The sequence below is a fragment of the Oceanimonas pelagia genome (genome assembly GCF_030849025.1).
Taxonomy (GTDB): Bacteria; Pseudomonadota; Gammaproteobacteria; order Enterobacterales; family Aeromonadaceae; genus Oceanimonas; species Oceanimonas pelagia.
This window is the reverse complement of sequence record NZ_CP118224.1, coordinates 2,937,501-3,050,000: the sequence shown is the minus strand read 5'-3', so window position 1 is coordinate 3,050,000 and position 112,500 is coordinate 2,937,501. Positions and strand designations below refer to the sequence as shown.

Annotated in this window: 96 protein-coding genes, 6 tRNA genes and 2 rRNA genes (2 of these 104 running past the window's edge); 60 read left to right on the top strand and 44 right to left on the bottom strand. The window is 61.3% G+C overall.

The genetic code is table 11. The features are described 5' to 3' along the window. The 4 genes from PU634_RS14565 to PU634_RS14550 form a co-directional block, all read left to right on the top strand. A 23S ribosomal RNA gene (locus tag PU634_RS14565) occupies window positions 1-1,735 on the top strand (it extends 1,147 nt beyond the left edge of the window). A gap of 85 nt (window positions 1,736-1,820) precedes the next feature. Then, window positions 1,821-1,935, top strand: a 5S ribosomal RNA gene (rrf, locus tag PU634_RS14560). Window positions 1,936-1,971: 36 nt separating this feature from the next. Further along, window positions 1,972-2,048 (top strand) — tRNA-Asp (locus PU634_RS14555). Between the two features lie 172 nt (window positions 2,049-2,220). After that, window positions 2,221-2,916 (top strand): phosphatase PAP2 family protein, encoded by a 696-nt coding sequence (locus PU634_RS14550; protein ID WP_306761490.1) that lies wholly within the window; start codon window positions 2,221-2,223, stop codon window positions 2,914-2,916. Here the strand turns inward: PU634_RS14550 and PU634_RS14545 are convergent. From PU634_RS14545 to rnk, 3 genes are all read right to left on the bottom strand, one after another. Continuing rightward, on the bottom strand, window positions 2,902-3,819 hold the full coding sequence (locus PU634_RS14545; RefSeq protein ID WP_306761489.1) for a LysR family transcriptional regulator: 918 nt from the start codon (window positions 3,817-3,819) through the stop codon (window positions 2,902-2,904). The two genes, PU634_RS14550 and PU634_RS14545, sit on opposite strands and share 15 nt — an antisense overlap. Before the next feature lie 57 nt (window positions 3,820-3,876). Next, a complete protein-coding gene (locus tag PU634_RS14540; protein ID WP_306761488.1) occupies window positions 3,877-4,833 on the bottom strand; it encodes an AEC family transporter in 957 nt (318 codons plus the stop codon). 129 nt (window positions 4,834-4,962) lie between these two features. Beyond that, window positions 4,963-5,370 carry a nucleoside diphosphate kinase regulator gene (rnk, locus tag PU634_RS14535; protein WP_306761487.1) on the bottom strand — a complete coding sequence of 136 codons (408 nt, stop codon included), beginning with the start codon at window positions 5,368-5,370 and terminating at the stop codon, window positions 4,963-4,965. 245 nt (window positions 5,371-5,615) lie between these two features. On the opposite strand from rnk, the gene PU634_RS14530 reads away from it, so the two are divergent. After that, window positions 5,616-6,248 (top strand): OmpW family outer membrane protein, encoded by a 633-nt coding sequence (locus PU634_RS14530; protein WP_306761486.1) that lies wholly within the window; start codon window positions 5,616-5,618, stop codon window positions 6,246-6,248. A 100-nt stretch (window positions 6,249-6,348) separates the two neighbouring features. Here PU634_RS14530 and lhgD read toward each other — a convergent pair whose 3' ends face one another. Together lhgD and glaH are read right to left on the bottom strand one after the other, a co-directional pair. After that, the gene (gene lhgD / locus PU634_RS14525; protein ID WP_306761485.1) at window positions 6,349-7,560 is read right to left on the bottom strand and encodes an L-2-hydroxyglutarate dehydrogenase; all 1,212 of its coding nucleotides are present in this window, start codon (window positions 7,558-7,560) and stop codon (window positions 6,349-6,351) included. 104 nt (window positions 7,561-7,664) lie between these two features. Further along, window positions 7,665-8,633: a glutarate dioxygenase GlaH gene (gene glaH / locus PU634_RS14520; RefSeq protein ID WP_306761484.1), complete on the bottom strand. Its 969-nt coding sequence runs from the start codon at window positions 8,631-8,633 to the stop codon at window positions 7,665-7,667. 165 nt (window positions 8,634-8,798) lie between these two features. Between glaH and csiR the strand changes: the two genes are divergently transcribed. Both csiR and metF read left to right on the top strand, forming a co-directional pair. Then, window positions 8,799-9,488, top strand: a complete 690-nt coding sequence (csiR, locus tag PU634_RS14515; RefSeq protein WP_306761483.1) for a DNA-binding transcriptional regulator CsiR — start codon at window positions 8,799-8,801, stop codon at window positions 9,486-9,488. Window positions 9,489-9,938: 450 nt separating this feature from the next. After that, window positions 9,939-10,844 carry a methylenetetrahydrofolate reductase gene (gene metF, locus PU634_RS14510; protein WP_306761482.1) on the top strand — a complete coding sequence of 302 codons (906 nt, stop codon included), beginning with the start codon at window positions 9,939-9,941 and terminating at the stop codon, window positions 10,842-10,844. A gap of 51 nt (window positions 10,845-10,895) precedes the next feature. Here the strand turns inward: metF and PU634_RS14505 are convergent, their stop codons facing one another. Both PU634_RS14505 and PU634_RS14500 read right to left on the bottom strand, forming a co-directional pair. After that, window positions 10,896-13,016, bottom strand: coding sequence for a heavy metal translocating P-type ATPase (locus PU634_RS14505; protein ID WP_306761481.1), 2,121 nt, complete (start codon window positions 13,014-13,016; stop codon window positions 10,896-10,898). A 154-nt stretch (window positions 13,017-13,170) separates the two neighbouring features. Beyond that, the gene (locus PU634_RS14500) at window positions 13,171-14,094 is read right to left on the bottom strand and encodes a LysR family transcriptional regulator ArgP (protein ID WP_306761480.1); all 924 of its coding nucleotides are present in this window, start codon (window positions 14,092-14,094) and stop codon (window positions 13,171-13,173) included. A 106-nt stretch (window positions 14,095-14,200) separates the two neighbouring features. Here PU634_RS14500 and PU634_RS14495 point away from each other — a divergent pair, with 106 nt between their 5' ends. Then, window positions 14,201-14,818, top strand: coding sequence for a LysE/ArgO family amino acid transporter (locus PU634_RS14495; RefSeq protein WP_306761479.1), 618 nt, complete (start codon window positions 14,201-14,203; stop codon window positions 14,816-14,818). A 33-nt stretch (window positions 14,819-14,851) separates the two neighbouring features. Here the strand turns inward: PU634_RS14495 and PU634_RS14490 are convergent, their stop codons facing one another. The 3 genes from PU634_RS14490 to PU634_RS14480 all read right to left on the bottom strand — a co-directional run bounded on the left by PU634_RS14490 (window position 14,852) and on the right by PU634_RS14480 (window position 18,274). Beyond that, entirely contained in the window at window positions 14,852-16,120 is a 1,269-nt protein-coding gene (locus PU634_RS14490) for an O-acetylhomoserine aminocarboxypropyltransferase/cysteine synthase family protein (RefSeq protein WP_306761478.1), read from the bottom strand. A 68-nt stretch (window positions 16,121-16,188) separates the two neighbouring features. After that, window positions 16,189-17,559: an ATP-binding protein gene (locus PU634_RS14485; protein WP_306761477.1), complete on the bottom strand. Its 1,371-nt coding sequence runs from the start codon at window positions 17,557-17,559 to the stop codon at window positions 16,189-16,191. Then, window positions 17,549-18,274 carry a response regulator gene (locus tag PU634_RS14480; RefSeq protein WP_306761476.1) on the bottom strand — a complete coding sequence of 242 codons (726 nt, stop codon included), beginning with the start codon at window positions 18,272-18,274 and terminating at the stop codon, window positions 17,549-17,551. Before PU634_RS14480 ends, PU634_RS14485 begins: the two co-directional genes overlap by 11 nt. Before the next feature lie 178 nt (window positions 18,275-18,452). Here PU634_RS14480 and PU634_RS14475 point away from each other — a divergent pair, with 178 nt between their 5' ends. Beyond that, window positions 18,453-18,911, top strand: coding sequence for a hypothetical protein (locus tag PU634_RS14475; protein WP_306761475.1), 459 nt, complete (start codon window positions 18,453-18,455; stop codon window positions 18,909-18,911). Here the strand turns inward: PU634_RS14475 and asnC are convergent, their stop codons facing one another. Further along, window positions 18,912-19,388 (bottom strand): transcriptional regulator AsnC, encoded by a 477-nt coding sequence (asnC, locus tag PU634_RS14470; RefSeq protein ID WP_306761474.1) that lies wholly within the window; start codon window positions 19,386-19,388, stop codon window positions 18,912-18,914. It abuts the gene before it with no gap. 136 nt (window positions 19,389-19,524) lie between these two features. Here asnC and asnA point away from each other — a divergent pair, with 136 nt between their 5' ends. Beyond that, window positions 19,525-20,517 carry an aspartate--ammonia ligase gene (gene asnA / locus PU634_RS14465; RefSeq protein ID WP_306761473.1) on the top strand — a complete coding sequence of 331 codons (993 nt, stop codon included), beginning with the start codon at window positions 19,525-19,527 and terminating at the stop codon, window positions 20,515-20,517. A 65-nt stretch (window positions 20,518-20,582) separates the two neighbouring features. Here the strand turns inward: asnA and PU634_RS14460 are convergent, their stop codons facing one another. Continuing rightward, entirely contained in the window at window positions 20,583-20,990 is a 408-nt protein-coding gene (locus PU634_RS14460) for a CBS domain-containing protein (protein WP_306761472.1), read from the bottom strand. 215 nt (window positions 20,991-21,205) lie between these two features. Between PU634_RS14460 and PU634_RS14455 the strand changes: the two genes are divergently transcribed. The 7 genes from PU634_RS14455 to PU634_RS14425 all read left to right on the top strand — a co-directional run bounded on the left by PU634_RS14455 (window position 21,206) and on the right by PU634_RS14425 (window position 28,618). After that, window positions 21,206-22,645, top strand: a complete 1,440-nt coding sequence (locus PU634_RS14455) for a sensor histidine kinase (protein WP_306761471.1) — start codon at window positions 21,206-21,208, stop codon at window positions 22,643-22,645. Continuing rightward, entirely contained in the window at window positions 22,638-23,135 is a 498-nt protein-coding gene (locus PU634_RS14450; RefSeq protein WP_306761470.1) for a hypothetical protein, read from the top strand. The genes PU634_RS14455 and PU634_RS14450 overlap by 8 nt, the downstream gene beginning before the upstream one ends. Beyond that, entirely contained in the window at window positions 23,132-24,472 is a 1,341-nt protein-coding gene (locus PU634_RS14445) for a sigma 54-interacting transcriptional regulator (RefSeq protein ID WP_306761469.1), read from the top strand. The genes PU634_RS14450 and PU634_RS14445 overlap by 4 nt, the downstream gene beginning before the upstream one ends. Before the next feature lie 59 nt (window positions 24,473-24,531). Further along, window positions 24,532-25,548, top strand: a complete 1,017-nt coding sequence (msrP, locus tag PU634_RS14440) for a protein-methionine-sulfoxide reductase catalytic subunit MsrP (protein WP_306761468.1) — start codon at window positions 24,532-24,534, stop codon at window positions 25,546-25,548. Continuing rightward, window positions 25,548-26,144, top strand: coding sequence for a protein-methionine-sulfoxide reductase heme-binding subunit MsrQ (gene msrQ / locus PU634_RS14435; protein ID WP_306761467.1), 597 nt, complete (start codon window positions 25,548-25,550; stop codon window positions 26,142-26,144). Before msrP ends, msrQ begins: the two co-directional genes overlap by 1 nt. Window positions 26,145-26,220: 76 nt before the next feature. Beyond that, entirely contained in the window at window positions 26,221-26,682 is a 462-nt protein-coding gene (locus tag PU634_RS14430; RefSeq protein ID WP_306761466.1) for a hypothetical protein, read from the top strand. A gap of 13 nt (window positions 26,683-26,695) precedes the next feature. After that, entirely contained in the window at window positions 26,696-28,618 is a 1,923-nt protein-coding gene (locus PU634_RS14425) for a DNA topoisomerase III (protein ID WP_306761465.1), read from the top strand. Window positions 28,619-28,737: 119 nt separating this feature from the next. On the opposite strand, the gene PU634_RS14420 is transcribed toward PU634_RS14425, so the two are convergent. The 5 genes from PU634_RS14420 to PU634_RS14400 all read right to left on the bottom strand — a co-directional run bounded on the left by PU634_RS14420 (window position 28,738) and on the right by PU634_RS14400 (window position 33,965). Beyond that, entirely contained in the window at window positions 28,738-30,246 is a 1,509-nt protein-coding gene (locus tag PU634_RS14420; protein ID WP_306761464.1) for a tripartite tricarboxylate transporter permease, read from the bottom strand. A gap of 3 nt (window positions 30,247-30,249) precedes the next feature. Further along, window positions 30,250-30,708 (bottom strand): tripartite tricarboxylate transporter TctB family protein, encoded by a 459-nt coding sequence (locus PU634_RS14415; RefSeq protein WP_306761463.1) that lies wholly within the window; start codon window positions 30,706-30,708, stop codon window positions 30,250-30,252. 59 nt (window positions 30,709-30,767) lie between these two features. After that, a complete protein-coding gene (locus tag PU634_RS14410) occupies window positions 30,768-31,688 on the bottom strand; it encodes a tripartite tricarboxylate transporter substrate binding protein (protein WP_306761462.1) in 921 nt (306 codons plus the stop codon). A 71-nt stretch (window positions 31,689-31,759) separates the two neighbouring features. Then, window positions 31,760-33,199, bottom strand: coding sequence for an MmgE/PrpD family protein (locus tag PU634_RS14405; RefSeq protein WP_306761461.1), 1,440 nt, complete (start codon window positions 33,197-33,199; stop codon window positions 31,760-31,762). 88 nt (window positions 33,200-33,287) lie between these two features. Further along, on the bottom strand, window positions 33,288-33,965 hold the full coding sequence (locus tag PU634_RS14400; protein ID WP_306761460.1) for a GntR family transcriptional regulator: 678 nt from the start codon (window positions 33,963-33,965) through the stop codon (window positions 33,288-33,290). Between the two features lie 144 nt (window positions 33,966-34,109). Here PU634_RS14400 and PU634_RS14395 point away from each other — a divergent pair, with 144 nt between their 5' ends. Together PU634_RS14395 and PU634_RS14390 are read left to right on the top strand one after the other, a co-directional pair. Then, on the top strand, window positions 34,110-34,886 hold the full coding sequence (locus PU634_RS14395) for a sulfite exporter TauE/SafE family protein (RefSeq protein WP_306761459.1): 777 nt from the start codon (window positions 34,110-34,112) through the stop codon (window positions 34,884-34,886). Window positions 34,887-34,966: 80 nt separating this feature from the next. Next, on the top strand, window positions 34,967-36,031 hold the full coding sequence (locus tag PU634_RS14390) for a trypsin-like peptidase domain-containing protein (protein WP_306761458.1): 1,065 nt from the start codon (window positions 34,967-34,969) through the stop codon (window positions 36,029-36,031). Window positions 36,032-36,193: 162 nt separating this feature from the next. Here the strand turns inward: PU634_RS14390 and PU634_RS14385 are convergent, their stop codons facing one another. The 3 genes from PU634_RS14385 to PU634_RS14375 are packed head-to-tail and all read right to left on the bottom strand — an operon-like array spanning window position 36,194 to window position 38,063. Beyond that, on the bottom strand, window positions 36,194-37,060 hold the full coding sequence (locus PU634_RS14385) for a carbon-nitrogen hydrolase family protein (RefSeq protein ID WP_306761457.1): 867 nt from the start codon (window positions 37,058-37,060) through the stop codon (window positions 36,194-36,196). After that, entirely contained in the window at window positions 37,057-37,656 is a 600-nt protein-coding gene (locus tag PU634_RS14380) for a GNAT family N-acetyltransferase (protein WP_306761456.1), read from the bottom strand. Before PU634_RS14380 ends, PU634_RS14385 begins: the two co-directional genes overlap by 4 nt. After that, on the bottom strand, window positions 37,653-38,063 hold the full coding sequence (locus PU634_RS14375) for a ketosteroid isomerase-related protein (protein ID WP_306761455.1): 411 nt from the start codon (window positions 38,061-38,063) through the stop codon (window positions 37,653-37,655). The genes PU634_RS14380 and PU634_RS14375 overlap by 4 nt, the downstream gene beginning before the upstream one ends. Window positions 38,064-38,250: 187 nt before the next feature. Here PU634_RS14375 and murB point away from each other — a divergent pair, with 187 nt between their 5' ends. Both murB and birA read left to right on the top strand, forming a co-directional pair. Continuing rightward, entirely contained in the window at window positions 38,251-39,279 is a 1,029-nt protein-coding gene (gene murB, locus PU634_RS14370) for a UDP-N-acetylmuramate dehydrogenase (RefSeq protein WP_306761454.1), read from the top strand. Continuing rightward, a complete protein-coding gene (gene birA / locus PU634_RS14365) occupies window positions 39,267-40,256 on the top strand; it encodes a bifunctional biotin--[acetyl-CoA-carboxylase] ligase/biotin operon repressor BirA (protein WP_306761453.1) in 990 nt (329 codons plus the stop codon). Before murB ends, birA begins: the two co-directional genes overlap by 13 nt. Window positions 40,257-40,289: 33 nt before the next feature. On the opposite strand, the gene coaA is transcribed toward birA, so the two are convergent. Continuing rightward, the gene (gene coaA / locus PU634_RS14360; protein ID WP_306761452.1) at window positions 40,290-41,231 is read right to left on the bottom strand and encodes a type I pantothenate kinase; all 942 of its coding nucleotides are present in this window, start codon (window positions 41,229-41,231) and stop codon (window positions 40,290-40,292) included. Window positions 41,232-41,460: 229 nt separating this feature from the next. Here coaA and PU634_RS14355 point away from each other — a divergent pair. From PU634_RS14355 to cysG, 19 genes are all read left to right on the top strand, one after another. Next, window positions 41,461-41,536 (top strand) — tRNA-Thr (locus PU634_RS14355). A gap of 10 nt (window positions 41,537-41,546) precedes the next feature. Beyond that, a tRNA-Tyr gene (locus PU634_RS14350) sits at window positions 41,547-41,631 on the top strand. A 67-nt stretch (window positions 41,632-41,698) separates the two neighbouring features. After that, window positions 41,699-41,773 (top strand) — tRNA-Gly (locus PU634_RS14345). Window positions 41,774-41,775: 2 nt separating this feature from the next. Beyond that, a tRNA-Thr gene (locus PU634_RS14340) sits at window positions 41,776-41,851 on the top strand. Between the two features lie 98 nt (window positions 41,852-41,949). Further along, window positions 41,950-43,134: an elongation factor Tu gene (tuf, locus tag PU634_RS14335; protein ID WP_306761451.1), complete on the top strand. Its 1,185-nt coding sequence runs from the start codon at window positions 41,950-41,952 to the stop codon at window positions 43,132-43,134. A gap of 52 nt (window positions 43,135-43,186) precedes the next feature. Continuing rightward, window positions 43,187-43,263, top strand: a tRNA-Trp gene (locus PU634_RS14330). Between the two features lie 65 nt (window positions 43,264-43,328). After that, window positions 43,329-43,700: a preprotein translocase subunit SecE gene (gene secE / locus PU634_RS14325; protein ID WP_306761450.1), complete on the top strand. Its 372-nt coding sequence runs from the start codon at window positions 43,329-43,331 to the stop codon at window positions 43,698-43,700. 9 nt (window positions 43,701-43,709) lie between these two features. Then, entirely contained in the window at window positions 43,710-44,252 is a 543-nt protein-coding gene (nusG, locus tag PU634_RS14320) for a transcription termination/antitermination protein NusG (RefSeq protein WP_306761449.1), read from the top strand. Window positions 44,253-44,381: 129 nt separating this feature from the next. After that, window positions 44,382-44,810, top strand: a complete 429-nt coding sequence (gene rplK / locus PU634_RS14315; RefSeq protein WP_306761448.1) for a 50S ribosomal protein L11 — start codon at window positions 44,382-44,384, stop codon at window positions 44,808-44,810. 4 nt (window positions 44,811-44,814) lie between these two features. Further along, on the top strand, window positions 44,815-45,513 hold the full coding sequence (gene rplA, locus PU634_RS14310) for a 50S ribosomal protein L1 (protein ID WP_306761447.1): 699 nt from the start codon (window positions 44,815-44,817) through the stop codon (window positions 45,511-45,513). Window positions 45,514-45,753: 240 nt separating this feature from the next. Further along, on the top strand, window positions 45,754-46,257 hold the full coding sequence (gene rplJ / locus PU634_RS14305) for a 50S ribosomal protein L10 (RefSeq protein ID WP_306761446.1): 504 nt from the start codon (window positions 45,754-45,756) through the stop codon (window positions 46,255-46,257). A gap of 54 nt (window positions 46,258-46,311) precedes the next feature. Next, a complete protein-coding gene (gene rplL / locus PU634_RS14300; RefSeq protein WP_306761445.1) occupies window positions 46,312-46,680 on the top strand; it encodes a 50S ribosomal protein L7/L12 in 369 nt (122 codons plus the stop codon). A gap of 223 nt (window positions 46,681-46,903) precedes the next feature. After that, window positions 46,904-50,932 (top strand): DNA-directed RNA polymerase subunit beta, encoded by a 4,029-nt coding sequence (gene rpoB / locus PU634_RS14295; protein ID WP_306761444.1) that lies wholly within the window; start codon window positions 46,904-46,906, stop codon window positions 50,930-50,932. Between the two features lie 87 nt (window positions 50,933-51,019). Continuing rightward, on the top strand, window positions 51,020-55,231 hold the full coding sequence (rpoC, locus tag PU634_RS14290; RefSeq protein WP_306761443.1) for a DNA-directed RNA polymerase subunit beta': 4,212 nt from the start codon (window positions 51,020-51,022) through the stop codon (window positions 55,229-55,231). A gap of 133 nt (window positions 55,232-55,364) precedes the next feature. Continuing rightward, a protein-coding gene (locus PU634_RS14285; RefSeq protein ID WP_306760800.1) for an IS3 family transposase occupies window positions 55,365-56,542 on the top strand; the annotation gives its coding sequence in 2 pieces (ribosomal slippage) (window positions 55,365-55,656 and window positions 55,656-56,542; 1,179 coding nt in all). 178 nt (window positions 56,543-56,720) lie between these two features. Continuing rightward, the gene (locus tag PU634_RS14280) at window positions 56,721-58,520 is read left to right on the top strand and encodes an assimilatory sulfite reductase (NADPH) flavoprotein subunit (protein ID WP_306761442.1); all 1,800 of its coding nucleotides are present in this window, start codon (window positions 56,721-56,723) and stop codon (window positions 58,518-58,520) included. Further along, the gene (gene cysI, locus PU634_RS14275; RefSeq protein WP_306761441.1) at window positions 58,510-60,213 is read left to right on the top strand and encodes an assimilatory sulfite reductase (NADPH) hemoprotein subunit; all 1,704 of its coding nucleotides are present in this window, start codon (window positions 58,510-58,512) and stop codon (window positions 60,211-60,213) included. Before PU634_RS14280 ends, cysI begins: the two co-directional genes overlap by 11 nt. Beyond that, the gene (locus PU634_RS14270; protein WP_306761440.1) at window positions 60,203-60,970 is read left to right on the top strand and encodes a phosphoadenylyl-sulfate reductase; all 768 of its coding nucleotides are present in this window, start codon (window positions 60,203-60,205) and stop codon (window positions 60,968-60,970) included. Before cysI ends, PU634_RS14270 begins: the two co-directional genes overlap by 11 nt. A 382-nt stretch (window positions 60,971-61,352) precedes the next feature. Continuing rightward, on the top strand, window positions 61,353-62,753 hold the full coding sequence (cysG, locus tag PU634_RS14265) for a siroheme synthase CysG (RefSeq protein ID WP_306761439.1): 1,401 nt from the start codon (window positions 61,353-61,355) through the stop codon (window positions 62,751-62,753). Here the strand turns inward: cysG and PU634_RS14260 are convergent. After that, window positions 62,750-63,568: a TIGR03899 family protein gene (locus tag PU634_RS14260; protein ID WP_306761438.1), complete on the bottom strand. Its 819-nt coding sequence runs from the start codon at window positions 63,566-63,568 to the stop codon at window positions 62,750-62,752. The genes cysG and PU634_RS14260 overlap by 4 nt on opposite strands. A gap of 299 nt (window positions 63,569-63,867) precedes the next feature. Then, complete coding sequence (gene ppa / locus PU634_RS14255) at window positions 63,868-64,398, bottom strand: inorganic diphosphatase (protein ID WP_306761437.1); 531 nt, start codon at window positions 64,396-64,398, stop codon at window positions 63,868-63,870. Between the two features lie 200 nt (window positions 64,399-64,598). On the opposite strand from ppa, the gene mpl reads away from it, so the two are divergent. The 5 genes from mpl to PU634_RS14230 all read left to right on the top strand — a co-directional run bounded on the left by mpl (window position 64,599) and on the right by PU634_RS14230 (window position 69,431). Beyond that, entirely contained in the window at window positions 64,599-65,957 is a 1,359-nt protein-coding gene (gene mpl, locus PU634_RS14250; protein ID WP_306761436.1) for a UDP-N-acetylmuramate:L-alanyl-gamma-D-glutamyl-meso-diaminopimelate ligase, read from the top strand. Next, on the top strand, window positions 65,950-66,597 hold the full coding sequence (locus PU634_RS14245) for a flavin prenyltransferase UbiX (RefSeq protein WP_306761435.1): 648 nt from the start codon (window positions 65,950-65,952) through the stop codon (window positions 66,595-66,597). The genes mpl and PU634_RS14245 overlap by 8 nt, the downstream gene beginning before the upstream one ends. A gap of 534 nt (window positions 66,598-67,131) precedes the next feature. Continuing rightward, a complete protein-coding gene (gene hpt / locus PU634_RS14240; RefSeq protein WP_306761434.1) occupies window positions 67,132-67,662 on the top strand; it encodes a hypoxanthine phosphoribosyltransferase in 531 nt (176 codons plus the stop codon). Window positions 67,663-67,740: 78 nt separating this feature from the next. Further along, entirely contained in the window at window positions 67,741-68,661 is a 921-nt protein-coding gene (locus PU634_RS14235; RefSeq protein ID WP_306761433.1) for an ABC transporter ATP-binding protein, read from the top strand. Next, a complete protein-coding gene (locus PU634_RS14230) occupies window positions 68,658-69,431 on the top strand; it encodes an ABC transporter permease (protein ID WP_306761432.1) in 774 nt (257 codons plus the stop codon). Before PU634_RS14235 ends, PU634_RS14230 begins: the two co-directional genes overlap by 4 nt. Before the next feature lie 85 nt (window positions 69,432-69,516). Here PU634_RS14230 and panD read toward each other — a convergent pair whose 3' ends face one another. The 7 genes from panD to dksA all read right to left on the bottom strand — a co-directional run bounded on the left by panD (window position 69,517) and on the right by dksA (window position 74,985). Further along, window positions 69,517-69,903 carry an aspartate 1-decarboxylase gene (panD, locus tag PU634_RS14225; protein WP_442604697.1) on the bottom strand — a complete coding sequence of 129 codons (387 nt, stop codon included), beginning with the start codon at window positions 69,901-69,903 and terminating at the stop codon, window positions 69,517-69,519. A 121-nt stretch (window positions 69,904-70,024) separates the two neighbouring features. Further along, window positions 70,025-70,870 carry a pantoate--beta-alanine ligase gene (gene panC / locus PU634_RS14220; protein WP_306761431.1) on the bottom strand — a complete coding sequence of 282 codons (846 nt, stop codon included), beginning with the start codon at window positions 70,868-70,870 and terminating at the stop codon, window positions 70,025-70,027. A 9-nt stretch (window positions 70,871-70,879) separates the two neighbouring features. Next, the gene (gene panB / locus PU634_RS14215) at window positions 70,880-71,674 is read right to left on the bottom strand and encodes a 3-methyl-2-oxobutanoate hydroxymethyltransferase (RefSeq protein WP_306761430.1); all 795 of its coding nucleotides are present in this window, start codon (window positions 71,672-71,674) and stop codon (window positions 70,880-70,882) included. 11 nt (window positions 71,675-71,685) lie between these two features. After that, window positions 71,686-72,174, bottom strand: coding sequence for a 2-amino-4-hydroxy-6-hydroxymethyldihydropteridine diphosphokinase (folK, locus tag PU634_RS14210; RefSeq protein WP_306761429.1), 489 nt, complete (start codon window positions 72,172-72,174; stop codon window positions 71,686-71,688). Next, window positions 72,171-73,520 carry a polynucleotide adenylyltransferase PcnB gene (pcnB, locus tag PU634_RS14205; RefSeq protein ID WP_306763701.1) on the bottom strand — a complete coding sequence of 450 codons (1,350 nt, stop codon included), beginning with the start codon at window positions 73,518-73,520 and terminating at the stop codon, window positions 72,171-72,173. The genes folK and pcnB overlap by 4 nt, the downstream gene beginning before the upstream one ends. A 72-nt stretch (window positions 73,521-73,592) precedes the next feature. Further along, entirely contained in the window at window positions 73,593-74,516 is a 924-nt protein-coding gene (gene gluQRS / locus PU634_RS14200; RefSeq protein ID WP_306761428.1) for a tRNA glutamyl-Q(34) synthetase GluQRS, read from the bottom strand. A 16-nt stretch (window positions 74,517-74,532) separates the two neighbouring features. After that, the gene (gene dksA / locus PU634_RS14195) at window positions 74,533-74,985 is read right to left on the bottom strand and encodes an RNA polymerase-binding protein DksA (protein WP_306761427.1); all 453 of its coding nucleotides are present in this window, start codon (window positions 74,983-74,985) and stop codon (window positions 74,533-74,535) included. A gap of 283 nt (window positions 74,986-75,268) precedes the next feature. Between dksA and sfsA the strand changes: the two genes are divergently transcribed. Then, window positions 75,269-75,973 carry a DNA/RNA nuclease SfsA gene (sfsA, locus tag PU634_RS14190; RefSeq protein WP_306761426.1) on the top strand — a complete coding sequence of 235 codons (705 nt, stop codon included), beginning with the start codon at window positions 75,269-75,271 and terminating at the stop codon, window positions 75,971-75,973. Window positions 75,974-76,261: 288 nt separating this feature from the next. Here the strand turns inward: sfsA and thpR are convergent, their stop codons facing one another. Both thpR and PU634_RS14180 read right to left on the bottom strand, forming a co-directional pair. Then, window positions 76,262-76,783 carry an RNA 2',3'-cyclic phosphodiesterase gene (gene thpR, locus PU634_RS14185; protein WP_306761425.1) on the bottom strand — a complete coding sequence of 174 codons (522 nt, stop codon included), beginning with the start codon at window positions 76,781-76,783 and terminating at the stop codon, window positions 76,262-76,264. A gap of 20 nt (window positions 76,784-76,803) precedes the next feature. Next, window positions 76,804-79,029, bottom strand: a complete 2,226-nt coding sequence (locus tag PU634_RS14180) for a bifunctional diguanylate cyclase/phosphodiesterase (RefSeq protein WP_306761424.1) — start codon at window positions 79,027-79,029, stop codon at window positions 76,804-76,806. 256 nt (window positions 79,030-79,285) lie between these two features. On the opposite strand from PU634_RS14180, the gene hrpB reads away from it, so the two are divergent. The 3 genes from hrpB (at window position 79,286) to PU634_RS14165 (ending at window position 84,610) form a co-directional block, all read left to right on the top strand. Next, window positions 79,286-81,718: an ATP-dependent helicase HrpB gene (gene hrpB, locus PU634_RS14175; protein WP_306761423.1), complete on the top strand. Its 2,433-nt coding sequence runs from the start codon at window positions 79,286-79,288 to the stop codon at window positions 81,716-81,718. Window positions 81,719-81,720: 2 nt separating this feature from the next. Next, on the top strand, window positions 81,721-84,051 hold the full coding sequence (mrcB, locus tag PU634_RS14170; RefSeq protein WP_306761422.1) for a penicillin-binding protein 1B: 2,331 nt from the start codon (window positions 81,721-81,723) through the stop codon (window positions 84,049-84,051). A 133-nt stretch (window positions 84,052-84,184) separates the two neighbouring features. After that, window positions 84,185-84,610, top strand: a complete 426-nt coding sequence (locus PU634_RS14165; RefSeq protein WP_306761421.1) for a VOC family protein — start codon at window positions 84,185-84,187, stop codon at window positions 84,608-84,610. Between the two features lie 196 nt (window positions 84,611-84,806). On the opposite strand, the gene hemL is transcribed toward PU634_RS14165, so the two are convergent. Further along, complete coding sequence (gene hemL, locus PU634_RS14160) at window positions 84,807-86,093, bottom strand: glutamate-1-semialdehyde 2,1-aminomutase (protein ID WP_306761420.1); 1,287 nt, start codon at window positions 86,091-86,093, stop codon at window positions 84,807-84,809. A gap of 171 nt (window positions 86,094-86,264) precedes the next feature. On the opposite strand from hemL, the gene erpA reads away from it, so the two are divergent. The 3 genes from erpA to PU634_RS14145 are packed head-to-tail and all read left to right on the top strand — an operon-like array spanning window position 86,265 to window position 87,368. Then, window positions 86,265-86,609 carry an iron-sulfur cluster insertion protein ErpA gene (erpA, locus tag PU634_RS14155; RefSeq protein ID WP_094202075.1) on the top strand — a complete coding sequence of 115 codons (345 nt, stop codon included), beginning with the start codon at window positions 86,265-86,267 and terminating at the stop codon, window positions 86,607-86,609. A gap of 7 nt (window positions 86,610-86,616) precedes the next feature. Further along, a complete protein-coding gene (locus PU634_RS14150) occupies window positions 86,617-86,943 on the top strand; it encodes a glutaredoxin family protein (RefSeq protein ID WP_306761419.1) in 327 nt (108 codons plus the stop codon). Next, a complete protein-coding gene (locus PU634_RS14145) occupies window positions 86,940-87,368 on the top strand; it encodes an HIT domain-containing protein (RefSeq protein ID WP_306761418.1) in 429 nt (142 codons plus the stop codon). The genes PU634_RS14150 and PU634_RS14145 overlap by 4 nt, the downstream gene beginning before the upstream one ends. Window positions 87,369-87,402: 34 nt before the next feature. On the opposite strand, the gene PU634_RS14140 is transcribed toward PU634_RS14145, so the two are convergent. After that, window positions 87,403-88,698, bottom strand: a complete 1,296-nt coding sequence (locus tag PU634_RS14140; RefSeq protein WP_306761417.1) for a peptidoglycan DD-metalloendopeptidase family protein — start codon at window positions 88,696-88,698, stop codon at window positions 87,403-87,405. A 167-nt stretch (window positions 88,699-88,865) separates the two neighbouring features. Between PU634_RS14140 and tyrS the strand changes: the two genes are divergently transcribed. Beyond that, a complete protein-coding gene (gene tyrS, locus PU634_RS14135) occupies window positions 88,866-90,062 on the top strand; it encodes a tyrosine--tRNA ligase (protein ID WP_306761416.1) in 1,197 nt (398 codons plus the stop codon). A 203-nt stretch (window positions 90,063-90,265) separates the two neighbouring features. Here the strand turns inward: tyrS and PU634_RS14130 are convergent, their stop codons facing one another. From PU634_RS14130 to gltB, 6 genes are all read right to left on the bottom strand, one after another. Continuing rightward, window positions 90,266-90,895 carry a trimeric intracellular cation channel family protein gene (locus tag PU634_RS14130; protein WP_306761415.1) on the bottom strand — a complete coding sequence of 210 codons (630 nt, stop codon included), beginning with the start codon at window positions 90,893-90,895 and terminating at the stop codon, window positions 90,266-90,268. Window positions 90,896-90,949: 54 nt separating this feature from the next. Beyond that, the gene (locus tag PU634_RS14125) at window positions 90,950-91,765 is read right to left on the bottom strand and encodes a cobalamin-binding protein (protein WP_306761414.1); all 816 of its coding nucleotides are present in this window, start codon (window positions 91,763-91,765) and stop codon (window positions 90,950-90,952) included. Continuing rightward, window positions 91,758-92,681: a cobalamin biosynthesis protein gene (locus tag PU634_RS14120; RefSeq protein WP_306761413.1), complete on the bottom strand. Its 924-nt coding sequence runs from the start codon at window positions 92,679-92,681 to the stop codon at window positions 91,758-91,760. Before PU634_RS14120 ends, PU634_RS14125 begins: the two co-directional genes overlap by 8 nt. Window positions 92,682-92,684: 3 nt before the next feature. Further along, window positions 92,685-93,383: a 5'-methylthioadenosine/S-adenosylhomocysteine nucleosidase gene (gene mtnN / locus PU634_RS14115; RefSeq protein ID WP_306761412.1), complete on the bottom strand. Its 699-nt coding sequence runs from the start codon at window positions 93,381-93,383 to the stop codon at window positions 92,685-92,687. A 305-nt stretch (window positions 93,384-93,688) separates the two neighbouring features. Next, complete coding sequence (locus PU634_RS14110) at window positions 93,689-95,104, bottom strand: glutamate synthase small subunit GltD family protein (protein ID WP_306761411.1); 1,416 nt, start codon at window positions 95,102-95,104, stop codon at window positions 93,689-93,691. Window positions 95,105-95,116: 12 nt separating this feature from the next. Next, complete coding sequence (gene gltB / locus PU634_RS14105) at window positions 95,117-99,574, bottom strand: glutamate synthase large subunit (RefSeq protein WP_306761410.1); 4,458 nt, start codon at window positions 99,572-99,574, stop codon at window positions 95,117-95,119. 693 nt (window positions 99,575-100,267) lie between these two features. Here gltB and arcB point away from each other — a divergent pair. Further along, window positions 100,268-102,619 (top strand): aerobic respiration two-component sensor histidine kinase ArcB, encoded by a 2,352-nt coding sequence (gene arcB, locus PU634_RS14100; RefSeq protein WP_306761409.1) that lies wholly within the window; start codon window positions 100,268-100,270, stop codon window positions 102,617-102,619. Then, window positions 102,616-103,971, top strand: a complete 1,356-nt coding sequence (gene dgt, locus PU634_RS14095; RefSeq protein ID WP_306761408.1) for a dGTPase — start codon at window positions 102,616-102,618, stop codon at window positions 103,969-103,971. Before arcB ends, dgt begins: the two co-directional genes overlap by 4 nt. 38 nt (window positions 103,972-104,009) lie before the next feature. Here the strand turns inward: dgt and rfaH are convergent, their stop codons facing one another. From rfaH to metN, 4 genes are all read right to left on the bottom strand, one after another. Then, the gene (gene rfaH / locus PU634_RS14090) at window positions 104,010-104,513 is read right to left on the bottom strand and encodes a transcription/translation regulatory transformer protein RfaH (protein WP_306761407.1); all 504 of its coding nucleotides are present in this window, start codon (window positions 104,511-104,513) and stop codon (window positions 104,010-104,012) included. Window positions 104,514-104,612: 99 nt separating this feature from the next. Next, window positions 104,613-105,443 (bottom strand): methionine ABC transporter substrate-binding lipoprotein MetQ, encoded by an 831-nt coding sequence (metQ, locus tag PU634_RS14085; protein WP_306761406.1) that lies wholly within the window; start codon window positions 105,441-105,443, stop codon window positions 104,613-104,615. A gap of 25 nt (window positions 105,444-105,468) precedes the next feature. Continuing rightward, window positions 105,469-106,122: a methionine ABC transporter permease gene (locus PU634_RS14080; protein ID WP_306761405.1), complete on the bottom strand. Its 654-nt coding sequence runs from the start codon at window positions 106,120-106,122 to the stop codon at window positions 105,469-105,471. Then, the gene (gene metN / locus PU634_RS14075) at window positions 106,103-107,146 is read right to left on the bottom strand and encodes a methionine ABC transporter ATP-binding protein MetN (RefSeq protein ID WP_306761404.1); all 1,044 of its coding nucleotides are present in this window, start codon (window positions 107,144-107,146) and stop codon (window positions 106,103-106,105) included. Before metN ends, PU634_RS14080 begins: the two co-directional genes overlap by 20 nt. Before the next feature lie 478 nt (window positions 107,147-107,624). Here metN and PU634_RS14070 point away from each other — a divergent pair, with 478 nt between their 5' ends. The 5 genes in view from PU634_RS14070 to PU634_RS14050 are tightly spaced (at most 12 nt apart) and all read left to right on the top strand, a layout consistent with a single transcriptional unit that may run on beyond the window. Beyond that, window positions 107,625-108,644 carry an ABC transporter permease subunit gene (locus PU634_RS14070; RefSeq protein WP_306761403.1) on the top strand — a complete coding sequence of 340 codons (1,020 nt, stop codon included), beginning with the start codon at window positions 107,625-107,627 and terminating at the stop codon, window positions 108,642-108,644. Continuing rightward, on the top strand, window positions 108,637-109,683 hold the full coding sequence (locus PU634_RS14065; RefSeq protein WP_306761402.1) for an ABC transporter permease: 1,047 nt from the start codon (window positions 108,637-108,639) through the stop codon (window positions 109,681-109,683). Before PU634_RS14070 ends, PU634_RS14065 begins: the two co-directional genes overlap by 8 nt. Before the next feature lie 12 nt (window positions 109,684-109,695). Then, window positions 109,696-111,501, top strand: coding sequence for an extracellular solute-binding protein (locus PU634_RS14060; RefSeq protein ID WP_306761401.1), 1,806 nt, complete (start codon window positions 109,696-109,698; stop codon window positions 111,499-111,501). Beyond that, window positions 111,498-112,478: an ABC transporter ATP-binding protein gene (locus tag PU634_RS14055; protein ID WP_306761400.1), complete on the top strand. Its 981-nt coding sequence runs from the start codon at window positions 111,498-111,500 to the stop codon at window positions 112,476-112,478. The genes PU634_RS14060 and PU634_RS14055 overlap by 4 nt, the downstream gene beginning before the upstream one ends. Continuing rightward, window positions 112,475-112,500: the 5' portion of an ABC transporter ATP-binding protein gene (locus PU634_RS14050; protein ID WP_306761399.1), read on the top strand. Its footprint extends 988 nt past the window's final position; the window shows 26 of its 1,014 coding nt (coding positions 1-26); it begins with the start codon at window positions 112,475-112,477; its stop codon lies off the right edge, out of view. Before PU634_RS14055 ends, PU634_RS14050 begins: the two co-directional genes overlap by 4 nt.

Here is a 112,500-nt window from a genome sequence, read left to right as displayed (position 1 = left end):
CACGCTATGCGTGAGTGGTAGGGGAGCGTTCTGTAAGTCTGCGAAGGTGTGTTGTGAGGCATGCTGGAGATATCAGAAGTGCGAATGCTGACATGAGTAACGATAAAGGGGGTGAAAAACCTCCTCGCCGGAAGACCAAGGGTTCCTGTCCAACGTTAATCGGGGCAGGGTGAGTCGGCCCCTAAGGCGAGGCCGAAAGGCGTAGTCGATGGGAAACGGGTTAATATTCCCGTACTGACACACATTGCGATGGGGGGACGGAGAAGGCTAGATGGGCCAGGCGTTGGTTGTCCTGGTGAAAGGGAGTAGGTGGTGACTTTAGGCAAATCCGGAGTCACAACGCTGAGACCCGAGACGAAGGTACTACGGTACCGAAGTCATTGATGCCCTGCTTCCAGGAAAAGCCTCTAAGCTTCAGATGTGTGTGAACCGTACCCCAAACCGACACAGGTGGTCGGGTAGAGAATACCAAGGCGCTTGAGAGAACTCGGGTGAAGGAACTAGGCAAAATAGTACCGTAACTTCGGGAGAAGGTACGCTGGAGCGGGTGAAGTCCTTTACGGATGGAGCCTGAGCCAGTCGCAGTGACCAGGTGGCTGGGACTGTTTATCAAAAACACAGCACTGTGCTAACTCGCAAGAGGACGTATACGGTGTGACACCTGCCCGGTGCCGGAAGGTTAATTGATGGGGTTAGCCGCAAGGTGAAGCTCTTGATCGAAGCCCCGGTAAACGGCGGCCGTAACTATAACGGTCCTAAGGTAGCGAAATTCCTTGTCGGGTAAGTTCCGACCTGCACGAATGGTGTAACCATGGCCACGCTGTCTCCACCCGAGACTCAGTGAAATTGAAATCGCCGTGAAGATGCGGTGTACCCGCGGCTAGACGGAAAGACCCCGTGAACCTTTACTATAGCTTGGCACTGAACATTGACCCTACATGTGTAGGATAGGTGGGAGGCTGTGAAGCGGTGACGCCAGTTGCCGTGGAGCCGACCTTGAAATACCACCCTTGTATGTTTGATGTTCTAACTTGGCCCCCTTATCGGGGGTGAGGACAGTGCCTGGTGGGTAGTTTGACTGGGGCGGTCTCCTCCCAAAGCGTAACGGAGGAGCACGAAGGTTGGCTAAGTACGGTCGGACATCGTACGGTTAGTGCAATGGCATAAGCCAGCTTAACTGCGAGACAGACACGTCGAGCAGGTGCGAAAGCAGGTCATAGTGATCCGGTGGTTCTGAATGGAAGGGCCATCGCTCAACGGATAAAAGGTACTCCGGGGATAACAGGCTGATACCGCCCAAGAGTTCATATCGACGGCGGTGTTTGGCACCTCGATGTCGGCTCATCACATCCTGGGGCTGAAGTCGGTCCCAAGGGTATGGCTGTTCGCCATTTAAAGTGGTACGCGAGCTGGGTTCAGAACGTCGTGAGACAGTTCGGTCCCTATCTGCCGTGGGCGTTGGATGATTGAGAGGGGCTGCTCCTAGTACGAGAGGACCGGAGTGGACGAACCTCTGGTGTTCGGGTTGTCACGCCAGTGGCACTGCCCGGTAGCTAAGTTCGGAATCGATAACCGCTGAAAGCATCTAAGCGGGAAGCGAGCCTCGAGATGAGTCATCCCCAGAGCTTCGAGCTCTCTAAAGGGCCGTCCGAGACCAGGACGTTGATAGGCAGGGTGTGGAAGCGCTGTGAGGCGTGCAGCTAACCTGTACTAATGACCCGTGCGGCTTAACCATACAACACCCAAGAAGTGTGAGGCCTTGCAGGTCGAGACTACAAACAGATTCATCAAACACAGTTTTTTCCGAATTAAGTTTTATGCCTGGCGGCCATAGCGTTGTGGAACCACCTGATTCCATGCCGAACTCAGCAGTGAAACGCAACCGCGCCGATGATAGTGTGGCAGCTGCCATGTGAAAGTAGGTCACTGCCAGGCACCCAATTTAGTACTCCTGACTATACAGCTTTATGCGGAGCGGTAGTTCAGTTGGTTAGAATACCGGCCTGTCACGCCGGGGGTCGCGGGTTCGAGTCCCGTCCGCTCCGCCATCATTAAAAGCCCTGAGTTAACGCTCAGGGCTTTTTGCTTTGCTGTCCTACAAGTAAAGCCAGCATCACTCAGTCAAATCCCCCCCCTTGTGGCTACTCAGGGGCCCATGCGATGGGCTGCCCAGATTCAATAAAATTCCGTACAATGCTCGCCTTGTTTCAAGGGGGACTCATGTCTGTTCAATACAATAAACTGATTTTCTGGAACCTGGCGGCACTCGCCGTGCTGGGCAGCTGGTTCTGGCTGCCGAACCACGGTTTCTGGTTCGATCTCGACAAGGCAGTATTTTACTTTTTTAATCACAAGCTTGGGGAAAGCCAGGCATGGGTCAACCTGATTGCGGCGCTCAACAATCGTGCCTTTGATGGCGTGGCCTTGCTGGCGATGGGGGCCGTGTATTACAGCTTCTATCGTAAGGCCGACCCCGAGCAACGGCGGCGTCTGGTGATTGTTGGTGTGTGCATGCTGCTGACCGCCGTGGGGCTGAACCAGCTGGGGCGGGCCATTCCGGTGGAGCGACCGAGCCCGACCCTGACCTTTGACAATGTGCTGCGGTTGACCGAATTGGCGTCGTTCAAGACCAAGGATGCTTCCGGTGACAGCTTCCCCGGGGATCATGGGCTGATGCTGATGATCTTCACTGCCTTTGCCTGGCGCTACCTGTCCTGGAAGGCCGGTCTCTGGGGTTGCCTGTTTGTGGTGGTGTTTTCCGCTCCCCGCGTAATGGGAGGCGCCCACTGGCTGACCGATATTTATGTGGGCGCCTTTGCCGTGGCCGCCTTTGGTCTGGCCTGGTTGCTGCAAACCGGGATGATGGACGCCCTGGTGACCCGCGTACAGGCCGCCCTGCCTTCACGGAGCCGCTGAGTTTTCCCTTCTTTCCAGCAGGGCCGGAAGCTCGCGTATCAGCCAGCTTTTGGCCTTGCCCATGGCATCCCGGCGCCAGGCCAGCACCACGTTGGCAGCAAGGCGTTCGAGGCCCGCAATTTCCTTCAGTTCACCTCGCTTTACTATGTCACCCAGCCAGGCTTGGGGCAGGGTCGAGATTCCGAGGCCGGCCCTGAGCGCGTCAACCTTGTCCTGCATGGTGCTGACGGTCAGCCGAGACTGGCGATTGAGCAGGTTAAAGGTGAGTGGCGGTTTGTGTCGGGCGGTGTCAGCCACGGCAATGGCCCGGTAACCCTGCAACACCTCGGCACTGATGGGGCTGTTCTCCCGATGAATGGGGTGGGCGGGGTGGGCCACGTAAACAAAGACTTCCCGATAGAGCAGTTGTGTTTTGATACCGGCGTTTATCGGTATGTCTTCCTGCAGGGTAGCAATGGCCAGATCGGCCCGTCCGGTTTCCAGTGCTTCCCAGCTGCCGGCCAGGATCTCGTGGGACAGGCGAATATCGGTGTCGGTCTGCTGCTGCAGCGCTGCTATAGCTGGAAACAGGAGGCGGCAGGGCAGAATGCCGTCTACGGCCAGGGTCAGGCTGGTTTCCCACCCTCGTTCCAGAGCGCGGGCGCTTTCCACCAGCTGGTTGGAGGCCTGCAGCAGGTGGCGACCCTGCTCCAGCAGCAGCCGACCTACCGGGGTAAAGCGGGTGCGGTGGCCGGAGCGATCAAACAGGGTCAGATCCAGCTCGTCTTCCAGTTTTTGTACGGTGTAACTGAGTGCTGAGGGCACCTTGCCCAGTTCATCGGCGGCGGCGGCGAAACTGCCCCGGCGGTCGATGGCATCGAGCACGCGCAGGGCCTCCAGAGTCAGGGCTTTTTCTCGGGACATAACAGGCTTGAGTAAAGAGTCATCTCGATACCATACGTGACTCTGTCGCTGCCTGCATCAAAACTCCCCCAGGGCGCCGAGCAGCGTCGCCCCCAGGCTGGTGGTGAGCAGTGAGCCCAGGGTGGTCACGGCAATAATATTGGCGGCCAGCACGGCGTTGCCGCCCATGGCCCGCACCATCACATAGCTGGCGGCGGCGGTGGGCGAGGCATTGATCAAAAACAGCATGGTTAGCTCGGCGCCCTCAAAGCCTATTACCCAGGCGCCCAGGGTGATGGCACCGGGTAACAAAATCAGCCGTAGCAGGGTGATGGCGGGCAGCAGACCGGTGTCTTCCCTGCCCGATTTCAGGTTGAGGGATGCCCCGGTACACAGCAGCGCCAGCGGCAGCGTCATTTGTGCCAGAGACTGGCCGGTTTTCATCAGTATTTCGGGTACCGGCCAGCTACACAGGGCAAAGGGGAGGGCGGCCACAATACCGATAATCAGCGGGTTTTTGACGATGCCCAGCGCAATGGGGCCGGGCCGCACCTGCGGGTCGTTGCTCAGGCTGCGGCTGAGGGTGATCACCGCCAGAATATTAAAAAGTATGGTCAGGCAGGCCACGTAAAAGGCCATGGCCGCCACTCCCTGGCTGCCGTAGGCATTGTGCACATAGGCCAGGCCCACAATGCCCATGTTGGCGCGAAAGGCGCCCTGCACCAGAATGCCCCGCAGGGCTTTTTCGGCGGTCAGGCGCGTGGCAAGCCACTCCAGCACAATAAACGCCCCCAGGGTGGCGGCAATGCCGTAAACAATGAGTGCGGGGCTGGCCATTTGGCTGAGGTCGGCGCTCACTATGCTGGTAAACAACAGTATCGGCAGGGTGATGTTGAATACCAGCTTGCTGGCTCCGTCGATAAAGCCTTCGTTCATCATTTGCGTGCGGCGCAGAAAAAAGCCCAGCAGCAGTAACAGACAAATGGGGCCGGTAATGGACAGGGAAAACAGCAGGCTGTCGGCAAGGGCAGTCATGGCAGGGGGAACATGATTGAGACGTCAGGCACCAAGCATGCTACGGGCGCAGGGCGGGAGCAAGTGCCATGGACGGGTTTCGTGAAGTCGTAAAAGGAAAAAAGGCGCAAATATGCGCCTTTTTTCCTTTTACGACTGGTAATCGCCGGCCCGCTCGGGCTGGTATTCCACGTCGGCAATGGTCACCTTCAGGGTTTTGCCGTTGGGGCCGGGCCATTCGATGGTCTGCCCCACCGCCAGGCCGAGCAGGGCGCTGCCAATGGGGGCGAGCACCGAGATCTTGTCTTTGCTGCCATCCATGTCACGGGGAAAGCACAGGGTTTTGGTAAAGGTCTCGTCATCCCGGGCCATGCTGAAGCGGATCACCGAGTTCATGGTAACAATATTCGCGGGCATGTCTTGGGGCGCCACCACATTGGCGCGTTCCAGCTCGTCTTCCAGCCGGCGAACGGCTTCCGAGTCGGGTTGTTTGTCGAGCAGGGCCTCAAGCCGGGCCAGATCCAGGGTAGAAATAGTAATGGGCGGCAACTGGGCCATATCAACCTCCAACAAAAAAGCAGGCAACGCCAAAAGCGCTGCCTGAACTCGAATAAATAAAGATATACCCCAAGCCGTGGATTTTGACCAGTGGCCCCGGCGGCTATTTTTACGGCCAAATCAGCGTTTCCGGCTTTTTGCCAGAAAGCGCCCCTTATTTTGCGTTAAATCAAAAAAGTTCCGCCGAGGTTAAGGCAGACTGGCTTCAGTTGAAACTTCGCAGCAAAAAAGTTTAAGGACAGAATATGAAAAAAGTTGCTCTTCTGGTTGCCGCCGCGCTGATGGCTCCGTCTGCCGCCTTTGCCCACCAGGCCGGTGATATTCTGGTTCGTGGTGGTGCCGCCACCGTTTCTCCCCACAGCAGTGGCGACAGTGTTTTAGGAACTGGTCACTTGGAGCCGGACTCCAATACCCAGCTGGGCCTGACTTTCTCCTATATGGTGACCGATAACTGGGGGGTGGAGCTGCTGGCCGCCACCCCCTTTTCACACGGTGTAAGCACCGCTGGCTTGGGTGAGATTGCCAATGTTAAGCACCTGCCGCCAACCCTGATGGGCCAGTACTATTTCGGCAATGCCCAGAGCAAGGTACGTCCCTATGTGGGGGCCGGTATTAACTACACCATGTTCTTTGACGAAGAAGGCCGTAATGCTTTGGAAGGTGATAGTGTAAAAGCTGACGATTCCTGGGGGCTGGCGGCACAGGCCGGTATCGATATGAAAGTGACCGACAGGCTGTTTGTCAACGCGTCTGCTTGGTTGATCGATATCGATACCGATGTAACCGTTAATTCAACTAATGTTCCTGCTGCCAGCGGCACTTACCAAACCAGCATCGACCCCGTGGTACTGATGTTTGGTCTGGGTTACAGCTTCTGATTGATTTGCAATGTGGGTTGAGAGGGATTAAACCTCGGCAGTGTTTTTTGGGCAGACCATGGGTCTGCCCTTTTTTATGGCCGGCTAAAAATAAAAAGAATTAAGCCACGGCGCTGGGCAATTCCACCTGCTCCTTGATTTTATCGACGATATAGCCGCCGATGGGAATGGCAGAAGTGGCTGCCGGTGAGGGTGCGTTGCACACGTTCAGGGTGCGTTTGGTGTTGACGAACAAAAAGTCGTCCACCAGTTTGCCGTCTTTCGATACCGCCTGGGCACGAATGCCGGCGGGGTAGGGAGTGAGATCGTCCACCGTCAGGCTGGGGCAGTATTTGCGCACCAGCTCCAGGTAGCCGGCCTTGTTGAGGGAGTTTTTCATCTCGGTCAGGCCGGGTTTGAGGTTCTTCATCAGCACCTTGAGAATGCCCGGATAGGTGAGCATCTCCAGGGTATCCTTAAGGGAAATATCCCGCTTGTTGTAGCCCTCGCGCTTGAATGCCAGCACGGCGTTGGGTCCCACTGTCACGGTGCCGTCGATCATGCGGGTCAGGTGCACGCCGAGGAAAGGCATGTTCGGATCCGGAATGGGATAAATCAGGTGGTTCACAATTCGGTTGTGCTCGGGCTTGAGCAGGTAATATTCGCCGCGGAAGGGGCAGATCTTGAACGCGGGCTCCAGGCCCAGCATACGCACCACCCGGTCGGCCATCAGCCCGGAGCAGGACACCAGGAACTTGCCCTGAAACTCGCCCTGGGTGGTCTGCACCACCACGCGGCTGGCTTCTTCGGTCAGGCCGGTCACTTCGGCGTTGTAGCGAATTTCGCCGCCGAGGCGCTCAAACTCCCGGCCCATGGCGGCGGTGACCTGCTTGTAATCCACAATGCCGCTGGATGGCACGAAGATGCCGCCCATACCGGTGATATTGGGCTCGCGCTCCTTCAGTTCGTCGGCATTCAGCCAGTAGCGCTCCAGGCCATTGGCCTCGCTTCTGTCCCACAACGCCTTCATGCGCTCCATTTCCAGCGCGTTGGTGGCCACCAGCAGCTTGCCGCATTCGTCAAAGGGAATGTCGTGCTCGCGGCAAAAGGCCTTGGTGGCCAGGTTGCCTGCCAGGCAGAACTTCGCCTTCAGGCTGCCGGGGGTGTAGTAAACGCCGGCGTGGATCACGCCGCTGTTGTGGCCGGTCTGGTGCCGGGCCGGGCCGCTTTCCTTTTCCAGCAGCAGCATTTTGCTGTCGGGGTAGGTCTTTTTCAGTTGCCAGGCGGTAGACATGCCGACGATGCCGCCGCCGATAATAATGAAGTCAAACACGGTACTGCTCACTCTTGCGTAGAGAAAACAGCGCCGGGTGGCCCCGGCGCGCTTTGTATGGTTGTTTTGAATATCAGGGTGCCGGCGGCACTCTGTCAATGGCTTCAGCCCTGACGCGGGTTTTTCAGGGTCTTGGCATGAGTAAAGTAACCGCGCTGGCGCATCAGCTCCCGGCGCAGGCCCTCATGGGCGATAAACTTGTCGCGACCGTGCAGCCAGAAGTGGTTGTTGATCAGCAAAAATGAGCCGGTAGGCACCCGCACCGACAGCTGCTTGCTGCTGGTTTCAATGGCGTCGGACAGTGCTGCCAGCCACACGCCTTCCTCGTAGTTTTTGGGCTGCACGAACTGATCGATGTAGGACATGATGGGGCGGCCGCTGCGATCGGTGTCGAACACCGGGTGGAACACGTCCTTGGTGGTGTTCTTGCTGGGGGGGGCGGCCCAGCGCATGACCCGGCTGGCCATGGGATCGGCGTAAAAGCGGTCCAGGTGCTCCCAGTCGTCCAGATGCAGCAGCAGGGAGTTGCCTCCTTCCATGTTCTGCTCGTCAATCTTCAGCATCAGTACATAGTCGGTGTCCTGCTCCACATAGGTGCCGTCGTTGTGCAGTTCCATCACCCGGTGGGCCTGGCGCAGGTAGCTGTCGGAGTTGTCCTGGTTCTGCACCACGAAGCGGGCGTAATACTGGCCGCTCATGGCGTCGAAGTTGGAGCGGCCAAACAAATGGGCCACGGCGGTGGTGAACTTGACCATGTCTTCGGCCTGTTCCACCCGGTTCAGTTCTTCCGGGGTGATCAGCAGGGCGCCGGTGTCGCGGTCCACCAGGGTGTTGATCAGCAGCGGCTGCAGCGCCTGACCGCACAGATCGTTGAGGATCTGGGCCACGCGAAAGCGCAGAAAGGATTTGTACTCCAGCGCCTGTACCGGCCACTCGGCGGTGGCCTCAAGAAAGGCGTTTACGGTGCACTCGTCAAAGCGCAGTTCCAGCAGGCGCGAAGACAGGGCAGACGGCGCCAGGCTGAATCCCTGGTACTGGTGGCTGGCGAAATCGGCGGTGGCGATGTTGGACATGTGGGGGCTTCCTTGTAATGACACTGTGTTGATGAACGCGACTAATATCGCTGTATTTATAAAATGTCGACATTTTCAGTTTGTGTCAATAAATCGTGGTGATTTTATGATCTCTGTTGCAATTTCGTTATAATGCGGCTCATTCACCTTGAGCGAGAGTCCACCATGAGCAACCCCGAAGCCCCGCGGGAAAACCTGGCCCGTACCGCCTACCAGCAACTGAAACAGGACATCATTGAGAGCCACTTTGGCCCCGGCGAAAAGCTGTTGATGAGCGGCCTGAAAAGCCGTTATGGCCTGGGTGTGAGCCCGCTTCGGGAAGCGCTGTCACAGCTGGTGTCGGAACGGCTGGTCACCGCCGAAAGCCAGCGCGGTTTTCGTGTCAGCCCCATGTCGGTGGCCGAGCTGCGGGATATTTACGATGCCCGGGCCCAGCTGGAAGGCCTGATTGTGGAGCTGGCCATGGCCCGGGGAGACGATCTGTGGGAGGCCGGGGTGGTAGCGGCCCACCATGCCCTGGCCAAGGTCACCCACCTTGATTCGGTGGAGGATCAGCTCAACCAGTGGGATGCCCGCCATCAGGCCTTTCATCAGGCGGTGGCCGCCGGCTGCAATTCCCCCCAGCTGCTGGTAGTGCGCCAGACCCTGATGGATCAGGCGGCCCGTTACCGGCATTTGTGGCTGAAGCGCACCGTGTTCAGCGAGCGGGCCCTGGCCGACAAGCAACGGGAGCATCAGGGTCTGCTCGACGCCATTCTGGCCCGCCGGCCGGAAGCGGCGGCCATGATGCGGGAGCATCTGCAAAGTCCGGTGCCCATTATCACGCGGGTGCTGGCCGAGCAGGGCATGGGGTAAGATCGTATCCATGCCGCTCCAGGCCGGGGGGACTCTCCGGCCTGCTCATTACTGTTAATTTACGTCTTACGTCTTACGTCTTACGCTTTCGCGACGCATATTTTCAGCTCCACCTGTATCCTTCTGTCATCAATAATTCAGTGCCTGTCCGCGCTCGATCGCGTATATCGCCTCACGGTGGCGAGTCATCATTTATTACTTTTTTAAAGAAGGTCTTGCTTCCGGAAGTTCAGGTGTGCAAACATGCAGGCATTCAGACGTCTAAACGTCTTTTTTCTTGGTTCGAAGAGTATGGAAAACATATAATGGCTTTGTCATACAACCCGGGATTTTTCCGTGTCGTCCGGGCCAACATGGCTGCCGCCAAAGACAAGCCTCGCCATGCAATACGCCGAACGCCAAGGCATAATGGATTAACTTGAATAAGAAGTAGGCAATCAGGAGACAATCATGGGTTTTCACAGTGCGCGTCATGTTGAAGCGCTGAATCAGTCGCTGTCCGAGCTGAATGGCGATATCAATGTGTCATTCGAGTTCTTTCCGCCCAACAGCGAGGCCATGGAACAGACCCTGTGGCACTCCATTGAGCGGCTGAAGACGCTGGCGCCCAAGTTTGTTTCCGTGACCTACGGCGCCAACTCCGGCACCCGGGACCGTACCCACAAGGTGATCAAGGACATTCAGGACAAAACCGGCCTGATTGCCGCCCCGCACCTGACCTGCATCGACGCCAGCCGCGACGAGCTGCGCGGCATTGCCCGGGACTACTGGAACAACGGCATTCGCCAGATTGTGGCCCTGCGCGGCGACCTGCCCCAAGGCATGGAAAAGCCCGACATGTACGCCGCCGACCTGGTGAGCCTGCTGAAGGAAGAGGCCGACTTCGATATATCGGTGGCGGCCTACCCGGAAGTGCACCCGGAGGCAAAAAGCGCTCAGGCCGACCTGCTCAATCTCAAGCGCAAGATCGATGCCGGTGCCAACCGGGCTATCACCCAGTTCTTCTTTGATGTCGAGTCCTACCTGCGCTTTCGGGATCGCTGCGTGACCATCGGCATCGACGTGGAAATCGTGCCGGGTATTCTGCCGGTGTCCAACTACCAGACCCTGCTGAAGTTTGCCGGGTTCTCCAATGTCAAGATTCCGAGCTGGATGCATCAGCGTTTTGAAGGGCTGGAGAACGACCAGAACACCCGCAACCTGGTGGGGGCCAGCATCGCCATGGATCAGGTACGGGTACTGAGCCGGGAAGGAGTAAAGGACTTCCACTTCTACACCCTGAACCGCTCCGAGCTGACCTACGCCATCTGTCACAGCCTGGGTGTGCGTCCGGTGGTGGCGGCAAGCGCCGAGTAAGCATTCCAGCGGGAACAAAAGCCCCCGGCAACTCGGTTGCCGGGGGCTTTTTTATGGTTTGAAACGCAGCAGCCGTAAGGCGTTGAGGGTAACCAGGGCGGTGGCGCCGGTGTCCGCCAGCACCGCCAGCCACAGGCCGGTTACGCCGGTGACGCTGGTGATCAGAAACACCGCCTTCAGCCCCAGCGCCAGGGTGATGTTCTGGCGAATATTGGCGCTGGTGGCCCGGGACAGCCGCACCGCGTCGGCCAGGGCGGTGAGCCGGTTGTGGGTGAGGGCGGCGTCGGCGCTGTCCAGGGCCACGTCGGTGCCCTGGCCCATGGCGATGCCGATGCTGGCCTGCTTGAGCGCCGGGGCGTCGTTGATGCCATCTCCCACCATGCCCAGTCGGCCCTGCTCACCGAGCCGGACCACCTCCTGCAGCTTGTGCTCGGGCTTGAGCCCGGCGCGGTAATCCAGGTTCAGCTCGGCGGCAATGGCCCGGGCGGTCATGTCGTGATCGCCGGTCAGCATCAGGCTGTTGATGCCCAGCTCGCGCAAGGCGGCAATGCCGGTGCCGGCGTCGGCGCGCAGCGGATCCCGCAGGGCAAACAGGGCGATGACCTGCCGGTCTACCGCCAGCACCACCAGGGTGCAGGCGGCGGCCCGCAGCCGTTCAATATCGGCGGCCTGTTGCGGCGAATAGCGGGCCGCCTCCAGCTGTGCCGGCGAGCCAATCAGCAGCGCCTTGCCTTGCCACTCGCTTTGAATGCCGGCACCGGGCAGGGTGTGTTTTTCGCCGGTGGCCACGGGCTCGACTCCCTCGGCCTCGGCGGCGGCCACCAGGGCCTGGGCCAACGGGTGATGGGCGCCGCTTTCCAGCCCGGCGGCCAGTGCCATCGCCTGCTTACGTGACACGTCATGGTACAGGCACAGCTCGTGCAGCACCGGCTGACCGCGGGTCAGGGTGCCGGTCTTGTCAAAGGCCAGGGTGTCGATCCGGCCCAGTTGTTCCAGCGCCGCGCCCCCCTTGATCAGTACCCCCAGACGGGTGGCGGCGGCCAGCGCCGAGGTGACCGCCGCCGGAGTGGATATCACCAGGGCGCAGGGGCAGCCTATCAGCAGCAGCACCAGGCCCCGGTAAATCCAGGTTTGCCAGTCGGCGGCGAGCAGCAACGGCGGCAGCACCGCCACCAGGGCGGCGGCGGCGATCATCGCCGGCGTGTACCAGCGGCTGAAGCGGTCGATAAAGCGGGCGATGGGCGCGCGGTGGGCGTCGGCTTCCTCCATCAGGTGCAGAATGCGGTCCAGGGTACTGTGGCCGGGTTGCGAGGTAACCCTGATGCGTACCGCCCTGTCCACCACCAGGCTGCCGGCGGCCAGCTTTTCCCCTTGGGCCCTGTCCACCGGCAGGGATTCGCCGGTAATGGCGCTTTCATCAAAGGCGGCCGAGGCGTTGAGCAGGGTGCCGTCGACGGGCAGGCGCCCGCCCGGGTGCACTTCTATCTCGTCACCGGGATCGAGTTGTTCGATGGCCACCTCTTCCACGCCATTGCGGGTCAGCCTGCGGGCTTGCTCGGGCACCAGCGCCATCAGGGTTTTGACCCCCTGGCGTGCCTTGCCGGCGGCCAGGCTTTCCAGCCGTTCGCCCACGCCGAACAGCAGCAGCACCATGGCCGCCTCGGCGGTTTCCCCCAGAAACAGGGCGCCGGTGGCGGCCACCGTCATCAGCATTTCAATGGAAAAGGGTGAGCCGCTGCGCGCCAGCCGCCAGGCCTGACGGCCCACCGGCACCAGCCCCCACAGAGTGGCCAGGGTAAACAGCCAGGGGGCGGCGGCGGGCAGCCACAGATGGGCGCCGGCGGCCAGCAGCATCAGCAGCAACAGGCTGAACAGGGTGCCATGCTGGCGCCAGGCGGGGGCGGCCGGAGCCTCATCCTGCTCGCTGAAGGGGGTAAAACCGGCGGCGTGAATGGCCCGCACCACCTGTTCTCGGCTTCCTTCATTCGTCAGCTGCACTCGCAGCCGTTCGGTGGCAAAGCGCACCTCGGCACTGTGCACCCCGGGCAGGCGTCGCAATGCGGTTTCTATCTTGCCGGCGCAGCTGGGGCAGTCCATGCCGCCGATGCGCCAGCGATGCAGCGTCGTTCGCGGGTCTTCATCCTCGTCGGGAGGCGCCGTTGCCGTCGGCACTGCCGACTCTGTCACCGGCGTCGCCGCGGCACTTTCATGGCGAGGCACACACCGGGTGCCATGCCGGTGTTCGCCCCCGTGCTCACGGGTGTGTTGGTGATGGCAGCAATGTCCCATTTGTTTCTCCTTGTTGTGTGGGGTTGCAGCTTCGAGTCTAGACCCTGGAGGTTACTCCAGAGTCAATAGGCGGCAGCACGGTGCGGGCATAATCCACCAGGCGACGGGACAGGGCCTGGTGAATGCCGCGCTCCAGCAGCCAGCGATGCCAGTAGAGGGGCTCAAACAGGGGGCCTTCCGGGTACAGCTCCACCAGCCGGCCCTGCTGCAGATCTTCCTCAATCATCAGCCGGGGGATCAGGCAGTAGGCGGCGCCGGACCGGGCAATGGCAACAAAGGCTTCCGAGGAGCGCATGGCATGGCAGGGATAGCCGCCGGCGGGCAGGCCGAAATGCTGCTCGATGTAGCGGGCATGCATGTCGTCGCGCTGATCAAAGGCCACGGCCGGGGCCAGTTGCAGGGCGGCCAGGGTCAGGCCGTCGGGAAAGTAGCGGCGGCGAAACGCCGGGGTGGCCACCAGTATGTATTCCATTTCGCCCAAGGGATCGCAGCGGCAGCCGGGCAGGGGCTCGGCACTGACACTGATGGCGCCAAAGGCTTCGCCGCTGCGCAGCCGGTCCAGGGTGCGGGATTCATCCTCGATAAGCAGGTTGAGTTCGATGGGGTGACTGTGCAACAGCGGGGTCAAGGCCGGGATCAGCCAGATGGCGAGGCTGTCGGCATTGGTGGCCAGGGTCACGGTCAGCGGCTTTTGCGGTGCGTCGGGCAACAGCTCGGCCATGACCGCCCCCTGCAGCTGGCTGACCTGACGGTAATGGGCCAGCAGTCGCCGGCCGGCATCGGTGGGGCGGGGCGGCTGGCTGCGGATCAGCAACGGCTGGGCCAGGCGCTGCTCCAGCTGCTTGATACGCTGGGACACCGCCGACTGGGTCAGATGCAGCTGGCGGGCCGCCGGCTCAAAGCCCTGTTCGCTGACCACCTTGTCAAGGGCGGCCAGCAGCTTGTAGTCCAGTTCACTCATGATGACTCCTTATTAATTAAATTAATGATGCAGCAATTTTATTAGTTTTACTAAATTAGCCGGCCTCACTAATCTGCAAGCCACTGACCAACGAGGAGGTTGCATCATGATGTACTGGTTGCCCTGGGCGCAGGGCTTTACCCTGGGGGCCGGGCTGATTATTCCCATCGGCGCGCAAAATGCCTTTGTGCTCAATCAGGGCATGCGGCGGCAGTACCATCTGCTGGTGGCGGCCATCTGCAGTTTGTTTGACGTGTTGCTGATCGGCCTGGGGGTGTTTGGTGGCGGCGCGGCACTGCAGTCCCACGGCGTGTTGTTCTGGGGGATCAGCCTGGCGGGCATGGCATTTTTGCTGATCTACGGTGCCCATTGCTGGCGGCGGGCGCTGGGTTCGGGTCAGGCGCTGGCGCTGGATGGTCGGGAGCGGGGGCTGAAGGCGGTGCTGATCGGCGTGCTGGCGGTGACCCTGCTCAACCCGCAGGTATACATCGAGACCGTGATGATACTGGGCTCCGTAGGGGGAGGCCTGGACGGCAACGAGAAGTGGGCCTTTGCCCTGGGATGCTTTACCGCCTCACTGGTATGGTTTTTTACCCTGGCACTGGGGGCGGCGCGTATGAGCAACTGGCTGGGCCGGCCGCTGGTGCAGCGGGTCATGGACGGCGCCATCGGCACCCTGATGTGGCTGCTGGCGGGCAAGCTGGTGCTGGGGCTGATGGGATAAAAAAGCGGGAAGGTGAGCCTTCCCGCTGCGAGATCAGGCGTTCAGCGCCTGTGCCAGATCGGCAATGATGTCGTCGGCGTGCTCGATGCCGATGGACAGCCGAATCATTTCCGGCCTGACGCCGGCCTGGACTTGCTCGGCCTCGGTCATCTGGCGATGGGTGGTGGACGCCGGATGGCAGGCCAGGGACTTGGCGTCACCGATATTGACCAGCCGCTTGATAAGCGTGAGCGCATCGTAAAAACGCACGCCGGCCTCATAGCCGCCCTTGAGCCCGAACGACAGAATGGCCGAGGGCTTGCCCTTCATAAACTGCTGCGCACGCTCAAAGTCCGGGTGGCCTTCCAGGCCGGCGTAGTTGACCCAGTCCACGGCGTCGTGCTGTTGCAGAAACTTGGCCACCTTGAAGGTGTTCTCCACATGACGCTCCATGCGCAGGGGCAGGGTTTCCAGCCCCTGCAGCAGCAGAAAGGCGTTGAGCGGTGCCAGGGCGCTGCCGGTGTTGCGCAGGGGCACGGTGCGGGCGCGGGCAATAAAGGCGGCGGGGCCAAAGGCCTCGTTGTAGACAACGCCGTGGTAGGCGGCCTCGGGATTGCTGAACTGGGGAAAGCGTTCCTTGTGCTCGGCCCAGGGGAATTTGCCGCTGTCGACGATAATGCCGCCCAAGGAGTTGCCGTGGCCGCCGATGTATTTGGTCAGCGAGTGCACCACTATGTCGGCACCAAACTCGATGGGCTTGCACAGCACCGGGGTGGCGACGGTGTTGTCCACCACCAGGGGCACACCCTCGGCGTGGGCCACGTCGGCCAGCCCCTTGATGTCGGCCACGTTGCCCGCCGGGTTGCCGATGCTCTCGCAGTACACCGCCTTGGTATTGGCGTCGATCAGCCGGGCAATGGCGGCCGGACTGGCGTCTTCGGCAAAGCGAACCTCAATGCCCAGATCCGGCAGCATATGGGCCAGCAGGGTGTAGGTGCCGCCATAGAGCTGAGGCGTGGTGACGATGTTGTCGCCGCGCTTGGCCAGGGTGATCAGGGCGTAGTGAATGGCGGCGCTGCCCGCCGACACCACCAGGCCGGCAATGCCGCCTTCCAGGGCCGCGACGCGCTGCTCCAGCACGTCGTTGGTGGGGTTCATGATGCGGGTATAGATGTTGCCCGGCACTTCCAGGTTGAACAGATCGGCGCCGTGCTGGGCGCTGTCAAATTCATAGGCCACGGTCTGGTAAATGGGGGTGGCTACCGACTTGGTGGTGGGATCCGTGGTGTAGCCGTGGTGTACGGCCAGGGTTTCATCTCTCATGGGAGTAACTGTCCTTGTGATTCGGTCGAGGCCCACCAATGTAGGCAGTTTGCCCGGGGGAGTAAAGGCTAATGAGGCAGCAGCACGGTGGCCAGCAGGCCGCCGCCGGAGTGATTGGTCAGGTGCAACTCACCACCGTGCTGGTGGATCAGGGTACGGGCAATGGCCAGGCCCAGGCCAATGCTGCCGTCCTCCAGATTACGGGCGCCGTCGAGCCGGGTAAAGGGCTTGAACACTTCATCCAGCTGATCGTCGGCAATGCCGGGGCCGAAGTCGCGGATCAGAATGCGAATATGGCCGGGCTCGTTGAGCAGCCTGACCTCCACCCGCTCGCCATACTTGATGCCGTTCTCCAGCAGGTTCTGCAGCGCCCGGCGCAGGGCCTGGCTGCGGCCGCGGAACAAAATGGGCTCGCGCTCTTCCAGGCTGACGCTGTGGCCGGCGTCCTGCAGGTCGTCGCACAGGCTCTGTACCAGGCTCGACAGATCCAGATCCCGCATCGGCTCGTCCTGACCGTCGTCTCGGGCAAAGCGCAGGGTGGCGGCCAGCATCTGCTCCATGCGTTTCAGCCCCTGCTGCAGTTTGTGCTTGTCCTCGCCCTCGGGCAGAAATTCGCAGCGCAGTTGCAGGCTGGTGAGCGGGGTACGCAGATCGTGGGAAATGGCCGCCAGCATGCGGGTGCGATCGGTCACAAAGCGATCCAGCCGCTCCTGCATGCGGTTAAAGGCCGACAGGGTTTCGCGAATTTCGCTGGGGCCGGTTTCCGGCAGCGGCTCGGCCCTGTCGCCCCGGCCCAGCCGCTCGGCCCGGCGGGCCAGGCGCTTGAGCGGCCGGGTGGTGCGTTGCAGCAGCCAGATCATCAGGCCGGTGAGCAGGGCCGCCAGCAGCACCAGCGACACCATGGCCTTGAGCGACCAGCCCGGGGTTTCAGTATCAACCAGGGAGGTAAAGCGCAGCCAGCGACCGTTGCCCAGTTCAATGCCGCCGTAAAGGCGAATGTCGGGGCGGCGACCGTGGGGCGGGTGACGATGGCGGCGTTCGGCAGGCGGTGGCAGGGCCTGGCCGCTGCCGGTTTCGGCACCGATGTGAATGTCGAGCTCGGGCGGGTAGTCCAGCCGGCTGCGCACGATGCGCTCAAACACCGCATTGCGCTCGCCGGCCTCGGGTGCCTGCCGGCTCAGGCTCAGCAGCAGGGTTTCGCTGCGGCTGGCGCGCAGAATTTCCCGGTGCAGCTCGGGCGGGGACTGGTGCAGCAGCCGGGTCACCGCCATCAGCCGCTGCAGGGTAAAACGACTGTTGACCAGCCCCAGCGCTTCTTCCCGCTCCAGCCGGTAGATCTGCAGGCTGACCAGTTGCACCAGCACCAGGGCGCACAGGGCCACCAGTACAATCTGGCCGGTGAGGCTGCCCAGCCAGTAGCGCAGCCGCTCAGGCCTCATGGTGCACCTCGGCGGCCAGCAGGTAGCCGCCGCCCCAGATGGTTTTGATCAGTTGCGGGTTTTTCGAGTCGGTTTCCAGCTTGCGCCGAAGCCGGCTTACCAGGGTGTCGATGGCCCGGTCAAAGGCCTGGGCCTCCCGGCCCCGGGCCAGGTCCAGCAGCTGATCCCGGCTCAGCACCCGGTTGGGATGCCGGGTAAAGACCCGCAGCAGATCGAACTCGGCGGTGCTCAGGCTGATGGTGACGCCCTTGTCGTCCACCAGCTCGCGGCGGGCGGTGTCCAGCAGCCAGGGGCCAAAACGCAGCCGTTGCGGCGTTTCATGCGTGACGGCTGAGTCGGTGTCGGGCTGGCGGCGCAGTACTGCCTTGATGCGGGCCAGCAACTCGCGGGGGTTGAAGGGTTTGGGCAGGTAGTCGTCGGCGCCCATTTCCAGGCCGATAATGCGGTCGGTGTCTTCGCCCATGGCGGTGAGCATGATGATGGGCACGTTATTGCCCTGACCGCGCAGCTCCCGGCACAGGGTCAGTCCGTCGTCGCCGGGCAGCATCAGGTCGAGAATGATCAGATCCGGCCGGTGACGGCCAAGGTGCTGGCGCATGGCATCGCCGTCGCGCACGCCCTGCACGCGGTAGCCGTGCTGCGTCAGAAAGCGGGCGAGCAGATCGCGAATTTCCCCGTGATCGTCCACCACCAGCAAGTCTTTGCCCTTGTTCATGTTTATTCTCCTGCCATTGCCGGCTCAGTATAAGCTCAGGTGCACAGGCAAATAATGTCAAAGTGTGTCAGCGTCCGGGGCTGTGACACTTTGTTGCAAAAAAGCGCTGTGCCGACACAGTTTGCTGACAACCGGCTGTTGTAATGATGATCGTCAATCACCACAAGAGGACATCATCATGAAAACCCGACACAGCGCCCTGTTGCTCGCCGCCACCCTGTTCACCGTGCCCGCCCTGGCCAGCGCCGCCCATCATGGGGGCGAAGAGCGTGGTCCCATGAAGGAAGAATGTGCCCAGGGCCAGAAGGGTGGCCACCATGAAGGGGGTCATCACGGCCAGCGCCATCACGGCGGCAAGCAGATGGATCCGGCCCGGTTCGAGCAGCGCCTGACCCAGCGCATGGAAAAACTGGAGACTCCCGAGCTCAAGGCCCAGTTTATCGTCACCCAGCAGGCACGGCTGAGCATGATGGAGCAGCAGACCAAGCTGCACCGGCTGATGGCCGAAGCGCGCGCCAATGCCATTGATAATGCCGGGCTCAAGGCCGCCACCCTGGACAAGATCGCCGCCGACGACCAGCTCAGGCAGCAACAGCTCAGGCTGATGCGTGAGGCCCTGGGCAAGCTGGAACACTGATCAGGGGGTGACGTCCCGGTCGATGGGCTGCTGCAGGGAAATCAGGGTTTCGGTGGACTGAATCTCCTCGATGGGCTGCAAGCGATGGATCAGCACCCGCTGCAGTTCGTCGATGGAGCGGGTCATCACCTTGATAAAAATGTTGTAGTGGCCGGTGGTGTAATAGGCCTCCACCACTTCTTCCAGCGCTTCCAGCTGCGCCAGCGCCCGTGGGTAGTCCCGGGCGCTTTTCAGTATGATGCCGATAAAACAGCAGACGTCGTAGCCCAGTTTCTTGGCGTTCACCTGCACCCGGGTGCCCTCGATAATGCCCGCCTGTTTCATTTTTTCCACCCGCACATGAATGGTGCCCGGGCTGACCCCAAAGCGTTTGGCCAGCTCGGCGTAGGGAGTGCGGGCATTGTCCATCAGCGCCATCAGAATGGACTTGTCCAGATTGTCGATTCGGTAATGGGTGTCGCCTTTTTCCTGCTGCATTTATTGGATCCTTAAAATATCTTAATTATTTTGATGAATTTAAATCCGCAAGCGAGTTTTTGCCAGCGGTTGTTGAATTTGGTGTTCACTTCCCTGATTATCCTTCAAAACCAATCAGCAAGCTCAGGTGGATGAGATGAAAAAAGCCTATATTGAACGCCAACGCCAAATCCGTTTTGTAAAAGAGTATTTCTCCGGTCAGCTGGCGCAGCAGCTCAATCTGCTGGAAGTTCAGGCTCCCATTCTCAGCCGTCTGGGCGATGGCATGCAGGACAACCTGTCCGGCTCCGAAAAGGCAGTGCAGGTGAAGGTCAAGGCCATTCCCGGCGAGAGCTACGAAGTGGTGCACTCCCTGGCCAAATGGAAACGCTACACTCTGGGCCGCTTCGGCTTTGAGCCGGGCGAGGGTATCTACACCCACATGAAGGCGCTGCGTCCCGACGAAGACCGCCTCAGCCCCATTCACTCCGTGTATGTGGATCAGTGGGACTGGGAGCAGGTAATGCGCCCCGAAGACCGCCACGAAGGCTTTCTGGTGCAGACCGTGGAGCGCATCTACGGTGCCATCAAGCGCACCGAGCAGGCCGCGGCCGCCGAGTTTGGCTTCACGCCGTTCCTGCCGGAAAAGATCCAGGTGCTGCACGCCGAAGAGCTGCTGGCCCGTTACCCGGAGCTCGACGCCAAGGGCCGTGAGCGCGCCATCGCCAAGGAGCTGGGTGCCGTGTTCCTGGTGGGCATCGGCGGCAAGCTGAGCCACGGCGACATTCACGACATGCGTGCCCCCGATTACGACGACTGGTCCACCGAGGGCCGAAGCGGCCTGGCCGGTCTGAACGGTGATATTCTGGTATGGAACCCGGTGCTGGAAGACGCCTTTGAGATCTCCTCCATGGGTATTCGTGTGGATCAGGAGGCCCTGCGTCGCCAGCTGGCGCTGACCGGTCATGAAGACCGTGCCGCACAGGAATGGCACCAGGCCCTGCTGGCGGGTGAGTTGCCCCAGACCATTGGCGGCGGCATCGGTCAGTCCCGTCTCGCCATGCTGCTGCTGCAACTGAGCCATATCGGTCAGGTACAGTGTGGCGTGTGGCCCGCCGAGCTGAGCGAGACCGTGGACGGCCTGCTGTAAGCCGGAACGATAACCAGAATGATCAAGGGGCGCCGCAGCGCCCCTTGGTGTTTTCGGTGCCCGGCTCAGTAGGTGGCCAGGCAGGTCTTGAGCTGGTTGTTGAGAAAACTCATCACCTGGTGGCGGGTGACCATGCCGATAACCTTTTTGCCTTCCACCACCGGATACAGTTTGGGCTTGGGGCCGCCCATGGTGCGGGCCAGCTCGAACACGTCGGTGTCGGGCGTCACCGTCAGCGGATCGTGGCGCATGACATCCGATACCAGAATGCGGTTGTCGCAGTGGTAGCTGGCGTTGATCAGTTTGGGAATGCAGTCCTGTTCCGACAGAAAGCCGATAATACGGCGCTGGGAGTCCACCACCGGCAGGCCGCTCAGGCCGGACTCCAGCATGCGGTCCAGCGCTTCCGAAATCGACATGTTCTGGGTCAGCATGGGCAGGCTGTGCCGCATGATTTCGCTTACTGTTGCCATCGCCATTCTCCTTTAACTTACTGATAAACCGAGTGTGGCAGGCATTTTGCCGAGGGGCCAATCGGTCTTGCCTTTTTGTGTGATAGTTGCGAACCCGGTTCCTGTTTTCAGCATAGCCGGTTCGTGGCCAGCGGGCCTGCCACATTCCCGGTCCGCCTTTGCCGGCATTTTTGTTATTCTGCCTGTCTTTCCCTGACTCGCGGAGCAAGACGTTCATGTCAAACGTGGCCAGAGGCTTTGCCCCCCGCTCCCTGTTGCGGCTGGTGCTGATTGCCTTCACCCTGGTGCTGTTGCCCCTTATCCTGCTGATCATTCAGAACAGCCGCACCCTGGAGCAGGTGAACCGGCTGGCGGAGGAAGGCATGCAAAGCGCGGTGACCGACACGCGGCGGGTCTCGGACATGAACGATCTGGCGCTGGACATGGAGCGCACCATTCGCCGCTATGCGGTGCTGGAAGCGCCCGATCTGCGGTTGCACTATCTGCGGTTGCTGGAGCGCTATCGCAAGGAAATGGAGCCGCTGCTGCAAGGGGTGGATGCGGGCGAGCTGGACGCGTCACTGCGTGATCAACTGGTGGAGCTGGTGGATCTGGCCCAGGCCGGCGGCGCGCAAATCCGCGAACGGGTGAGTATTTTTGATGGCTTTAACCGGGCCAACGTGGAACTGGACCGGCTGGCCCGGGAGCAGATCGACGTGCGCATTGCCCGCATTCGCGAGCAGGTGGCCGAAGTGCGCCGGCGCATGTGGCTGCTGAGTGGCGGCCTGGGGGGAGCCAGCCTGGTGCTGGCGTTGCTGTTTACTTACCTGATCATTCGTCCGGTGCGCCAGCTCGAGCGGCGCATTCAGGGGCTGGGTGCCGGCGTGGAGCCCGACGAACGGCCCATCAGCGGGCCGGCCGAACTGGTGGAGCTGGGCGAGCGGCTGAACTGGCTGCACCACCGACTCAGGGAACTGGAAGCCCAGAAGCTGCAGTTTTTGCGGCATTTGTCCCACGAGCTGAAAACCCCCCTGGCCAGCCTGCGCGAAGGCGCCGACCTGCTGGCGGAAAAGGTCACCGGCCCGCTCACCGCCGAGCAGGAAGAGATCTGTGAACTGCTGGTGGACAACAGTTTTCGGTTGCAGGGGCTGATTGAGCAATTGCTCGACTACAACCGCATTCAGCAGGTGCAGGTGTATCATCGGCCGGTGGCGCTGCCGCCACTGTTGGAAGAAAGCCTGGACGCCCATCGCCTGGCACTGGAAAACAAGGGCATGAAGGTCAGCCTGAACCTGGATGAAACCCAGCCACTGGCGGATAACCACAGACTGCGGCTGGTGCTGGAAAACCTGATTTCCAACGCCGTCAATTACGGCGAGCAGGGCGGCGAGCTTCACATTGAGGCGAGGGCCGGGGAGCAGGAATATGTGCTCAGCGTGGCCAACACCGGCCAGCCCATTCCGGTCGCCGATCGGGAACGTATTTTCGAGCCCTTTGTGCAGGGCAGCCAGGAGCGCAAGGGGGTGCTCAAGGGCTCGGGTATTGGCCTGAGCATTGCGCGGGAAGCGGCCATCAGCATGGGTGGCCGGCTGACGCTTGATTCAACACAACCGGGCTGGGTCCGCTTTGAGCTGGGCCTGCCCAGGCACGGGAACAAGGAACATAGCGATGAATAAACCATGGGTATACGGTGTGCTGGCGCTGCTGCTGAGCGGTTGCAGCAGTACGGGACCGTTTTCACTGAGCGAGTTTCACCTGCCGCAGGCGTTGGAAGCCAGTGATCAGGGCGAACTGGTGTACTGGCTGCAACAGTCCGGTACCATCATGCAAAGCAATGAGACCGAGCGGCTGAGCGAAATCAGGCGGCTGCAACAACCCGGACAGGAAAACGAGCTGCTGCTGGCGCTGTGGCTGAGCCACCCCAGGGCCAACCTGGCCCAGCGTCAGCAGGCCCAGCAACTGTTCACCCAGGCCCTGCCCGGGGTGAATACCCACCTGCAGCAGTTTTTTACCATTCATCAATCCTATAATCAGGAATTGATCACCTTTAACCGGGTGGTGACCGACCGGCAGCAGCAGATCAACTCCCTTACCCGCAAGCTGAACGAGCTGGCCACCATTGACGAGCAGATCAACGAACGCCGTTATCAGGACAGCGGGCAATGAAGCGCAAGGCCAGAATACTGCTGGTGGACGACGACGCCAGCCTGCTGAAGCTGCTCGGGCTTCGCCTGCGCAGCGAAGGCTTTGAGGTGGCCACCGCCACCTCCGGCGCCGAGGCGCTGGAATGGCTGGAGCAGGCGCGTCCGGATCTGGTGCTGAGTGATCTGAAAATGGATGGCATGGACGGCCTGGCCCTGTTCGATCGCATTCAGCGCCAGCATGTGGGGCTGCCGGTGGTGATCATGACCGCCCACGGCTCCATTACCGATGCGGTGTCCGCCACCCGCTCCGGGGTGTTCGGTTTTCTCACCAAGCCCATCGACAAGGAAGCCCTGCGCCGCACCATCAACGAAGCGCTGGCGGTGTCGCTGCCGGCCTTCGAGAACGACTGGCAGCACGACATATTGACCCGCAGCCCGGCCATGACCGGGGTGCTGGAGCAGGTCCGGCGCATTGCTCCCCTCGACATCAGCGTGCTGATCACCGGCCCCGCAGGCGCCGGCAAGGAGCTGATGGCGCGCACCCTGCATCAGGCCAGTCCGCGCCGGGACCACCCCTTTGTGGTGCTGAATTGCGGCGCCCTGACCGAGCCGCTGCTGGAATCGGAGCTGTTCGGACACGTCAGGGGCGCCTTTGACGGCGCCGTGTCGGACCACGCCGGTGCCCTGGTGACCGCCGCCGGCGGTACCCTGCTGCTGGACGAGGTGGACGAATTGCCGTCCCGGCTGCAGGCCCGGCTGCTGGGCGCGCTGGAAGAGCAGCAGGTACGGCCCCGGGGCGGCAGCCGCAGCATCAGCACCGATGTGCGGGTGCTTTCGGCCACCAGCCGCGACATGGTGGCGGCCATGGAGCAGGGACGTTTTCGGGAAGACCTGTTCTACCGGCTGAACGTGGTCAATCTGGCGCTGCCGGCACTGAAGGAGCGGCCGGAAGACATTCCGCTGCTGGCCCGGCATTTTCTCGAACAAATTCGTCAGCGCCAGAGCACCCAGGTAACCGGCTTTGCTCCCGAAGCCCTGGCCCTGCTGGCGGCGGCCTCCTGGCCGGGCAATGTGCGCCAGCTGCTCAACCTGGTGGAGCAGGCGGTGGCCATGGCCTCGGCACCGGTGATTGGCACCCAGCTGGTGGAAAGCCTGCTGTCGGGCAGCGATGAGCAGTTTCCCACCTTTAACGAGGCCCGGGCCGAGTTTGAGCGCATGTACCTGAACAAGGTGCTGCGCATGACCGAGGGCAACGTGACCCAGGCCGCCGCCCTGGCCGGGCGCAACCGCACCGACTTCTACAAGCTGCTCAGTCGCCATGGCATTGAAGCGGGGGCGTTCAAGCACAAGGAAGACTGACGAAAGTTTTTCGAGGCTGTCATGCTCCTTGTATACACATCACGTCTACAGGAGTTTTCATGCACATCAAGGTTCGAAAAAAGTCGGCGCTGAAGGAGCACCAGGTCACGCCCGAAGGCGTTTACCGGCAGCGGCGGCGCATTATTCAGGGACTGGGACTGGGGCTGGGGGCGGCCGCGTTCAGCCTGCCTGCCGGCGCCAATGTGCTCGGCAACCTGCTGGGCAAGAACGAGGCCGCCGCGTCCTCGAACCAAATGCCGCTGACCTTTGACCGGCCCGAGGCCTACCGGCCGGCGCTGACCCCCACCGCCGAAAAGGTGGCCACCAGCTACAACAACTTCTACGAGTTCGGTACCGACAAGTCGGACCCCCTGCGCTACGCCCAGGGGCTGAAAACCCGGCCCTGGACCATAGAGATAGATGGTGAAGTGGACAAGCCGCAAACCCTGGATGTGTGGGCCTGGCTGGAAAAGCAACGGCTGGAAGAGCGCATCTACCGCCACCGCTGCGTGGAGGCCTGGTCCATGGTCATTCCCTGGCTGGGCGTACCCCTGGCCGGCATCATCAAGGCGGCCAACCCCACCTCCCGGGCGAAATATGTGGCCTTTGAAACCCTGTACGATCCCGAGCAGATGCGCGGTCAGGCGTCCCGCTATATAGGCGGGGGCATTGATTACCCCTATGTGGAAGGGCTGCGTATCGACGAGGCCATGAACCCCCTCAGCCTGCTGGTGGTGGGCATGTACGGCAAGACCCTGCCCAACCAGAACGGCGCCCCGGTGCGGCTGGTGGTGCCCTGGAAGTATGGCTTCAAGGGCATCAAGTCCATCGTGCGGATTACCCTTACCGAGCGCCAGCCGCCCTGCACCTGGAACCAGCTGGCTTCCTACGAATATGGTTTTTATGCCAACGTGAACCCCAATGTGGACCATCCGCGCTGGAGTCAGGCCAGTGAGCGGGTGATTGGCGAAGGTGGCCTGTTCGGCAGCCAGCGCCAGCCTACCCTGATGTTCAACGGCTATGAGGAAGAAGTGGCCTCGCTCTACGCCGGCATGGATCTGAGGAAGTTCTACTGATGCGGATAGACGCTTCCGCCCTGCGCCGGCTGCGGGTGCTGGTACACGGGCTGGCCGTGCTGCCGCTGCTGTGGCTGCCCTGGGGCTTTGCCGCCGGCCACTTCAGTGCCGATCCCGTGCCCGAGCTGCTGCACTATCTCGGCATCTGGGCCCTGCGTCTGCTGCTGCTGACCCTGTGCATTTCCCCCCTGGCCAAACGCTTTCGCCTCGGGCCCCTGGTACGGCTGCGCCGGGCAGTGGGGCTCTGGTGTTTCGCCTATGCCAGCCTGCACCTGCTGGCCTGGGTGCTGCTGGATTTGCAGCTGGCCTGGGGCCTGATTGGCGAGGAGATCGTCAAGCGCGGCTTTATTACTCTGGGCATGGCGGCCTGGGGAGTGCTGCTGTTGCTGGCCATCACCTCCACTCAAGGGTGGCAGCGTCGTCTGGGTGCGCACTGGCAACGCCTGCACAACTGGATTTACCCCACTGTGCCGGTGGTGTGCGTGCATTTCTGGTGGTCGGTCAAGTCGGGCTGGATTGAGCCCCTGGCCTATCTGCTGGCGGGGCTGTTCTTGTTGTTGCTGCGCCGGGACAAGCTGACCCGGCCGTGGCGGTGAAGCCGCTGTTTTTGGTGTTGCCGGGTTTTCCGTTACACTGGCGGCCGTTAATTTTTCTGCCGCCATGGAGTAACCGATGGACGATCAACTGTGGGCCCTGTGCTTTCTCGATGAGGGGGTGGCACTGTCCATCATCAGCCGCAAGGAAACCCGCTGCCAGTGGCTGGCCGGCGAAGAGCAGGCCAGAGCATTCATCCTGACCGACTACCTGCACCATGTGGCCGAGCTGGGGGAGCTGGATCCGGATCAGCATATTGCCGCCCGGGAGCGCTTTGAACTGCTGATGGAGCAGTTTCCCGATCCCCAGGTGCTCACCGAATACCTCAACGATCTCACCTCCGGGCTGACCCGCATCGTCTGGTTCGGCCCGCTTGCGGCCCTGGCCGAGGACTACTCCGACTTCGCCCTAGCCCTGCGGGCTCACTACTGGGACGAATACGGCGAAGGCGACGAAGACCCGGTCACGCCGGTGCCCGAGGCCGACTGGCCCTATCTGGTGGAAGCCATGGACGATTTTCTGCTTAACGAGGACTACTGAGCCGGGTAGCGGAATGATCCTCTATATCGCCGAAAAACCCAGCCTGGCCCGGGCCATGGCCGAGGTGCTGCCCAAGCCCCAGCAGAAGGGCGACGGTTTTATTCGCCTGGCCAATGGCGATGTGGTGACCTGGTGTATCGGTCACCTGCTGGAGCAGGCCGAGCCCGACGTCTACGACCCCGCCTTCAAGCAGTGGCGGCGTGAGCACCTGCCCATTATTCCCGACGACTGGAAGCTGGTGCCCAGGCCCAAGACCAAAAAGCAGCTGGCGGTGGTTAAAAAGCTGCTCAAGGAGGCCGACACCATAGTGCATGCCGGCGACCCGGACCGCGAAGGCCAGTTGCTGGTGGATGAAGTCATCAGCTACTGCAAGGTGCCCGCCGCCAGGCGGGAGGCGGTGCAGCGCTGTCTTATCAGCGACCTCAACCCGGTGGCAATGAAAAAATCCCTGGCCGCCCTCAAACCCAACACCGACTTTGTGCCCCTGTCGGTCTCCGCCCTGGCCCGCTCCCGGGCCGACTGGTTGTACGGCATCAACATGACCCGGCTTTGCACCCTGGCCGGGCGCAGTGCCGGCTACAACGGCGTGCTCTCGGTGGGCCGGGTTCAGACTCCGGTGCTGGGGCTGGTGGTGCGCCGGGACCGGGACATCGCCGACTTTCAGCCCAAGCCCTTTTATGAGGTGCAGGCGCTGCTGCTCACCGCGGGCGACGAGCAGTTTCGTGCCAAGTGGCAACCCAGTGAGGCCTGCCAGCCCTGGCAGGACGAGGAGGGCAGGGTGCTGTCCCGGCGGTTGGCGGAAAACGTCATTCGCCGCATTACCGATCAACCCGGCCGGGTGCTGTCCGCCGACAGCAAGCGCCAGCGCATCGCGCCGCCGCTGCCCTACAACCTGTCGGCGCTGCAGATTGACGCCGCCCGCCGCTTTGGCCTCAGCGCCAAGCGGGTGCTGGATGTGTGTCAGGGCCTGTACGAGCGGCACAAGCTCATTACCTACCCCCGCTCCGACAACCGCTACCTGCCTGCCGGGCATTTTGGGGAAGGGCCGGCGGTGCTGGCGGCCATCGCCGCCGTCTGTCCGTCGCTGGCTTCGGCCACGACCCAGGCCGACACCGGCATACGGGGCCGGGCCTGGAACGACGGCAAGGTGGAAGCCCATCACGCCATTATTCCCACCATCCGCAAAACCGACGGTAGCCGGTTGTCGGAAGACGAGCGCCGCATCTACGAGCTGGTGGCCCGTCAGTACACCGCCCAGTTTTACCCCCATCAGGAGCTGGATGAAAAGAAGCTGGAGGTGGAGGTCGCCGGCGGCCGCTTTCTGGCCAGGGCCCGGCAGCAGCGCGTGGCGGGCTGGAAGGCGTTGTTTGCCCAGGGCAGGGAGGAACAACAGGACGACGACGAGTTGCAGTCGCACCTGCCGGCATTAACGGCGGGGGACAGGGTGCACTGCCTGCGCGGTGAGTTGCAGGAAAAACAGACGCAAGCCCCCCGGCCCTTTACCGATGCCACCCTGCTCTCGGCCATGACCCATATTGCCCGCTATGTCACCGACAGTGAGCTGAAAAAGATCCTGCGCGACACCGACGGCCTGGGCACCGAGGCGACCCGGGCGGGCATTATCGAGCTGCTGTTCAGCCGGGGTTTTCTCGAGCGCCGAGGCCGGCAGATCCATGCCACCGAGGCCGGTTGTCGTCTGATAGACAGCCTGCCCGAGTCGGCCACCACCCCCGATATGACTGCCCGCTGGGAAGCGGTGCTTGATGCCATCAGCCGCAAGCAGGCGGGCTACCGCCAGTTTATGGAGGAACTGCAGGGTCAGCTGCCGGTACTGATAGACAGCCTGCGGCCCGAATCCTTTCGCGGCCTGCAGGGCGGCAAGCCGCCGCGTCCGCGCAGGGCCGCGAGTAAGGGCCTGCGCCGGGCCAAGGCCTGAGCCCCGGCGAGCGACATAGCCGGCAACCATTGACCATGATGGGAGGGCTGTATCATCAGGGAACCATAGAAAAAGCGCCCCTTCATGGGGCGCAAGACAGGTATACAGTGACGGGCAAATTAAGCGTGTTTCAGCTTTTTCCTGGCCGATGATTTATCGGTGGCAGCCAGACGGTTGAAGAGCAGTGGGCTGGCCAAAGACAGGGCCGCCATTGCCAGCAGTGAGGCACTGATGGGTTGAGTGATAAAGATATCGTAACTGCCTTCCGACATGAGCAGAGCGCGCCTGAAGTTTTCTTCCAGAATACCGCCCAATACCAATGCCAGAATGATCGGCGTTACCGGGAAGTGGTACTTTTTCAGTGCATATCCAAGCAGGCCAAAGCCAAACATCACCCACACATCGACCAGGCTGTTGTTGTAGCCGTAGGCACCAACCACTGAAATGGTCGCGATGACCGGAAGCAGTAATGACTTGGGTGCAGAGATCACTTTAACCCAGAGTGGTACGCCGATGATGCCAAACACTAGCTGGGCGATACAGGCAACAAACAGGCCGGCGAAAATGCCGTAGACCACTTCGCCATTGGTTTGGAACAATAACGGACCGGGCTGAATGTCGTGCAGCATCAGTGCTCCTATCAGCACGGCAGCGGTGGCAGAACCCGGTATGCCCAGGGTCAGTAAGGGTACCAGGGAGCCGCCAACAACGGCATTGTTACCGGCTTCGGGTGCCGCAACTCCTTCCAGGCACCCCTGACCGAATTCCTCTTTCTTGCGGGAGAAGCGCTTGGTCTCGTTGTAACAAATAAAGGAGGCGATGGTTGCACCGGCGCCGGGCAGAACGCCAATGATCGAACCCAGCAGAGAAGAGTGCAGGTAGACCTTCCACATTCCTAACAGACGGCGAAGCTTGGGCATGGCGAAGCTGAGTTTGATCGACTGGGCACTGTTCATTGCCTTCTCTATGCCCGTAAAGACCGAAGCCATGGCAAACAATCCGATCAACGCGGGAATAAAGCTGATGCCATCCATGAGCTTGGGAATGCCAAAGGTGAAGCGCTCTTCGCCAGTAAAGGGATCCAAGCCAATGCTCTTCAGGAACAGGCCGAGAAACATGACTATAAAGCCCTTCATCAGGTTATCGCTGGCCAGGCTCGCGATAATGGTCAGGCCGAACACTGCCAGGGCAAAATACTCGGGGGCGCCAAATGAAAGCGCTACTTGTGCCAGGGGCTCCGAGAACGCGAACAGCACCACGGCACCTATCATGCCGCCAATACTGGAGGCGACCACCGAGGTGGTTAATGCCAGGCCGGGTTGACCGCGTTTGGTGAACTGGTAACCGTCGATCATGGTGGCCGCCGCGGCAGGTGTTCCGGGGGTGCCAATGGCAATGGCAGTAATCGAGCCACCGTATTCACCAGCCAGGTAGACCGATACCAGCAGCAGCACGCTGACTACCGGATCCATGCCAAAGGTAAAGGGCACCATGAGCGCCACGGCGGTAGAAGCGGACAAGCCGGGCAGTACACCACAGAGAATGCCAATGATGACACCGGCGACAATGGCGGTGAGTGCCGGCAGGGTGGCAATGGTGGAAAAGCCGAGAATCAGGTTATCAAGCATGGTTCAATCCCCCAAAAAGCCGGCGGGCAAAGGAATGTTAAGTACAAGATCGAAGATCCCGTAAAGGGCGGCAGTGACGCCGCAAACGCTAATCATAATCAGGCGAAGATTGCGGAACCCGGCCAGCAAGGGAAGCACCAGCAGCAGTGCCGGTGTTAGTACGAAATAGCCGACAAGATCCACAAGCGCGATATAGCCGGCAATGACGGCGATCACAGATAGGCCCTTGAGTGGGAAGTGCGCGATTCGGTCTGCATCACTTCGATTGGGCTTGAGAATTAGAACCAGGCTGAACAGCATAAGACACAGCAGCAGAATTCGAGGATAGGTGGACGCGGCCAGCTCTCCCGGGGAGCCGGGTTCATCCAGACCACCGATCAAAGCATAAAGAATGGCGCTGGCCGTGATCAGCAGCAGGGCGAAGAAGCGATCGGATCCCAATGTGTGGATTAGTTTGCTCATGATCAGATACTCCGGTTAGGGATAGCGCTATCCGGCTTGGAATAGCGCTGTCGGGGTGATCAGTTAGGGGTCTGGGAGACCACCAGCTCACCAAACTTGTCGCTGGGCAGGTAGCCGTTATACATGTTGCTTCCTGCCAAGAATTTCTCGAACTCGGGTTCGGCGACGACTTGTTCGATCATCTTGTTCAGTTTGGCTATCACCTCGTCAGGAACATCCTTGGAGGCCATCACACCGCGCCAGTGCTCGGTAACGATGTCATAGCCTTGCTCGGTCAGGGTCGGGGAGGCCTCAAAGGGCTCGAAACGTTCATCGGAGGCCACTGCCAACACCTTCAGCTTGCCGGCTTCAAAATTAGCCAACATCTCGCTGGGGTTGGCCAGTGCTACGTCGATGTGGCCACCCAGCACGGCGATCACCGGCTCGTTTCCGCCCTTGTAAGGAATGTAATTGAGGTCGATATTAGCCTTGGCCTCCAGCTCCTTTACCAGTCCTTCGTCTACCGACTTGGTGCTGTAACCGCCGATCTTCACCTTGTTGGGGTGGGCCTTGGCGAATGTCACCAGGTCGGCCACGGTATTGAAAGGGCTGTCCTGGGCCACGGTGATCACAAAGGGGTCCTTCACCACCCGACTGACATATTTAAAGCTGTCGATGGCGATCCTGTCGCCAGTCTTCTTGAGGCGTTCGGTCATGCTGCGGGTATTGGTCATGATGACGTGACCATCGGCCTTCTGATTAAGTACATAGCTCATTGCCACCTTGCCCTCGGCGCCTTTTTTGTTGACCACGACAATTGGCTGACCCAGGTATTTTTCGCCCAGTTTGGCGATGTAGCGAGCCATCAGGTCATGGCCCGAACCCGCACTGGACCAGCAGACGATGGTGATAGGCTTTTCAGGGTAACTTGCCATAACGGGGGTTGAAATGGCGGCACTCAGGGACAGGGCAAAGGCTGCAAGGGCGGTTTTGATCTTCATGTCTGAATTCCTTATCAGTTATGTTTTGATCAGATCGTCACGGGGAGGGCCACCCTCCCCAAAAGTACTTTTTAACGGTTGGGTTGTATCAAGGCTGCCAGCACGGCGGTGTCTTCAAGGTCCAGTACCTTCCAGGCCGCGGCCATCAGCGCATTGATTTCGATATTGTTTAAGGTGCCTTCGCAACACCCTCTGGCCTTGTTTTCCACTTCGTCGTCGGTCATGGGGTTGTCGGGGCCTCCGCGGTAGCGCTCGTCAGCATCACCCTGCACACAACGGCCATCCTTGAGCTGGATTTCGATGCTGGAGCGCATCTTGTCAAAGCCCATGGACTCGATCTCGGCATCGAAGCGAGTTTCTATTTGACGTTGCATCTGTTGCATGGCCTCACTCTGCACAAACTCATCCTCAAACTCGATTTTGCCTGCCTTGCGGTTGAGGGCAACCATGGCCAGTACTGCCGGGAGTGAGAATTTGGCTTCCAGGTGGTTGCTGGCGATGGGATAGCGAATCGGGTTCAGGATGTTGCTGCCGGCACGAACGATCACTCGTTCGATGGTCTCGGGCTTGATGTCCTGCTCTGTGACCAATTTGACCATCAGATCGATGGTGGGGTGGGTAAGTACGCCACAGGGATAAGGCTTAATACTTACCCCCGGCTCGATGATGGACCAGGGGTGGCCGAAATTTTGTTCTGCCAGCTTGTGGGCGGTGACCCCGCCTCCCTGGACAGCAAAGAATCCCCAGGGCCCGTCCAGAGCGGCTTTGTCTGCGCTGTAACCCTTTGCAGCCATCAGTGCTGCGGTGACGCCGTTTTCGGCTGCTCGGCCCACGTGCAAGGGTTTGGTCATAGTGCCAAAGTTACAGCGAATGCCGGCGGCAAAGGACGCGGCAAGGCCAAGGCCGTGACGAAGTTGATCTCCTTTCAGGCCGAGCAGTTTGGCCGCCGAAGAGAAAGCGCCGAAAGTGCCCACGGTACCACTGGAGTGAAATCCACGCTTATAGTGCTGGGAGAACATCCATTCAGAGATCTTGGCTTCCACCTCGAAACCGGTCAGAAAGGCGAGCATGAAATCCTGGCCGGATACGTTCCCCAGCTTCTGTGCCATGGTCAGGGTGGCAGTCAGGGGAGGAATAGTAGGGTGGGTCAGCAGCCCATAGACGTGGTCAGGGTCCTTGCTTACCTGAGAGTCGTCCCAATCGTGGGCATGACCTGCAGTACCCAGAATCCGTGCGGCCAGAGGAGCTGGAACCCGAGTGGCGCCGTGACCGAGTAGCAGGGCATCGGCGACACCACCGGTTTCCGCGGCAAGCTCCGCCTGAATCACAGTGGTTTCGTGATCACTGCCTGCTACGTATAGACCCAGGCCATCGACCAGGCAACGAATGCCTATGTGCATGGCTTCGTCCGGGATCTGATCAAATCTGACGGTTTCGATAAACCGGGCAGCATCTTCGGTGATATGGGTGTTTTCGGGTACGTCCACGAACTGGTTACGCTGGATAGACATTAGAATAGTACTCCTGAGTTTTTCTGTCGTCTGTCGACAGATATGTTAAGCAAACGTAATCTCAACTTCAGTGATGATATCGAAGGTGTTACTTGATGGGCGTGCCAAGCAGGACTAATTTGGCCTCTTCTACGTGGCTGCGGGCCAGTATGGCGGCTCGTTCGGCATCACGGCGGCTGATGGCTGCGTAGATTTCTTCGTGTTGCATCAGTGACCGTTCCAGCCGATCCGGTTTGGATAGGGTCTTCTGGCGAAACAGGGAGAGTTTTTTGAATACCATCTCATACAGATCCGCCAGGGCCGTACTGCCGGACAGCTGAACAATCTGATGGTGAAATTTGAGGTTGGTGGTGAAATATTCGGTAGACGCTTGCTTGCTGGCGTAGCCCCGCATTTGTTCAACCAGTTCGGCCAGGCTGGCGAGCCCTTCCTCATTGGCACGTTGGCTGGCCTGCTCTGCGGCCAAGGCATCGAGCACGCCACGGATTTCGTACAGCTCCACTGCCTCTGTCAACAACACTTGGCGCACATAGGTGCCTTTACCGGTGCGTATTTCCACCATGCCAAACTGTGCAAGCTGACGCAGGGCTTCGCGAATCGGTGCGCGGCTAATTTGCAGAGTCGCGGAAAGATTACTTTCGTTGATCCTTTCCCCGGGCTGAATCTGGCCGGAGAGAATCATCAGCTCAAGTTTTTCTCCAACCATTTTGCTCAGGGATTGGTTTTTGAGGCTTTGCAGCTTGTCGGTAAAGAGTTCTTGTTCCATGGTGTTGCATCTTTGTTTTCAGTCGTCTGTCGACAGTGTAATATCTAATGGATTTTAATGTAAACCAATTGTTTCCAAAAGATCTGGTATTCACCGACCACCGGATTAGGTGTTTACTCTAATACATTGAAAATAAGGTGCTTAATGGAATTGCTTGCCTCGTTGTTATTGTCGCCGCTGGATGCGGCCAGCACCCTTACCTTGCTCATCCTCAGTGCGGTTACCTCCTGTGTTTCGGCATTGCTGGGATTTGGGGGAGGGGTTTTGTTACTGGTGGTGATGGCCAATTTGATCGATCCGATAAGCCTGATCGCAGTGCATGGATTGGTGCAGCTAGGCTCCAATGCGAGCCGTATCTATGCATACCGTTATGATCTGGCGTTGTCTTTTACTAAAACTTACCTGCTGGGCGCGTTAATGGGAGCGTTGGTCGCGACGATGGTTGTTGCCCAATTACCACCCAGCCTGCTGTTATCTGCCGTCGGCTTATTTGTGCTCGTGTCCGCATGGTTGCCCACTGGGGTGCCGATTCGTGAAACCCGCAGCCAGATCCTTGGGGCTGGCGCAGGAGTGACCTTTCTGTCGATGTTTGTCGGTTCCACCGGGCCGTTAATGGCCTCAATCATGAAGGGCCTGAATTTCTCCAAAGCGACGTTTGTCGGCACCATAGCGGTCTGCCTTCTGGGACAGAACCTGATGAAAACGCTGGTGTTTGGCTCGTTGGGATTTGATCCATTTCAGTGGCTGCCGCTGGTAGTGATGATGATATTCACGGGTTTTATCGGCACTTGGCTGGGGGCTCGTCTGATGGGGCGGCTGAATGAACAGCGTTTCGGATTAATACTCAAATGGGCCATGACCCTGATAGCCATCAAGTTGTTAGGTGAGTCGTTTTTATCAGAGGTTCCACTCTTTGGATGATGGTGGTCGACTGTGGCCGACGCGGGGCACAGGCCTGAGTGAGCTATGCTTAGGCTTTCACTCTTCAGCGGAAAGCCTGCATGAAATCCCGCCTGTTTTTTCCGTTATTCGCGTTGTTGCTGGCCGGTTGTGGCATGAGTGCCGGTGAGCAACAGCAGGCCGGCTATGCCGCCCGGCTGGCGGGGGATGACGCCGCCGCCTTTGGCCATTATCGCGAGGCCGCCACCAGCGCCGATCAGCCCGAGGCCCGCTACCGGCTGGCGCAGCTGTATCTGCAAGGCCAGGGCACGGCGGCAAATACCACCGAGGCCATTCGCTGGCTGGAGCGGCTGAGCGACAGCGAGGATGCTCGCTGGCAGGCTCGGGGGCATCGGCTGCTGGGAGAAATTTATGCCGGTGGTCACGATCCCACGGTCAGGGATCGCGAGCGGGCAGCGCGGCACTTTTCCGCCTGTGCCCGGTTGGGGGATGACGACTGCGTGCGCGAGCAGGCGTTGCTGACGCCGCCGCGGCTACAACTGGTGTCGAATACGGGTCAGGCCCAAACGGCCGCCACCCTCTATGATGAGCGGGGCGCGGCGGTATACAAGGTGGTGGTCTATGAACAGCTGGGGGCGGGGCTGGAGCCCCTGACCCTGGGCTCGGCGGTGGCCATCGATCCCTACCGGGCGGTAACCAGTTACCATCAGGTGGCCGCCGGCGGCGTGCCGGTGACCCTGGCCCGGCAGGATGGCCAGCCGGTACGTGAAGCCGACATTCTGGTATGGCGGGTGCTGTATACGGATCCGGTGCGGGATCTGGCACTGCTGACCCTGCAAGACGGCGGCCGGCTCGATTACACCAGCCGTGCTCGTTCGGTGGAGCGGCTGCAGGTGGGGGAAAAGGTGTTTGCCATCGGCGCCCCGGCCGGGCTCGACAAAACCCTGACCGAAGGCATTGTCTCCGCCCGGCGCAGCGAAAACGGGGTGCGCCTCATTCAGACCACGGCACCCATCAGTTACGGCTCGTCCGGGGGCGGCCTGTTTGATGAGGGCGGCAACCTGGTGGGCATTACCACCAAGGGGGTGACCGCCTGGGGCAACTTCAACTTTGCCGTGGCCGCCGACGAAATCCAGGCCTTTCTGGCGGAAAGTGCTTCTCCCTGAATTACCCGCAGGCGCAGCCTTGGTGACAGGAAGCAACAACAGGGATTACCGTAGCCGACCGTCAAATGCCAGGGAAGGCATTTGCCGAGCGTCACATGGAGGTGCTCGAAGCGTGTCGGCGCAGGTAACCCTGCTGGTGCTTCCCGCGACGGGCTCAAAGGTTTAATAAGCCAGCTGGCCGTCCCAGTCTCTATGATTAAAGACCTGCCCCTGCACGCGGACGGTTTCCAGCGCATCCAGATCCAGCTCCGCCACCACCCAGCCGGGCCGGTTGAGTTCACCCTGCACCAGAATGCCGTCGTCGGGATAGCCGTAGTCCACCGGGGTGTAAATGGCAGCGCGGCCGGTGTTCACATCCACCGCTTCCGACCAGGGCGCTTCACCTATGGTGGGAGACTGGGCCACGAAACACTGGTTTTCCAGCGCCCGGGCCTGGCTGCCGATGCGTACCCGGTTAAATCCCGCTTCGGTGTCGGTACAGCTGGGCACCAGGATCAGCCTCGCGCCGGCTTCCACCTGGCGGCGCACGATCAACGGAAACTCGCTGTCGTAGCACACCGCCACGCCCACCTTGCCAAAGGCGGTGTCGAGCACTTTGATGGTGTCTCCGGCGCCAATGTGCCACTGCTCCTTTTCAAAGCGGGTCATCTGCAGCTTGTCCTGCCAGTCGTGGCTGCCGTCGGGGCGAAACAGGTGGGCGCGGTTGACAAAGCGGCCATCGTCGAGGCGCACCGGAATGGTGCCCGCCAGAATATGCAGGTCGTGCTGCTTGGCCCGGCCGGAAAAGTAAGCGATAAAGTCCGGCAGCAGGCTCTGCATGGCGTCGAGCTGGGCGCTCAGGGAGCGGTAGACGGTTTCGTCAAACAGCGAGGCCAGCTCCATGGAAAAATATTCCGGCAGCAGCACAAAGCTGGCATCTTGCGCCAGGGCGTCGGCCAGCAGCCGGTCCAGCTTGTGCTCAAAGGCGGACCAGCTGCCGAGAAAGTCGATGGCATACTGGGCGCAGGCCAGCACCAGGGGCCGGGTCATGGGGTTGCCTCCAGGGATTTCAGGTAAAACTGCATGGGCTTGGTGGTCTCCGTGGGGTGATCCCGGTCCTTCCAGCGAAACCGGGTGACGAGGCCGGGCTCGGGCCGATAACCGAAACGGGCCCAGATCTCGGTGAGCGGGCGGTAATCGGCGGGTTTCAGCGGATGATGGTCCGGGCGCACCACGGCGCAGAAGGCGGCGGTATCAAAGCCCAGCTTGCCGGCATGGGCTTCCCGGCCGTCAAAAAAGGCCCGGTACAGGCCGCGGCCCCGGTACTCGGGCAGCAGTACCGACTCGGCGCAGTAGAAAATGCGGTCTTCGTTCAGGCCGGCGGCGACAAAGGGGGCGCGGAATTCGTCCACCTCTTCGGCCAGGGGCAGGCCGGTGGAGGCGCCCACCACCCGGTCACCGTCCAGCGCCAGCACGCAGACGCTGCGCTCGCACCGGGTGTAGGTGGCGAGGTAGTTCATCTCGTAGTCCAGACTGCCGTCGTAGAGATAGGGGTACTCCCGGAACACGCCGATGCGCAGGTCGGCCAGGGCCGGCAGCCAGGGGGCGAGTTGCTGACCGGTAACGGTATGAAGGCGCAGGCTCATTGGCCGACCTGGGCAATCCAGTCGTTGAGGTTGTAGTAGTTGCTGATGCGCGCCACCTTGTTGTCCCGAATTTCGAAAAAGGCGCCGGCGGGCAGGCGGTAGCGCTGGCCGCTGGCCTGGGGCAGGCCGTCGTCGGTGTTGAGGTATTCCCCCAGCACCACAAACTCGGCGGCGGCACGGTCGCCGGCCTCGTTGACCATGATCACCATGTCCACCAGTTGCTCTTTATAGTGGTGGTTCATGCGCTCCATAAAGGTCGCAAAGGCGGCCTTGCCGGTTTCGCGGCTGCCCTGATTGATGTCGTGCACCACATCCTCGGTCAGCAGGGCGAGAAAGGCATCCATATTGCCTTCGTTAAAGGCGCGGTAATAGTCCTGGATCAGTTGTTCGCTGTGGGCTCGGCTCATGGGGTTGGCTCCTGATGCAATGGGCCCCCGATTTCAGGGCAAATGCGGGTGTGAATCAAGAGCGGGGCCCCTCTGGTTGTGGTAAATCACTTTTTCCACTGAGTAATAACCCCGGGCTATCGAGGCCGGTTAACCCTGCCGGCGTCTTGGGGTACACTGCTCCGGCATTTTTTCAGGACTCATCACCATGCCCAGCGACGCCCATTCCCTTTTTCCCTTTAACACCTTTGGCCTGCGGCAACAGGCCGACGAGGTGGTGATTTTGCAGCACCGCAGCCAGCTGGCGGCACTGGCCCGCCACAGCGGCCCCCGGCTGATGGTGGGGGAAGGCTCCAACCTGCTGTTCACCGCTCCCTTTAACGGCCAGGTGGTGGTGAACCGGCTGTCGGGCATTGAGGTCACCGAGACCGACGACGCCTGGCGGCTGACGGTGCAGGGTGGTGAAAACTGGCACCGGCTGGTGTGTTATTGCCTGGCGCACGGCATGCCGGGCCTGGAAAACCTGGCATTGATCCCGGGCACCGCCGGCGCCGCACCCATTCAGAACATCGGCGCCTACGGCGTGGAGTTTTCCCGCTTCTGCGAGCAAGTGGAAAGCCATGACTGGCACAGCGGCGAGATTCACCACTGGCCGGCGGCAGAATGCGCCTTTGGTTATCGCGACAGCGTGTTCAAGCATGGCGCCCGCCATCATCTGATCCTGTCGATTACCCTGCGCCTGCCCAAGGCCTGGCAGCCGGTGCTGGGTTACGGCCCGCTGGCGGCGCTGGGCGAGGGCGCCACCGCGCAGCAGGTGTTTGAGCAGGTGTGTGCCACGCGCCGTGCCAAGCTGCCGGATCCCGCCGAGCTCGGCAATGCCGGCAGCTTTTTCAAGAACCCCAAGGTCAGCCGGGCCCGGGCCGACGCCCTGCAACTGGCCTGGCCCGGGCTGCCGGTGTACCCGGCGGAGCAGGGGCTGGTGAAGCTGGCCGCGGGCTGGCTGATCGACCAGGCCGGGCTCAAGGGCACTTGTGTAGGCGGCGCTGCGGTGCATGAGCAGCAGGCGCTAGTGCTGGTAAACCGGGGCGGGGCTACCGCCGAAGACGTATTGCGGCTGGCAGCGCTGGTGCGGGAACGGGTCAGCGACCGCTTTGGCGTGGTGCTGGAGCCGGAAGTACGCATGATCGGCGCCGACGGCGAAACCCATCTGGACGAGGCGCTGTCATGGCTGAACTGACGCCGTTGCGCGAGGCGCTGTTGCGCCACCTGGCCGACGGCCAGTTTCATTCCGGTGAACAGCTGGGGGAAGTGCTGCACGTGAGCCGGGCGGCGGTAAGCAAGCATGTGCAGGCGCTGAAAAGCCTGGGCCTGGATATTTACAGCGTCAGCGGCAAGGGTTACCGGCTGGCGGTGCCCTTGCAGTTGCTTGATGCCGAACGGCTGGCGCATGCACTGGCACCGGCACGGGTGGAAGTGGTGCCGGTGATCGGCTCCACCAACCAGCACTGGCTGGAGTCGGTGGCGGGGCTGAACAAGGGCGATCTGTGCCTGGCGGAGTGTCAGACCTCAGGCCGGGGGCGGCGGGGGCGCAGCTGGATCTCTCCCTTTGGCGGCCAGCTTATCATGAGCATGTATTGGCGGCTGGAGCAGGGTATGGCGGCGGCCATGGGGCTCAGCCTGGTGGTGGGCATTGCCGTGGTCGAGGCCCTCGAGGCCGCGGGCTTTGGCGGCGTGGCGCTGAAGTGGCCCAACGACCTTTATCTGAATGGCCGCAAGCTGGCGGGCATTCTGGTGGAAATGTCGGGCACCGCCGGCGGTCCCTGCCACCTGGTAATTGGCATGGGTCTGAACCTGGTGTTGCCCGCCACCGAGCAGAACAGAATCACCCAGCCCTGGGCGGAGCTGGCTGAACTGGGCGACATCAGCGATCGCAATGCCCTGGTGATCGCCCTGGCCAGGGGCCTGCGGCAGGCGCTGGTGCGCTTTGAGCAGGAAGGCATTGCCGGTTTTCGCGAGCGCTGGAACCGGCTCGACCATTTCAACGGCAAACCGGTGCGGGTATTGATGGGCGAGCAGGAAATACACGGCACCGCCCGGGGCATCGACGAGCAGGGTGCCCTGCTGCTGGAGCTGGAAAGCGGCGAGCTCAAGCGCTATCTGGGTGGAGAAATCTCCCTGCGCGGCGAACAGCAGGGAATAGGGAATAGGGAATAGCCAATCCCCAGTCCCGATTCCCCAATCCCGTTTTTATTTCTTGAGGCGTATCTGCTCTATCTGGTGATCCTGGCCCTTGGTCAGGATCAGCTCGGCCCGGTCCCGGGTGGGCAGTATGTTCTGCTTCAGGTTCTTGTAGTTGATCTCCTGCCAGATGCGGCTGGCGGTGGCCACCGCTTCTTCCTCGCTCAGACAGGCATAATGGTGAAAGTAGGACTCGGGATCGGCAAAGGCGCCGGAGCGCAGTTTGAGGAAGCGCTCCACGTACCAGGTTTTCAGTAGCCGCTCGTCGGCATCCACATAAATGGAAAAGTCCACGAAGTCCGACACGAATACCCGGTGGGGGTCGTGAGGATAGTCCATGCCGCTCTGCAACACGTTCAGCCCTTCGATAATGACAATGTCGGCCTGCTCCACCGCCACTTCCTGGCCGGGCACGATGTCGTAGGTGAGGTGGGAATAGACGGGGGCCCGCACGTCCTGTCTGCCCGATTTGATATCCGACACAAACTGCACCAGCCGGCGCATGTCGTAGGACTGGGGAAAGCCCTTTTTTTTCATCAGGCCGCGGCGTTCCAGCTCGGCATTGGGATACAGAAAGCCGTCGGTGGTCACCAGGGTCACGCGGGGATGCTGGGGCCAGCGCTCCAGCAGCGCCTGCAGAATGCGCGCCGTGGTGCTCTTGCCCACCGCCACCGAGCCGGCGATGCTGATCACATAGGGCACATGATGAGGCTCGTTACCGAGAAACTGATCCAGCACCCGGCTGCGCCGCTGTTTGGCCTTGACATAAAGGTTGAGCAGCCGGGACAGGGGCAGGTAAATGTCCCGCACCTCGGCCAGTGAAACCCGGTCGTTCATGCTGCGCAGGCGCGCCAGTTCTTCTTCGCTCAGGGGCAGTTGCACGGACTCGCGCAGCTCTGACCAGGCCTGACGGGAAAAGGCCAGGTAGGGAGATTGAGTATCTGTCTTCATCAAGGGTGTCCTGTGAGTCGCCGCCCGACCTTACACCAAAGCCCGCCTGTTCAACAAGGCAATGGCGCCCCCGCCATTGGTCGTAACGTGAGCTGTCTCCCATCCCGGCGGCGACCAATGGATAAACGGATGCTGCTTTTTTGCACGGTTGAGCGCCGGGGTGAAAAAACTTGGTCAAAGGGTGTTGCATAGAGCCGTGGCCTTGCCATAGAATTCGTCCCGCTCGTGTGCCGGCATAGCTCAGTTGGTAGAGCAACTGACTTGTAATCAGTAGGTCGAGGGTTCGACTCCTTCTGCCGGCACCATTTAAAATCTGGAGGGGTTCCCGAGTGGCCAAAGGGATCAGACTGTAAATCTGACGGCTCCGCCTTCGCTGGTTCGAATCCAGCTCCCTCCACCAGTTTCCAGTGTTCGTCCCCGACGGGCATTGAAAAAAGCGGTTTGAGGTCGTTCAGGTAAAGACCACCGCGGGCATCGTATAATGGCTATTACCTCAGCCTTCCAAGCTGATGATGCGGGTTCGATTCCCGCTGCCCGCTCCAGTGCTGATATAGCTCAGATGGTAGAGCGCACCCTTGGTAAGGGTGAGGTCCCCAGTTCGATTCTGGGTATCAGCACCACTTCTTTACTCAGGCACCCTCAAGCCTTTTTTGTTATATACTTCCTACTTGCGATTCGCGTGGTATAGCTCACCACCCAACCAGTTAGAGGGACGAGCATGTCTAAAGAAAAATTTGAACGTACAAAACCGCACGTTAACGTTGGTACCATCGGCCACGTTGACCACGGTAAAACGACCCTGACCGCTGCCATCACCAACGTCCTGGCCAAGAAATTCGGTGGTGCTGCCCGCGCGTTCGACCAGATCGACAACGCTCCGGAAGAAAAGGCCCGTGGTATCACCATCGCCGCTTCCCACGTTGAGTACGACACCGAAACCCGTCACTACGCTCACGTTGACTGCCCCGGCCACGCCGACTACGTGAAAAACATGATCACCGGTGCTGCCCAGATGGACGGCGCGATCCTGGTAGTTGCCGCCACCGACGGCCCCATGCCGCAAACCCGTGAGCACATCCTGCTGGCTCGCCAGGTAGGCGTTCCTTACATCATCGTGTTCATGAACAAGTGCGACATGGTTGATGACGAAGAGCTGCTCGAACTGGTTGAGATGGAAGTTCGTGAACTGCTGTCCGAGTACGATTTCCCGGGCGACGACATTCCGGTTATTCAGGGCTCTGCTCTGAAGGGCCTGGAAGGCGATGCTCAGTGGGAAGAGAAAATCCTGGAACTGGCCGCCGCTCTGGATTCCTATATCCCCGAGCCCGAGCGTGCCGTTGACGGTGCCTTCCTGCTGCCGATCGAAGACGTATTCTCCATCCAGGGTCGTGGTACCGTTGTTACCGGTCGTGTAGAGCGCGGTATCATCAAGGTGGGTGAAGAAGTTGAAATCGTGGGTATCAAGGACACCACCAAGACCACCTGTACCGGCGTTGAAATGTTCCGCAAGCTGCTGGACGAAGGCCGTGCCGGTGAGAACGTAGGTGTTCTGCTGCGTGGTACCAAGCGTGAAGACGTTGAGCGTGGTCAGGTTCTGGCCAAGCCGGGCACCATCACTCCGCACACTCGTTTCGAGTCCGAAGTGTACGTACTGTCCAAGGACGAAGGTGGCCGTCACACTCCGTTCTTCAAGGGCTACCGTCCGCAGTTCTACTTCCGTACCACCGACGTGACCGGTACCATCGAACTGCCGGAAGGCGTTGAAATGGTTATGCCCGGCGACAACATCAAGATGGATGTGAACCTGATCGCCCCCATCGCGATGGAAGAAGGTCTGCGTTTCGCCATCCGTGAAGGTGGCCGTACCGTTGGTGCCGGCGTAGTAGCCAAAATCATCGAGTAATAGCGCTTACAATCGCGTCACAAAGCCCCTATAATAGGGGCTTTGTTGTATTAGGGGCGTAGTTCCAATTGGTAGAACGGCGGTCTCCAAAACCGACGGTTGGGGGTTCGAGTCCCTCCGCCCCTGCCACTTACCTCGCCGTCGGCGGGGTTTTTGCGTCTGTAACGGACTCGGAATATTTAGACAGGTAGCTTATGAGTGCAAATACCGAGAGCCAGGGCGGGGCGAAAGATACCCTGCTGTGGGGTCTGGTTTTCATTATTCTGATCGCAGCCGTGGTCGCCAACTATCTTTACAGTGACCTGGCGGTCTTCATTCGCGCTGCCGGCGTGGTAGTGGCAGTGGGTGTTGCCGGTGTGCTGGCATACCAGACCAAAAAGGGGCAAAGCAGCTTTGCCTTTGCCCGCGAGTCGCGTCTGGAAATGCGCAAGGTGGTGTGGCCCACTCGCCAGGAGAGCATTCAGACCACGCTGATCGTACTGGCCGTCACCGCCCTGGTTGGCCTGTTTCTGTTTTTGCTGGATGGCCTGCTGGTATGGCTGGTCAACCTGGTTACCGGAGTATAAGGATTCACCATGTCAGAACAAAGAATGCGTTGGTATGTGGTCCAGGCGTTTTCCGGATATGAAGGCCGCGTAGCCAAGTCGCTGCGTGAACATATCAAGATGCACGGCATGGAAGATCAGTTCGGCGAAGTGCTGGTACCCACCGAGGAAGTGGTGGAAATGCGCGCCGGCCAGAAGCGCAAGAGCGAACGCAAGTTTTTCCCCGGTTACGTGCTGGTGCAGATGCTGATGAACGATGCCACCTGGCACCTGGTGCGCAGCATCCCCCGCGTGATGGGCTTTATCGGCGGTACTCCCGAGCGTCCGGCGCCGATCTCCGACAAGGAAGCCGATGCCATCCTCAATCGCCTGCAGGACGCGGTGGACAAGCCGAAACCCAAGACCCTGTTCGAACCGGGCGAAGTGGTGCGGGTGTCCGATGGTCCCTTTGCCGATTTCAACGGCGTGGTGGAAGAAGTGGATTACGAAAAGAGCCGGGTCAAGGTGTCCGTGCTGATCTTTGGCCGCTCCACCCCGGTGGAGCTGGAGTTCGGTCAGGTGGAAAAAACCTGAGCATAATTCGAGCGTCATGCTTGAGCGGGGCGGCAAATTGCACTACAATTTGCCGCCCTTTTATTGTTGGGGAGCCGTTAGAGGAGCACTGCTCCGAGGCGTTAACACCCATTTTTGAGGTAATTATCAATGGCTAAAAAAGTACAAGCGTACATCAAGCTGCAGGTTGCGGCTGGTGCAGCTAACCCGAGCCCGCCCGTAGGTCCTGCCCTGGGTCAGCACGGTGTTAACATCATGGAATTCTGTAAGGCGTTCAACGCCCGTACAGACAGCCTGGAAAAAGGCTCTCCGATCCCGGTTGTTATCACCGTATACAGCGATCGCTCCTTCACCTTCGAAACCAAGACTCCGCCCGCCGCCTTCCTGCTGAAGAAGGCTGCCGGTGTCAAGTCCGGTTCCGGTGTACCCAACAAGACCAAGGTTGGCACCGTAACCCGCGCCCAGCTGGAAGAAATCGCCACTGTCAAGGCTCCGGACATGACCGGTGCCGACATCGACGCCCGCGTGCGTTGCCTCGAAGGTTCTGCCCGTTCCATGGGCCTGGTAGTGGAGGGCTGAGACCATGGCTAAACTGACCAAGCGTATGCGTACCATCCGTGAGCGTGTAGATGCCACTCGCGAGTACGAAATCAACGAAGCCATCGCCCTGCTGAAGGAACTGGCCACCGCCAAGTTCGTTGAAAGCATCGACGTAGCCGTTAACCTGGGCATCGACGCCCGTAAATCCGACCAGAACGTACGTGGCGCCACCGTGCTGCCCCACGGTACCGGTCGTGACGTACGTGTTGCCGTGTTCACCCAGGGCGCCAACGCCGAAGCCGCCAAGGCTGCCGGTGCCGACCTGGTAGGTATGGAAGATCTGGCCGAGCAGGTTAAGGCCGGCGAGCTGAACTTCGACGTGGTTATTGCTTCTCCCGACGCCATGCGCGTTGTGGGCATGCTGGGCCAGATCCTGGGTCCGCGTGGCCTGATGCCGAACCCGAAGGTTGGCACCGTGACCCCGAACGTGGCCGAAGCCGTGCAGAACGCCAAGGCCGGTCAGGTGCGCTACCGTAACGACAAGAACGGTATCATCCACACCACCATCGGCAAGGCCGACTTCGATGCGGACAAGCTGAAAGGCAATCTGGAAGCCCTGCTGGGCGCCCTGAAGCGTGCCAAGCCCGCTTCTTCCAAAGGCCAGTACATCAAGAAAGTCAGCCTGTCCACCACCATGGGTGCCGGTCTGGCCATTGATCAGTCCGGTCTGGATGTTGCTTAATTAAGCATTTACAAGGCGCGGGGTTTTTCGTAGAATTTTGCGCCTTGTTATTTGGTTGGGGGCTTCGACTCCCGTCCAAGACCGCTGGAGCCGCAAGGCTTAATGTTCCAGCGTAGATGGTGCCGGGACCCAGTTAGAAAGCATTTTCCTTTCTTCTGGAATTCGCCACCTTGGTGCCTCTGTTACAGAGGCGTGTGTTTAATCTGGGAATTTCCCAGGTGGAATCCAGGAGTTTAGCCAATGGCATTAAGACTCGACGACAAAAAAGCAATTGTTGCTGAAGTCAACGAAGCTGCCAAGGGCGCCCTGTCTGCAGTCGTTGCCGATTCTCGCGGCGTGACCGTAGCTGCCATGACCACCCTGCGCAAGCAAGCCCGTGAAAACGGTATCTACCTCAAGGTAGTCCGTAACACTCTGGCTCGCCTGGCAGTGGAAGAGACCGATTATGAATGCCTGAAAGAGGTATTCGTTGGTCCTACCCTGATCGCGTTTTCCAACGAACACCCGGGCGCTGCCGCTCGTCTGTTCAAGGACTTTGCCAAAGAGCAGAGCGCGTTCGAGGTGAAAGGTCTGGCTTACGAGGGCGAATTTATCCCCGCGGCCGACATTGACCGCCTCGCCAAGCTGCCGACTTACGACGAAGCAATTGCGAAGCTGATGGCGACCATGAAAGAAGCCTCCGCTGGCAAGCTGGTTCGTACCTTCGCTGCCCTGCGCGACAAGAAAGAAGCCGAAGCCGCCTAAGGCGCTGCTGGCTGCTTGATTACCGTATACTTCAGAACATTAGGAATTTGAGTCATGTCTATCACTAAAGACCAAATCATCGAAGCCGTTGCAGAAATGTCTGTAATGCAGGTTGTTGAACTGATCGAAGCCATGGAAGAGAAGTTCGGCGTTTCTGCCGCTGCTGCCGTAGCCGTAGCCGGTGACGCCGGTGCTGCTGCTGCCGAAGAGCAGACTGAGTTCGACGTAATCCTGACCGCTGCCGGTGCCAACAAGGTTGCCGTTATCAAGGCCGTTCGCGGCGCCACCGGTCTGGGCCTGAAAGAAGCCAAGGGCCTGGTTGAGTCCGCTCCTGCCGCTGTTAAAGAGCAGCTGAGCAAAGGCGAAGCCGAAGCACTGAAGAAAGAACTCGAAGAAGCCGGTGCTTCTGTTGAGCTCAAATAAGCTAGACTATAGCTTAGCGGCCTGAGCAATCGGGCTAGGGCTGGTGAATCTTTATTCACCGGCCCTTTTGCGCTGTGGGATGAGGGGAATTTTCACGTCGTTTTAGCCTCTCGTTGTTCCAGCCACCGAGTGTTGTCGAGACACTCGGCCAACAAGAAACGATGTTATCAGAGCTGTCCCATTTGGGCAGAGTGGGTCACTTATCAGCGAGCTGAGGAACCCTATGGTTTACTCTTATACAGAGAAAAAACGCATTCGTAAGGACTTCGGTAAGCGTGACCAGGTCTTGGACACGCCTTACCTGCTGTCAATCCAGCTTGACTCCTTCAAACAGTTTATTGAAGCAGATCCTCAAGGCGAGTACGGTCTGGAAGCGGCTTTCCGCAGCGTTTTCCCTATCACTAGCTATTCTGGCACTGCCGAGCTGCAGTATGTCAGCTATCGTCTGGGTGAGCCCGTATTTGACGTGCAGGAATGTCAGATCCGTGGCGTGACCTACTCGGCGCCGTTGCGCGTCAAGTTGCGTATGGTCCTGTACGACAGAGAAGCTGCCGCCGGCACTGTCAAGGACATCAAGGAGCAAGAAGTCTACATGGGCGAAATCCCGCTCATGACTGAGAACGGTACCTTTGTGATCAACGGTACCGAGCGGGTAATCGTCTCCCAGCTGCACCGCAGCCCGGGTGTGTTTTTCGATCACGATCGCGGCAAGACCCACTCCTCCGGTAAGGTCCTGTATAACGCCCGCGTGATCCCCTACCGTGGTTCCTGGCTCGATTTCGAATTTGATCCCAAAGACAACCTGTTTGTCCGGATCGACCGTCGCCGCAAGCTGCCGGCGTCCATTATTCTGCGCGCCCTTGACTTCACCACCGAAGACATTCTGTCCACCTTCTTTGAGACCACCCGTTTCGAAGTGGCCGACGGCAAGCTGATGATGGAGCTCAAGCCCGAGCGCCTGCGCGGTGAAACCGCCTCCTTCGACATTATGGTCGACGGTGAAGTACTGGTGGAAACCGGTCGCCGCATCACTGCCCGCCACATTCGCCAGCTGGAAAAGGCCGGCGTCGAGCAGCTGGAAGTGCCGGTGGAATATGCCGTGGGCAAGGTGGCCGCCAAGGACTACATCAACGCCGACACCGGCGAAGTGATCGTGGCTGCCAACAGCGAGCTGAGCCTCGAGAGCTTGGCCAACCTGTCTGTGGCCGGCATCAAGCAGTTCGAGACCCTGTTCACCAACGAACTGGATCACGGCGCCTACATGTCCGAGACCCTGCGCATCGATTCCGCCACTACCCGCCTCGAGGCGCTGGTGGAAATCTACCGCATGATGCGTCCGGGCGAGCCGCCCACCCGTGAAGCGGCCGAGACCCTGTTTGAAAACCTGTTCTTCACCGACGATCGTTACGACCTGTCTACCGTGGGTCGCATGAAGTTCAACCGCCGCCTGGGTCGCGAAGAGCTGAATGGTCCGGGTACCCTGACCAAGTCCGACGTGGTCGACGTGATGAAGCAGCTGATTGCCATCCGTAACGGTCTGGACGAAGTGGACGATATCGACCACCTGGGTAACCGTCGTATTCGATCCGTGGGCGAAATGGCCGAAAACCAGTTCCGTGTGGGCTTGGTTCGCGTCGAGCGTGCGGTGAAGGAGCGCCTGTCTCTGGGCGACCTGGATACCCTGATGCCTCAGGATCTGATCAACGCCAAGCCGATCAGCGCCGCGGTGAAGGAATTCTTCGGCTCCAGCCAGCTGTCCCAGTTTATGGACCAGAACAACCCGCTGTCCGAAGTCACCCACAAGCGCCGTATTTCGGCCCTGGGCCCGGGTGGTCTGACCCGTGAGCGTGCCGGCTTTGAGGTGCGCGACGTACACCCGACCCACTACGGTCGTCTGTGCCCCATCGAGACCCCTGAAGGTCCGAACATCGGTCTGATCAACTCGCTGGCGTGTTACTCCCGCACCAACGAATACGGTTTCCTCGAGACCCCGTACCGCCGTGTGGTGGACGGTCGCATCACCGACGAGGTGGATTACCTGTCTGCCATCGAGGAAGGCCACTTCGTGATCGCCCAGGCCAACGCCGCCATCGACGAAGAAGGCCGCCTGCTCGACGAGCTGGTACCGTCCCGTCACAAGGGCGAAGCCACCTACATGAACGCCGACCAGGTGCAGTACATGGACGTGAGCCCGCAGCAGATCGTCTCTGTGGCGGCCTCACTGATCCCGTTCCTGGAACACGATGACGCCAACCGGGCACTGATGGGCTCGAACATGCAGCGTCAGGCGGTGCCGACCCTGAAGGCGGACAAGCCGCTGGTAGGTACCGGCATCGAGCGCGCCGTGGCCGTGGACTCCGGCGTAACCGCCGTGGCCAAGCGGGGCGGTGTGGTCGACTACGTCGACGCCTCCCGCATCGTGGTCAAGGTCAACGAGGAAGAGATGCTGCCGGGCGAAGCCGGTATCGACATCTACAACCTGACCAAGTACACCCGTTCCAACCAGAACACCTGCATCAACCAGCGTCCCTGCGTGATGCCGGGTGAGCGCGTGATCAGCGGTGACGTACTGGCCGACGGCCCGTCCACCGATCTGGGCGAACTGGCCCTGGGTCAGAACCTGCGTGTGGCCTTTATGCCCTGGAACGGCTACAACTTCGAAGACTCCATCCTGCTCAGCGAGCGGGTGGTGATGGAAGATCGCCTGACCACCATTCACATTCAGGAACTGTCCTGTATCTCCCGTGACACCAAGCTGGGTCCGGAAGAGATCACCGCCGACATTCCCAACGTGGGTGAAGCCGCGCTGTCCAAGCTGGACGAGTCCGGTATCGTCTACGTGGGAGCCGAAGTGAAGCCCGGCGACATTCTGGTGGGCAAGGTGACACCCAAGGGCGAAACCCAGCTGACTCCGGAAGAGAAGCTGCTGCGTGCCATCTTTGGCGAGAAGGCGTCCGACGTGAAGGATTCTTCCCTGCGCGTGCCCAACTCCGTGTACGGTACCGTGATCGACGTTCAGGTGTTTACCCGTGACGGCGTCGAGAAGGACAAGCGTGCCCAGGACATCGAGCACATGCAGCTCAAGCAGGCCAAGAAGGACCTGACTGAAGAGTTCAGCATTCTCGAAGACGGCATCTTCGCCCGTGCCCGCTCCGTGCTGATCGCCGCCGGCATGAGCGCCGACAAGGTGGCCAAGATCGCCCGGGAAAAACTGCTGGAGCAGGCCCTGGACGACGAAGCCAAGCAGGTGGAACTGGAGCAGATCGCCGAGCAGTATGCCGAGCTGAAGGCCGACTTCGACAAGAAGTTCGAGAACAAACGCCGCAAGATCACTCAGGGCGATGACCTGGCTCCCGGCGTGCTCAAGATCGTCAAGGTGTACCTGGCGGTGAAGCGTCGCATTCAGCCCGGTGACAAGATGGCGGGTCGTCACGGTAACAAGGGTGTGGTATCCACCATTGTGCCGGTGGAAGACATGCCCCACGACGAACATGGCCGTCCGGTCGACATCGTGCTCAACCCGCTGGGTGTACCCTCGCGGATGAACATCGGTCAGATCCTGGAAACCCACCTGGGCCTGGCGGCCAAGGGACTGGGTGAAAAGATCGACCAGATGATCAAGGAACAGCAGGAGCTGGCCCGTCTGCGTGAGTTCATTCAGGAAGTCTACAATCAGGGTGAAGGCGTCAAGCAGAAAGTGGATCTGTCCACCTTCTCCGACGACGAAGTCCGGGTGCTGGCCGAGAACCTGCGCAAGGGTGTGCCCATTGCCACGCCGGCGTTCGACGGTGCCCGCGAGCATGAAATCAAGCGCCTGCTGAAGCTGGCCGATCTGCCCGAATCCGGCCAGATCACCCTGTACGACGGCCGTACCGGTAACCCCTTTGAACGTCCGGTTACCGTGGGCTACATGTACATGCTGAAGCTGAACCACCTGGTGGACGACAAGATGCACGCCCGTTCTACCGGCTCCTACAGCCTGGTAACCCAGCAGCCCCTGGGCGGTAAGGCCCAGTTCGGTGGTCAGCGTTTCGGGGAGATGGAAGTGTGGGCGCTGGAAGCCTACGGTGCCGCCTATACCCTGCAGGAAATGCTGACCGTCAAGTCGGACGATGTAAACGGCCGGACCAAGATGTACAAGAACATCGTGGACGGCGATCACCGCATGGAGCCGGGCATGCCCGAGTCCTTCAACGTACTGCTGAAGGAAATCCGCTCCCTGGGTATCAACATCGAGCTGGAAGAAAGTTAAGGCACCAGGCTGCCTCGGAAATAACGGCGCCCCTTCATTCTTCGGAAGGGCGGGGCGCCCAGGTAGAACTCCTCACAGGAGACTAACGTGAAAGACTTGCTTAAGTTTTTGAAAGCGCAGAGTAAGACTGAAGAGTTTGACGGTATCAAAATCGGTCTGGCCTCGCCCGACATGATCCGCTCTTGGTCCTTTGGCGAAGTCAAAAAGCCCGAGACCATCAACTACCGTACCTTCAAGCCGGAGCGTGACGGCCTTTTCTGCGCCCGGATCTTTGGTCCGGTCAAGGACTATGAGTGTTTGTGCGGCAAGTACAAGCGCCTCAAGCACCGCGGCGTGATCTGTGAAAAGTGCGGCGTTGAAGTTACCCAGACCAAGGTGCGCCGTGAGCGCATGGGGCACATCGAGCTGGCCAGCCCGGTGGCCCATATCTGGTTCCTGAAGTCACTGCCGAGCCGCATTGGCCTGCTGCTGGACATGACCCTGCGCGACATCGAGCGGGTGCTGTATTTTGAATCCTACGTGGTGATCGAGCCGGGCATGACCAGCCTGGAGCGCGGCCAGATGCTGTCTGAAGAGCAGTACCTGGACTCGCTGGAAGAGTGGGGTGACGAATTCGACGCCAAGATGGGCGCCGAGGCCGTGCTGGCCCTGCTGCGCGACATCGATCTGGAAGGCGAGATCAACACCATGCGCGAGGAGCTGGATCAGACCAACTCCGAAACCAAGCGCAAGAAGATCACCAAGCGCCTCAAGCTGATGGAAGCCTTCCACTTCTCCGGCAACAAGCCCGAGTGGATGGTGATGACGGTACTGCCGGTGCTGCCGCCGGATCTGCGTCCGCTGGTACCGCTGGACGGTGGCCGCTTCGCGACCTCCGATCTGAACGATCTGTACCGCCGGGTGATCAACCGGAACAACCGTCTCAAGCGCCTGCTGGATCTGGCTGCGCCCGACATCATCGTGCGCAACGAAAAGCGCATGCTGCAGGAATCCGTGGACGCCCTGCTCGACAACGGCCGTCGTGGCCGCGCCATCACCGGCTCCAACAAGCGCCCGCTGAAATCTCTGGCCGACATGATCAAGGGTAAACAGGGTCGTTTCCGTCAGAACCTGCTGGGCAAGCGGGTCGACTACTCCGGTCGTTCCGTTATCACCGTAGGTCCGACCCTGCGTCTGCATCAGTGCGGTCTGCCCAAGAAGATGGCGCTGGAGCTGTTCAAGCCCTTCATCTACGGCAAGCTGGAATCCCGCGGCCTGGCCACCACCATCAAGGCGGCCAAGAAGATGGTGGAGCGCGAGGAAGCCATCGTCTGGGATATTCTGGACGACGTGATCCGCGAACACCCGGTGCTGCTGAACCGGGCGCCTACCCTGCACCGTCTGGGTATTCAGGCATTTGAGCCGGTACTGATCGAAGGCAAGGCCATTCAGCTGCACCCGCTGGTGTGTGCGGCCTATAACGCCGACTTCGACGGTGACCAGATGGCGGTCCACGTACCCCTGACCCTGGAAGCCCAGCTCGAAGCCCGCGCGCTGATGATGTCCACCAACAACATTCTGTCTCCCGCCAACGGCGAGCCGATCATCGTCCCGTCTCAGGACGTGGTACTGGGTCTGTACTACATGACCCGTGATCGCATTAACGCCAAGGGTGAGGGCATGCTGCTGACCAGCGCCAAGGAAGCCGAAAAGGTGTACCGTGCCGGTCATGCCGAGCTGCACGCCCGGGTCAAGGTGCGCATTACCGACTTCGAGAAACTGGAAGACGGCACCATGGTGGAAAGAACCGCCATTCGTGACACCACCATCGGCCGCGCCATCCTGAGTCTGATCGTGCCCAAGGGCCTGCCCTTTGAAATGATCGACCAGCCCATGGGCAAGAAGCAGATCTCCCGTCTGCTCAACGGTTGTTACCGTCGTCTGGGCCTGAAGGACTCTGTTATCTTCGCCGACCAGCTGATGTATACCGGTTTCCACTACGCCACCCTGTCCGGTGTGTCCGTGGGCATCAACGACATGGTGATTCCGGATGCCAAGAAGGACATCATCGACGAGGCCGAAGCCGAAGTTACCGAGATTCAGGATCAGTTCCAGTCCGGTCTGGTTACCGCCGGGGAGCGTTACAACAAGGTTATCGATATCTGGGCCAGCGCCAACGAGCGGGTGTCCAAGGCGATGATGGAAAACCTGTCGAAAGATGTGGTCATCAACCGCGACGGCGAAGAAGAGCTGCAGGATTCCTTTAACAGCATCTACATGATGGCCGACTCCGGCGCCCGGGGTAGTGCCGCCCAGATCCGTCAGCTGGCGGGTATGCGGGGCCTGATGGCCAAGCCGGACGGCTCCATCATCGAAACGCCGATCATCGCGAACTTCCGTGAAGGTCTGAACGTACTGCAGTACTTTATCTCTACCCACGGTGCCCGTAAGGGTCTGGCCGATACCGCACTGAAGACCGCGAACTCCGGTTACCTGACCCGCCGTCTGGTGGACGTGGCCCAGGATCTGGTGATCACTTCCGACGACTGTGGTACCCACGAAGGTCTGTGGATGATGCCGCTGATCGAGGGCGGTGACGTGGTGGAACCCCTGCGCGAGCGGGTGCTGGGACGGGTGGTGGCCGAAGACGTGATCAAGCCGGGTACCGAAGACGAAGTGCTGGTGGCCCGCAACACCCTGCTCGACGAGAAGCTGTGTGACCTGCTGGAATCCAGCTCGGTAGACCGGGTGAAAGTGCGTTCCGTAATCACCTGTGACAATGACCACGGCGTCTGTGCCCACTGTTACGGCCGCGATCTGGCCCGTGGCCACCTGGTCAACCAGGGCGAGGCGGTCGGTGTTATCGCCGCCCAGTCCATCGGTGAGCCGGGTACCCAGCTGACCATGCGTACCTTCCACATCGGTGGTGCGGCATCGCGGGCGGCGGCGGAAAGCAGCATTCAGGTCAAGCACAGCGGTACCGTCAAGCTGCAGAATGCCCAGACCGTTACCAACACCGACGGCAAGACCGTTATCGTGTCCCGTTCTTCCGAGCTGACCATCATCGACGAGATGGGGCAGACCCGGGAAAACCACAAGCTGCCTTACGGTGCCCTGCTGGAGCAGCCGGACGGTGGCATGGTGCAGGCCGGTCAGGTGGTGGCCAACTGGGATCCGCACACGCACCCCATCATCACCGAAGTGGCAGGCCGGGTGAAGTTCATCGACATGATCGATGGCGTCACCATCAGCCGTCAGACCGACGAGCTGACCGGTCTGTCCAGCATCGTGGTGATGGACGTGAACGAGCGTCCCAGCTCCGGTAAGGAACTGCGCCCCACCGTGAAACTGGTGGACGACGCCGGCAAGGACGTGTTCATTCCCGACACCGACCTGTCTGCCCTGTACTTCCTGCCCGGCCGCGCCATCGTGAGCCTGGAAGACGGTGCTCAGGTAAACGTGGGTGATGCCGTGGCCCGTATTCCCCAGGAGTCCGGCGGTACCAAGGACATCACCGGTGGTCTGCCGCGGGTTGCCGACCTGTTCGAAGCCCGTCAGCCGAAAGAGCCGGCCATTCTGGCCGAGATTTCCGGCACCATTTCCTTCGGCAAGGAAACCAAGGGCAAGCGCCGCCTGGTGATCACCCCGCTGGAAGGGGGCGAGGCCTATGAGGAAATGATTCCGAAGTGGCGTCACCTCAACGTGTTTGAAGGTGAGAAGGTCGAGAAGGGCGAAGTGCTGGCCGACGGCCCCGAATCGCCCCACGACATTCTGCGTCTGCGTGGCATCAGCCCGGTGGCGAACTACATCGTCAACGAGGTGCAGGAGGTTTACCGACTGCAGGGCGTTAAGATCAACGACAAGCACATCGAAACCGTGGTGCGTCAGATGCTGCGTCGTGCCGAGATCCTGGATGCCGGTGACTCCGACTTTATCGAAGGCGAGCAGGCCGAAGTGGTGCGTATTCGTCAGGCCAACCGTGCCCTGGCAGCCGAAGGCAAGCGCACCATCAGCTACCGCCACGTGCTGATGGGCATCACCAAGGCGTCGCTGAGCACCGAATCCTTCATCTCGGCGGCCTCCTTCCAGGAAACCACCCGCGTGCTGACCGAAGCGGCCGTGGCCGGCAAGGTCGACGATCTGCGTGGTCTGAAGGAGAACGTGATCGTGGGTCGCCTGGTACCGGCCGGTACCGGTTTTGCCTACCATCAGGGCCGTCAGGCCCGCCGCCAGCCGGAGCAGCCGGTGCAGATCTCTGCCGATGAAGCAGAGCAAAGCCTGGCCGATCTGCTCAATGCCGCCGGCAGCGCCGACGAATAAGCAGTAACCGACTCGCTGATAAGACAAGGGCTTCCGCAAGGCAGCCCTTTTTTATTTTACGAGAGACGGAAGACGTAAGAGGTTATGGACTGGCCCGAGAAAAGTAGACACCTTCATTAGATGAGAAGGTGTTATGAAATACAAACCCCACCGTCGCTTTAGCGATGCATTCAAACGTGAGGCCGTCGAGGCCTCGCTCTCCACCACAGAGACACAAGCTCAGCTTGCTGGCAGACTTGGGATCCATCCTAACCAATTGAGTCGCTGGCGTAGAGAGTGGAGCATGACCAAGAAATCATCCGACAAAGCCGTTGAAAACACCGGACCAGAAAAAAGCCTGCAGGAGCTGGAGCGCGAGGTAGCTCGGCTGAAGAAGCAGCTTGAGCGGAAAGAGCTGGAGAACGAAATCCTAAAAAAGGCGCAAGAGTACTTCGCCAAGCACGGCAAGTAAGGTTTGCCTTTATCGAGGCCCACCGAAGTCAACGCTGGCGGGTCTCGATAATGTGTGAAGTACTCGACGTGTCACGAGCGGGATATTATCGCTGGCGAACACGTCAACACTCTCCGGGGGCGCGTGCCATCGAGCGACGGACGCTGAACACCTTCCTGCTCGAGCGAGCCAGGCAACTGAAGAATGTGCCGGGTTATCGCAAGCTGTGGCTGGAAGCACGGGATGCCGGGTTCTGCTGCGGCAAGAACCAGGTTCAGCGCTTGCTGAGAGACGCTGGTTATCGTTCATGCACGGCTCCTAAAGCAGGATATCAAAAGCCAACATCGTCCTTGCCTGTGTTACCGAATCTGTTGAATCGCCAGTTCTCGGTGGGTTCAGCGAACCGAGTTTGGGTATCAGATATCACCCAAATCCGGTGCAGTGAAGGCTGGCTCTACATCGCAGCAGTCCTAGACCTGGGCACACGCCGCGTGGTGGGCCGAGCCATGGGTGCCATCAATAGCGCCCAACTGGTGCTGGAGGCCCTTGAGCAGGCATGGCAACATCAGCGGCCAGATGGGAAACAGCTGTTGTTCCACTCGGACCAAGGGAGTCAGTATCGCAACGGAGAGGTGATGAGATGGCTGAATACACGGGGAATCACCATCAGCATGTCACGCCGAGGTAACTGCTGGGATAACGCCTGTTCGGAAAGCTTCTTCGCGCTACTCAAGAAGGAGTGGACTCGCCCTCTGGGCGTGCTCGGAAGAGACGAAATGGCAGATGAAGTCCGGTATTATACAGACGAGTATTACCCGAAAGTGCGGCGCCACATGGCGCTGGGAGGGATGACTCCCGATGCCTACGCAGCTGCCGCTTAACTTAAGTGTCTACTTTATCGGGGGCACTCCATTAGATATCTCGTCTTACGTCTTACTTTTTACGTTTCACCTTAAAGTCATATTCTTTTAACGAATAAAAAATCACCCTTTATTCTTTATTGTTTTTGCCTGCCCTGGCTTAAGCTATGTCCACTCTGGAAAAGTGGAAGCCAATGTCATGCTTTTAAAAGAACTCGCGGCGGCCGCCAGCCCGCTCAATGAACAACAGGTACACAAGCTCACTCAGGTGGCGGCCGAGCTCAACGCCACCCAGCTGGCCTGGGTCAGCGGCTACCTCTATGGCATCAGCCAGCATGGCCAGGCCATTGCGGCCCAGCCCGCCGCCGCCGCGCAGCCCGCAGGCAAGCTGACCATTCTCTACGCTTCGCAAACCGGCAACGCCAAGGGCGTGGCCGAGGCCCTCAAGGCCCAGGCTGATGCCAGCGGCGTGGCCGCCGAGCTGTTCAACGTGGCCGACTACAAGATCAAGCAGCTCAAGAAGGAAACCCATGTGCTGATCGTGGCCAGCACCAATGGCGAGGGCGAGGCCCCCGATGACGCCATTGAATTCCACAAGCAGCTCAAGGCCGGCAAGGCCGGCAAGCTGGATGGCCTGAGCTATGGCGTGATCGGCCTGGGGGATTCCTCCTACGAATTCTTTTGCCAGACCGGCAAGGACTTTGACGAATACCTGAGCAAGGCCGGTGCCAGGCCGCTGCTGGCCCGCCTCGACTGCGACGTGGACTACGAAGGCCCGGCCACCGAGTGGGGCAATGCCGCCTTTGAGCTGCTGAAAGACGCCCTGTCCGCCGACGCCGCCAACCAGGTGGTGCCGGGGGTGCCCGCCACTCAGGGCGTGGCCAGCCTGTACAGCAAGAAGAACCCCTTTGCCGCCGAGTTGTCCACCAACCAGAAGATCACCGGCCGGGATTCCGACCGGGATGTGCGCCATATCGAGATTTCCCTGGAAGACTCCGGCCTGACCTATCAGCCCGGCGACGCCCTGGGGATCTGGTTTACCAACGACGAAGCGCTGGTGGACGGTCTGCTGCAACTGGTGGAACTGTCCGGCGACACCGGCGTCAAGGTGGACGACAAGACCCTGCCGCTGCGCGAGGCGCTGATCAACCACTATGAGCTGACCCAGGGCTATGCCAGTTTTGTGCAGGCCTATGCCGAACTGTCCGGCTCTGACAAGCTCAAGGCGCTGATCGAAGACAAGGCCGCCCTGCGCGAGTACTGTGCCAAGCATCAGATCCGGGACATCGTCGCCGAGCAGCCGGTGGCACTGACCGCCGAGCAACTGCAGGGAGCCCTGCGCCGGCTGACCCCGCGGCTGTATTCCATCGCCTCTTCCCAGGCGGAAGTGGACGAGGAAGTGCATCTGACCGTGGGCGTGGTGCGTTTCGATCACGACGGTGAAGCCCGTGCCGGCGGCGCCTCTTCCTACCTGGCCGACCGGCTGGAAGAAGGCGGCAAGGTACGGGTATTCGTGGAGCACAATGATAACTTCCGCCTGCCCGCCGACGACAATACCCCGGTGATCATGGTGGGCCCGGGCACCGGTATCGCACCCTTCCGCGCCTTTATGCAGGAGCGGGACGCCCGCGGTGCCGAGGGCAAGAACTGGCTGTTCTTCGGCAACCCTCACTTCACCCAGGACTTCCTGTATCAGCTGGAGTGGCAGCGTTACGTCAAGTCCGGCCTGCTGAGCAAAATCTCCCTGGCGTTCAGCCGGGATCAGGCCGAGAAAGTGTATGTGCAGCACAAGCTGAAGGAAGAGGGTGCCGAGGTGTATGCCTGGCTGGAGCAGGGCGCCCACTTCTATGTGTGCGGTGACGCCACCCGCATGGCCAAGGACGTACACGAGGCCCTGATCGAGCTGGTGGCCGAGCACGGCGGCAAGACCCGCGAGCAGGCCGAAGACTATGTGGATGCGCTGCGCAGCGCCAAGCGTTACCAAAGGGATGTTTATTAAGATGAGCGAGCAAAAACTGTCCGACAACGAACGCCTCAAGCGCGAGAGCAATTTCCTGCGCGGCACCATAGAGCAGGATCTGCAGGATCCGCTGACCGGTGGCTTTAACGGCGACAACTTCCAGCTGATCCGTTTTCACGGCATGTATCAGCAGGACGACCGCGACATTCGCAACGAGCGTACCGCCCAGAAGCTGGAGCCCCTGCACAATGTGATGCTGCGCGCCCGTCTGCCCGGCGGTATCATCACTCCCGAGCAGTGGCTGGTGATCGACAAGTTTGCCGCCGATCACACCATGTACGGCAGTATTCGCCTGACCACCCGTCAGACCTTTCAGTTTCACGGTGTGCTCAAGCGCGACATCAAGCTGATGCACCAGACCCTGAACAAGACCGGCATCGACTCCATCGCCACCGCCGGCGATGTAAACCGGAACGTGCTGTGCACCAGCAACCCGGTGGAGTCCGAGCTGCATCAGCAAGCCTACGAGTGGGCCAAGAAGATCTCCGAGCACCTGTTGCCCAGGACCCGGGCCTATGCGGAGATCTGGCTGGACGGTGAGCGGCTGGAAACCACCGACGAAGAGCCGATTCTGGGCTCCACCTACCTGCCGCGCAAGTTCAAGACCACGGTGGTGATCCCGCCGCAGAACGACGTGGACGTGCACGCCAACGATCTGAACTTTGTGGCCATCGCCGACAACGGCAAGCTGGTGGGCTTCAACGTGCTGGTGGGCGGAGGTCTGGCCATGACCCACGGCGACACCAACACCTATCCGCGCAAGGCCAGCGACTTCGGCTTTATTCCGCTGTCCCACACCCTGGCGGTAGCGGAAGCCGTGGTCACCACCCAGCGCGACTGGGGTAACCGCTCCGAGCGCAAGAACGCCAAGACCAAATACACTCTGGAGCGCTTCGGTGTGGAGGCGTTCAAGGCCGAGGTAGAAAAACGGGCGGGCATTCAGTTTGAAGAAAGCCGTCCTTACGAGTTCACCGGTCGCGGCGATCGTTTTGGCTGGGTGGAAGGCATCGACGGCAAGCACCACCTGACCCTGTTTATCGAGAATGGCCGTATTCTGGATTATCCGGGCAAGCCGCTGAAAACCGGCATGGCCGAGATTGCCAAGGTGCATCAGGGCGACTTCCGCCTGACCGCCAACCAGAATCTGATCATCGCCGGTGTGCCGGCGGAGCAGAAGGCGCAGATTGAAGCCCTGGCCCGGCAATACGGTCTGCTGGACGACAGCGTGTCCGCGCAGCGGCAGAACTCCATGGCCTGTGTGGCGCTGCCGACCTGTCCGCTGGCGATGGCCGAAGCCGAGCGCTTCCTGCCGGAATTCGTCACCGAAATCGAAGGCGTGCTGGCCAAGCACGGCGTGAACGACGACAGCATTATCTTCCGGGTCACCGGCTGCCCCAACGGCTGTGGCCGCGCCATGCTGGCGGAGATCGGCCTGGTGGGCAAGGCGCCGGGGCGCTACAACCTGCACCTGGGCGGCAACCGGGAAGGCACCCGCATTCCGCGCATGTACAGGGAAAACATTACCGACCGGCAGATCCTGGAAGAGATCGACGCCCTGGTGGGCCGTTGGGCCGCCGAGCGTGAAAGCGGTGAAGGCTTTGGCGACTTCGTGATCCGCGCCGGCATTATCGCGCCGGTGGTCGACTCCGCGAGGGATTTTTATGCAGTCTAGTGTGTTACCCGCGCTGGAGGAGCTGACCGGCCTGACCCGGCAGGAGCAGGCCGAAGCCCTGGCGCCGATTAATCGTGAGCTGGTGGCCCTGAGCGCTCCCGAGCGGGTGCGCTGGGCGCTGGACAACCTGCCGGGAGAGCCGGTGCTCTCCTCCAGTTTCGGCATTCAGGCGGCGGTGATGCTGCACCTGGTGACCCAGGCCAGGGTCGATATTCCGGTGATCCTCACCGATACCGGCTACCTGTTTCCCGAGACCTACCGCTTTATCGACGAGCTGACCGAACGGCTCAGGCTAAACCTGAAGGTGTACCGGGCGGCGGAGTCTGCCGCCTGGCAGGAAGCCCGCTACGGCAAGCTGTGGGAGCAGGGGGTGGAAGGCATCAGCCGCTACAACCACCTCAACAAGGTGGAACCGATGCAGCGAGCCCTGCGGGAGCTGAACGCCGGCGTCTGGTTTGCCGGTCTGCGCCGCAGCCAGTCCGATACCCGGGAAGGGCTTGAAGTGCTGGGGGTGCAGAATGGGCTGTTCAAGTTCCTGCCGATCATCGACTGGAGCAACAAGGATGTGCACTACTACCTGAAGGATCACGACCTGCCGTACCACCCGTTGTGGGAGCAGGGTTATGTGTCGGTGGGCGATGTGCATACCACCGCCAAGTGGGAGCCGGGCATGAGCGAAGCCGATACCCGCTTCAACGGCCTCAAGCGCGAGTGCGGCCTGCACGAAGTGCCCGAGTCCGACGGCAGCGGTATTTAACCCGCGAACCTGCAGAATCCAATGCAGGTCGAACAAGGAGCCGACTTCACGACACGCTTCAAGCCCATCCGTGGGTCGCTCGGCAAATGCCATCCCTGGCATTTGATCGGTCGTGAAGCCGCTCTCCTTGTCCTCCCTTTTAAGCGCTTTTGTAGCCGCCACTTTAGTTGGCGGGGCCTGTGAAACAGGCCAAAACTCCGGCCTCGAAATGGAATTACTCGTTCCCACGATCTGCGTGGGAATGCATGCCTTTGTTCGACCTCAGTACAGCTCTGCAGCCCCCTAATTCGTTAAAGGCATAAAAAATCATTTTTTATTATTATGTGGCTATATGCCCCGCGGTTTATAGTTAGCCTGTCTATCGTTATTCGCGGAGCCGGCCATGGAACACCTGCCTCTTTTTATCAGCATTGAACAACGCTCCTGCCTGGTGGTGGGCGGCGGTGCCGTGGCGGCCCGCAAGGCCCGCTTGCTGCTGTCCCGGGGGGCCAGGCTGACCGTGGTGGCGCCCGAGCTTTGTGCCGAGCTGAAGGAGCAGTTGCCCGCCTTTGAGTGGCTGCAGGATTCCTTTGACGAATCCCATCTCGACGGTCGTTTTCTGGTGGTGACCGCTACCGACAGCACGGAAGTCAACGCCCGGGTCTATCAGCTCGCCAACCAGCGCGGCCTGCTGGTCAACAAGGCCGACGACAGCAAGCGCTCGGCGGTGATCTTCCCGTCCGTGGTGGAACGCTTTCCGCTGCAGGTGGCGCTCAGCACCGGGGGCAAGGCGCCCTGGCTGGCCCGCCTGCTGCGGGCCCGGATCGATGCCCTGCTGCCGTCTCACTGGGGCGCGCTGGCGGAAGTGGCCGGTCGTCTGCGTCAGCGGGTGAAAAATACCCTGGGCAGCAGTGACGAGCGTCGCCGGTTCTGGGCCCGTACCCAGGACGACAGCACCCTCAATGCCTACCTTAAACACGGTAACCTGGCCGCCGCCGAAAAGTGGTTGCAGCAGGAAGTGCAGCAGCCTTCCAGCGGTGAAGTGATCCTGGTGGGGGCCGGTCCCGGCGATTCAGGACTGCTGACGGTGAAGGCCCTGAACGAGCTGCAAAAGGCCGATGTGGTGCTGTACGATCAACTGGTGTCCGACGAGATTATGGCGCTGATCCGCCCGGAGGCGGAGCGGATCCCGGTGGGCAAGAAGGCGGGCAACCACAGCGTGCCTCAGGAGCAAATCAATCAGCTGCTGGTGGATCAGGCGCGGCAGGGCAAGCGGGTGGTGCGGCTCAAGGGCGGTGATCCCTTTATGTTTGGCCGGGGGGCGGAAGAGCTGGAGACCCTGGTGGCCGCAGGCATTCGCTATCAGGTGGTGCCGGGCATTACCGCCGCCGCCGGTGCCACCGCCTATGCCGGCATTCCGCTGACTCACAGGGATCATGCCCAGAGCGCGGTGTTCATTACCGGGCACTGCAAAAAAGACGGTGAGGAGCCGGACTGGGCCAGTCTGGCCAGTGGTCGTCAGACCCTGGTGATCTACATGGGGCTGATGCGCTCCGGTCATATTCAGCAACGGCTGCTGGAGCACGGTCTGAGCGCCGCCACGCCGGTGGCGCTGATCGAGCGGGGCACGACCCGGCAGCAGAAGGTGGTGCGGGGTGAGCTGAGCGAGCTGAGTGAGCTGGCTTCACGGGTGGAGAGCCCGGCGTTGATGGTGATCGGCTCGGTGGCTTCACTGGCCGACAGCCTGGCCTGGTTCAACACCAACGCCGACATTCCACAGGCTCCCCTTGAGCGCGCCGGTTAAGCACCACTTTCCTGTTGTTCCAGCTGGCCCAGCGGGGCCAGCAGATCCATCAAATCCATCACATATTCCTTTGGCGCCGACTCCGCCATCAGGGCAGCGAGCTCGTTGCCGATGGCGGTAAAGCGGTAATACAGCAGCCGCACACCCCGGCGGCGGGGGGTGAGCTGCAGCCGGCGGCTCCCCAGCACCAGTGTCAGCGGACTGGGGGTGGTCAGCTCCCCCGATTCCAGCTCGGTCTGGTGCAACAGGCCCAGCTCAAACAGCTGCATCAGTCCGGCGTAAGGCAGCCGGTATTTGCCCGGACTGAGCTTTTGCTGCCGCAGCCCCTGCCACAGTCCTTTTTGCCGGTAACCGAGGAGCAGCCGCAGATTATCGTCGCCGAAGTGACAGGCCAGGGCGCCGGCCTTTTGCAGCAGCAGGGCGTCCTTCTGGGTCATGCGCCGCAGGCAGGTGAGCGCCTGCACCGAGCAGCGCCCGGGCTGGGCGATTTCCCGGGCCAGTATGCTGGCCCAGAACTGCTGCATGGCGGGGTGGCGAATGTTTTCGGCAAGACTCAGAAAGTGGCTCAGCCAGTCCGGATCCGGCTCGCCGCCCACCTCGCTGCTGCATTGCTCATGGGCCTGGCGAATGATGGTCTCCAGGCTTTTCTGGCGGGCGGCCTCGTCCAGCTGCAGACGCATGCGATAGCGTTCGCCAAAGCTGTGGGGCGAGTCACCGTGCAGCAGGCCGGCCAGACCGCGTTGCTCGGCGAGTTCACGCAGCAGGTGTTTGCTGTTCTTGATCCGGGGATCCTGGGTGGCGGGTTTGGCGATCATGGTATCGATTCGGCTTGTTAATTATGTTTTCATCATGTTAAAATTCGGCTGCAATTTCGAAAGGAGCACCGAATGCAAAAAGACAAGTCCAGGATGACTTGGTTGCTTCTGTTCATCGGCTATGTCTCAAGCCTCGGGATCCTCGCCGTCATGATATAGGGCAACCGGTCAATCTGCATACAGCATACGGCCCGTTCAGGGCCTTGTCATCAGTGATGATTCAAAGACCGGCTGACCGCCACACCAACAAAAAAAGAGCACCGAAGTGCTCTTTTTTTGTATGCCAAAGCCGGGGATTATCAGGCCTTGTTGTAACGCTCGGCGGAAGCCAGAATTTCGGCTTCGGCGGCGGCCTTGTCTTCCCAGCCGTCTACTTTCACCCACTTGCCCGCTTCCAGCTCCTTGTAGCGCTCGAAGAAGTGCTTGATCTGGGCCTTGAGCAGTTCGGGCACGTCGTTGATGTTCTGAATGTGGTCGTATTCCTTGGTCAGCTTGCTGTGGGGAACGGCGATTACCTTGGCGTCTTCACCGGACTCGTCGGTCATTTTCAGCACGCCCACCGGACGGCAGCGGATCACGGAGCCGGGCACCAGCGGGTGCGGGGTGGGCACCAGCACGTCTACCGGGTCGCCGTCCAGAGACAGGGTCTGGTTCACGTAGCCGTAGTTGCAGGGGTAGAACATGGGAGTGGCCATGAAACGATCCACGAACACGGCGCCGGTGTCCTTGTCGACTTCGTACTTGATGGGATCGGCGTTCTGGGGAATTTCGATAACAACATAGATATCTTCGGGCAGGCTCTTACCGGCCGGTACCAGGTTCAGGCTCATGACGTTTCCTTGTGTATGGTCAGTTGCGGAATTGTGAATCGAGTGTACCACCGCGGCCGCTTTGCATCTGTTATACAAATGGGTAACGGCGATGTCAGGCCGGCATTATAACCGGGCTGTCGCATCAATCGCCAGAGCAGTGCCCAAAGTGCCGCCGGGTTGCTAGAATGCCGTCAATTTCATTACGCCGAAGGCAGCCTATGCACATTCATATTCTCGGTATTTGTGGCACCTTTATGGGCGGGCTGGCGGTGCTGGCCCGCCAGCTCGGCTACCAGGTCACCGGCAGCGATGCCAATGTCTATCCGCCCATGAGCACCCAGCTGGAACAGCAGGGGATCGAACTGATCGAAGGCTATGATCCTTCCCAGCTGGATCCCTGTCCGGATCTGGTGGTGATCGGCAACGCCATGAGCCGGGGTAACCCCTGTGTGGAGGCGGTGCTCAACCGGCGCATTCCCTATACCTCCGGGCCTCAGTGGCTGCTGGAGCATGTATTGCAGGAGCGCTGGGTACTGGCGGTGGCCGGCACCCACGGCAAGACCACCACCTCCGCCATGCTGGCCCATATTCTGGATGATTGCGGCCTGAAGCCCGGTTTTCTGATAGGCGGTGTGCCCGGCAACTTCGCGGTGTCTGCCCGGCTGGGCGAAGCGCCCTTTTTCGTGATCGAGGCGGACGAGTACGACAGCGCTTTTTTCGACAAGCGATCCAAGTTTGTGCACTACCGTCCCAGCACCCTGATCCTCAACAATCTCGAGTTTGATCATGCGGATATTTTTCCGGATCTGGCGGCGATCCAGCGGCAGTTCCATCATCTGCTGCGCATGGTGCCCGGCCATGGCCGGATCCTGATGCCCACTCATACGCCGGCGCTGGAAACCGTGAAGGACATGGGCTGCTGGAGCGAGCTGGAATACGTGGGCGACGACGGTCTCTGGCGCGCCGAGCTGCTGGCCGCCGACGGCAGCCGCTTTTCGGTCTGGCTCGACGGCGAGCGGGTGGGCGAGGTGAACTGGTCCTGTATGGGGCTGCATAACGTCAACAACGGCCTGATGGCGCTGGCTGCCGCCCGTCATGCCGGGGTGCCGGTGGCCGAAGCCATTCGTGCCCTGTGCGGCTTTGTACCGCCCAAACGGCGTATGGAGCACAAGGGCGAGGTGGCCGGCATTCGCGTGTGGGACGACTTTGCCCATCACCCCACCGCCATCGCCACCACCCTGGCCGGCCTCAGGGCCCGCAGCGAAGGCCGCCGTGTGCTGGCGGTGCTGGAGCCGCGCTCCAATACCATGAAAATGGGCATACACCAGCAAGAGCTGGCCGGGTCGCTGCAACAGGCCGATGCCACTTACCTGTTTCAGCCGCCGGGCCTGGAGTGGGATCTGCAGGCCGTGGCCGGGAGTTGCCCGCAAGGCCGGGTGTTTGACGACCTCAATGCGCTGATTACCGCGCTGGTGAGCGAGACTGAGGCCGGTGATGAAATTCTCATCATGAGCAACGGCGGCTTTGGCGGCATTCACGGCAAGCTGCTGGCGGCGCTGGAGGTGGCCCATGGCTGAGTATGCCCGTGATCAGCAGATCACCCTGGCCCTGAGCGGCGCGTCCGGCGCGCCTTATGCGCTGGCGCTGCTGCAGTGTCTGGTAAAGGCCGGCATGCAGGTGCACCTGCTGGTGTCCGGTGCCGCCCGGGTGGTGCTGGCCACCGAGCAGGGCGAACAGTGGCCGGGCAAGCCGGAACAACTGGCCGCCTATCTGTGTGAACGCTACGGCGCCGCGCCTGGCCAGATCCGTGCCTACGGCAAGGAAGAATGGTTTTCGCCGGTGGCCTCGGGCTCGGGGGCGCCCCGGCGCATGGTGATCTGCCCCTGCTCCATGGGCACGGTGGCCTCCATTGCCAGCGGTGCCTCCGACAATCTGATCGAGCGGGCTGCCGACGTGGTGATCAAGGAAAAGGGTCAGTTGATCCTGGTGCCTCGCGAGTCGCCGTTATCGGAGATCCACCTGGAAAACCTGCTCAAACTGGCGCGCATGGGGGTGACCATCATGCCCGCAGCCCCGGGGTTTTATCATCAGCCGAAAACGATTGACGATCTGGTGAACTTTATGGTGGCGCGGATCCTGGATCACCTGGGCGTGGATCAGGATCTGGTGGCCCGCTGGGGTTATGGCGCAGAGCGAGGCTTGAAGCCGGAAGCTTGAAGCAAAACCAGTTGTCTGTAGGTACAGTGCACTTCGTGGGACAAAGCGCACTGCTTCTCCGGCACGCCGTGATGACATGCCACTCAATGTTTCAACCCGCTGCGAACATACTGAATGTTCGGTCGGGCTGAAACATTTCGTTACGGCGAGCAGGCTCGCCCCATGGGGGCTCCACTGCGCATCTGACCGCCAGGGATGGCGGGAATGCCGAACATGCAGGAGCAATTTTCGGCCATGGCGCAGAGGGCGCGGCGAAGCAGACACCCTTTGTCCTCCTCAGAATGTACTGAGCTGACTGCATGCAGGCGATGCCGAGGTTACTCGAAGCAGCAGTGGGGATTGCCGAAGCCGACCATAAAATGCCATGGATGGCATTTTCGAGCGTTACAAGGAAGTACTTGAAGCGTGTCGGCGGAGTGCAACCGCACTGATGTTTCGCGCTGCGTATCCGCGTTTGTGCACAGGTTTGGGAATTCCGCTAAAATACGGCTTTAATCACAGCCGGGTGTTATTTACCCGAACGGAGCAGTAACAATGAAACACCGCGTGGATGTGCTGATCGGCACCGAAGAGGTCAATGCCAGAACCAGGACCCTGGGCGAACAGATTAACACCCACTATCAGGGCGTCGACGAAGTGGTCATGGTGGGCCTGCTGCGGGGCTCCTGCGTCTTTATGGCCGATCTGTGCCGCCAGCTCACCGTGCCGGTGCGGCTCGACTTCATGACCGCTTCCAGCTACGGCAACAGCATGGACAGCAACCGGGACGTGCGCATCCTCAAGGATCTGGACGACGAGATCCACGGCAAGCATGTGCTGATCGTGGAAGACATCATCGATACCGGCTACACCCTGAGCAAGGTGCGGGAAATACTGTCTCTGCGCAACCCGGCGTCGCTCACTATCTGCACCCTGCTCGACAAGCCCGAGCGGCGTGAGGTGCAGGTGCCGGTCGACTGGGTCGGCTTTACCATTCCCGACGAATTCGTGGTAGGTTACGGCATCGACTATGCCCAGCTGTACCGCAACCTGCCCTATATCGGCAAGGTAGTGCCGCTGGAGTAACGCCTCGCTTTTTATATCGTCCATTCCTTCTATATGCCTGGTCCTTGTCCAGGCATATGTTTTTCATTGGGAGCAAACATGACCAAAGCACTGGAGATCACCGGCCTGCGCAAGACCTACGCCGGTGGCGTGGAGGCGCTCAAGGGCATCGATCTCGGCGTGGAGGCGGGGGACTTCTACGCCCTGCTCGGCCCCAACGGCGCCGGTAAGTCCACCACCATCGGTATTATTTCTTCCCTGGTCAACAAGAGCGGCGGCACCGTGCGGGTGTTCGGTCACGACATCGACACCGAGCTGGAGCAGGCCAAGTCCTGCATCGGCCTGGTGCCCCAGGAGTTCAATTTCAACCAGTTTGAAAAGGTGCGCCAGATTGTGGTTAACCAGGCCGGGCTGTACGGGGTGGAACGCAAGGAAGCTCTGATCCGGGCCGAACGTTACCTCAAGCAGCTGGATCTGTGGGAAAAGCGGGATTTGCCGGCGCGCACCCTGTCCGGCGGCATGAAGCGCCGGCTGATGATCGCCCGGGCCTTGATGCACCAGCCCAAACTGCTGATCCTCGATGAGCCCACCGCCGGGGTGGACATCGAAATACGCCGGGCCATGTGGGACTTTCTTAAGGAAATCAACGCTCAGGGCATCACCATTATCCTTACCACCCACTATCTGGAAGAGGCCGAGATGCTGTGCCGGCACATCGGTATCATCGACAAGGGCCGGCTGGTGGAAAACACCACCATGAAGGGCCTGCTGGGCAAGCTCAACGTGGAAACCTTTATTCTCGATCTGGCCGCCGACTGCCGGGAACCCTTTTTGTCGGGCTTTAACTGGCAGATGGTGGACGACCACACCCTGGAAGTGGAAGTGAAAAAGGAGCAGGGCCTGAACGGCGTGTTTGACCAGCTCAACGAGCAGGGCATTCGCGTGCTGAGCATGCGCAACAAGGCCAACCGGCTGGAAGAATTGTTCGTGACACTGGTGGAGCAGGGGAGAAAAGCATGAGCGCCAGACAGTATTACATCGCTTTTAAAAGCATACTGCACCGGGAAATCGTACGTTTTACCCGTATCTGGGTGCAGACCCTGGTGCCGCCGGCCATTACCATGACCCTGTATTTCGTGATTTTCGGCAACCTGATCGGCAGCCGTATCGGCGAGATGGGTGGCTATTCCTACATGGCCTTTATCGTGCCCGGCCTTATCATGATGTCGGTGATCACCAATTCCTATTCCAACGTGGCCTCGTCGTTTTTCAGCAGCAAGTTTCAGCGCAACGTGGAAGAGCTGCTGGTGGCGCCGGTGCCCACCTATGTGATCATCGCCGGTTACGTCGGTGGTGGCGTGGTTCGGGGCCTGCTGGTGGGGCTGATCGTCAGCCTGGTGTCGCTGTTCTTCGTGGATCTGCAGGTGAGTCACCTGTTCAGCGTGGTGGTCACCGTGTTCCTCACCGCCGTGCTGTTTTCCCTGGCCGGGCTGCTCAATGCCATCTTTGCCCGCACCTTTGACGACATCAGCATTATTCCCACCTTTGTGCTGACGCCGCTGACCTACCTGGGCGGTGTGTTCTACTCCATCGAGCTGCTGCCCGGCTTCTGGCAGGGGGTGTCCCATGCCAATCCGGTGCTCTATATGGTGAACGCCTTTCGCTACGGTTTTCTCGGCATCACCGACGTGCCGCTAACCGTGGCTTACGGCATTATTCTTGGCTTTATCGCCGCCTTCTACACCGCCGCCTGGTATCTGATCCACACCGGCCGGGGATTGCGGCACTAAACGGCCGCGAGACCGGAGAGCAACCATCAAGCAAAAAGGCAGCCAGTTGGCTGCCTTTGTTGTTTACCGCGGTGAAAACCGGCGTTCAGGCCAGTTGCAGCGGAATGTTCTTGCTGGTGCGGACTATGTTGTTGCCGGCGTCCAGGTAGACCAGGTTGGGCGAGTAGGTTTCTATCTGCTGCTCGCTCATGGGGGCGTAGGCGCAGATGATGATGCGGTCGCCTACGGCGGCCTTGCGGGCGGCGGCGCCGTTCAGGGAGATCATCTTTGAGCCCCGTTCGCCGGCAATGGCGTAGGTGTGAAAACGTTCGCCGTTCTCGATGTTATAAATGTCGATTTGCTCGTATTCACGAATATTGACCGCGTCCAGCAAATCCTGATCGATGGCGCAGGAGCCTTCGTAGTTGAGCTCGGCGTGGGTTACCCGGGCCTGGTGCAGTTTGCCCCTGAGCATGATGCGTTGCATGTCCATGTTCACTTGTCTCCGTTGTTACCGCCTTGGAGGCGTAAAGGGCGGGATCACCGTGCCAATGCGATCGGGGCTGCACTGCCTGCGCCCCGTCCGGCTATCCTGCCAAAAAACGATGATGGTTCTACAGTGCCACCACCTGGTTGTCGATCAGTCTGGCCTTGCCCAGAAAGGCGGCCATCAGGATCACCACCGCCCGGCTTTCTCCGGTCAGCGGGGTCAGGGTATCGGCATCCACCATGTCGATGCCGTCGGTACGAAAACCGGCGCTGTCGAGCCGGGCGCGGCCATCGGCGGCCAGCCGTTCGAGGTCGCGTTCGCCGGCAGCCAGCCGCTCGGCCAGCCAGTTCATGGTGGCGGCCAGTTCCGGCGCCAGCGCCCGCTCGGCCTCGGTCAGATAACCGTTACGGGAGCTCAGCGCCAGGCCGTCGTCGGCGCGCACCGTGGGCACGCCGATAATCTCCACCGGCAGGTTGAGATCGGCGGTCATTTTACGGATCAGTGCCAGCTGCTGGTAGTCCTTTTCGCCAAAGCAGGCGACGTCCGGCTGCACCAGGTTGAACAGCTTGCACACCACGGTGCTCACGCCGTCGAAATGGCCCGGGCGCAGGGCGCCTTCCAGCACCTCGGATACTCCGGGCACGCTGACCTTGGTCTGCTGATGCTGACCGTTGGGGTACATCAGCTCGGGGGTGGGGGTAAACACCAGCTCCGCCAGCTCGCCCAGGCGTTCGCAGTCCTGCTCCAGGGTGCGCGGGTAGGCGGCCAGATCGGCGGCCCGGTCAAACTGCAGGGGGTTGACGAAAATGCTCACCACCACCTTGTCGGCTGTTTCACGGGCCCGGCGCACCAGCTCCAGGTGGCCGTCGTGCAGGTTGCCCATGGTGGGCACAAAGCCGATGCGCAGTCCGGCGCGGCGCCACTCGCTGATGGTGGCGCGCAGCGGCTCAATGGTACTGACCAGTTGCATGGCAATTCCTCAGTTAAAGCTGTGCTCGGGACCGGGAAAGCGGCCTGCGGCCACCTCGGCCACATAGGTCTCGATGGCGGCCTTTACATTGCCGCCGTCGGCGAGAAAGTTCTTGGTGAATTTGGGCACATAGCCGGAGGTCAGGCCCAGGGCGTCCTGCATCACCAGCACCTGGCCGTCGGTGCCGGCACCGGCACCGATGCCGATGACCGGAATCGACAGCATGCGGCTGATGTCGGCGGCCAGGGGGCTGGGTACGCACTCCAGCACCAGCAGCTGAATGCCGGCGGCTTCCAGCGTCCGGGCGTGATGCTTGATCTGTTCGGCCTGCTCGGTTTCGCGGCCCTGCAGCTTGAAACCGCCGAACACGTGCACCGACTGGGGCGTCAGTCCCAGGTGGCCGCACACCGGCACGCCCTGGCGGGTGAGCTGCTGCACGGTGTCGGCCAGCCAGTCGCCGCCTTCCAGCTTCACCATATGGGCCCCGGCGCGCATCAGTTGGGCGGCATTGGTGCAGGCCTGCTCGGGCGTGTTGTAGCTCATGAACGGCATATCGGCGACGATAAATGCCTTTTCGCAGCCGTTGGCCACACAGCGGGTGTGGTAGGCCATGTCGTCCACGGTTACCCCAAGGGTGCTGCTTTCGCCCTGCAGCACCATGCCAAGGGAGTCGCCAATCAGAATGGCGTGCACGCCCGCCTGTTCAAACAGGGTGGCAAAGGTGGCGTCATAGGCGGTGATCATGGCGATCTTGTCCCCGGCCTGCTTCATGGCCTGCAGCCGGGCGGTGGTGATTTTGCTCATATGGTTTCCTGTTACTGCTCGGGCAGTGGAGTCATGCCGTTAAGGGAGCACTGTTGCAGCAGGGAGGAGAGGGGGGTGCCGCAGGGTAAAATCAGGCCGGGGGCCAGATCTGCCAGCGGATAGAGTACGAATTCCCGTTGCTTCATGCCGTAGTGGGGCACGGTCAGGCGCTCGTCGTCGATACGCTGCTCACCATAGAGCAGCAGGTCGAGATCGAGCGCCCGGGGGCCCCAGCGTTCGTCCTTGCGCACCCGGCCTTCACGCTGCTCGATGCCTTGCAGGGCATCGAGCAGGGCGTGAGGGGCCAGCTCGGTGTCAAACACCGAGACACCGTTGATGTAGTCCGGCTGATCGGCCGGGCCCATGGGTTTGCTGCAATACAGCGGCGAGTGGCGCAGGCTGCCGGGCTCGGCCAGCGTCTGCAGGGCCTGCTGGGCGGCGCGAATGCGCGCCAGGGGGGCATTCAGATTGGCACCCAGGGCGACGTAAACGGTGGTCACGACTCTTTTCTCCGGCGCGGCCGGCGGCGGGGACGCTTGCGTTTGCGCTCGCCACCGTCGTTATGGCCGTTGTCCCGCTGACTGTTGCGGCTCAGTTGCTGACGATCCACCGGGTTGGCCTGCTGGAACTCGGTCCACCAGTCGGCCAGCTCGCGCAGCCGTGGATCCAGCTCGGCCCGCAGCAGCAGAAAATCGTAACCGGCGCGGAACTTGGGGTGTTCCAGCAAGCGGAACGGGCGTTTGCCGGCGCGTTTGGTGAGCCGGTCCTGCAGCATCCAGATGTCTCGTACCACGGTACTGAAGCGGCGCGGTATGGCCACGCTTTTCACCTGGCGGCCAATAACGTCGTCGGCGGCCAGCATAAAGGCGTCGTGATAGCCCAGGCCACCCTCGTTGACGAACTCCTGAGTGCGGGTTTCCACCGGGCCCCACAGCAGCGCGGCGTAGAGGAAGGCGGGGGTCACCCGCAGATCCTGGGCAATACGTTCGTCGGTGTTGGCCAGAGCCAGCTCGATAAAGCGACCGTAGCGGTTGTTGCCCCGTCCCATGACCTCGGCGGCTTCCGGAAACAGGGGCGCGAACAGGCCGTAGTGCTGTAACTGGCGGTAGGTTTCCACGCCCTGGCCGGCCAGCAGCAGCTTGAGGGTTTCCTCAAACAGCCGGGCCGGGGGAATATCGGCCAGCAGCGGCGCCAGCTCCTTGATCGGGGCCTCGGTGCGCGGGCTGATGGACAGCCCCAGTTTGGCGGAGAAGCGCACCGCCCGCAGCATGCGCACCGGATCTTCCCGGTAGCGGGTTTCCGGGTCGCCAATCAGCTCCAGACGGCGGGCCTCCAGATCCGCCAGGCCGCCGGCAAAGCCGTGCACGGTGAAGTCGGCAATGTTGTAGTAAAGGGCGTTGACGGTGAAGTCGCGGCGCTCGGCGTCTTCCTCGATGGTGCCGTAGACATTGTCGCGCAGCAGCATGCCTTCCTTGGAGCGGGCGGAGATGTGCTTGCTGGTGTTGACGCTGTGGTGATGGCCGCGAAAGGTGGCCACCTCGATCACGTCGCGGCCAAACAGCACGTGGGCCAGGCGAAAGCGGCGTCCCACCAGCCGGCAGTTGCTGAACAGCCCCTTGACCTGCTCGGGCGTGGCGTTGGTGGCCACGTCGAAGTCCTTGGGCTGGCGCCCCAGCAGCAGGTCGCGCACGCCACCGCCCACCAGGTAGGCGTCAAAGCCTGCCTTGTTCAGGCGATAGAGTACCTTGAGGGCGTTCTCACTGATTTGTCGGCGCGAAATACCGTGCTGGTCGCGCGTCAGTACCACGGGTTGCAAGGGCAACGCCTCCTGTTGTCGGGTCAGCAGCTTTTTACAAAAGCCGGCAATCTGGGAAAAAATGGGACACCTCGCGGGGCTCGGGGTTGAAAAATCGGCGCACTATGATAGCGCAGGGCGCTGAAAATGCGAACTGTCGGCGCAATTCAGCTCGATGTGCGGCCCCCTGGGCACCCGCTCCAGCCGCCAGTTGGGCACCGCCCAGGCCAGCAGCTCGGCCGTGCCGGCACCGAACAGTTCCGCCGGGGGCCGCTGGCCGAGAAAGGCCAGCGCCTGCCACAGGGCCGGGCCCGGGGCGCGGGTATCAAGGGCCGGCGCATGGTTCTGTTTCGACAGCTTGTGGCCGCCGTGCACCGCCAGTGGCAGGTGCAGCCAGCCGGGCTCGGGGGCGTGCAGCAGCCGGTAGAGGGCGATCTGGCGCACCGTGGGCTCCAGCAGGTCGGCGCCGCGCACCACTTCGGTGACGCCGGCGTCCATGTCGTCGATCACCACCGCCAGGTTGTAGGCATAAAGGCCGTCGCGCCGGCGCACGATAAAGTCTTCTTCGGCCAGCGCGTCGGCCACGTTCACTTCGCCCTGCAGCCGATCGTGAAAGCCATAGACGGGCGTGGTCATGTTCAGCCGTACGGCCGCGTTTTGTTCCGGCAAGCCCAGTTCGCGGCAGTGGCCGGTATACAGGCCACCGGCGGCGGCGATCTGCTTGCGGGTGCAGTGGCAGTGGTAGGTCAGGCCGCGGCCGGCCCAGTCGTTCAGTATTTCCCGATAACGGCCGTGGCGCCGGCTCTGATACACCAGTTCGCCGTCCCAGTGCAGGCCCAGGGCCTCCAGGGTGCGCAATATGTCGTCGGCGGCGCCGGGGACTTCCCGGGGTGGGTCCAGGTCTTCCATGCGCACCAGCCATCGTCCCGCCAGGCTGCGGGCCTGCAGGTAACTGCCGAGGGCGGCGACAAGGGAGCCAAAATGAAGAGGACCGCTGGGAGAGGGGGCAAAGCGCCCAGTGTAGCGGTCGGGCGCTGTGGTGTTCATGGCGTAATCAGGCCGATCAGTAACCGGCCATCTGCTTTTCCTTGATCTCGGCCAGAGTCTTGCAGTCGATGCACAGGTCGGCGGTGGGGCGGGCTTCCAGACGGCGAATACCGATTTCCACGCCACAGTGCTCGCAAAAACCGAAGTCGTCGTCCTCGATTTTCTGCAGGGTCTTTTCGATCTTCTTGATCAGCTTGCGTTCCCGATCCCGGGCGCGCAGCTCAAGAGCGAATTCTTCTTCCTGGGCGGCTCTGTCTACCGGATCGGGGAAGTTGGCCGCCTCGTCCTTCATGTGGCCCACGGTACGATCCACTTCTTCGCGCAATTGATTGCGCCAGGCGCCCAGAATCTTGCGGAAGTGCGTTTTCTGCGCTTCGTTCATGTATTCTTCGTCGGGCTTGGCCTGGTAGGGCTCAACACCGGCAATAGCCAGAATACCGAGAGATTTTTTGGTTTCGACTGCTGGCATTCCGTATCTCCTAAAAAGCAAATATTGCGCCAACCTAACTTGAGAAGCGGCTATCTATAGCAGAAAGCATATTGGCAACGCAATTTTACCGTGCTGTTTCTGCGAAAGTGGTCCACCGGCAACAGCCGCCGGTGTTGGCAAACCACCCTGACAACCCAAAGCGGCGGCATCCTCTTTGGTGAGCTCACCAGATGGGGGCGGGCCCTGCGCTTTTCAAGGCTGGAGCCCCCGGCCCTGCTACGGTTACCATTATCCTGTTATTCCAACAACTATAGGTATTATTTTGCGTTTTTCCTCCATGCTGGGCCGCGGACGACTGATCCAGCGTTATAAACGCTTTCTGGCCGACATTATCGTCGACGATCAAATACTGACGCTGCATTGCCCCAATACCGGCCGCATGACCGGTTGTGCCGAGCCGGGCTGGACCGTGTATTACTCCACCGCCGACAACCCCAGGCGCAAGTATGCCCATACCTGGGAGCTCTGCCGGGACGACGCCGGAGACTTTATCTGCGTCAACACCGCCCGGGCCAACCAGCTGGTGGCCGAGGCCCTGGCCGAGCAGCGCATACCGGCGCTGGCCGGCTATGAACAAGTGCGTGCCGAAGTGCGTTACGGCGCCGAGAACAGCCGTATCGATTTTCTGCTGAGCGGCCCCGGCCGGCCCGACTGTTATGTGGAGGTGAAAAGCGTGACCCTGCACGAAGGGGAAGGACAGGGCTTTTTTCCCGATACCCAGAGCGTGCGGGCACAGAAGCATGTGCGCGAGCTGATGGAATGCGCTCAGGCCGGGCACAGAGCCGTGATGCTGTTTTGCGTGTTGCACACCGGCATTGAGCGGGTCAGCCCCGCCGAACATCTGGATTCAAAATATGCCGCTCTGGTGCGCGAGGCCGTGGCCGCGGGTGTGGAATGCCTGGCCTGGAAAGCCGAGATTTCCCCGGAGGGCATGACCCTGACCCAGCCGGTATCGGTGAAGGTTTAAACACCGAGGTGCCGTTGAAGGCCGCCTGTGGGATCGGCGCCGTGCAGCGATAACCGGGTTGCCTCCTTCGACACGCTTCATTAAATGCCACTCAACAAAAAAGCCTGCTGCGAACATACTCAATGTTCGGTCAGGCTTTTTTACTTCGTCGCGGCGAGCAAACTCGCCCCATGGACGCTCGGCACATGCCATCCCTGGCATGTGACGGTCGAATACGGCAATCCCGGTTATCACCGCAAGTCAACCCGGCGCTGTTTGTGTAGTTACCCATTCCCTAATCCCCAGTCCCTATTCCCTCTTCAGCTCCCAGCGCTTGAGGCAGTGGTACTCCGGTCCCTGGTCGGTCAGGGTGGAGCGGTACAGGCACAGCGCCTCGGGCCGGTAATGCATGGAGGGAATGGCGGGCAGCGCAGCGGTGGTGCAGTGGCGAAACAGGGTGATGTGCGGGCGGTAGGCCTTGTGGGGTTTGCCCACCCCCGGAGCGCGGCATTTTAGCTCCACGGTGTCGGCCAGCGCCATTAACGCCGCTGGCGGACGGCTCGGCCCCAGCCAGACCACGCCGGCCCGGGGAAAGCAGCCCAGCCGGTCCAGCACCAGCTCAAGGGCGGGCAGGGGCAGTCTGTCCAGTTGCTGAAGCAGGGACGTCTGTTGCTCCGGAGTGCACTGGCCAAGAAAGTGCAGGGTCAGGTGCAGCTGGTGCGGCGGAATGCGCCGGCCGGGCAAGTCCAGCCGCTGCTGCAGTTTTTTCAGTGGTGAGGCCAGCGTCTCGGCGGGAAAGGCCAGAAACAGCCGGTTGTCGTGTTTGGCCATGTGCTTCCTCAAGGTTGTGGCTAACCGGCGGCGGCCGCGCCGCATGGATGGCCCGGCCGGGCACCCGTGATCGCCCTCAGGGCGTCATGACCGCGGTATTGCAGGGCCTGTTCCAGGGCGAGTGGCCGGGCAAACAGAAAACCCTGGCCGTGGTCGCAGCCGATGTCCCTGAGCAGCCACATTTGCTGTTCGGTCTCTATACCCTCGGCCACCACCCTGAGGCCCAGCTTGTGCACCATGGCGGTAATGGCTTCCACCATCTGCTGGTCAACCGGGCTGGTTTCCAGCTCTCTGATAAAGGAGCGGTCGATCTTCAGGGCGTTCACCGGCAGCTGGCGCAGTTGCGACAACGACGAGTAGCCGGTGCCGAAGTCATCAATGGAAATGCGAATACCCAGGCGTTTCAGGTTTTCAATCAACACCATGGCCAGATCGACGTTTTCCATCAGCATGGACTCGGTAATTTCCAGCTCCAGCAGCTCGGGCGGCACCTTCAGGCGTGCCAGCAGGGCCTGCACCTTTTCCGCGAAGCTGGCTTCACGCAACTGACACACACTCAGGTTGACCGCCACCGGTTTGACGGTTCGCCCCGTCTGCATCTGCCGCTGCACAAAACCGCAGGCCGCCTCTATAACCCAGTAGCCGATGGGCACAATCAGGCCGGTCAGTTCGGCCACGGCAATAAAATGGCCCGGACTCTGCACGCCCTGCCCCGGCTGATGCCAGCGCAGCAGGGCTTCAAATTTTTCTACCCGGCCATTCGTCAGGGAAACCACGGGCTGGTACACCAGAAAAAACTGCTGCTGCTCCAGGGCCAGACGCAGTTCCTTTTCGAGCCTGACCGAGTGCAGGGCCTGCTCCTGCATGACCGGGTTGTAAAAAGACAGCTGGAGCTTGCCGGCCCGTTTCGAGTCGTACATGGCCAGATCGGCGTTACGCAGCAGTTCATCGCTGCTGGTACCGTCTTCCGGCGCCAGGGTAATGCCAATGCTGGTGCCCACCACCGCTTCATGCTGGGCCAGGGACACCGGTCTGCTGATGCTGGCGATGATGCTTTCGGCTATCCGCCGGGCATTGTCGGCGCTTTTGATATTGAGCAGCACCACGGCGAACTCGTCGCCGCCCAGCCGTCCGACGATGTCGGTTTTTCTTACTGCGGCGCGCAGGCGCCGGCCCACCTCAATCAGCAGCCGGTCGCCGTCGGTATGGCCGGAGGAATCATTGATGCGCTTGAAATCATCCAGATCCAGATACATCAGCGCCAGACGTTCTCCCGCCCGCCGGCTGTGCAGAATGGCCTGCTCCAGCTGCTCGGTCAGAAAGCGGCGATTGGCCAGGCCGGTAAGATCATCATTGAAGGCCAGTTGCTCCAGTTGGGCGGTTTGCTGCTTGACCAGCTCCCGCAACCGCTCCGGCTCTCGCAGAATGCGGCGTATCAGCAGCGCGAACACCAGGGCGGTGACCAGGCTGAGGGTCATGCCCAGCACCACCGGCAGGGTGAAATTGGTGGGCCGGCTCATGGTCAGGGTCCACTCGCCGTTGGGCACGCGAATGGTTTTGCTGACGCGCTGTTCATCCAGCTTGCCGGGAGAGCGGGCAAACACATCCACCTCGCCGGTGTCGGGATGCAGGCGCGAGAGGGTAAAGGCATAGCCTTTTTGCTGCAGCTGATCCAGCTCGGTAAAGGCCAGCAAATCGTCCAGGTAAATCAGGGCTGTGGCAAACCCCCAGAAGCGCGATTCACCGTTTTGCTCCAGAAACACCGGGTTGCGCCCGACCATGCCCACACGTCCCTGCACCAGCATAAAGGGGCCGGCCAGGGTCAGGGTTTTGCTGCGAATCGCCTGCCAGGCTTCCTTTTTGCGTTGGTCACTCTGCAGCAGGTTGTGGCCTATGCCCTTTTCATTGCCTTCGAGCGGATAGGTTTTTTCGGTGATGCCGTTCGGCGCCAGTTGCAGGTTGGACACGCCGCCCAGGGTTTGCATGACCTCTTCGGCGAATTTGTCGAAATCCCGAAACTGGCCGTTACTGCGCCGTACTTCCTGGGCGAGAATATAGGTGGATGACAGCGAGCGGGTCAGGCGCCGCTCAATGGCGCCGGCCTGCACGCCCACCACTTCTTCCATCAGCAGCAGTTGCTCCTTGCGGTCCGCCAGCAGGCTCAGGTGTGTGTAATAGGCCCCTGCGGCAAAAATGCACACAAATGCCAACAGGGTATACAGGCTGCTGGTTCGGACTTTAAGCATTGAGTTCTCTTACCTGGCTTGCCAGGAGCAGGTGCGTATGGTGGTTTCCGGGCTCAGGCACGACCACTCAACAATGCCCAAATCAGCGTATTCAGCCGCGGCGGCTTCACTGTCATCCACTATACACAATCTTTGAAGGGGGTTCCCAGTGGCGGTGATGTGCACAAGGGCGGCTTCGCTAGCATCCGCACTCGTAGTGCTTTGCGCGGGCTTTTGGCACAATAGTCGCGCCACCCCCGGCCAGCCGAGTAATTCCGTGAATCAGCTACCCATTACGGAGGCCCTGCCTCACCTGCAACAGGCGCTGGCAGCCAGCCAGATTATCGTCGAGGCGCCCCCCGGCGCCGGCAAGTCCACCTGGCTGCCGCTTTGGCTGCTGCAACAGCCGGTCATTGATGGCCGCATCATTATGCTGGAACCACGCCGGCTGGCGGCCCGCTCCATTGCCCAGTATCTGGCGGCGCAGCTGGGGGAACAGCCCGGCCAGACGGTGGGTTACCGCATGCGCGGCGAAAGCCGCAGCGGCAAACACACCCGGCTGGAGGTGGTCACCGAAGGGGTATTGACCCGTATGTTGCAGGCGGATCCCGAGCTGAGCGGGATATCGTTGCTGATTTTTGACGAGTTTCACGAGCGCAGCCTGCAGGCGGATCTGGCCCTGGCCTTTGCCCTGGAGTGTCAGGCGCTGCGCGACGACCTCAAGATCATGGTGATGTCCGCCACCCTGGAGGGTCTGGCGCTGGACTGCCTGTTGCCCGAGGCCGAGCTGGTGGTCAGCCGGGGCCGCAGTTTTCCTGTTGAACTGGAATACCGGCCGCGCAATCAGCACAGCCCCCTTGAGGAAAGCCTGGGCCGGGCGGTGCTCGACGCCCTTAACCGTGAGCCGGGCAGCTTGCTGGCCTTTCTGCCCGGGGAGCGGGAAATTCGCCGGACCGAGGACTGGTTGCGCGAGCGCCTGCCCGCCGAGGTTGAACTCAGGCCGCTTTATGGTCGTCTTTCCCTGGCGGAGCAGCAGGCGGCCATTGCTCCGGCGGCGGACGGACGGCGCAAGGTGGTACTGGCCACCAATGTGGCGGAAACTTCGCTCACCATTGAAGGCATTCGCATGGTGGTGGACGCGGGGCTGGAGCGTCAGGCCCGTTTCGACCCCGAGGCCGGCCTCACCCAGTTGCAAAGCCGGCTCATTGGTCAGGCCTCGGCCACCCAGCGCGCCGGCCGGGCCGGGCGACTGCAGCCGGGCCTGTGCATTCGGCTGTGGAGCAGGGAGCAACAGGAGCGGCTGGCGCCGCGCCGGCCGGCGGAAATCGAACAAAGCGATCTCGCCGGCTTTGTGCTGGAGTGTGCCGCCTGGGGCGCCGAGCCCGAGCAGTTGCCGCTGCTCACGCCGCCACCGGCGCCGTTGCTGGCGGCGGCCCGGGCGCAACTGGCGGCCCTGGGCCTGCTGGCCGGACACCAGCTCACGGCCCTGGGCCGCCGGGTCTGGCAGCTGGGCACCGAGCCCTGGCTGGGGCAACTGCTGCTCACCGCCCTCGACTGGCAGCGGCAGGGCCATGACGGCGCCCTGGCCGATGCCGCCTGGCTGCTGGCGCTGCTGGAAGAAAGCCGCCCCGGCGATGGTCCGCTGTCGGGCCAGTTGCTGGCGGCAAGAGGCCGGCTCAGGGCGGGGGCCCGGCGTTGGTTTGAGCGGGTCAATCAGCCCCTGGCCGAGCCGGTGGGCACCTACGTGGGGCCGCTGCTGGCCAATGCCAGACCCGAATGGGTGGGGCAGTTGCGCACCGGGCGCCGTTATGGCCTGGCCGGCGGGCTCAGTGCCGATCTGCCCGAGGGCAGCCCGCTCACCGGCAAGGACTGGCTGGCGGTGGCGGCCCTGGGGCGGGGCGAGCGGGGCGTGTTTGTGCAGGCCGCCGAGCCGGTGACGCTGGCGCAGTTGCAGCGCTTTGTGCCGGCGCGTTTCAGCGAGCGCGAGCAGCTGGAATGGGACGACAATGCCAACCGGGTGCGGGCCGAACGCCACTGGTGCTTTGGCCAGCTGGTGCTGCGACGCACGCCGCTGGACTCGGTCAGCCCGGAGCAGCGTGCCCAATGTCTGTTGCAGGAGCTGCAAAAGCGGGGCTGGGCCGCGCTGCCGCTGAACGAAGCGGCCCGGCAAATATGGCTGCGACTGAAGCTGGCCGGACAAAAACTGGCCGACAAAGGCTTTGCGGAATGTGACGAAGCCGCCTGGCTGGCGGAGGCGGAACACTGGCTGGCGCCCCATCTGCACGGGCTCGGACGCTGGGACGAGCTGGCCAAACTCGACTGGAGCGCGATTTTACTGAGCCGGCTGGACTGGTCACAGCGGCAATTGCTGGATACCCTGCTACCCGGTCACCTCGAACTGGCCACCGGCACCCGGGCGGCCATTCGTTACCGGGAACAAGAAGACCCGGTATTGCCGGTGAAACTGCAGGAAATGTTTGGCCAGGCCGGTTCGCCGCTGCTGGCCGAGGGCCGGGTGCCGCTGGTGCTTGAGCTGCTGTCGCCGGCGCGCCGGCCGCTGCAGCTGACCCGGGACCTGGCCGCCTTCTGGGCTGGAGCCTATCAGGAGGTTAAAAAGGAAATGCGCGGACGCTACCCCAAACACCCGTGGCCCGATGATCCCGCCAACACGGCGCCGACCCGGCACACCAAGAAACACATGAAGCACTGATTATGGCAAAAAAGACAACCCGCAAGACCCGTAAAAAGCCGGTCAAGAGACAGCGCCGGTTCGGCTGGGGGCTGATGCTCAAGCTGGCCCTGGTGGGCGCCGTGCTGATGGGCATTTTCGGCATCTACCTCGACAGCCAGGTGCGCGCCCGCTTTGAAGGGCAGAAATGGGCGTTGCCTGCGCTGGTCTACAGCCGGCCGCTGGAGCTGTTTCCGGGGCAGAAGCTGTCTCATGCGCAGATGCTGCGGGAGCTGCAATTGCTCAACTACCGCAAGGTGGCCAGCCCCTCGCGCCCCGGCGAGTACGCGGTCAGCAATAACCGCATCGAGATCCATCGCCGGCCGTTCAACTTTGCCGACGGTGCCGAGCAGGCGCGTACCCTGTTGCTGAGCTTTGACGGCCAGCGCCTGAGCCGCATGCAGAACCCGGACAACGGCCGGGAGCTGGGTTATGCGCGCATGGATCCGGTGCTGCTGGACCGGCTTAACGTCGACGAGCGGGAAGACCGGCTGCTGGTGCGCCTGGATCAGGTGCCCGAGCTGCTGGTGCAGGCGCTGATCACGGTGGAAGACAGAGACTTCTATCAGCACGACGGCGTGTCGCCGCTGGCGATACTGCGCGCCCTGGTGGTGAACATCAAGGCCGGGCGCACGGTGCAGGGCGGCAGTACCCTGACCCAGCAGCTGGCCAAGAACTTTTTCCTCACTCAGGATCGCAGCCTGTGGCGCAAGGTGCAGGAAGCCTACATGGCGCTGATCATCGACTTTCGTTACGACAAGGACGAGATCCTCGAGGCCTACCTCAACGAGGTCTATCTGGGCCAGAACGGCGCCAAGGGTGTCCACGGTTTTGGCCTGGCCAGTTATTTCTATTTCGGCCTGCCCATCAATGAACTGAACCCGGATCAAATGGCGCTGCTGGTGGCGCTGGTCAAGGGCCCGTCCTTCTATGACCCCTGGCGCAATGCCGAACGGGCCCGGGAGCGGCGGGATCTGGTGCTGCGTTTGCTGGCCAACGAGGGCCACATTGACCGGCAGACCTATGAGCGGGCCAGCAGTCGGGATCTGGGACTGATTGAGCGGGGCCGGATGGGCTATGGCCGCACCCCGGCCTTTATGGGCCTGCTCAGAAATGAGCTGCAGGGCCGCTTTGGTCCCGAGTTTCTCAATCAGAACGGGCTGCGCATTTTCACCAGCCTGGATCCCATCGCCCAGCACACCGCCGAGCAGGCGGTGGCCGAGCAGATCAAGCAGCTGCGCGCCAACACCAAGCGCAATGATCTGGAGGCCGCCATGGTGGTGTCCAACTGGCGCAAGGGCGAGGTCAGCGCCGTGGTGGGCGGGGCCGATCCGGCCTTTGCCGGCTTTAACCGGGCGCTGTCGGCGCGCCGCCCCATCGGTTCGTTGATCAAGCCGCCGGTTTATGCCCTGGGGCTGGAAAGCGGCTTTACCCTGGCTAGCACCCTGAAGGACGAGCCGGTGACCCTGCGCAGCGAAGGCGGTCAGGTATGGCGGCCCAAGAACTACGATCGCCAGTATCGCGGCAATGTGCTGTTGGTGGATGCCCTAGCCAAGTCCCTCAACGTGCCCACGGTCAATCTGGGCATGGCGATCGGGCTGGACAAGGTGGTGGACGGGCTGCGGCGCCTGGGTGTGGAGCAGCCGATTCCGCCCTATCCGTCCATGTTGCTGGGCACCCTGGAGCTGACCCCCTTTGAGGTGAATCAGTTGTTCCTGACCCTGGCCAATCAGGGCCTGTATCAACCGCTGACCGCGATTCGCGCGGTGCAGGACGAAGACGGCGAGCTGATTTATCAGCACAGTGCCCGGGCCAGGCAGGTGCTGGAGCCGGAGGCCGGTTATCTGGGGCTCTATGCCATGACCCGCACCGTGGCCGGGGGCACCGCCGCCCATCTGGCGGCGCGCTTTCCCAACCGGGTGATGGCGGGCAAGACCGGCACCACCAACGATCTGCGCGATGCCTGGTTTGCCGGCCTCGACAACGAGGAGCTGGTGACTACCTGGGTGGGCCGGGACGACAACGGCGTCACCGGCCTGACCGGGGCCAGCGGCGCGTTGCGGGTATACAGCCGCTATCTGGACGGCCGGGGTGTGGACTCCCTGGAGCTGACTCCGCCGCCGGGCATCGATCAGGTGAACTTTGCCCTCAGCGACGGTCAGCCCGCCGATCCCCGCTGTGAGCCGACCCGGCTGCTGCCGGCCCGCACCGGTGGCCTGCCGCCGATCCGCGGCTGCCGGCCGTCGTTGCCCGAGCTGCCTTCCGGCGAGCAGGTGGGCGGCTGGTTGCGGGATATCTTCGACTTCGCCCGCTGAGTCATGGTGGGGTGGGGCATGGTCCTCACCCCGCACGCTTCTGGTTCCCTTCTCGAGTTCCTCACGTTTCACCCCGGCAGGTGAAAGCCGCCGTCTCCGTATATGCTGAATAGAACAGACGGAGGTGAGCACCATGTTTGCTTTTCATCATGTAACCCTGAACGTGCGAAACCTGGATGCGGCCGAAGGGTTTTACAAGGGGCTCGGTTTTGAGCCCGATTATCGCTGGCAGGATGAGCAGGGGGAGCTCCAGATCTGTCATCTGCGCCTCGGGCAGGCGCGACTGGAATTGTATTGTTTTCGTCCGGTGGACGAGCCCGAGCTGGCGGCGCTGCCGCCCTGGGCCCAGGGACACCGGCTGGGGCTGCGGCATTTCGCGTTGCAGGTGGAGGATCTGGACGATGCCCTGAGCAGTCTGCACGGGGCTGGACTGCTGGCGGACAAGCCGTCACCGGTGCCCGGACAGACCTGTGAACGTTACGTATTTATCATGGATCCGGACGGAAACAGCGTGGAGTTGCTGGAAGCGCCGCTGGTGGAGATACAGCGGCCGGCGTAGGCATGGAGAATATCTGAAGTTTCAGAGCCTACAGGCACTAGAACCAGATTGAGCGAAGCAGTGGCAGGGATTACCGTAACCGACCGTCAAATGCCAGGGATGGCATTTGCCGAGCGCTACAAGGATGTACTTGCAGCGTGTCGGTGGAGGTAACCCTGCCACTGCTTCGTTGTGCAGGTGGCTCTGGGGCTAATCTTTAGCCCTTGAGCGCAGCAAAAGCCTTGTCGGCGGCGGCCAGGGTATCTGCAATTTCCTGCTCACCGTGGGCCAGGGACATAAAGCCGGCTTCAAAGGCGCTGGGCGCCAGGTACACGCCCTGGTCCAGCATCAGGTGGAAGAAGCGCCTGAAGGCGTCCAGATCGCAGCGGGTGACCTGCTCGTAGCAGCTGATGTTGTTCTCCTCGGTAAAGAAGAAACCAAACATGGCGCCCACCCGGTTGGTGGTAAAGGCAATGCCGTGCCTGTCGGCGGCGGCCTGCAGGCCGTCGACCAGCGCCTGGGTTTTCTGCTCCAGAGCCTCATACACGCCGGGCTGGCTGATGGCGTTGAGGGTGGCCAGACCCGCGGCCATGGCCACCGGGTTGCCGGACAGGGTGCCGGCCTGATACACGGGACCGGTGGGGGCCAGATGCTCCATCACCTCACGACGGCCGCCAAAGGCGCCCACCGGCATGCCGCCACCGATGATCTTGCCCAGAGTGGTCAGATCGGGCTTCACGCCAAAGCGCTGCTGCGCGCCGCCCAGAGAGGCGCGGAAACCGCACATCACTTCGTCGAAAATCAGCAGGGCACCGAACTCGTCACAAATGCTGCGCAGGCCTTCGAGGAAACCGGGGGCGGGAGGAATGCAGTTCATGTTGCCGGCCACCGGCTCCACGATGATACAGGCGATATCTGCCGGGGCGGCCTCAAAGGCGGCCCTTACCGAGTCCAGGTCGTTAAAGGTGCAGGTCAGGGTGTGCTTGGCGAAGTCGGCGGGTACGCCCGGTGAGTTGGGCTGACCCAGGGTCAGGGCGCCGGAGCCGGCCTTGACCAGCAGGCAGTCGGCGTGGCCGTGGTAGCAGCCCTCGAACTTCAGGATCTTGTCGCGGCCGGTAAAGCCCCGGGCCAGGCGAATGGCGCTCATGGTGGCCTCGGTGCCGGAGTTGACCATGCGCACCTGCTCCATGGAGGGCACCAGCTCGGACACTTTCTCGGCCATGGTCACTTCCACGCCGGTGGGGGCGCCAAAGCTCAGACCGCGGGACACGGCCTCAATCACGGCATCCTTCACCACGGCGGCGTTGTGGCCCAGGATCATCGGGCCCCAGGAGCCGACGTAATCGATGTAGCTGTTGCCGTCCACGTCATACATGCGGGCGCCGTCGGCGCGCTCGATAAAGCGGGGGGTGCCGCCCACGCCGCTGAAGGCGCGAACCGGCGAGTTGACGCCGCCGGGAATAAAGCGGCGGGCCTGGTTAAAGAGTTCGTCAGACTTGGACATGCACATAATCCTTGGTGTTCAGGGTCGAGATGGCCGCAGGCTGGGCGGCCGGTGTGAGCCGACTATAACAAAATCTCCACAGGCCGAGAATCGGGCCTGAGTCGCACAATACTTGAACTGATTGGTCGGGTATTGGATAATTTCGCCGACACCGATATTAAAGAGGTAGTGATGAGCGAAGCAGTCCCCCTGCCGATACAGATGAGCGATGCGGCAGCCAACAAGGTCAAGGCCCTGATCGCCGAAGAGGAAAACCCCAATCTCAAGCTGCGGGTATACATCACCGGCGGCGGCTGCTCCGGTTTTCAGTACGGCTTTACCTTTGATGAAAGCAGCAACGACGGCGACACCGTGATCGAAAAGAACGGCATCGTCATGGTGGTGGATGCCATGAGCCTGCAATATCTGGTGGGCGGCACCGTCGACTATGTGGAAGGCCTGGAGGGCTCGCGCTTTCTGGTGACCAACCCCAACGCCACCAGCACCTGCGGCTGTGGCTCTTCCTTCAGCATCTGAGGCACATATGTCCCTGTTTGACTGGTTTGGCGGCGGTGCCAGCCCGGCCGCCGAGGCGGCACCGGCGGTGAACAGCCCCGAGCGGCTGGCGCTGTATCAGAAAGAGTGGTGCCCCTATTGCCAGCGGGTCAAGGCGGTGGTGCGCGAGCTGGGCCTGGAGCTGGCCGAGTATGACACCAATGATCCCGAACACCTGCAGGCGCTGATGGCCGGGGGCGGCCAGCGCATGGTGCCCTGCCTGCGCATTGAGCAGGACAACGGCGACTATTTCTGGCTGTACGAGTCGGCGGATATTGCCGCCTACCTGCGTCGGCATTTCGGCAAGGAGTCATGAGCGTCTTTACGCTGCACCCGCGGCTGACCGCCGACTGCGTGGTGCTGGGCGAACTGCCGCTTAGCCGGGTGCTGCTGGCCAAAGACGGCCGCTACCCCTGGCTGATCCTGGTGCCCCGGCGTGCCGATATTCGTGAAATTCACCATTTGAGTGAGACCGACCAGCAACAGCTGATGCGCGAGTCTTGCGCCCTGGGCCGGCTGATGGAAGACACGCTGTCGCCGGACAAGCTCAACGTGGCGGCACTCGGCAACCTGGTGCCTCAGTTGCACCTGCATCATATCGCCCGTTTTACCACGGACGATGCCTGGCCCGGCCCGGTCTGGGGGCGGTTTGATGCCAAGCCCTATGAACACGCCGAGGCCGAAGCCGTCCGCTGGCGCGAACGATTGGCCAGCCTGCCGGATTTTGTGTCCGCAGCATAAAACAGGGCCCGCATGCTGCGGGCCCTGTTATTTTCTAGTTTTTTGCCAGCATCACTTCACCAACCCGGGTCAGCTGAGCCAGCAGTTGCCTGGCCCTGGGCTGAAAGCGGGCCAGCTCGGCGGCGGGCAGCCTGGCGGCCTGGGGCAGCTTGACGGTCTTGGGATCCTGGTGCACGCCATTCACCAGAAATTCGTAATGCAGGTGCGGTCCGGTCACGCGGCCGGTGGCGCCCAGGGTGCCGATTTGCTGCTCCTGTTTTACCCTTTGTCCCTTTTTCACCATGCGCTTGTCCAGGTGCAGATACTTGGTGACATAGGTGCTGTCGTGGCGGATAAACACATAGTTGCCGTTAAAGCGGTTGTAGCCCGACTCGGTGACCACGCCGCTGCCGGACGCCACCACGGGGGTGCCGGTGCGGGCGGCATAGTCGATGCCCCGGTGTGGCCGCACCTGGCCGGTGACCGGGTGCAGCCGGCGTGGGTTGAAGTTGGAACTGATATGGCTGAAGTTTACCGGTGCGCGCAAAAAGCTCTTGCGCATGGCCCGGCCGTCCGGTGAATAGTAGTTGCCATCCTCGTGACGCACCGCCTGATACACCTTGCCCTGGTTGACGAACTCGGCGGCCAGAATATCGCCGGTGCCCACCCGCAGGCCGTCCTTGTACTGCTCTTCAAACAGCACGGTAAAGTAGTCGCCGGCGCGAATATCGAGGGCAAAGTCCAGATCCCAGGCGAACATGGCCGCCAGGCTCATGATCTGACCGGCGCTGAGCCCGGCGGTCACGCCGGCATTCCAGAAGCTGGAATCGACCTTGCCCTGGGCAAATTTGTTGCGGTTTTCCAGGCTGGCGCTGTGAACGCGGCTGTTCAGGCCCTGGGGATCCTGACTGATTTCCAGGGTGCGGGCGGCGTCCAGCGGATACAGCAGGCCGGCAAAGCCATCGTCCTTGTCGAAACGAAAGGTGAGCTTGTCGCCCGGGTGCAGGGTCTGCAGGGGAGCGGCCTGTTTAAGCAGGCTGATGTCGTGCAACAGCGCCGGAGGCAGTTTCAGGCGGGCAAAAATCAGTGACAGGGTATCACCGGAGCGGACCTGCACCACCTGCTCCCGGGCATGGCGGCGCTGGTCGCGAAAGGGAATGTTTTCCAGTTCCAGCTCAAGCGCACGTTTGCGTGCGGGGCTGGCCTGCTGTTCCTGCTCGGGAGCGAGGCTGCGGCTGGCCAGGGCCGTTTCGCTGGGCAGCAGCGCCAGCAACACCATGCCCGCACTCAGGGCGGAGATGGCAATACGGTGGCCGCGGGGCAGTCGTCTGAACAGTCGGATTACGGGCATGTTTGGCTCTTCCCTGAAAACTGGCAAAATTTTACAGCCTTTCCAATTTATTCGCCATTCCAGTAGTATGATGTGTTTCTTAATTACCTTGCCTGACCTTCCTTGGGTGCCCCGGCCCGAATCAAGGGAGAATCCATTCAGGCCTGCCGAACAGGAGTGAAGTTGTCATGTCCCAGCTGGAAGCGGCGCTGGCGGAAATCAAGCGCGGTGCCGAAGAGATACTGGTTGAAGAAGAGCTGATTGCCAAGCTGAAGGAAGGTCGCCCGCTGCGGGTGAAACTGGGCATGGATCCCACCGCCCCCGATATTCATCTGGGTCATACCGTGATCCTCAACAAGCTGCGCCAGTTCCAGGATCTGGGCCATGAAGTGTTGCTGCTCATCGGTGACTTTACCGCCCAGGTGGGCGATCCGTCCGGCAAGAACAGCACCCGTCCGCCGCTCACTCCCGAACAGGTAGCCGAGAATGCCAAAACCTACGCCGAGCAGGCATTCAAGGTGCTGGACCCGGCCAAAACCCAGATCGTGTATAACTCCAGCTGGCTGGGCGAGCTGGGTGCCACCGGCATGATCCGGCTGGCGTCCAAGCTGACCGTGGCGCGCATGCTGGAGCGGGACGACTTTAAAAAGCGTTACGCCGCCGGCCAGTCCATCGCCATTCACGAGTTCATGTATCCGCTGTTGCAGGGTTACGATTCGGTGGCGCTGAAGGCCGACGTGGAGCTGGGTGGCACCGATCAGAAGTTCAACCTGCTGATGGGCCGTGAGCTGCAGAAGGACGCCGGCATGTCGCCCCAGGTGGTGCTGACCATGCCGCTGCTGGAAGGCCTGGACGGTATCAAGAAAATGTCCAAGTCTGCCGGCAACTACATCGGTGTGGATGAAGCGCCGAACGAGATGTTTGGCAAGATCATGTCGCTGTCCGACGAGCTGATGTGGCGCTACTTCGAGCTGCTGTCGCGCCGCAGTCTGGATGAACTGGCGGCACTGAAGCAGCAGGTGGCCGATGGCGCCAACCCGCGCGACACCAAGATCCTGCTGGCGAAGGAAATTATCACCCGCTATCACAGCGAAGCGGCCGCCGAGCAGGCCCATCAGGACTTTGTGCAGCGGTTTCAGAAAAACGCCATTCCCGACGACCTGCCGGAAGTGACCCTGACTGCCGGTGCCGAGGGCATTGGCATTGCCAACCTGCTGAAAGACGCCGGTTTGGTGGCCTCCACTTCGGAAGCCCTGCGCATGATCAAGCAGGGTGCGGTCAAGGTGAATGGCGACAAGCTGGAAGACGGCAAGCTGCAGGTGCAGCCTGGTCAGGCGGTATATCAGGTAGGCAAGCGCAAGTTCGCCAAGGTTACCGTGGCCTGAGCCTGACGCGTAACGTGAAAAAAGGGCAGCTCGCAAGAGCTGCCCTTTTTGTTTGCTGTGCCGGAGTCAGAGGCATCAGCGGAGATTACCTGCGCCGACACGCTTCGAACCCATCCATGGGATGCTCGGCACATGCCGTCCATGGCATGTGACGGTCGGCTCCGGCAATTCCCCGCTTCCGCCACACCTATGCTGCCAGCGCCTTACCGCGTCAGCGAGAAGGCGGGCAACGACAGGTGCCAGCGAATGGCGGCGACCCGCAGCACAAAAGTGCCCAGCATGCCGAGGCCGGTGGCCAGCAGGGCCGGCAGCCCCAGAGCCAGGGAGCCGGTATAGAGAATACCGCCCAGAATGCAGGCGGTGGCATAGATTTCCCGCTGCAGCACCATGGGCACCTCCCGCGCCAGCACGTCCCGAATCATGCCGCCGGCCACCCCGGTGATCACGCCCATGACCACCGCCACCATGCCCGAGGTGCCGTGGCTCAGGGCCTTGTCGGCGCCGATCACGGTAAACAGCGCCAGCCCGAAGGCATCGGCCAGGGGCAGTATGTACCAGGGCAGGCGGCGCGGCAGGCGCACCACATACAGGCCCAGCAGGGCGGTGCCCAGGATCACCCAGAGGTAAACGCTATTCGTCACCCAGAACACCCGTTCGGCACCGATGATCAGATCCCGTATGGTACCGCCGCCAATGGCGGTGACCGCCGCCAGCACGATTACCCCAAAGCCATCCATGCGCAAACGGCCCGCCACCAGCACGCCCGAAAAGGCGAACACGGCGGTGCCGAACAAATCGCTCCAGTAAAACACCGAATCAACCAGCGGCAGCACTTGTTTTTACCTCAAGAAAAAGGGCCGTCATTGTATAGAGGCGGCCCACGGAACTCAATTGACCTTGAGTCTATGTTCACGGGCCAGATCCAGCTGCCGGCACAGGGCGGCAATGCCGCCCGGCGTGCGCGGCGTAAAGCGGTGCAAGGTGTCCACGTCTATGGTGAACAGCTGATTGCGGCTGACCGCGGTGAGGGCGGGCCAGGCCCGCCAGCGCGCCATGGCTTGCGGGTTTTCTGCCAGTATCACCTCAGGGTTTTGGGCCAGTACGAATTCCGCATCGATCTGCGGATAGGGGGTAGGGCTGTCGGCGGTAATGCTGACGCCGCCGCACAGGGTGACCGCCTGGCCCATCCAGGTGTGCCGGCTGGCAGACATCAGCGGCACCTCGTTGAGCTGGTAAAACACGCGCACCGGCGCCGCGTTGCGGTAATCATTGCGCAGCGCGGTGAGGGTGCGGGAATAGTGCTCGGCCACTTGCCGAGCCTGTTGCTGGTGGCCGGTGAGCCGGCCAAAACGCTCCAGCTCGTCGCCCAGATCCTCCAGCCGTCCGGGCTCGGAATACTCAACTCGAATGCCCAGCCGTTCCAGCGGCGCCACCTGCAGCGACTGGGCGCTCTGCCATGCCACCACCAGATCGGGCTCAAGGGCCAGAATGCGCTCCAGGTTAAGGGAGCGGTAATTGGCAATTTTGGGCAGTTCGGCCACGGCGTCGGGATAGTCGCTGGCTTCATCCACGCCCACCACCTGTTCCCCGGCGCCGATGGCAAACAGGATCTCGGTAATGTGGGGGGCCAGGCTGACGATGCGGCTGGCCTCGGCACGGGCCAGGGCCGGCAGTAATAGCAGGCAGAGCAGCAACTTAGGCATAGAGCAGCGGCACCAGAGTCAGGGCCCAGGCCAGTGACAGCCAGAACAGCACGGCCAGCACCAGTCGCAGCAACAGGGCGCGTGTCTGAGCGAAGCCGATGGCATGGCCATCGCCCAGCTTGGGGTAGTAATCGGTGGCCTGAGTATAACGGCGAGGGCCGCCCAGACCGGCATTCACGCCGGCGGCGGCCACCGCCAGCACACGGCCGGCGGCGGGAAAGGCCCACAGACCGCCCTTGGGCCAGGCGCGCAGGGCCCGGCGCGAGCCCGGGTAGATCAGCAGGGTCAGCGCCAGAGCATGAAACGGCAGCCATGCCATGGCCCGGTACAGGCGTGATGGCAGGGAGCCAAAGGCGCGCCAGTCGGCCAGTTTGACCGGCCAGCCCTGCACCGCCAGCCGCAGCAGGGCAAAGCCAAGGGCGGCGTAGATGCCCCCGGCCAGATACCAGCAGGCCAGGGCGAAATCGCCGGACAGCCGCAGCACCGCCACTTCCGCTACCGCCTTGCGCAGCCCCAGCTCGGAGAGCGGATCCGTCTGGCGCAGGCACAGCGGCGCCAGAGTCAGCCGGGCCAGGTTGCGTTGCTCGGGAATTTGCCGGAGGGTCTGTGGCAGCCGCCGGCTGAGCCGGCCTGCATCAAAACAGGCCCACAGCAACAGCACCTCCAGCAGCGCGGGCCAGGGGGCCAGCTCCGCCAGCGCCCACCATGCCGCCAGCAGGGGCCACAGGATCACCAACAACAGGCCGGCCCCGGCCGCCTTCAGGTAACCCGGCCTATAGCCGGGCTTGTTCAGCCGCCGGCCCAGCCGGGTGAAGCCGGCGGTGAGCAGCGGCGGCAACCGGTCGGCCGGTTGCAGCAGGCTGAGCAGCAGCGCCAGGGTCAGCAGGCTGAGGGAATGCTCGAGCAACTGGGTCATGGCTTAGCCGGGCAGGCGCTGCACCATGGCCCTGACCATGGCCGAGGAATGGCGGGCGGCAACCTCCAGAAAGGCCTCAAAGGATTCGGCCTGCTCCTTGCCGGCGATGTCCGACAGCGCGCGCACCACCACGAAGGGCACCTTGAACTGGTGGCATACCTGGGCGATGGCGCCGGCTTCCATTTCGCAGGCTTTCATGGCCGGAAAATCGGTCACGGCTTTTTTCAGCTGGTCTTCCCGGTGCATGAACTGATCGCCGGTGCAGATCAGGCCCACGGCGGAGTGAATGTCGTCTTGGCCGGTGAGGCATTCCCGGGCCAGCTCGACCAGTGCCGGATCGGCGGTAAAGGCCGGCGGCTGCTGGGCCATCTGGCCCATTTCGTAACCAAAGGCGGTCACGTCCACGTCGTGAAAGCGCACCTCGCTGGACACCACCACATCGCCCACGTGCAGGGCCGGATCAAAGCCGCCGGCGGAGCCGGTATTGATCACGCAGTTGGGCGCAAAGCGCTCCAGCAGCAGGGTGGTGGCCACGCTGGCGGCGACCTTGCCAATGCCGGAGCGGGTGATCACCACCTCCTTGCCGGCTAGGGTGCCTTTATAAAACTCGCAGCCACCCCCGGTAGTGGTGGTGGCGTTCTCCAGCAGGGCGCGCAGTTCAGCCACTTCCTGCTCCATGGCCCCGATAATTCCGATAGTCATAGTACTGATTCCGTAAAAATGATGGACGCAAGTGTAACACCATCAAGGGCAAAGGCCGATTGCACAGGGCGGAAAGTCGCCTGTTGGGATCGGATTGCGAAGCACCAGCAGGGGCATTTTTATGTGGTCGCCCGGTGAAGCCGGGAGTCCAGTGCGATATGCCATAGATCCCCGCCTTCGCGAGGGTGGCGTACCTTGGCAGAGGTGACGGTTATTCAAGGGGAGGCGTTTGTTGTTAAACGGAGATGATTACACAACAAAAAGGCCGCTCATCGAGCGGCCTTTGCACATGAACCCCGTCGGGCTTAAACGCCGATATAGTCCATGATGCCTTCGGCGGCCTTGCGCCCTTCGGCGATGGCGGTCACCACCAGATCGGAGCCGCGCACCGCGTCGCCGCCGGCGAAGACGCGCGGGTTGCTGGTCTGGAAGGCGAACTCGGCCTGCTCGGGGGCGATCACCCGGCCCCACTGGTCAGCCTCGATGCCGAATTCCTGCAACCAGGGCTGCTCATGGGGCTGGAAGCCAAAGGCCATGATCACGGCGTCGGCCTCCAGTACCTGCTCGGAGCCGGGCACCGGCTCGGGGCGTCGGCGGCCGTTGGCATCGGGCTCGCCCAAGCGGGTAGAGACCACTTCCACGCCGGTGACCTTGCCGTTGCCGTCCACGCGAATGCCGGTGGGCTGCAGATTGAACATGAAGTTCACCCCTTCTTCCCGGGCATTCTGCACCTCGCGACGGGAGCCGGGCATGTTGGCTTCGTCCCGGCGGTAGGCACAGATGACGTTGTCGGCGCCCTGGCGGATGGAGGTGCGCACACAGTCCATGGCGGTGTCGCCACCACCCAGTACCACCACTTTCTTGCCGGACATGTCGATGTAGTCGACAGCCTGTTTCTCGAAACCCAGCACCCGGTTGGCGTTGGAGATCAGGAAGGGCAGGGCGTCGTACACGCCCTCGGCGTCTTCGTTGGCCAGGCCGCCGCGCAGGTACTTGTAGGTACCCACGGCCAGAAACACGGCGTCATACTCGTCCACCAGGCTCTGGAAGGACACGTCCTTACCCACCTCGGTGTTGAGGCGGAACTCGACGCCCATCTCGGCAAAGACTTCCCGGCGACGGCTCATCACCGACTTTTCCAGCTTGAACGAGGGAATGCCGAAGGTCAGCAGGCCGCCGATTTCCGGGTAACGGTCGAACACCACCGGGGTGACGCCGTTACGGGCCAGAATGTCGGCACAGGCCAGGCCGGCGGGGCCGGCACCGATAATGGCGACCTTCTTGTCGGTCTTTACCACGTGAGACATGTCCGGGCGCCAGCCCATCTCAAAGGCCTTGTCGGTGATGTACTTCTCGATGTTGCCGATGGTCACCGCACCGAACTCGTCGTTCAGGGTGCAGGAGCCTTCGCACAGGCGATCCTGCGGGCACACCCGGCCACAGACCTCGGGCAGGCTGTTGGTCTGGTGACACAGATCCGCCGCCTCGAAGATACGCCCTTCATTGGCCAGCTTCAGCCAGTTGGGAATGTAGTTGTGTACCGGGCACTTCCATTCGCAGTAGGGGTTGCCGCAGTCCAGGCAGCGGTCGGCCTGCATCTGGGCCTGGCTGTCTGAAAAGGGTTCGTAGATTTCCACGAACTCGATTTTACGGGTGCCGATGGGCTTCTTGGGCGGATCGACACGTTGTACGTCTATAAACTGAAATACGTTCTGGCTCATCACAATCTTCCTTTACTGCGCGTGGACCCGAAGCTCGGCGGTGGAGCGGCTCTGGTGGCCCAGCAGGGATTTCACATCGCTGGACTTGGGTTTGACCAGCTTGAACTTGGGCAGGTAACGGTCGAAGTTAGCCAGTATTTCCTGCGCCCGGTCGCTGCCGGTTTCCTGCAGATGTTGGGTGATGATGCCGCGCAGGTGCTCCTGATGGATCACCAGCTCGTCCAGCCCCAGCAGCTCAACCAGCTCGGGGTTGGTCTTGAGCTCGAAATCATCGTCTTCGTCCAGTACATAGGCGAAACCACCGGTCATGCCCGCGGCGAAGTTCACCCCGGTGCGGCCCAGCACGGTGACAATGCCGCTGGTCATGTATTCACAGCCGTTGTCGCCCAGGCCTTCCACCACCGCAATGGCGCCGGAGTTGCGCACCGCGAAACGCTCGCCGGCGCGACCGGCCACATACAGGTAGCCACCGGTGGCGCCGTACAGGCAGGTGTTGCCCGCCAGGGTGGCGTCCTTGGAGGCAAAGGCCACGCCCACGTGGGACTTGATCACCAGCTTGCCGCCGGTCATGCCCTTGCCCACATAGTCGTTGGCATCGCCGGTGAGGATCATTTCCAGGCCGCCGGCGTTCCACACTCCGAAGCTCTGGCCGGCGGTGCCGTCCAGGTGAATGCGGATCGGGTCTGCGGCCATGCCCTGGTTGCCGTGGCGTTTGGCGATTTCACCGGACAGACGGGCGCCCACGGAGCGGTCGGTGTTGCGAATGGCGTAATAGAAGTCGCCGCCACTCTTGCTTTCCACCGCGGGCAGGGCCTCTTCGGTCATTTTCAGGTTGAGCACACCCTTGTCGAAGTTGGGGTTGCTGCTCTGGCAGAACACGCCCAGGCCCGGTTTGGGCTCGGGCCTGGCCAGAATGCCGGACAGGTCCAGCTTCTGCTGCTTGGCGGTGAGGCCGGGCAGGGCTTCGAGCAGATCGGTGCGACCGATAAGATCGGTGAGCTTGGTCACCCCCAGTTGCGCCATCAGCTCGCGGGTTTCCTCGGCGATGAACCTGAAATAGTTCTCCACCATTTCCGGCAGGCCGAGGAAGTGATCCTTGCGCAGCTTCTCGTCCTGGGTGGCCACGCCGGTGGCGCAGTTGTTCAGGTGGCAGATGCGCAGGTACTTGCAGCCCAGGGCCACCATGGGGCCGGTGCCAAAGCCAAAGCTCTCGGCGCCGAGAATGGCCGCCTTGACGATGTCGAGGCCGGTCTTGAGGCCGCCGTCCACCTGCAGCCGCACCTTGTGGCGCAGGCCGTTGGCCACCAGCGCCTGCTGGGTTTCGGCCAGGCCCAGCTCCCAGGGAGAGCCGGCATACTTGACCGAGGTCAGCGGGCTGGCGCCGGTGCCGCCGTCGTAGCCGGACACGGTGATCAGATCCGCATAGGCCTTGGCCACGCCGGTGGCGATGGTGCCCACGCCGGGCTCGGACACCAGTTTCACCGACACCATGCAGTCCGGGTTGATCTGCTTGATGTCAAAGATCAGCTGGGCCAGATCCTCGATGGAGTAGATATCGTGGTGTGGCGGCGGTGAGATCAGGGTCACGCCCGGCACCGCGTAACGCAGCTTGGCGATTTCGGCGGTCACCTTGTGGCCGGGCAGCTGGCCGCCCTCGCCGGGTTTGGCACCCTGGGCCACCTTGATCTGAATGACCTCGGCGTTCATCAGGTAGTGGGGGGTCACGCCAAAGCGGCCGGATGCCACCTGCTTGATCTTGGAGTTGCGCAGGCTGTTGAAACGGCTCGGATCCTCGCCGCCCTCACCGGAGTTGCTCTGGCCACCGAGGCGGTTCATGGCAATGGCCAGGGACTCGTGAGCTTCCGGGCCGAGGGCGCCGATGGACATGGCGGCGCTGTCAAAGCGCGGGAACAGCTCGGTGGCGGGCTCGACCTGGCTCAGCTCGATGCGGTTGCCGGCGGGCTTCAGGCCCAGCAGATCGCGCAGGGTGGCCACCGGACGCTCGTTCACCAGCCTGGCGTAGGCCTTGTAGTCCTCGTAGTTGCCGGAGCGCACTGCCTTTTGCAGGCTGCTGACCACATCCGGGTTGTAGCTGTGGTATTCGCCGCCGTGCACGTACTTGAGCAGACCGCCCTGATTGAGGGGCTTGCGGGCAATCCAGGCGACCTTGGCGAGGTTGAACAGGTCCTGCTGGAAGTCGTCAAAGCCGGCGCCCTGAATGCGGCTGGACACGCCCTTGAAGCACAGCTCCACCACTTCGTCGTGCAGACCGATGGCTTCAAACAGCTGGGAGCAACGGTAGGAGGCAATGGTGCTGATGCCCATCTTGGACATCACCTTGTACAGGCCCTTGTTGATGCTGTTGCGGAAGTTCAGCAGCGCCTCGCGCAGGGGCATTTTCAGCACGCCGTCGGCCACCTGGCGGGCCAGGGTCTCGTAGGCCAGGTAGGGGTAGATGGCGGTGGCGCCAAAGCCCAGCAGCACCGCGAACTGATGCGGATCGCGGGTGCTGGCGGTTTCCACAATAATGTTGGAGTCGCAGCGCAGGTTGTTTTCCACCAGGGTGCGCTGTACCGCGCCCACCGCCATGGCGGCGGGAATAGGCAGCCGGTCCTGGCGAATAGCGCGGTCGCTCAGCACCAGCAGCACGGCGCCGTCGCGCACGGCGGCGGTGGCTTCTTCGCACAGGCGCACCAGGGCGGCCTTCAGGCCTTCGGCCGGGTCAAAGTTCAGATCCAGCACGCAGTGCTTGTGGTGGGTCTGATCCAGCCCCATCAGCTGGTGAAAGTCGGAATAGAGCAGGATGGGTGACTCAAACTGAACCCGGTGGGCATGACCGTGGGTTTCGTTGAACACGTTCTGCTCCCGGCCGATCAGGGTGGCCAGAGACATGACGTGGTTTTCCCGCAGCGGATCGATGGGCGGGTTGGTCACCTGGGCAAACATCTGGCGGAAATAGTCATACACGGAGCGGGCCCGGCTCGACAGCACCGCCATGGGGGCGTCGTCACCCATGGAGCCGACCGCTTCCTGGCCGTTTTCGCCCATTACGCGAATGACCTGGTCCAGCTCTTCCATGGAATAGCCGAACAGCTTCTGGTAGGTGCGCAGTTGTTGCTCGTCCAGCTCGCTTTGGCCAGCCAGCTCGTCGGGCAGATCCTCAAAGCGTTCCAGCTTGCGTCTGTGCTGGTTCATCCACTCCCTGTAGGGGTGGCGGCCCTTGAGATCGTCGTCGATTTCAAAGCTGTTCCAGATCTTGCCGCTGGCGGTGTCCACCACGAACAGCTCACCGGGACCGACCCGGCCTTTTTCCAGCACTTCGTCGGGGGTGTAGTCCCAGATGCCGATTTCCGACGCCAGGGTGATAAAGCCGTCCTTGGTGCGCACATAGCGGGCCGGGCGCAGCCCATTGCGGTCCAGGGCGCAGGCGGCGAAGCGGCCGTCGGACATGACGATGCCGGCGGGGCCGTCCCAGGGCTCCATGTGCATGGAATTGAAGTCGTAAAAGGCGCGCAGATCTTCGTCCATGGCCGGGTTTTTCTGCCAGGCAGGCGGGATCAGCATGCGCATGGCACGGAACAGGTCCATGCCGCCGGCCAGGAACAGCTCCAGCATGTTGTCGAGGCTGGAGGAGTCGGAGCCCGAGGTATTCACATAGGGGGCGGCTTCCTTCAGATCCGGCAGCAGCGGCGAGGCAAACTTGTAGGCGCGGGCCTGGGCCCACTGGCGGTTACCACCTATGGTGTTGATTTCACCGTTGTGCGCCAGGAAGCGGAACGGTTGGGCCAATGGCCAGCGCGGCTGGGTATTGGTGGAAAAGCGCTGGTGGAACACGCAGATGGCGGACTGCATGCGAATGTCGGCCAGGTCCAGGTAGAACCGGGGCAGATCCGCGGGCATGCACAGACCCTTGTAGGTCATCACCAGGTTGGACAGGCTGACCACATAGAAAAAGTCGTCGCTGATGCGCTTTTCAATGCGCCGGCGCACAATATAGAGGCGACGCTCAATGTCCTTCTCGGCCCAGCCGGTGGGCGCGTTGACAAACACCTGCTCGATGCGCGGCAGCGAGGCTTTGGCGATCTCGCCCAGCACCCCGGTGTTCACCGGCACTTCGCGCCAGCCCACCAGGCTCAGGGTTTCCCGCTCCAGCTCTTCATTGATGATTTGGCGGTGTTGTTCGGCCACGGCGGCATCGGGGTTGAGGAACAGCATGCCGACCGCGTATTTGCGGCCCAGGTTCCAGCCCTTGTCTTCCGCCACGGCGCGAAAGAAACTGTCTGGTTTCTGCATCAGCAGGCCACAACCGTCACCGGTCTTGCCATCGGCGGCGATACCGCCCCTGTGCTGCATGCGATCCAGTGCCGAAATAGCGAGACGAACAAGCTTGTGACTGGTTTCGCCTTCGGTGTGGGCGATCAGGCCAAAACCACAGTTGTCCTTCTCAAGCGTCGGGTCATAAAGAGACATTGCATTCCTCCATTGCTCGAGCTCGGTGGCCGAGCGACTGCTTTTTTATCAGCGCATTCTGCTTTGAAGCGTCCGTTGCCATTAGTGGCTAAATTACAAAAATATCGGTATTTTTTTGTGAGGTCAATTAAATAAACACTTGGCGTGAATATCTTTTCAATTGGGCTTTTCAGTATTTTTTTAATGAAAAAGTGTTTTATTCAGGCTTAAATTCCGCGCTGTGCGGGGTTTTGTGCCCGCTTGTCTTGAACTTTGTTCTGAGGGAGGATTTGCGCTACGTTATTTTTGTGTGTTGTTTTTTTACGACAATAAATCACATAACTATGGATTTTACTCATGCCTTTTATTGGCGCAACATCTGCCCCAATAGAGTGCAATGGGTGAAAAAGCGAAGTTAATCAGCCTGTTATGAAGTCAATTTTGGTGCATTTAAGCGTTTCAGGGGGGCTACAATTGACGCTAAATGGGGCAGGATGGCACTGAGTTACGTCAAATCGCCCGTTATTTGTGCGGGGCTGCCTCGCCATGGGCCACGCTGGTGTGCCGTTTTGGTGCAGTCTGAAGCCAATGCCGGCCGGTGAGCCATGCCGGCAATGCGCCAAACCGGCGCATAGTTCACTGGTGGGCTACATGACAGGCCTCTTCGGAGCCGGTATCCTCATTCCCTTGCCGTTGCCGACAGGATAAAAGCCGATGAAACCCGTTAAGACCTGGGCCCAGTACTATGTGGATCTGATGACCAAGCTGGGCATAGTGCGCTTCAGCATGCTGCTGGCGGCCTGCATTATTTTGCTGGCCATCTTTATTCAGGTGGGGGTCACCCTGTTTTTGCGCGGCTCGGTGGAGTCGGTGGATCTGGTGCGCTCCATCTTCTTTGGCCTGCTGATCACCCCCTGGGCGGTGTATTTTCTGTCGGTGGTGGTGGATCAGCTGGAAGACTCCCGCCAGCGGCTGAGCCGGCTGGTGCAACGGCTGCAGCAGATGCGCGAGCGGGATCAGGAGCTGCATGCCGAGTTGCAGGAAAAAATCGAGCTGCTCAACCGTCAGATAGAGGAAACCCGCAAAGCCCAGGCCGCCCGCCAGCAGGCCATTGAGGATCTGGAAAGCGAAGTCTACCAGCGTGAAAAGGCACAGATGGAATCCCAGGAGCGCTCGGCGCTGCTGCGCTCCTTTATCGATACTTCCCCCGATCTGGTGTATTACCGCAACGAGCTGGAAGAGTTTTCCGGTTGCAACAAGGCCATGGAGAACCTGCTGGGCCGCCCCGAAAAGGAGCTGATCGGCCTGACCCCCTACGACGTATATCCGGCGGACGTGGCCGACAAGGTGGTGGAGACCGACAGGGAGGTGTTTGCCCGTAACGAAACCCAGACCTACGAGCAGTGGCTGCAATACCCCGACGGCCGCCGTGCCTGCTTTGAACTGCGCAAGGTGCCGTTTTTTGATCGGGACGGCAAGCGTCTGGGGCTGCTCGGTTTTGGCCGGGACATTACCGAGCGCAAGCGCTATCAGAACGAGCTGGAGAAGGCGAGCCGCGACAAGACCACCTTTATCTCCACCATCAGCCACGAGCTGCGCACTCCGCTCAACGGCATCGTGGGCCTGAGCCGCATTCTGCTGGCCACCGAGCTCAGCCCGGAGCAGCGTCAGCACCTCAAGACCATTCACTTCAGCGCCGTGACCCTGGGCAACATCTTTAACGACATTATCGATCTCGACAAGCTGGATCGCAGCCGGCTGGAGCTGGCGCCCGAACCCATGGACTTTCCCGGTTTTCTCGATGATCTGGAAAGCCTGGCTCGGCTGCAGGCGGAGCAGAAGGGGCTGTACCTGCACTTTGACCGGGACGGCGATATTCCCGAATGGATTCTGGCCGACGGCACCCGGCTGCGCCAGGTGTTGTGGAACCTGGTGGGCAACGCGGTCAAGTTCACCGACGACGGCGGCGTCACCATTCGCTGCATGGCCGACGAGCTGGCGCCGGGCCAGGTGACCCTGCGCTTTGATATTGAAGACACCGGCATCGGCATTCCCGCCGCGCTGCAGCAGAAGATTTTCGCGCTCTATTTCCAGATCGAGGGCAAGAAGCACGCCACCGGCACCGGCATTGGCCTGGCGGTGTCCCAGCAACTGGTGGACGCCATGCACGGCAGCATTGAGCTCGACAGCGAGCCGGGCGAGGGCTCCTGTTTCAGCGTCACCATTACCGTGCCCACCACAGAGGCGCCCAAGGACGATCCGGTGCTGGCCCAACTGCCCTGCCTGTCGGTGCTGCTGGTGGAAGACGTGGAGCTCAACGTCACCGTGGCCTGCGCCCTGCTGGAAAAGCTGGGTCATAGAGTGAGCGTGGCCCGGGACGGCGGCGAGGCCTTTGCGCTGCTGGCCGAGCACGACTTTGATCTGATTTTCCTCGATATTCAGCTGCCGGACATGACCGGCTTTGACATCGCCACCCGGCTGCGGGAAGACGCCAAAAAGCAGGGCACGGCACTGCCGCCGCTGGTGGCGCTCACCGCCAACGTGATCAGCGACAAGCAGCAATATCTGGCCGGGGGCATGGACGATGCCATCAGCAAACCCTTGTCTTCCAAGGCCATCAAGGGGGCGCTGGCGCGCTTTTTCGGCCACCGGCCGCCCTGCAACAAGGCGGCGAGGCTGCCGGCACCGGCAACGTCCGGGCCGGCGAGCGGCGCGGATGAACCGGTGCTGGACACGGTGTTCCTGCAGGATTACGTGGATACCGTGGGCGCCGGCACCCTGCTGTCGAGCGTGGACATGCTGGCCGAGATGGCCAGCGATTACCTGACCCGGCTGAACGGGTTTACCGCCGAACGCCGGCAGCAGGAGATTGTGGAAGAGGCCCACAAGATCAAGGGGGCGGCCGGCTCGGTGGGGCTGAAGCGGGTGCAGCTGCTGGCCCAGCAAATTCAGAGCCCGGAGTTGCCCGACTGGTGGGACAGGCTCGATGACCGGGTGGCCGAGCTCAACCGCCTGATGGCGCCGGATCTGGCCGAGCTGCGCCACTGGCTGGAGCAGCGCGCATGAGCCGTTATGCCGACTTTATTCGCGCCGACCGGCTGCGGGCCGAGCCTGAGGCGCAAAGTGCCGAGCAGGCCATCGAGGCGGACCGCGCGCGCATTGTGCAGTGTTCGCCGGTGCGCCGGTTGCAGCAGAAAACCCAGGTGTTTCCACTGGATGTAAAGGCCTCGGTGCGCAGCCGGCTGACTCATTCGCTGGAGGTGAAGGAAACCGGCCGTCAGCTGGCATTGCGGGTGGTGGCGGGGCTGGAAGCCGAGGTGGAGCGGGATGCCCTGGTCAGCCTGGTGGAAATGGCCTGCCTGCTGCACGATGTGGGCAATCCGCCCTTCGGTCACTTTGGCGAGGCGGTGATCATCGACTGGCTGGGCCGGCACCTGCCGGTACTGTTTCGTCGGGCCGTGGGGACGCCGTCGCGGCAGTGGCCCATGCTGCTGGCGGATCTGCGTCAGTTTGAGGGCAATGCCCAGAGCCTGCGGCTGCTGCACAGTCTGCAGGACATGAACCTGACCCTGAGCCAGCTGGCGGCGCTGCAGAAGTACGTGCGCGGTGCCTACCAGCCGAAAACCGGCGGTCGCTGGCAGCAAAAGCCCGGGCACTTTTTCAGCGAGCGTCCGCTGATCCAGCAGATTCGCCGGCATTTTCCCACCACCGCACACGGTCGCCATCCGCTGGCCTTTTTAATGGAAGCCGCGGACGACATGGCCTACGGGGTGGCGGATCTGGAAGATGCGGTGGACCGGGGGGTGCTCAGCCTGGCGGAGCTGGAGCTGGCCCTGCTGAATGACGGCAATGAGTACCTCAAGCAGCTGTGGCGGCAGGCGAGGGTGGAGGAGCCGGGCTTTTTCAGCCGCTTTCGCCAGCGCCTGGGGCAGGATCTGTTGCCGCTGGTATGCGAGCAGTACCTGGTGCACCAGCAGGCCATTCTCGACGGCGAGCACGATCGGCCGCTGCTGGCGGTGGAGCAGGCGCCGGCTCAGGCGTTGCAATGGCTCAAGGACTTCGCCCATGGCCATGTGTTTCGCCGGCGGGAAGTGGAGTCGCTGGAGCTGGCCGGCTTTGCCGCCCTCAAGGGCGTGCTCGATGCCTTTGCCCCGCTGCTGGCGCTGCCGGCGGCGGAGTTCACCGCTCTGGAACACCGCCGTGATGCCAATGGTCAGGTGTTGCGCCGGCTGTTTCACCGCTTGCCGCCAAGGCACCTGGCCGCTTATCGCCGCGACAGCCAAAGCGCGCCTTTTTTTGAAAGCGAGGCCGAACGGGAATGGTATTTTCGCGTGCGCCTGCTGCTGGACTTCATCAGCGGCATGACCGACACCTATGTGCTGGAAGAATATCGTTTGCTGTGCGGCCTGCAGGGCTGAGCCGGCCAAAGCCCCAAGGGGAAAACGCCCGGCGGGCGCTATTTTTCGAGCCGGATGAAATCGGTGTTGGCAAAGCTGGCCCGGGTCTGGCTTTGCAGCAGGGTCAGCAGCAGCATGGCGCGGCTGTCACCGTCGGCCTCCTGGTAGATGGCTTCCATACCCGCAAAGGGCCCTTCCTTGATCAGCACCCGGTCGCCGCATCGGGGCAGGCTGCTCAGCTGCTCGCCCAGGCGCTCGTCCCCGGCGCGGCACATCAGCTCGTATACCAGCTCATTGGGCACCACGCAGGGAGTATCGCCAAAACGCACCAGGTTGCGCACCCCCCGGGTGGAGCGCAGGGTGGTGGAGCTGATGTGCTCCAGGTCGGCGCGCAGGAACAGATAGCCCGGAAACAGCGCCTCGTTACGCACCACCCGCTTGCCGCGCACGATTTTTTTGACCTCGATAAAGGGACAGAAGGTTTCTATGTTCTGGTTTTCGAGATTCAGCAGGGCCCGCTCTTCCTCCCGTGGGCGGCAGTGGGCCAGATACCACTTGTGCATGAGTCCATCCCGGCTAGACACGTCAAAGGCGCATTATGGCAGCAACAATAAAAAAGGGCCACGGCATGCCGTGGCCCTGCTGGCAAAGTGAGCGCGGGCTTACCAGCCCTTGACCACGCCGCCCTTGAACAGATCCAGCGCCGCCTGGTAGACCTCTTCACTCTGGTAGGCCTTGACGAAGGTCTGTACCCGCTGGTCGTTCTGGTTGTCGGTGCGGGACACGATCAGGTTGACGTAGGGGGATTCCTTGTCTTCCACAAACAGGCTGTCGCGGCCGGGCAGCAGATCGATTTGCGAGGCATAGGTGGTGTTGATCACCGCAAAGGCCACGTCATCCAGGGAGCGGGGCAGCTGAGGCGCCTCCAGCTCGACGATGTCGAGGTTTTTGGGGTTGGCGGTGATGTTCAGCGGCGTAGCTTCCAGGCCGGCGGCATCATCCACCTCGATCAGGCCCTGCTGTTCCAGCAGCAGCAGGCTGCGGCCCAGGTTGGTGGGGTCGTTGGGCACAGCCACCTTGGCACCCTCGGCCAGCTCGTCCAGGGACTTGATCACCTTGGAGTAGGCGGCGATGGGGTACACGAAGGTGTTGCCTACCGGTACCAGCTCGTAGCCGCGATCGGCAATTTGCTTGTCGAGGTAGGGCTTGTGCTGAAAGGCGTTGATGTCGAGGCTGCCGTCGCTCAGGGCCACGTTGGGGGTGACGTAGTCGCTGAAGGACACCAGCTCTACCTCCAGGTTGTATTGCTCCTTGGCCACCCTGGCGGCCACTTCCGCGACCTGTTCTTCGGCACCGGCGATCACACCCAGGCGCAGCGGCTTGACCGCTTCCGCCTCGGCAGTGGTCTGTTCGGCCTGTTCGCCGCAGCCGGCCAGGGTCAGGGCCGAGGCCAGCACGCCCAGGGTGGCGAATGATTTCAATCCAGCTTTCATGATGCACTCCTTGATATAAGAAAACTCAGCGACGATCGACACGAGCCACCAGCCGTTCGCCGGCGCTCTGAATGATTTGTACCAGTACCACCAGGATCACTACCGTGATCAGCATGATCTGCGGATCAAAGCGTTGGTAGCCGTAGCGAATGCCCACATCACCCAGGCCACCGCCACCCACGGCACCGGCCATGGCGGAGTAGTTGACCAGGGTGACCAGGGTAATGATGATGCCGTTGAGCATGCCCGGCAGGGCCTCGGGCAGCAACACCTTGTACACGATCTGCAGCCGGCGGGCGCCCATGGCCTGGGCTGCTTCCACCAGGCCCGACGGCACTTCCATCAGCGCCCCTTCCATCAGCCGGGCCACAAAGGGAATGGCGGCCACGGTCAGTGGCACCACGGCGGCCCAGGTGCCGATGCTGGTGCCCACCACCAGCCGGGTAAAGGGAATGATGGCCACCAGCAGAATGATAAAGGGCACGGAACGGCCGATGTTCACCACCGTGCCCAGCATCTTGTTAAAGGCCTTGTTTTCCCAGATCTGGCCGGGTTTGCTCACGTGCAGGGCAATGCCCAGCGGCAGACCCAGGGCACAGGCGATGGCGCCCGAGCCGAAGGTCATGATCAGGGTCTCCCAGAGCGCCGAGAGCAGCAGATTAATCATGGCGTCGGACATAACCGAGTAACTCCACCTGAATTTTGTGTTCTTCCAAATAAGCGATGGCGGCCTGAGTCTGCTCAGGTTGGCCATCCAGCTCCGCCAGCATAAAGCCGAATTTGACGCCGCCGGCGTATTCGATGTCGGCGCTGAGAATGGTGACGTCCACCTTCAGTTCCCGGCTGAGAATGGAGATCAGCGGCGTATCCACGGTTTCGCCGGTAAAGCCCAGCCGCACCAGCGGCAGGGCTCCGGCTACCGGCTTGGCGGACAGACGGGCCTGGTATTCATCGGGAATTTCCAGATGAATGGTGGAGGCGATAAAGCGGCGGGCCAGCTCGGTTTTGGCATTGGCGAAGAACCAGGCCACCTCGCCCTGCTCCACCAGCTCGCCGTCGTTGATAATGGCCACCCGGTCACAGATGGATTTGACCACCTGCATTTCGTGGGTGATCAGCAAAATGGTCAGGCCCAGACGCTGGTTGAGCTCTTTCAGCAGCGCCAGAATGGACTGGGTGGTCTGCGGATCCAGCGCCGAGGTGGCCTCGTCACACAGCAGCACCTTGGGCGCCGGTGCCAGGGCGCGGGCGATGGCCACCCGTTGCTTCTGGCCACCCGACAGGGCATTGGGGTAGGCATGGGCGCGGTGGGACAGGCCCACCAGCTCCAGCAGCTCGTTGACCCGCTGTTTGATCTCGGCTCTGGGGGTGCCCGCCAGTTCCAGGGGCAGGGCCACGTTGTCGAACACGGTGCGGGATGACAGCAGGTTGAAGTGCTGAAAAATCATGCCGATATTGCGGCGGGCGCGGGACAGTTCGGTGCCGCCCATGGCGGTCAAATCCTGGCCGTCCACGTATACCCGGCCCTCGGTGGGGCGTTCGAGCAGGTTGACGCAACGGATCAGGGTGCTCTTGCCGGCACCGGATTCGCCGATAACGCCCATGATCTGGCCGGCGGCAACCTCCAGATCGACGTTTTTCACGGCGTGAACGGCATTTTCGCCCGCTCCGTAGCGTTTGGTAATATTGGTCAGTTTGATCATCGGAGGATGGGCCCTTCCGGTATGGTTATCCACTGCGTAGACAGCGTAAGAACAGGGACAAGTCATGCTTACATGACCGATGGCAGAGGATGCTAAGCCGTCTGGACGTCCGAGTCAACGAGTATTTCCCGCGATACCGCGAGAATGAAAAACGGTCTCTGTCTTGCCCCTTTTGCAATGCCTTGATATAGGATGAAAAAGAACAGCATAAGCCGTAAGCTGGCATGATAAGACCCGGCTGTTGGTCGAACTGTGGAAGGCCTGCAAGGTGAAGCGGCAGCAGGGATTGCCGGAGCCGACCGTCAAATGCCAGGGATGGCATTTGCCGAGCGCCCCAGGGATGGGCCTGAAGCGTGTCGGCGCAGGTAGCCCTGCTGTCGATTCACGGTACGCCGAGTCTGCTTGCTAATGCGTTTTGCCGGGTACGATCAACCGGCAGCCACTAATCCTTTTTCAGGGAACGAACACAAGGAATACAATGGGCCAGTATTTTCTGCGTCGATTATTGCTGCTGATCCCCACCTTTCTCGGCATTACCCTGGTGGTGTTCGCCATTACCCGCTTTGTGCCCGGGGGGCCGGTGGAGCGCATGCTGATGGAAAGCCAGCTGGCGGGCAGCGAATTCAGCCACAGCAGCCGGGGCGGGCAGGTGCTGTCGGCCGAGCAAATTGACGAACTCAAGGCCTTTTACGGCCTCGACAAGCCGGTGGCCGAGGCCTATCTGGACTGGCTGGGCAAGCTGGTCCAGCTCGACCTGGGGGTCTCCACCCGCTATTACCTGCCGGTGTGGGAGCTGATCCAGGAGCGGCTGCCGGTGTCGGCCTTTTTCGGTATCAGCACCTTTATTCTCAGCTATCTGGTATCCATCCCCCTGGGGGTGCTCAAGGCGCTCAGGCACAACAGCCGGTTCGACAGCATCAGTTCCATGTTTATCTACGCCGGCTATGCTCTGCCGGCCTATGTGGTGGGGATTTTTCTGCTGACGGTGTTCGCCTTTCAGCTGGGCTGGTTTCCCATGGGCGGCTTTGTGGGCGACGATTTCTACTACCTGGACGGCTTCTGGCCCAAAACCCTGAACCTGTTTCACCATGCCCTGCTGCCGCTCATCGCCTATGCCATCGGTGATTTCGCGGTGCTGACCATGACCATGAAAAACAGCCTGATGGAAAACCTGTCGGCGGATTATGTGCGCACCGCGGTGGCCAAGGGGTTGCCCTTTGGCAAGGCCGTTACCCGCCATGCCCTGCGCAACAGCCTGATCCCCATTGCCAGCCACTTCGGCAACGTAATTTCGGTGTTTTTTGCCGGCTCCTTCCTGATCGAGGTGATCTTCAATATCGACGGCCTTGGCCTGCTCGGCTACGAGGCGGTGGTGGAGCGGGACTACCCGGTGGTGATGGGCATACTGGCGGTGACTTCGCTGCTGATGCTGCTGGGCAACATCGTATCGGACATCTGCGTGGCGCTGGTGGATCCGCGAGTGAGGTTCGATGGCTAGACTGCTTTCTGATGTCACCCTCAAGAAACTGCGCCGTTTTCGCAGCATCAAACGCGGCTACTACGCCTTTGTGCTGTTTATGGTGATGGTGCTGCTGGCCGTGTCTGCCGAGCTGTGGGTGAACAACCGGGCGCTGCTGGTGAAGTATGACGGCGAACTGTACTTTCCCACCTACGGCGCCGTGATCCCCGGCGACACCTTTGGCCTTGGCTACCAGTATGAAACCGACTATCGGGAACTGAAACAAGTGCTGAGTGAGCAGCCCGGCAACTGGGTGCTGCTGCCCCTGGTGCCCTGGAGTCCCTATGAGCAGGACTACAGCGGCAACGGTTATCCGCCCACGGCGCCGAGCCTGGACAGCCGGCATTTTCTCGGCACTGACAGCTCGGGCCGGGACATAGTGGCCCGGCTGGTATACGGTTTTCGCACCGCCGTGGGCTTTGCCTTTATCGCCCTGTCCGCCAGTTATGGCATCGGGGTGCTGCTGGGCTGCCTGATGGGCTTTCGGGGCGGGCGGTTCGATCTGTTGTTTCAGCGCTTTATCGAAATCTGGTCGCAGGTGCCCTTTCTTTACGTGATCATGATACTGGTGTCGATCACCCAGCCCAACTTTGCCCTGTTTGTCGCCATCAACGTGCTGTTTGGCTGGATGGGCATTACCTGGTATATGCGCACCCTCACCTACAAGGAAAAGGCGCGGGACTATGTGATGGCGGCCCGGGCCCAGGGGGCGGGCACCTGGCGCATTATCGTGCACCACATATTGCCCAACACCCTGATGATGATCGTCACCCTGGCGCCCTTTACCGTGGTGGCCAATATTTCCCTGCTCACGGCGCTCGATTACCTGGGCTTCGGTCTGCCGCCGCCCACCCCGAGCTGGGGCGAGCTGCTGCGCCAGGGGGTGAATCACCTGGACTCGCCCTGGATAGTGGCCTCCGTGGTCACGGCGGTGTCGCTGGTACTGATCACGGTGTCCTTTATTGGCGAGGCCATTCGCGAGGCCTTTGATCCCAAACACTTTTCTCGTTACGAATAGGCAGGGACTGCAATGAACAAATTACTGCTGATACTGGCCGGCCTGGGGCTGGCGCTGGGCCTGCAGGCGGCGGAGCTGCCCGACCACCTGACATGGGAAACCAATGAAGCGGACCCCGTTTTTGCCTCGCCCGAGGCCAAACGGGGGGGCGTGTTCAACATGACGCTGATGAGCTTTCCACTCACCTTTCGTACCGTGGGGCCCGATTCCAACACCTCATTCCGGTCCTTCATTCTGGAGAATCAGCTCGGCCTCTATGCCCTGCATCCGCAAACCGAGAATCCCATTCCCGCCCTGGCCACCCACTGGGCCTTTGGCGACGACAACCGCACCATGTATTTCCGGCTGAATCCGGCGGCGCGCTGGTCCGACGGCGAGCCGGTGACCGCCGACGATTACCTGTTCGCCCTGGAGTTCATGCGTTCCAAGGTGATCCGTGCCCCCTGGTACAACAATTATTTCACCGAAGAAATCACCGACGTCACCAAATATGACGACTACACCATCTCGGTGACCGCCGGCAGCCCCAAGAGCCGTCGCGAGCTGCTCAACACCGTGGGGCTGGTGCCTCAGCCCGAGCATTTTTACGAGCTGAGCGAGGACTGGGTGCGCCGCTACAACTGGGAGGTGGCGCCGGTGACCGGCGCCTATGTGATAAGCGATGTCAAACGGGGTCGATCCATTACCTTTAAACGGCTGGACGACTGGTGGGGCAACGATCTCACCTATTACCGGCACCGGTTCAATGTGGATGAAATCCGGCTCACCGTGGTGCGGGATCTCAACATCGCCTACCGCCATTTTCTGCGCGGCGACATCGACACCTTTGGCCTGATCCTGCCGGAGTGGTGGCACGACAAGACCAGTACCCCCGAATACCGCAACGGCCTGATTAACCGCATCTGGTTCTACAACGACATGCAGCAGGGCGCCCAGGGCCTGCACCTCAACACCGCCCATCCCAGGCTGGCGGACGTGCGGGTACGCAAGGGCATTGCCCATGCCATCAACATGCAGCGCATGCTGGATACCATACTGCGCGGTGATTATGAGCGCATGAACAGCTTTGGCAGCGGCTACGGCGATTTTACCGACTATGACATTCGTGCCCGGGCATACGACATCAACCAGGCCCGTGCGCTGTTCGCCGAGGCCGGTTACGATCGCCAGGGGCCTGGCGGCATTCTGATGAACGCTGAGGGCGACCGGCTTAGTCTGGCGGTCACCTACACCACACAGGAGCACACCGCCCGCCTGGCCATTTTGCGCGAAGAGGCGCGCAAGGCGGGGCTGGACCTGCAGCTCAACCTGGTGGACGGCGCCACCGGCTTCAAGGTCATGCTGGAGAAAAAGCACGAGTCGGCCTGGCTGGGCTGGAGCGGCGGCGGTCTTTACCCGCAGTACTGGGAGTTCTTCCACTCCCTCAATGCCAACAAGCCCCAGACCAACAACCTGTTCAATATCAGTGATGCCGAGCTGGACCGGCTAATCGAGGAATATCGCCGCACCATGGATCTGGACGCCAAGGCGGCCATTTCCCGGCAAATACAACGCCGGGTACACGAGCTTGCCATCTTCATCCCCGGTTATCAGGTGCCCTACACCCGGGAAGCCTACTGGCGCTATGTGAAGCTGCCCGAGACCAGGGGGACGCGGCATTCGCCTTCCCTGTTCTGGCCGATGGAAGGATACCCTTACAGCACCGGTGGCCTGTTCTGGATCGACCAGCAACAAAAGGCCGAGATCAAGGCCGGCGGCAAGCGCTATGAACCAGTGCTGGAGGTGGTGGAAACCTGGCGGAGACCTGACAGCCGATGACGGACTTGCTGCAAGTAAACAACCTGGCGGTCAGTTTCACCACCGAGGCGGGCTGTTTTCGCGTGGTGGATGACGTCAGTTTTTCGCTGGCGCCGGGGCAGACCCTGGGGTTGGTGGGGGAGTCCGGTTGTGGCAAGAGCGTCACCGCTCTCAGCCTGCTGGGCCTGCTGCCGCAACCGGCGGGCAGGGTGGAAGGCGGCCGGGCGCTGTTTCAGGGGCAAGATTTACTCACTCTGGATCCGCAACAGCGCTATCGGCTGCGGGGTAACAAGATCGCCATGATTTTTCAGGAGCCGATGACGGCCCTGAACCCGGTGCATACCGTGGGCCGCCAGCTGATGGAGGTCTATGAGCTGCACCGTCCCGAGCTGAACAAGGCACAGCGCCGGCAGGCGGCGCTGGCCCTGTTACGTCGGGTGGGCATTCCGGAAGCCGAGGCCCGGCTGTCTGCCTACCCGCATCAGCTTTCCGGCGGCATGCGCCAGCGGGTGATGATCGCCATGGCGCTGGCCTGCGAGCCGGAGTTGCTGATCTGCGACGAGCCCACCACGGCGCTGGATGTGACCATACAGGCGCAAATCCTGCACCTGATCCGCGAGCTGCAGCAGCAAAACAACATGGCGGTGATTTTCATTACCCACGATCTGGGGGTGGTAGCCCAGCTCTGCGATCAGGTACTGGTGATGTACGCCGGGCGCAGTGCCGAGCAGGCCGATGTGTATGAGCTGTTTGAACGCCCTCGTCACCCTTACACTCAAGGGCTGCTGGCGTCCATTCCCCGGCTGGACCGGCCCGGAAAAACCGAGCTGCCGGTCATTGCCGGTCAGGTGCCGTCGCTGGAACAGTTGCCGTCCGGCTGCCGCTTTGCCAACCGTTGCCCCCACCGAACCGAGGTGTGCGCTGTCCAGCCGTTGCCTGAACAGGCATCGGAGCTGCATCATGTGTGGTGTCACCACTGGCGGGAGCTGGCTTCATGAGCACCCTGCTGAAAGTGGACGG

What these genes read in the sequence shown, in the direction of transcription:
- PU634_RS14550 (WP_306761490.1), top strand. Translation starts at nt 2,221, where the DNA reads ATGTCTGTTCAATACAATAAACTGATTTTCTGGAACCTGGCGGCACTC.
- PU634_RS14545 (WP_306761489.1), bottom strand. Translation starts at nt 3,819, where the DNA reads ATGTCCCGAGAAAAAGCCCTGACTCTGGAGGCCCTGCGCGTGCTCGAT.
- PU634_RS14540 (WP_306761488.1), bottom strand. Translation starts at nt 4,833, where the DNA reads ATGACTGCCCTTGCCGACAGCCTGCTGTTTTCCCTGTCCATTACCGGC.
- rnk (WP_306761487.1), bottom strand. Translation starts at nt 5,370, where the DNA reads ATGGCCCAGTTGCCGCCCATTACTATTTCTACCCTGGATCTGGCCCGG.
- PU634_RS14530 (WP_306761486.1), top strand. Translation starts at nt 5,616, where the DNA reads ATGAAAAAAGTTGCTCTTCTGGTTGCCGCCGCGCTGATGGCTCCGTCT.
- glaH (WP_306761484.1), bottom strand. Translation starts at nt 8,633, where the DNA reads ATGTCCAACATCGCCACCGCCGATTTCGCCAGCCACCAGTACCAGGGA.
- csiR (WP_306761483.1), top strand. Translation starts at nt 8,799, where the DNA reads ATGAGCAACCCCGAAGCCCCGCGGGAAAACCTGGCCCGTACCGCCTAC.
- metF (WP_306761482.1), top strand. Translation starts at nt 9,939, where the DNA reads ATGGGTTTTCACAGTGCGCGTCATGTTGAAGCGCTGAATCAGTCGCTG.
- PU634_RS14500 (WP_306761480.1), bottom strand. Translation starts at nt 14,094, where the DNA reads ATGAGTGAACTGGACTACAAGCTGCTGGCCGCCCTTGACAAGGTGGTC.
- PU634_RS14495 (WP_306761479.1), top strand. Translation starts at nt 14,201, where the DNA reads ATGATGTACTGGTTGCCCTGGGCGCAGGGCTTTACCCTGGGGGCCGGG.
- PU634_RS14490 (WP_306761478.1), bottom strand. Translation starts at nt 16,120, where the DNA reads ATGAGAGATGAAACCCTGGCCGTACACCACGGCTACACCACGGATCCC.
- PU634_RS14485 (WP_306761477.1), bottom strand. Translation starts at nt 17,559, where the DNA reads ATGAGGCCTGAGCGGCTGCGCTACTGGCTGGGCAGCCTCACCGGCCAG.
- PU634_RS14480 (WP_306761476.1), bottom strand. Translation starts at nt 18,274, where the DNA reads ATGAACAAGGGCAAAGACTTGCTGGTGGTGGACGATCACGGGGAAATT.
- PU634_RS14475 (WP_306761475.1), top strand. Translation starts at nt 18,453, where the DNA reads ATGAAAACCCGACACAGCGCCCTGTTGCTCGCCGCCACCCTGTTCACC.
- asnC (WP_306761474.1), bottom strand. Translation starts at nt 19,388, where the DNA reads ATGCAGCAGGAAAAAGGCGACACCCATTACCGAATCGACAATCTGGAC.
- asnA (WP_306761473.1), top strand. Translation starts at nt 19,525, where the DNA reads ATGAAAAAAGCCTATATTGAACGCCAACGCCAAATCCGTTTTGTAAAA.
- PU634_RS14460 (WP_306761472.1), bottom strand. Translation starts at nt 20,990, where the DNA reads ATGGCAACAGTAAGCGAAATCATGCGGCACAGCCTGCCCATGCTGACC.
- PU634_RS14455 (WP_306761471.1), top strand. Translation starts at nt 21,206, where the DNA reads ATGTCAAACGTGGCCAGAGGCTTTGCCCCCCGCTCCCTGTTGCGGCTG.
- PU634_RS14450 (WP_306761470.1), top strand. Translation starts at nt 22,638, where the DNA reads ATGAATAAACCATGGGTATACGGTGTGCTGGCGCTGCTGCTGAGCGGT.
- PU634_RS14445 (WP_306761469.1), top strand. Translation starts at nt 23,132, where the DNA reads ATGAAGCGCAAGGCCAGAATACTGCTGGTGGACGACGACGCCAGCCTG.
- msrP (WP_306761468.1), top strand. Translation starts at nt 24,532, where the DNA reads ATGCACATCAAGGTTCGAAAAAAGTCGGCGCTGAAGGAGCACCAGGTC.
- msrQ (WP_306761467.1), top strand. Translation starts at nt 25,548, where the DNA reads ATGCGGATAGACGCTTCCGCCCTGCGCCGGCTGCGGGTGCTGGTACAC.
- PU634_RS14430 (WP_306761466.1), top strand. Translation starts at nt 26,221, where the DNA reads ATGGACGATCAACTGTGGGCCCTGTGCTTTCTCGATGAGGGGGTGGCA.
- PU634_RS14425 (WP_306761465.1), top strand. Translation starts at nt 26,696, where the DNA reads ATGATCCTCTATATCGCCGAAAAACCCAGCCTGGCCCGGGCCATGGCC.
- PU634_RS14420 (WP_306761464.1), bottom strand. Translation starts at nt 30,246, where the DNA reads ATGCTTGATAACCTGATTCTCGGCTTTTCCACCATTGCCACCCTGCCG.
- PU634_RS14415 (WP_306761463.1), bottom strand. Translation starts at nt 30,708, where the DNA reads ATGAGCAAACTAATCCACACATTGGGATCCGATCGCTTCTTCGCCCTG.
- PU634_RS14410 (WP_306761462.1), bottom strand. Translation starts at nt 31,688, where the DNA reads ATGAAGATCAAAACCGCCCTTGCAGCCTTTGCCCTGTCCCTGAGTGCC.
- PU634_RS14405 (WP_306761461.1), bottom strand. Translation starts at nt 33,199, where the DNA reads ATGTCTATCCAGCGTAACCAGTTCGTGGACGTACCCGAAAACACCCAT.
- PU634_RS14400 (WP_306761460.1), bottom strand. Translation starts at nt 33,965, where the DNA reads ATGGAACAAGAACTCTTTACCGACAAGCTGCAAAGCCTCAAAAACCAA.
- PU634_RS14395 (WP_306761459.1), top strand. Translation starts at nt 34,110, where the DNA reads ATGGAATTGCTTGCCTCGTTGTTATTGTCGCCGCTGGATGCGGCCAGC.
- PU634_RS14390 (WP_306761458.1), top strand. Translation starts at nt 34,967, where the DNA reads ATGAAATCCCGCCTGTTTTTTCCGTTATTCGCGTTGTTGCTGGCCGGT.
- PU634_RS14385 (WP_306761457.1), bottom strand. Translation starts at nt 37,060, where the DNA reads ATGACCCGGCCCCTGGTGCTGGCCTGCGCCCAGTATGCCATCGACTTT.
- PU634_RS14380 (WP_306761456.1), bottom strand. Translation starts at nt 37,656, where the DNA reads ATGAGCCTGCGCCTTCATACCGTTACCGGTCAGCAACTCGCCCCCTGG.
- PU634_RS14375 (WP_306761455.1), bottom strand. Translation starts at nt 38,063, where the DNA reads ATGAGCCGAGCCCACAGCGAACAACTGATCCAGGACTATTACCGCGCC.
- murB (WP_306761454.1), top strand. Translation starts at nt 38,251, where the DNA reads ATGCCCAGCGACGCCCATTCCCTTTTTCCCTTTAACACCTTTGGCCTG.
- birA (WP_306761453.1), top strand. Translation starts at nt 39,267, where the DNA reads ATGGCTGAACTGACGCCGTTGCGCGAGGCGCTGTTGCGCCACCTGGCC.
- coaA (WP_306761452.1), bottom strand. Translation starts at nt 41,231, where the DNA reads ATGAAGACAGATACTCAATCTCCCTACCTGGCCTTTTCCCGTCAGGCC.
- tuf (WP_306761451.1), top strand. Translation starts at nt 41,950, where the DNA reads ATGTCTAAAGAAAAATTTGAACGTACAAAACCGCACGTTAACGTTGGT.
- secE (WP_306761450.1), top strand. Translation starts at nt 43,329, where the DNA reads ATGAGTGCAAATACCGAGAGCCAGGGCGGGGCGAAAGATACCCTGCTG.
- nusG (WP_306761449.1), top strand. Translation starts at nt 43,710, where the DNA reads ATGTCAGAACAAAGAATGCGTTGGTATGTGGTCCAGGCGTTTTCCGGA.
- rplK (WP_306761448.1), top strand. Translation starts at nt 44,382, where the DNA reads ATGGCTAAAAAAGTACAAGCGTACATCAAGCTGCAGGTTGCGGCTGGT.
- rplA (WP_306761447.1), top strand. Translation starts at nt 44,815, where the DNA reads ATGGCTAAACTGACCAAGCGTATGCGTACCATCCGTGAGCGTGTAGAT.
- rplJ (WP_306761446.1), top strand. Translation starts at nt 45,754, where the DNA reads ATGGCATTAAGACTCGACGACAAAAAAGCAATTGTTGCTGAAGTCAAC.
- rplL (WP_306761445.1), top strand. Translation starts at nt 46,312, where the DNA reads ATGTCTATCACTAAAGACCAAATCATCGAAGCCGTTGCAGAAATGTCT.
- rpoB (WP_306761444.1), top strand. Translation starts at nt 46,904, where the DNA reads ATGGTTTACTCTTATACAGAGAAAAAACGCATTCGTAAGGACTTCGGT.
- PU634_RS14280 (WP_306761442.1), top strand. Translation starts at nt 56,721, where the DNA reads ATGCTTTTAAAAGAACTCGCGGCGGCCGCCAGCCCGCTCAATGAACAA.
- cysI (WP_306761441.1), top strand. Translation starts at nt 58,510, where the DNA reads ATGTTTATTAAGATGAGCGAGCAAAAACTGTCCGACAACGAACGCCTC.
- PU634_RS14270 (WP_306761440.1), top strand. Translation starts at nt 60,203, where the DNA reads ATGCAGTCTAGTGTGTTACCCGCGCTGGAGGAGCTGACCGGCCTGACC.
- cysG (WP_306761439.1), top strand. Translation starts at nt 61,353, where the DNA reads ATGGAACACCTGCCTCTTTTTATCAGCATTGAACAACGCTCCTGCCTG.
- PU634_RS14260 (WP_306761438.1), bottom strand. Translation starts at nt 63,568, where the DNA reads ATGATCGCCAAACCCGCCACCCAGGATCCCCGGATCAAGAACAGCAAA.
- ppa (WP_306761437.1), bottom strand. Translation starts at nt 64,398, where the DNA reads ATGAGCCTGAACCTGGTACCGGCCGGTAAGAGCCTGCCCGAAGATATC.
- mpl (WP_306761436.1), top strand. Translation starts at nt 64,599, where the DNA reads ATGCACATTCATATTCTCGGTATTTGTGGCACCTTTATGGGCGGGCTG.
- PU634_RS14245 (WP_306761435.1), top strand. Translation starts at nt 65,950, where the DNA reads ATGGCTGAGTATGCCCGTGATCAGCAGATCACCCTGGCCCTGAGCGGC.
- hpt (WP_306761434.1), top strand. Translation starts at nt 67,132, where the DNA reads ATGAAACACCGCGTGGATGTGCTGATCGGCACCGAAGAGGTCAATGCC.
- PU634_RS14235 (WP_306761433.1), top strand. Translation starts at nt 67,741, where the DNA reads ATGACCAAAGCACTGGAGATCACCGGCCTGCGCAAGACCTACGCCGGT.
- PU634_RS14230 (WP_306761432.1), top strand. Translation starts at nt 68,658, where the DNA reads ATGAGCGCCAGACAGTATTACATCGCTTTTAAAAGCATACTGCACCGG.
- panD (WP_442604697.1), bottom strand. Translation starts at nt 69,903, where the DNA reads ATGGACATGCAACGCATCATGCTCAGGGGCAAACTGCACCAGGCCCGG.
- panC (WP_306761431.1), bottom strand. Translation starts at nt 70,870, where the DNA reads ATGCAACTGGTCAGTACCATTGAGCCGCTGCGCGCCACCATCAGCGAG.
- panB (WP_306761430.1), bottom strand. Translation starts at nt 71,674, where the DNA reads ATGAGCAAAATCACCACCGCCCGGCTGCAGGCCATGAAGCAGGCCGGG.
- gluQRS (WP_306761428.1), bottom strand. Translation starts at nt 74,516, where the DNA reads ATGAACACCACAGCGCCCGACCGCTACACTGGGCGCTTTGCCCCCTCT.
- dksA (WP_306761427.1), bottom strand. Translation starts at nt 74,985, where the DNA reads ATGCCAGCAGTCGAAACCAAAAAATCTCTCGGTATTCTGGCTATTGCC.
- thpR (WP_306761425.1), bottom strand. Translation starts at nt 76,783, where the DNA reads ATGGCCAAACACGACAACCGGCTGTTTCTGGCCTTTCCCGCCGAGACG.
- PU634_RS14180 (WP_306761424.1), bottom strand. Translation starts at nt 79,029, where the DNA reads ATGCTTAAAGTCCGAACCAGCAGCCTGTATACCCTGTTGGCATTTGTG.
- mrcB (WP_306761422.1), top strand. Translation starts at nt 81,721, where the DNA reads ATGGCAAAAAAGACAACCCGCAAGACCCGTAAAAAGCCGGTCAAGAGA.
- PU634_RS14165 (WP_306761421.1), top strand. Translation starts at nt 84,185, where the DNA reads ATGTTTGCTTTTCATCATGTAACCCTGAACGTGCGAAACCTGGATGCG.
- hemL (WP_306761420.1), bottom strand. Translation starts at nt 86,093, where the DNA reads ATGTCCAAGTCTGACGAACTCTTTAACCAGGCCCGCCGCTTTATTCCC.
- erpA (WP_094202075.1), top strand. Translation starts at nt 86,265, where the DNA reads ATGAGCGAAGCAGTCCCCCTGCCGATACAGATGAGCGATGCGGCAGCC.
- PU634_RS14150 (WP_306761419.1), top strand. Translation starts at nt 86,617, where the DNA reads ATGTCCCTGTTTGACTGGTTTGGCGGCGGTGCCAGCCCGGCCGCCGAG.
- PU634_RS14145 (WP_306761418.1), top strand. Translation starts at nt 86,940, where the DNA reads ATGAGCGTCTTTACGCTGCACCCGCGGCTGACCGCCGACTGCGTGGTG.
- PU634_RS14140 (WP_306761417.1), bottom strand. Translation starts at nt 88,698, where the DNA reads ATGCCCGTAATCCGACTGTTCAGACGACTGCCCCGCGGCCACCGTATT.
- tyrS (WP_306761416.1), top strand. Translation starts at nt 88,866, where the DNA reads ATGTCCCAGCTGGAAGCGGCGCTGGCGGAAATCAAGCGCGGTGCCGAA.
- PU634_RS14125 (WP_306761414.1), bottom strand. Translation starts at nt 91,765, where the DNA reads ATGCCTAAGTTGCTGCTCTGCCTGCTATTACTGCCGGCCCTGGCCCGT.
- PU634_RS14120 (WP_306761413.1), bottom strand. Translation starts at nt 92,681, where the DNA reads ATGACCCAGTTGCTCGAGCATTCCCTCAGCCTGCTGACCCTGGCGCTG.
- mtnN (WP_306761412.1), bottom strand. Translation starts at nt 93,383, where the DNA reads ATGACTATCGGAATTATCGGGGCCATGGAGCAGGAAGTGGCTGAACTG.
- PU634_RS14110 (WP_306761411.1), bottom strand. Translation starts at nt 95,104, where the DNA reads ATGAGCCAGAACGTATTTCAGTTTATAGACGTACAACGTGTCGATCCG.
- gltB (WP_306761410.1), bottom strand. Translation starts at nt 99,574, where the DNA reads ATGTCTCTTTATGACCCGACGCTTGAGAAGGACAACTGTGGTTTTGGC.
- arcB (WP_306761409.1), top strand. Translation starts at nt 100,268, where the DNA reads ATGAAACCCGTTAAGACCTGGGCCCAGTACTATGTGGATCTGATGACC.
- dgt (WP_306761408.1), top strand. Translation starts at nt 102,616, where the DNA reads ATGAGCCGTTATGCCGACTTTATTCGCGCCGACCGGCTGCGGGCCGAG.
- rfaH (WP_306761407.1), bottom strand. Translation starts at nt 104,513, where the DNA reads ATGCACAAGTGGTATCTGGCCCACTGCCGCCCACGGGAGGAAGAGCGG.
- metQ (WP_306761406.1), bottom strand. Translation starts at nt 105,443, where the DNA reads ATGAAAGCTGGATTGAAATCATTCGCCACCCTGGGCGTGCTGGCCTCG.
- PU634_RS14080 (WP_306761405.1), bottom strand. Translation starts at nt 106,122, where the DNA reads ATGTCCGACGCCATGATTAATCTGCTGCTCTCGGCGCTCTGGGAGACC.
- metN (WP_306761404.1), bottom strand. Translation starts at nt 107,146, where the DNA reads ATGATCAAACTGACCAATATTACCAAACGCTACGGAGCGGGCGAAAAT.
- PU634_RS14070 (WP_306761403.1), top strand. Translation starts at nt 107,625, where the DNA reads ATGGGCCAGTATTTTCTGCGTCGATTATTGCTGCTGATCCCCACCTTT.
- PU634_RS14065 (WP_306761402.1), top strand. Translation starts at nt 108,637, where the DNA reads ATGGCTAGACTGCTTTCTGATGTCACCCTCAAGAAACTGCGCCGTTTT.
- PU634_RS14060 (WP_306761401.1), top strand. Translation starts at nt 109,696, where the DNA reads ATGAACAAATTACTGCTGATACTGGCCGGCCTGGGGCTGGCGCTGGGC.
- PU634_RS14055 (WP_306761400.1), top strand. Translation starts at nt 111,498, where the DNA reads ATGACGGACTTGCTGCAAGTAAACAACCTGGCGGTCAGTTTCACCACC.